Origin of the sequence: Gordonia sp. PS3, from assembly GCF_041950545.1 — a bacterium.
Classification (GTDB): domain Bacteria; phylum Actinomycetota; class Actinomycetes; order Mycobacteriales; family Mycobacteriaceae; genus Gordonia; species Gordonia sihwensis.
On the sequence record NZ_CP169524.1, the window covers coordinates 3,088,608 to 3,201,681 of the forward strand.

Consider the following 113,074-nt stretch of genomic DNA (forward strand, 5'->3'; position numbering starts at 1 on the left):
CTTCATGTGGATCACCACCGGTCTGTACGACGAACCGGTCCGCGAGATGATGGAGTTGACGTGGACCCCCACCGACGAGCGCCGGTTCCGGCTCTTCGGGAAGGCGGTGAACGCGGTGATGGGGCTGCTGCCGCCGCGCTACGAGAGTCATCCCCGCCGCCGGGACGCCGTCGACCGACTGTCGGGCCGTGTCGCGGCCGACGCGCCGCTGCTGGAAAGCCCGCTTCGCAACCTTCCGCCGGAATCAGAACGGGGAAATCCCATCCACTACTGTCCGGTGCACGCCTCGCGCAGGGCCAACTTGCCGTGGCAGAGCAACGACGCGGCCCCGCGTCGGTAGTCGTCGCATCCCGCTCACCGGGCCAGCGCGGCGATGATCGAGTTCCTGCGATCGCTCGACTGAACGTCCCCGGACATCACAGCTAACCCGTCGATACCCGGTACCGATAGAACACCGGCGCGGCCAGCGTCGCGACGACCGTGAAGATCACCACCAGCACACCGCCTCCGGCGAAGGTCGCAGCGGTCCCGGCCGCGGCTGCCGCAGCGCCGTGGGTCACGTCTGCGATGCGCGGGCCGCCCGCGACCACCACGATGAAGACGCCCTGCAGCCGGCCGCGGACGTCGTCGCTGGCCGCCGACTGCAGCATCGTCTGGCGGAACGCCGCCGACGCCATGTCCGCGGCACCGCCGATCATCAGGGCCAGCACCACGATCGGGAGGACGGGAAGCATGGAGCCGTGGGCGAACACCAACACCCCGCCCGCCACCGCGATCGAGACACCCCAGATCAGCACGCACACCACCACCGCGCGTCCCTGCCGCTGCACCCGCGACACCCAGCCAGACAGGACGCCGCCGACCACCGCGCCGAGCGGGATGGCGATGAACAGCAGCGCGAAGGCCACGCCGCCGTCGGACGGTCCGCCGAAGCTCTCATGTGCGATCTGCGGGAACAGCGCGCGCGGCATCCCGAAGATCATGGCGATCAGGTCGATGACGAACGACATCAGGAGCACCGGGTGGCCCTTCAGGTACACCAGGCCGTCGACCACCGACCGGAAGCCGGCGGTGGGCCGCGCGGGCGGCGTACCGCCGTCGCCCGCGTCGGGGACGCCGTGCTCCGGCGGCAGCGGGGGCAGGCTCACCACCGCCCACAGGGTCGCGAACAGACAGACGGCGTCGACGAAGTACAGGGTCGAGAAGCCCAGAACCGGGATCAGCGCACCGCCGACCAGGGGTCCGGCGATGGCACCGGCCTGCATCACGGTCATGTTCAGCGAGTTTGCGGCGGGCAGTCGTTCGAGCGGCAGGATACGAGGCAGAACAGCTGTGCGCGTGGGCTGATTGACAGCGAAGAAGGCCTGCTGGAGCGCGAAGATCACCAGCAGGAGCCAGACATTGCCGACTCCGGCCGCCGCCTGTGCCCAGAAGGCCGCGGAGGTGACGATCAGGCCGACAGTGGTGACCATCAGGATGCGGCGCCTGTCGAAGGTGTCGGCGAGCGCCCCGCCCCACAACCCGAAGACCACCAGGGGGACGAGGCCGAAGACACCGCTGAGTCCGACGTACGCCGAGCTTCCGGTGATCGCGTACAACTGTGCGGGCACGGCGACGATGGTCAGTTGCGCACCGACCACCGTGATGATGTTGGCGGTCCAGAGCCGGCGGAAGTAGACGTTCTGCAGCGGCCGGGTATCGGCCAGGATTCCACGCGCCATCAGGGCTGGAGCCGCTCCAACCGCCAGCCGTCGGCGGTCCGGACGGCGCAGGCCCGGTTGTGCAACCGGTTGGCGCGCCCCTGCCAGAACTCGACGACGTCCGGCTCCAGGCGGTATCCGCCCCAGCCCGGCGGAACCGGTACCGGCTCCCCCTCGTCCGCACCGCCGAATCGTTCCGCGACCGCCGCCGCGGCCTCCTCCAGTTCCGCACGGGAGCCGATCGGCTGCGACTGCGCCGATGCGAACGCCGACAGCTGCGATCCGCGCGGCCGCGATTCCCAGTAGCGGCGGGTCTCCTCCGAGTCCACCTTCACCACGCGGCCGCGGAAGTGGACCTGGCGCTCCAGCGCGATCCACGGAAACGTCGCCGACGCATGGGGATTGGCAGCGATGGCCCGTCCCTTCTGCGAGTCGTAGCCGGTGAAGAAGACGATTCCCGCTTCGCTGACTCCCTTGCACAGCACGGTGCGCGTCGCCGGACGGCCCTGCGCATCGACGGTTCCCAGCACCATGGCGTTGGGTTCGGGGATGCGCGCGGCGATGGCTTCGGCCAGCCATGTCTCGAAGAGCGATAGCCAGGGCGGGTCCTCGGTCAGCCATGACGGATCGAGGTTCGCTCGCACTCCGTCGGCACCCGCCGCCCCGTCACCCGGACCGTCCGCACCCGACCCGTATCCGACTCGCATACTCGGCAGGTCTACCAGCTTCTTCACGCCCTGCATGCTACTTCCGATCACACCACCAGCCGATCCGGCAGTCCGTCGCCGCCCGGCACCGGCGTCGGGGCGTCGACTCCGGACACCGCCCGGTAAGCCCGACCGACCAGTTCGATCCCACGCACGAGCGTCTGGGCATCGAGCGTGTACGGGATCCTGATGTGGCCGTCGAAGCCGCCGAGCGGGCCGAACGAGCCGCCGGGGATCAGTCGGACGCCGAGTTCGGCCGCCGCCGCGGCCGTCGCGGTCGCCACCGGGCGGGGCAGCGCCACCCACAGGCAGAGACCGCCCACACCGCGCACCGGCACCGCGCCGGGCAGGTGCCGGCCGATCGCCCGCAACGCGGCCGCGCGTTGGGCGCGGAGCACCGCCCGGCGTGCGGGAAGGAAGGCGTCGAGATTCGCGAGTGCGTACTGAGCCGCGAACTGCTCCACCACCGCTCCCCCGAGGTCGGATTCGTAGCGAGCCAGCGCGTAGGCGTCCGGCCTGCCGTCGACGCGGATCCAGCCGACGCGCAGACCCGGCCAGACGGTCTTGCTGGCCGAACCGAGTGTGATGATCTGCGACCTGTGCCTCGGTCCCCGTGCGGAGGGAGCGAAGGCCGCCACCGGCGGCGGCGCACTCACGTCCAGCCCCAACTCCACCATCGTCTCGTCGACGATCACCGGCACCCGGTGACGCGCGGAGATCTCGGCGAGGCGCAGGCGCCCGGCCTCGTCGAGCAGCAGTCCGGTGGGATTGTGGAAATCGGGAATGACGAAGATCAGGCGCGGTTGCTGCAGCCGGACCACCGATTCGAGCTGGTCGAGGTCCCAGCCATAGGTGGGATGCAGTCCCACCGTGACCGGCCGGGCACGATGCCGGGCGAGGGCGAGGATGGTCCCGTGATGAGTCGGCTGCTCGAGCAGGACGCGATCACCCGGCGCGACGTGGACGTCGAGCACCAGGCGCAACGCGTGCTGAGCGCCGGAGGTGACGAGGATCTGATCAGGCGTGGTCGGCAGACCGCGCGCGGTGTACCTCTCGGCGATCGTCTCCGCGAGTGCACGCAGGCCGTTGGGATACAGCCCGGTTCCGGCGAGGTAGCCCGGCGCGCATTCGAGTGCATGGCGGAATCCGTCGTGAACGATCTGTTCGGGAGCGGTCGGCGCGGCGATGTTGAGCTTGATCATGTCGGCTTCGGCCCCGAGATCGATCGGCTCCGGCGGCACCTGCACCGGCAGGGTGAGCATACTGCGCGCCCCCTGCCGCGACTGCAGATGGCCGCCGTCGCGCAGCGCCGCGTAGGCCGCCGCCACCGTCGTGCGCGAGACGTTCAGCGCCTGCGCGAGGGTGCGTTCACTCGGCAGCGCGGTGCCGACCGGAACACGTCCGTCGAGCACCAGCATCCGCAGCGCGTCCGCAAGCGCCTGATAGCCGGGCCGCGGACCGTCCGGGCGCCAGGCCCCGAGGTGTCGTGCCAGTGCGGCCGCACCGATTGCGCCGGTAGGAGTGATCACAAGTCCAGTGTTCCACAACTGGCTATGGATTCAATGGCCAGTTTCGGCCACGGTGGTCTCATGTTCAAGAGACTCCTCGCACTCGCCGTCGGCCTCGTGCTCTACGGCGCTTCGATGGCGATGATCCTGCACGCCGGACTCGGCAACATCCCCTGGGACGTCCTGCATCAGGGAATCGCCGACCAGGTGGGCCTCTCGATCGGCACGGTGTCGATCATCGTCGGTGCGGTGGTCCTGCTCGCATGGCTTCCGCTCCGACAACGGCCCGGCGTGGGCACCGTGGCGAACGTGGTGGTCCTCGGCCTGACCTTCGACGCGGTCTCCCCCTACCTGCCCGACCGCCCCGGGCTCGCGGTCGCGGTCCCCATGATGCTGGGCGGCATCGTCCTCAACGGCTTCGCCACCGCGCTGTACATCGGCGCACGGCTCGGCCCCGGGCCGCGCGACGGCCTGATGACCGGGATCGTTGCGCGGACGGGATGGTCGGTGCGCGTGGTCCGAACCGTCCTGGAAGTCGCAGTGGTGGCGGTCGGGTTCGCTCTCGGTGGCACCCTCGGGGTCGGCACCGTGCTCTACGCGGTGGCAGTCGGTCCGCTCATCCAACTGTTCGCCCGGCTGATGCGAGTCGATCGCGCGGTCGCCGGCGAGACCCACGTCACGGACGCGGCCCACACCTCTGCCGCAGGTCTGCCCCATGCCTCAGATCCCGCTAATGCCCCAGATCCCGCCGCTCCCAGAGCGCCGCGGCGGCGACCACGAAGGCCGCTGCGGCGAGCGCCGGGATCACGAGCGGCAGCGCCTGGACCGATTGCAGCGGAATCTGGGGAACGTGCGTGAACGGCGACACGTCGCGCACCCACTGCGGCAGGCCGAGCATCCCGCCGAAGGGGCCCAGCAGCCACGAGGCGATGAGGATCGGCCAGCCGACCACGGCGAGCCGTCCCCGGGCGCCGTACAGCAGCACGGCCAGCGACATGGTCGCCGCGGCCGCCGGGACCGAAGCCGCCGCCATCGGGAAGGCGACCTCCGCCGTGCTCCCCCATCCCGCGCCGGAGAGTCCGGCGCCGAGGAGGACCGATGCCGGCGCCGCCGCCATCACGATCACCACGGTGACACCGATGACACCCGCCTGGGTCCAGAAGTAGCGTCGCCGGGACACCGGGGTGGCGAGCAGCACCTCGAGGCGACCGCTCACTTCCTCCGACCGCCATCTGGTGAGCAGCGAGACGCCCGCACCCACCGCCGCTACCGCGAGGAACCCGGTCATCGTCGACAGGAAGACCTGTTTCAGTGTGCCCGCCGCTCCAGACGACTCGAGGAAGTCGGTGATCGCCTTGTTGGTACCCGCGAACTGATCCACCTGATCGGTGATGACGCCGACCGTGACGCCGTACACCGCGACGCCGCCGATCCAGGCCGCCGCCGTCGAACGGCTCTGCCGCCACGCGAGAGCCAGCGGCGACCGCAAGTGCGGTCCGGTCGCCGGGCCGGGTCTGGCGGCGAGCAGCCCCGCCCCCAGGTCGCGGCGTCTGCGGACCACCGGAGCCAGCGCGAGACCTGCGACGAACGCCGCGACGGAGGCCAGCGCCGGCCAGAAACTGTTGCCGTCGAAGGGCTCGATCGCCTCGGCCCAGCCGACCGGGTTCGTCCATCTCAACCAGGCCGCGGCGGGCACCGTGTCGGCGACGCCGCGCAGGACGTATCCGGCGAGCACCACGCCGGACGCGGCGAGATTCGCCGAATGGGCCGAGGGGAACACCTCGGCGGCGACCAGCGCCAGGCCGGCGGCGGCCAGACCGGTCGAGGCGTACTGCGCGAACACCGCGAGCAGCGACACCGGGTCCGCGCCGTCGACGGTGAGCAGGCTCGCCGCCATCGCCGCGGACACGACGAGCACGAAACCGACGACGACGCTCACCGCGGCGACGGCGGGAGCCACCGGTCCGACCGACCCGGCCAGGACCAACTCGGTGCGTCCCTCTTCCTCCTCCTTGCGGGTCAGCCGAACCACCGCCATCGCGGCACAGACGCCGAGCGCGGCGATCATGAACAGTCCCGCCCGCCACGACGCCAGCGCCGCCAGAGAGTCGTCTCCGGGAACACTTCCCAGGAGGAACCGGAACGCCGCATTGGTCCCCGCGACCGTCCGCAGGCTCTGCTGCTGAGCGGGATCGCCGGCGAGATTCTGGATCATCGCGGCGGTCGACAGATTGATGGCCGCGAACAGCACCACGGTCACCGGGATGATCAGCCGCTCACGGCGCACGTCCATGCGCGCCAGCAGCGGCCAGCGCGTGGTCGGCGAAGTCATGCCCGCTCCCGGCTGCCGCGGACCGCGTCCTGATCGTCCTGATCGCGGTAGTTCTGCAGGAACAGCTCCTCCAGGCTCGGCGGTTCGATCGCCAGCCGGGCGACCCCCGCGGCCGACAGCGCCGCGGTGACGGCGGGGAGGGCATCGTCGTCGACGGTGAAGGTCACGTCCCCGGAAGCCGTCGTGTCGAGATCGTGCACCCCCGGCACCGCGGACAGGTCGCTCGGACCGGGGAGGGTGGCCGTGACGCGCGACCGGCGCAGATGTCGCAGATCCTCGAGCCGGCCCGCCTGCACGGTCTTTCCCGCCCGGATGATCGTGACGGTGTTGCAGAGTTCCTCCACCTCGGAGAGCAGGTGCGACGACATCAGGACGGCCGCCCCGCGTGCGGCGCGCTCGGCAGCGCAGCGCATGAACTCGCGCGCCATCAGCGGGTCGAGCCCGGACGTCGGCTCGTCGAACACCAGCAGATCGGTGTCGGCCGCGAAGGCCGCGACGAGCGCCACTTTCTGCCGGTTCCCTTTCGAGTACGACCGCGCCTTCTTCGTCGGATCGAGTTCGAACCGCTCGATCAGTTCGTCGCGCGCGGGCGTGGCTGCCGGGTCCAGACCCCGCAGCCGCAGCAGGAGGTCGATCGACTCACCACCGCTGAGCTGCGGCCACAGCGTGACGTCGCCGGGCACATAGGCCAGCCGGCGGTGCACGGACACCGCATCGCGATGCGGGTCGGCACCGAAAAGCCGGACCTGCCCGCCGTCGTGGCGGAGCATGCCGAGCAGGATGCGGATGGTAGTAGATTTACCCGCGCCGTTCGGCCCCAGGAATCCGGCGATCTCGCCGGTCTCGACACTCAGGTCGAGCCCGTCGAGCGCGGTGAACCTGCCGAAGTTCTTCCGCAGAGCTCGTACATCGATCACCTTCGACGTGTCCATTTCCTCACCTTCGACGAAACAGCGAAACGGTGTCCAGAGTCATCCTGCTCTTGCACGGCGCCCGCTGCTGCGCAATGCCGTGCTGGGCTGTCTTAGAATCGTCGTCATGACCGATACCGCGATCACGCTGCCCGCCGAACTCCTTCCCGCAGACGGCCGTTTCGGCTGCGGCCCGTCCAAGGTCCGCCCCGAGCAGCTGCAATCGCTGGTCGACACCGGCGCTTCGGTCTTCGGCACCAGCCACCGTCAGGCACCGGTCAAGAACGTCGTCGGCGCGGTCCGCGAGGGTCTGGCACAGCTGTTCTCGCTGCCGGAGGGCTACGAAGTCGTCCTCTCCAACGGCGGCACCACCGCGTTCTGGGACGCCGCGGCATTCGGCCTGATCCGCGAGCGCGCCCTCAATCTCACCTACGGCGAGTTCTCCTCCAAGTTCGCCACCGTGTCCAAGAAGGCACCGTTCCTTCAGGATCCGAAGGTCGTCTCGACCGATCCCGGAACCGCACCCGACCCGGCTGCGCTGACCGCCGACGACGTCGAAGGCGTCGACCTCATCGGCTGGGCGCAGAACGAGACCTCCACCGGCGTCGCGGTTCCCGTGGTCCGCCCGGCCGCCGCAGGCGATGCGCTGATCGCCATCGACGCCACCTCGGGTGCGGGCGGGCTGCCGGTCGACATCGCGCAGACCGACGTCTACTACTTCGCGCCGCAGAAGAGCTTCGCCTCCGACGGCGGGCTCTGGATCGCGATCATGAGCCCGGCCGCACTGGCTCGCATCGAGGAGATCAAGGAGTCGGGCCGCTGGTGCCCCGAGTTCCTGTCTCTGCCGACGGCGGTCGACAACAGCTCCAAGAACCAGACCTACAACACGCCCGCGCTCGGTTCGCTGCTGCTGCTGAAGAACCAGATCGAGTGGATGAACGACAACGGCGGTCTGGACTTCTGCACCGGCCGCACCGCCGACTCCAGCTCGCGGCTCTACAGCTGGGCCGAGGCCAGTGAGTTCGCGACTCCGTTCGCCGACGAGGCGCACCGCAGCCAGGTGGTCGGCACCATCGACTTCGCGGACTCGGTGGACGCCGCGGCCGTCGCCAAGACGCTGCGTGCCAACGGGGTCGTCGACACCGAGCCCTACCGCAAGCTCGGCCGCAACCAGCTGCGCATCGGCATGTTCCCGGCGATCGACCCCGAGGACGTCACCAAGTTGACCCAGTGCATCGACTACATCGTCGAGCGCCTCTGACCCGGATCGAAGATCTGATCTTCACAGAAGGGCCGCGTGTCCTCTCGCGCTCCGGCACAGAAATTCACTAGTGTTGAGTGCGGTATCCGCGTACCTGGTGACCGGAGGAGGAGTCGATGCGTGAACTGCACGCCGATCGCGCCGACTCAGACGGTGCGTTCATCGTCGTGATGGACCTCGACTCCGGCGAAGAGTTTCAGATCCCGGTCGACAGCACGTTGCGCGCGCTCGTCCACCCGCCGGAATCGGTTGAGGCGGATGTCCCCGCCCAGTGCGAGTGCGCGTCGACCGACGCCGCCCGGCCCGAGTCGACCCCCTCCGGGCCCGCTCAGTCGGTGGCCGACCAGCCGACCGATGCGCAGGCGACGTTGTCGCTGACGCCCCGGGAGATCCAGGCTCGTGTCCGGTCCGGTGCCAGCGTCGAAGAACTCGCCGCCGCCACCGGGGTCGGAGTCGAGAAGATCAATCGGTTCGCGCATCCGGTGATCCTGGAACGGAGCCGGGCCGCGGAACTCGCGCGCGCCTCGCATCCGATGGGGGTGGACGGTCCCGTCGCAGGCACACTCGGCGAGATGGTGGCCGAATGCCTTGTGCTGCGCGGACATTCACCACAGAACGCCGAATGGGACGCGTGGCGCACGGAGTCGGGTCAGTGGGTGGTCCAGGTGTCGCCGGAACCGGGCTCGGACCTCTTCGCACATTGGCGCTTCGTGCCCGGATCGCACGGCGGGACCACCGACCCGATGGACGATCTGGCCGTCGAGCTGACCGAACCGGAGCTGGCGCGCAGCAGCCGCAGGCCCACAGTGCAGGCGGTACCGAAGCCTCCGGCCCACGAGGTGGCGCCCGACGGGCACGAATACGTCACGGTGGATGCCGACGACCTCACCGGACGGCAGAGTCACCGACGGGACCCGTTCGGAGAGGTCCTCGATCTGCGGTACGACGACGAGCGTCGAGTGGAGGCATCGACGCCGCAGGAGGAGAGGGAGTCGACGGCACCGCGGCACCGCGGCAAGCGTGCGACACCCACCGTGCCGGCGTGGGAGGACGTACTGCTCGGCGTCCGAAGCCACCCGAACGACTGATGCGACTTGGAGACTCGGTGCTGCCGAACATATCTGCCCTCTGGTTCATCGCCTGCCCCGATCCGGCGGCGGAGTTGGCCGGCGGCGTGTACATCGATCCGGAGAAGACGGCGGACTTCATCGAGAAGGCCTTCGCCGACACCGAGATCACGCCCATCGGAACCTCCGATCTCGCGGCTGCCGTCGACGGCGCCGACAACCGGGTGTTCGCCGCGCACTTCGGCCGCCTGGCGGTGCTCGCGGGCGCCAGCCTTCGCACCACCGACCCCGACGAGCTGACCTCCTATCTCGAGGATCTCGGTGTCGGCCAGACCTGGGCTCTCGTCTCGCTCGACCCTGACACTGACACCGGATGTGTGGCCCGCTGGCAGGACGGTGAACTGCAGCGCGCCTTCGTCGGCACGCCGACGGTGATCCGCACCGACGTGGGGCTGCCGTATCCGTTCGAAGGGCCGTTCTGGGCGGGTGACCACCCGCAGGCCGCCGCCGAACACGATCCGCTCGCGCTGCCCTTCCATCCCGGCGAACTCGCGGACGCCGCGCACGGCGCGTGGTTCGGCTTCAGTTTCCACGGCGACACATCGTCGGCCGTCGACCCCGCGCGCATCCCCGTCACCGTCTACCGCGTCGGGCCCGACGACGGATTCGACAACGTGATCGAATCGTCGGTGCCCCTCCGCGCGGACGCCCCGACCGAGCCGCATCACGCGCACGCCGCTCCGGAGGGGTCGACCGAGGAGACCGAGCCGATCCAGCGGATTCCCGCGCCGGTCGCGACCCCGGAACCGCTGTCGGAGCAGCAACCGGACTCCCCGCCCGCGCGCACTCCCGGACCGATCTCCCGCTATTTCGGCTTCCGCGGTCGTCTGTGACGGCCGTCGACGCCGGTTGAGCGAGCACCGCCCCCGCCGCTGGTTGAGCGAGCGAAGCGAGTCGAAACCGGCTCGCGTTGGTTTCGACTCGCTGCGCTCGCTCAACCAGCCTGGGAGGGAACCGACACGCGTTTGGTGCGTTTGGTTTCGACTCGCTACGCTCGCTCAACCAGCGGGCGGGAGGGAACCGGCACACGTCGGTTTCGACTCGCTAAGCGCGCTCAACCAGCCTGGGAGGGTTTCGACTCTCTGCGCTCGCTCAACCAGCAGGCGGGAACACCATCGGCACAGATCAGCGGGCGCGCTCGTAGAAGGCCACCGCCGCCGCGGTCGCGACGTTCAGCGAATCGGTGCCCCGGCTCATCGGGATCCGCGCGCGGACGTCGCAGCGGCGCATCGTGTGTTCGGCCAGGCCGGGGCCCTCGGCCCCGACCAGGAAGGCCACCCTGTCGTCGGTCACCGCCTCGGCGAGGGGAACGCTGCCCTCGCCGGGAGTCAGTGCCACCGTGGTGAATCCGGCCGACCGCAGCAGGTCCAGATCGGCCGGCCACGCCTGCGAGCGAGCGAAGGGCACGAGAAGCGCATGCCCCATCGACACGCGCACGCACCGTCGGTACAGGGGGTCGGCGCACCCGGTCCCGAAGATCACTGCGTCCACGCCGAGGCCCGCGGCGTTGCGGAAGATGCTGCCGATGTTCTCGTGATCGTTGACGCCCTCCAGGACGGCGACGGTGCGCGCGTTCTCGATCACCTCGGGAACCGAGAGTTCGACGGGCCGCCGGGCCGCGGCGAGGACGCCGCGATTGAGGTGGAAGCCGATCACCTCGGCCATCACCTCGGCGCTCGCACGGTAGAAGGGCACCCCGGCCAGTGCCGGGTTTTCGAGGTCCGATGCCAGTTCGTCGAGCCGGCGGTCGACGCCGAAGAAGGCGTGCGGAGAGAACCTCGAGGCGATCATCCGCTGCGCCACCAGCACTCCCTCCGCGATCACAAGCCCCTTCCCCACCCGGCCGCCGGGCAGCGCGGGTACATCCGGGCGGCGGTCCACCGAGTTGAGGTCCCGGAAGTCGTCGATCCGCGGATCGGACGGGTCGACGATGTCGATGACGTCCACGGCGAGGTGGTCGGTCGGCCGGACTGCGTCTGTCGAGGTCACCAGTCAACGGTGCCACATCGTGGCCGGTCAGCGGCGCTCTGCACCGGCGTCGGTGAGCTTTGGCACACTGGACGGGTGAACAATTCGTCGTCTGACGCTGCCGATCCGCTCTCGCTCGAACGCCCCAGGGGCACCGACTGGCCGGAGATCCTCGAGATCGACGCCCGTGCGTTCGCCCTGCCGAAGCCGCTGCCCGCCGACGAGATGATCGAGTTCCGCAACCGGGCGGGTGAGGGCGACACCGTCATCATCCGCGACACCGGCTCGGACGGACGTCCGATCGTCGCCGTCTCGTTGTACTTCCCCGTGCCGCTCACCGTCCCCGGCGGCGAGTCGGCCACCACGGCCGGACTGTCGTGGGTCTCGGTGTCGGCCACCCATCGGCGCCGCGGTCTGCTGCGGCGGATGATCACCGAGCAGTACCGGACCTGGCGTGAACGCGAGTTCCCCCTCGCCACGCTCACCGCGTCGGAGGGCGGCATCTACGAACGCTTCGGTTTCGGGCCCGCGATCTTCTCTCATCGCGTCCGCGTGACTCCCGCGTCCGCGCAGTTCCGCACTCCCCCGCCGGCCGATTCCCGGGTCCGCTACGGCAACAGCGAGCAGGTGGTCCGGCACGTCCCCGAGGTCCATCGCCGCTGGGCCGCGGGGCGCAACGGCGCGATCACCCGCCCGGAGACCTGGTGGCCGTCGATCATCGCCGACCGCGCCTTCCGCCGGAACTCGCAGACCAGCGGCCTGCACTACCTACTGCACGCCGACGGCTATGCGGCGTACCGGATCGATGCCCGCGACAAGACCGCGATCGTCGAGGACTTCGTCGCCGCCACGCCGGAGGCACACACCGACCTGTGGCGCGTCCTGTCGAGCCTGGACCTGGTCTCGGCCGTTACGGCGTCGATCCCGGTCGACGACCCGCTGCCGCACAAGCTGGTGAACGCGCGAGCCCTCGAGGTGCAGGGACGGGCCGATGAGCTGTGGGTGTCGATCCTCGACGTCGTCGCCGCCCTGGAACTGCGCACCTACGGCGCAGACGGCGACCTGGTCCTGGACGTGACCGATGGTTTCGGCGACCGTGCGGGACGCTACCGGCTGACGGTCGCCGATGCCCGTGCGACGGTGACGCGCACCGACGACGCCCCGCAGGCCGGCATCGACATCGCCACGCTCTCGAGCGTCTACCTCGGGGGTGTCGGCGTCCGCGAGATGGCCGCCGCCGGACGGATCGACGCGGATCCGGACGTCGTAGCGCAGCTGGCGGCGATGTTCGCCGTCGACGAGGCGCCGTTCGCGGGCACGTTCTTCTGACGCGTCAGCCCGAGATCAGATCGGAGATCGGCCCTCTCGCGAAGTAGAGCAGGAACAGGACCGCCACCACGTACAGCAGCGGATGCATCCGGCGCCACTGTCCCCGCGCCGCTCCGAGCACCACCCAGCTGATGAAGCCGACGCCGATGCCGTTGGCGATCGAGTAGGTGAACGGCATGGTGACGATGGTCAGAAAGGCCGGGAGCGCGAGCTCGAACCGGGTGAAATCGATGTCCCTGATCTGGCCCATCATCATCGCGCCGACGACCACCAGCACGGGTGCGACCGCTTCCATCGGCACCACGCTGTACAGCGGGGTGAAGAACATCGCCGCCAGGAAGAGCACACCGGTCACGATGTTCGCGAATCCCGTGCGCGCGCCCTCGGCGATGCCCGCCGACGACTCGACCAGCACGGTGTTCGACGACGCGGACGACGCGCCGCCGACGATGGCGCCCGTACCCTCGATCATCAGCGCCCGTCCGATGCCCGGGAGATTGCCGTCCTTGTCCGCGAGACCGCCCTCCTTGCCGAGACCGGTCATCGTGCCCATCGCGTCGAAGAAGTTCGACAGCAGCAGGGTGAACAGAAAGACGCAGGCGATCAGAACGCTGACATCGTCGAACTGTCCGGTGAACGCGCCGAACAGGTCCACATCGCCCACGAGGGACAGATCCGGCAGTCCGCCGATGCCGCTCGGGAGTTTGGGAACGTTCATCGCCCAGCCCCCGTGGCCTTCGGACGCCGGGCCGAGATGCATCACGGCCTCGACGATGATCGAGACCACGGTCATCACGATGATCCCGAGCAGCAGTCCGCCGGGCACCTTCCGCACCACCAGGACCGCCATCAGCAGGACGCCGACGACGAAGACGACCGTCGGCACGGTGCCGATCGACCCGTCGTGCCCCAGCTGGACCGGCGGGGCGCCGGCAGCCTCCGGCCGGGTCACGAAGCCGGCGTTGATGAAACCGATGAAGGCGATGAACGCGCCGATGCCCGCAGCGATCGCCGATTTGAGTTCGGCCGGCACGGCGTTGAAGACGGCGGTCCGGACACCGGTGAGGCCGAGCAGCACGATGATGACACCGTCGATCACCACCAGGCCCATCGCCGCCGGCCAACTCATCTGCGGCGCGATCGTCACCGCCAGCAGGCTGCTGATCCCGATGCCGGCCGCCAGGCCGAACGGATAGTTGGCGACCAGGCCGAAGACGATGGACATCACACCCGCGGCCAGTGCCACCACGGCGGCCACCTGAAGCATCGGGAGCACGTTGCCGAGGGAGTCGGCGTTGATCGGTTTCCCGGGGACACCGCCGATGATGATCGGCGTCAGGACGACGATGTACGCCATCGTGAAGAACGTGACCAGTCCGCCGCGCACTTCCCGGGCCACCGTCGAACCGCGCTCGCGGATCTTGAAGTACCGATCCAGCACGGACTGCGACGTCTTCGCCGTGTCGGTGCCGTTCGCCTCCTGCGGTTCGTTGTCGGCCGGATCGGTCATCGGCGGGCCTCTCACTGTCGGGCATTCAATGGACCGGATAATTGTTGCGCATGCGCCGCGCGCGCGAACCACCACGGGCGGGAAAGCTAGTCTGGACCCATGTCAGACGAGTCCGAGATCCCGCAGCTCCCGGCCAGGCTCAGGGCACCCGAACCGGTCATCGTGGCCGGGATGCTGATCTGGACGGTGGCCACGTTGGTGGTGTGGCTCGGCGGTGTCGGTCCCGACAGCGCGCTGCCGGTGTGCCTGGTCGGGCTCGGCGTCGGTGTGCTCGGCACCGGCGTGGTACTCCTCCAGAAGGCCGCCGTGCGGCGCGGTTCCCGCGGCGCTCAGGAAGGGCTCGACGTGCGCTGATCCCTGGCGTTCTTCACCTGCTGATCGTGCTGGGCCTGTTGGGCCACCGAATTCGTCACCCGCTTGGTTCCCACCCGCAGCAGCGCGGGTCGCCGCACCAGTTGCGCATGGGCCACGAGACAGACGAGCAGCCATATCAGTCCGAACAACCAGCCGAAGACGACGTCGGAGGTCCAGTGGACGCCGAGGTACACCCGGCTGAGACCGATCACCGCGATCAGCGCGGGAATCCACAGCAGGATCAGCGGTCGCGCCCGCACACGCGGATACAGCCGGTACAGGATGACGGCGGAGAGCCCGTACACGACGGTGCTGAGCATCGCGTGCCCAGAGGGGAACGACGCTCCCCCGACGTCGATGAGCCGGTCGGTGACCGGTGGTCTGGGTCTGGCGAACAAGAGCTTGAGCAGCACCATCAGCACGTAGCCGCTCAGACTGCCGACCACGATGAGTGCCGAGAGGTCGATGCGGTTGCCCACCCACGCGAGCACCAGCACCCCGATGACCACCAGGACCACCGTCAGGGTGTCACCGAGGACGGTCAGGAACTGCATCACCGAGGTCAGCGGTTCGTGCCGGGAGTGCACCACCCAGTCGGTGATGCGTTCGTCGATCGGGAACTGCTGCACTACTGCCTCGCTGGTGTCTCTGGAGGGAACTCGTCGTTCGCGGCTCGCCGCTCACGGTACTGGCTCATCGTCCGCCCGCCCCCGACATCGGCTCAGATGCACCGTCCCGTCGTCGTCCACCCACAGGGGCACGCGCCACCGTTCGTCGGTCTCACCGGTCACCGTGACGTGGAGATCGTCGTGGAGCCGCACGCGGTGGGGCGCGGGCAGTCCGGCCGCCGCGGACAGCCGGACGGCGTCGGCGGAGTCGGGTTCGACGGACTCGCCGCCCTGGTCCGGGATCACCCGGTAGGCCTCGGCCGCGGTAGGTGCATCGAGGAGATCGGCCAGCAGAGCGGCTGAATCGGCGTCGGGCGGGATCGCAGGCAGGACGGCGCGACCGGCGGGCACCACGCTCGTCCACCACGGCGCCCCGACCACCACGGGATCGTCGGAGACTTCGCCGGAGACCGTCCGGGCGCCTCGGGGCGGTTCGACGTCGTCGACCGCGAACGTCCCGGACCGCACGGCACTGACCAGCGCGGCATGGGCACGGACTGCGACGCCGGGTGCGACCGTCCGTGCCGGATCGGCGAGCCTTGCCAGCCAGTCGGCCGCGTCGTCGGCGTCGTCCGGCTCACCGGCGGCGAGGAGTCCGGCGGCCGCCGCGGGCACCTCGACGGGGTCGAACAGCCCGCGCAGCGACGTCTCGTCGACCGATCGGAGATCCCGTAGCGCCGTGCCGTCGATCTCGGCGTATCGGCGCAGCCACCACCGCGTGTACCCGCCGGTCAGCGCGGACGCGGTGTCGGGGTCGTCGGCCAGCAGCGCGAGAGCGGCCGGCCACTGCCGAGGGTCGACGAGGTCCAGGTCGCGAACGGCGATCAGTTCTTCGGGCGGCACCTCGTGCTCCTCCCACCATCGCTCCTCGTCGGGCAGGTCGTGATCCGGCGCGACGGGCGCGTCGTCGCGCACGAGCGTGAATCCCCATCCGACGCCGAGTCGGCGCAGAGCAGTCGGCCCGTACGTCTCGACCACCGAATCGGCGACGGTTCCGAACGGAGAGTCGTCGACCAGCACCTGCGCCAGCGGGCTGTCGGGCAGCAGGAGTTCGTCCGCCGGCCACCGCTCGCCGTCGGCCCCGAGCAGTTCCAGACCGCCGAGTTCGGCCGGCGCGCGACCGGCGTCGGGCAGTCCGAGGATCCTGAGCACCACGTCGGTCACGGCGTCCGGGTCGGCAGCGGGGTCGTCGGAATCGGGGCCGGCGTCGAGCTCCGCGATCAGCTCGGGCAGCGCCAGCGCCGCCGCGGGCGAGATGCGCGTGAGTCCGAGGCGGTCCAGGAGCGGGTCGTAGGCGGCGGGATCGACGGTCGGCACCCAGCTCGGGACGGGCGGATCGTCGAGCCCGTCCAGCCCCTCGATGAGAAAGAGCCCGCGGCACCCGACGTTCATGCGGCCGTCGGCGCGCGGAACCGGCAGCGTTCCCAGTTCCTCGGCGGTCCGGGCGTCCGGGACCATCGGCGCCAGCGCCGCGTAGAGGCGCGACCACCATGCGGTGTCCTCGCCGCCGGCACCGGACAGCAGCTCGGCCAGATCGGCCAGGCCGAGGCGCCGAGCGCCCAACCCCACCAGCAGCGACGCCGTCACCCGGTCACTGACATCCGGATGCGCCAACGGTTCGAGAACGTCGCCGAGCAACGCCGCGAGGTCGGCGGTCAGGCCCGGGAGCACCCACGCCCGTTCGGGCGAGAGCGCCTCCCCGGTGGCAGACGGCAGCCACCGGTCAGTGCGCAGCCGGTCCCGGACCGCCTCCCGGAGCACCGCGTCCACCCGGCCCGATGCGAGCGCCGGCGGGGGAATCACCGCTTGCTTCTGGTCGTCGGGAACCAGTGCCGCGAGTTCGGGATAACCCGCGGCCGCCGCCTCGACGTCGGCGTCGGGATGCAGTTCCCGGCGATCGGGCGTCAACGGCAGGTCGGCGATCACGCGCGCGGGAAGGGTCAGTTCGATATCCGTGGCGTTGGGGCTGCGCAGCGCGTCGCCCGACAGCGGCCGTATCCGTCCGTCCCGGATCGGCACCAGCCATCGGGCGGTGGCGGCTCGCGCGATCAGCCAGCGCCGGTGCTCGGTGCCGTCGCGGGTGATGACGACGGTGTCGCCGTCGGCCAGACGCTCGTAACTCCGCCCGGCGACGTCGATCCGCGCGAGCGCCTCCAGTTCGAGCAGGAGGTCGGGCGCCTGGTGCTGCGCCGCCGACACGATCGCGGCCGCGGCCTCCTCGTCGGCCGTCTCCAGCACCACCTCGGTGTCGAATCCCGCAGCGGGCTGGGCCGCCGAGGGCCAGGCCAGTCGCTGCGCGGGGACCCGATCAAGATCCAGCTCCGAATCGGGATCGTCGATCAGCGCGCGGATCTGTCCGCGAGTCCGATCGGCGTCGAACTCGATCGATCCGCTGCGTGAGGCGAGGGTGACGCGCGCGGCGAGCGACGTGGCACGGAAACCCATGCCGAAGCGGCCGACGGTGGTCCCGCCGTGGATCAGCGGGCTCTTCGGCGACACGCGCAGCGCCGTGAGCGACCGGACTCCGGCGGCCGTCAGCGGCGCACCGGTGTTCGCGACGTGGACGGTGGCGCCGTCGGCCCACACCGCCACTCGGCCGTCGATGCCGGCCAGGCTCGCCGCGTCGGCCGCATTGGCCGCGAGCTCGGTGAAGAGGCGGTCGCGGTAACCGATCTCGAGAAGTTCCGCCTCGGCCGCAGCGTCCTCGGCCAGACGGGTGGGCGACGACAGCCAGCCCTGCAGGGTGCTCCGGCGCAGGTCCGCGGTCCCGAACGGATCCGCGGGATCAGTCTCCGGCCGGGGCATCGCTCGCCGGAACGGCCGGCAGCGTCACGACCTCGACGGCACCGTCGTCGAAGGCGTCGTAGGCCGGGCTGCCATTGCCCGGTGCGGGCCGTACGTCCGAATGCGCGCCGCAACCGTACTCCGCGGAGACCGCGCGGCCGTCGGCGGACAGCTCGTTGGCGCAGACGCCGAAGGCGCCGTGGAGCGCTCCGGCGAGGGGCAGGTAGAAACCACAGGTCCCGCACGAGTGCCGGGCGTTGCGGGCCATCGCCGAATCGGGACCGAATTCGCCGTCGTACCAGCGCTGGGCGGCGTCGGCGCGGCCCTCGAAGGAGAGCAGGCGCTTGCGTCCGAGGCCGATCTCCGCCGAGACCTGCCCCACCTGATCCCGGTCGATGGGATCGACGTCGAGGGTGTCGATCTGCCCGGGGACCAGCCGCGGATCGTCGGCGGGCGCGGCCAGCAGATCGCCGGGACCGAGATCGCCCGGCGCGACGCGATCCACCCAGGGAACCCATTCGGGGGCGAGCAGAGCGCCGTCGCCGGGGAGCAGGACGGTCTCGCTGACCGTCAGTTCCCTCGACTCGGGCGCACCCGCGACGACGACGCACCACTGCCAACCCCGGTAGCCGGGGACTTCGGCGGCGAAGTAGTGGGTGGCGGCGTACTCGCCCTCCGAGCGCGCCCCCAGATGCTCACCAGGCGTTTCGCCGTCGGCGATCAATGCTTCGCGCGCGAAGGCGACAGCATCCACCAGGGCGCCGTTCTCGAATGCAACACTCACCCTTCCAGTGTGCAATAGCGGCCCGGGGTAATGCACGTCAGGCACCTTTCGCAGACGATTCGCGGGATCGGCGAGGCACGCACGAAGCATCGGGCGCCGCCTGTTCCCAGCCTTGTCCGCGTCATAGGGAACAATTGATGACGTGAATCCTCGTCAACCCGGTGACAACCGCCCCCACGGCGGTGACCGGCAGCAGTCTCCGCGGTCTCCGCGGCGGCCGGCGCCGCATCCCGGCCAGGCGAACTACCCGGCCGACCCGCGACCGCGCGTGCCCACCCGACCGTTCGAGTCCCGCGAACGTCCGGCCAGCGAGGGCTATCTGCCTCCGCGCACCCGCAACCCGCATCTGCCCCCGCTCGACCCGCAGACCGAACCCGTCGACCAGCCGACCACCCGGATCAAGCCGGAGGCCGGCGCGCAGGACCGTCGCCGCGGCACCGAATACGTTCCACCCGAGAAGGTCACGGTGGTCCGGGTCTTCGCGCGGCGGTCGAAGTACTTCACCGCCCGCGGCGTGAACATGGTGCATCGCGCGGCGACGGCCGACGGCGCCGACCGGTCCGGACTCACCGCGCTCACGCTGCCGGTGATCGCCAACAGCGCCGTCGACGCCGCGATGGCGGTCGCGCTGGCGAACACGCTGTTCTTCGCCGCGGCCACCGGCGAATCGAAGGTCAACGTCGGCCTGTACCTGGCTTTGACGATCGCACCGTTCGCGCTCATCGCACCGCTGATCGGGCCGCTTCTGGACCGGCTGCAGAACGGGCGGCGAATCGCGATGGCCGCGACCTTCGGCCTCCGCGCGGTCCTCGGGTTGCTCATCATCGTGAACTCCTCGTGGGACTCCTCATCCGGGCAGCTCACGTACAAGCCGTGGGTGCTCTATCCGTGCGCCCTCGGGCTCATGGTCCTGTCGAAATCGTTCGGGGTGCTCAAATCGGCCGTGGCACCGCGCGTGCTGCCGCCCTCGATCGATCTGCCCCGCGTCAACTCCCGGCTCACCACGTTCGGCCTGATCGGCGGCACCATCGTCGGCGGCGGCATCGCGGGCGCGCTCGAGATGGTGCTCGGCAAGTTCCTCCCCTTCCACGTTCCGGGCGCGATGATCTGGCTGGTGCTGGTCGCCGCGATGGGCGGCTACTACTGCATGAAGATCCCGTCGTGGGTGGAGGTGACCGAGGGCGAGGTCCCGACGACGATCACCTACCGCGGCAGTCCGGACGCCGAGGCCCCCACCGAGCGGGCCCACAAGCCGAGCCTCTCGAAGCGGTTGGCGGCCAAGATGCGCCAGCCGCTGGGCCGTTCGGTGGTGACCGGACTGTGGGGCAACGGAACCATCCGCATCCTGACCGGGTTTCTCACCCTGTACATCGCCTTCTACGCCAAGGCGCAGGACCACCTGGGTTCCGGCTGGGCGCAGCTGATGATGCTGGGTGCGGTGGGTGCCGCCGCCGGCGTCGGCAACGCCGCCGGAAACGGCCTCGGCACGCGGATCGAGCTGCGCAATCCCACCGCGATCGTCGTGTGGTCCACCGCGGCCACATTCGTCGGATGTCTGCTGGCCGCGATCTTCAACTCGCTGATCTTCGTCGTCGTCGCAGGCTTCATCGGCTCGGCGACCAGCGCCATCGCGAAGGTCTGCATGGACTCGAGCATCCAGGACGATCTACCGGAGGAGTCCCGGGCGTCCGCATTCGGCCGGTCGGAGACGGTGCTCCAACTCTGCTGGGTCTTCGGCGCCACCCTGGGTGTGCTCCTGCCCACCGAGCTGTGGATCGGCTTCACCGTGGTCACCGTGTTCGTCGGAATCGGTCTCGTCCAGACCTTCCTGACCAGCCGCGGTTCCACGATGGTGCCGGGCTTCGGCGGCCGCCGCCCCGATCACGCGGCCCCGACGATGCCGATCGAAGTGCCCGACCATCTGCGCGCACCGCGCTGAGCCGCGGCCGACACGCCCCTGATCGAGCCCGCACATCCCCCAGCCCCCGCCCCCTAACCGAAGGACGTATTCGACGTGATGCAACCGGGAGACAAGAAGGCCCTCGCGATCATCGGAGCCGTGGTGGTCGCGGCCCTGGTGATCATCGCCGGCGCCACCACGCTGCTCGTCCGGGGACACGAGAAGCCGCTGCCGACCATCTCGTTCCAGGCCGGCGACCACCTGACCCGGGCCGAACCGTCGTACTGGTGCTCGGTGAAGATGGACGACTGCCGACTCGTCGACCGGAACGGCAAGTTCAAGCTCCGCACCTACGACCACCCGGTCGCCATCGGCGAGCGGGTGACCCTGAGCGTTCCGAAGGAGATCTCAGACGGGCCGTGGACGCTCATCGCCGAATACGCGACACCACGGGGCATCGCACGCGTGATGTGGCTGCACCTGCCGGGCACCACTTTCACGCAGATTCTGCACAGCGAACCCGATCGGGTGCTGATGGGCGTGGAGGTGTCGTCGATCTCGGCGTACCGGGAGAAGACCCCCGGCCAGGACAACGACTCGCTCGACGTCGACCTGTCGATCCGCGGCACCTTCTCGATCCGGACTCTGCCGGTCGACTTCCGCATTCCGAACACCGCGACGCTGCCCGACCAGCGCGGCTAGCTCGGCCGGACGGAGGCCCGCCTCAGCGGTCGAGTTCGCGTGTGACGCCGCGGACGACGTCCGAGATCCGCTGGGCGGTCTTCCGGTCGGGATAGCGGCCGTTGCGCAGATCCGGCTGCACCTTGCCTTCGAGCAAGGTGATGAGATCGGCGATGAGCCCGTGCAGTTCGTCGGGCGAGAGACGCTTCGCGTCCCGCTCGCGGCGTGCCGCCTCGCGCGTGTTGCGCGCGACACTGGGCGCCGGTTCGAGGACCGTGACGCGCAGCGCCTGCGGGCCGCGGCGTCCCGCCGCCATGTCGAACTCCACCTTCTGTCCGACCTTCAGCTCCGAGACGTCCGAGGGCAGCGCGTTGGCCCGGACGTACACATCCTCGCCGTCGGTCTGCGACAGGAACCCGAAGCCCTTCGCGGAGTCGTACCACTTCACCCGGCCGGTCGGCACAGTGCTCACCTTCACAACTGATCTGGTCTGCCACAGACAAAAGCGCCTTGGCCCGATGGCAGTCCGAGCGGAGGCGCGCTGCAACAGATTCTAGCGTTCGGGCTACCGTTGACGCCATGCAGACCCAGAAGTCCTCACGCCTGCTCGGGGTCGCCGTCGTCATGTTCGGCATCGGGATGATCGCGAGCATCGCCCTGCTGTTCCCGGCGGTCCGGGACACCGGGACGGCCGTCGTCACGACCGTCTACGTTCTGGCCATGGGCGCACCGCTGGGATTGCTGCTCGGGATCGTGTTCGCCCTGCTGTCCGGCCGGCGCAGCCGGTGAACCGCATCGACCCGGACCGGCCGCTGCGGCCCGTCAGCGACGAGACCGAACTCAAACGAGCTTTCAGTTGCTTCCCGTCCGGCGTGGTGGCCGTGTGTCGCACAGGCGACGATCCCGGGGGCGACCCGATCGGGATGTCCGCCAGCGCCTTCACCACCGTCTCGCTCGATCCGCCGCTGGTGTCGGTGTGCGTCCGCAACGGCTCCACCACCTGGCCCGCACTGAGGGGCGGCACCGTCGGCGTGAGTGTCTTCGCCGCGCACCAGGGCGACGTCTGCCGCAGGCTCGCGGGGCCGCCGGAGGACCGGTTCACCGGGGTACGCCCCATCGCCGACGACTCGGGCGCGGTCTTCATTCCCGGCGCCGCCGCCCACCTGGCATGCACGGTGTTCTCAGAGATCCCCGCGGGCGACCACCTCGTGGTGCTTCTGACCATCGACGCCCTGCGCTGCGACCCGAACGTCGAACCACTTGTCTTCCACGCCAGCAGCTTCCGCGCGCTCGAAGCTCGACGCGCGCAATCCTGACATACCGGCGTGTCGGAACTCTCAATCAGGATGTGACCTTTGTCACATAACAACCCGATAACAAACGGGATACGAGACGGGTATCAGTGCCGTGAGCAGCACGGACGTGCCACGACGCCCGATCGGCCGCTTCACGCCACCTCAGAGCACCTCTTCGCATCAGATGTTCTCGCGGGCTCGACGACGTAGTGTTCATGACGGCCGCCACCCAGGCGACCACCCGAACGCCCGTTCCGCCGGTCGCGCCCAACCTCGCTCCGCCGGCAGGACACCCGCTGATGCAGTTTCAGGAGCGAGGACGGGGGACCCACAATCCTCCGGGAACCGGTCGATCACCTCGGTGGTCGGCCTTGGGGTTAAGCCCGGCAGACGTCGCACCCAGTGACGCGAGCCGGACCGGGCACCTCTCAGCCCGAACCCGACAGCTCACCTCGTAGGCGCGTGGAGAGAGGAAACGAAGACATATGTCCGGACGTCACTCGAAGCAGACGACCAATACCAAGACTTTCGCGAAGATCGCCCTCACGTCGGCCGTCATCGGCGGCGGCGCGGCCCTGATGGGCGGCGGTCACGCCTCGGCAGCGACCGATTCCGAGTGGGATCAGGTCGCACAGTGCGAGTCCGGCGGCAACTGGGCCATCAACACCGGCAACGGCTACCAGGGCGGCCTGCAGTTCAGCCCGAGCACCTGGGCGGCCCACGGCGGCACCCAGTACGCACCGAGCGCCGACCAGGCCACCCGCGAGCAGCAGATCGCCGTCGGCGAGCGCGTTCTCGCCACCCAGGGCAAGGGCGCATGGCCCACCTGCGGCGGTCCCCTCTCGGGCCCCACCCAGCGCAGCGCCCCGGCCACCCCCAAGCCGGCCAACCCGCTCGCACCGAAGCAGCAGGACGCCCCGAAGACCGGCCTGGCCAAGTCTGCCGACGCGAAGAACACCGAAGAGGCCAAGCAGCAGATCGACAAGGTCGTCAACGACTCCAAGGTGAGCCCCGAGGTGCGCAGCGCCTGGAAGGCCGCCAAGGACTCCGGCTACCAGCTCACCCCGGACCAGCTGAAGCTCTACAACCAGAACAAGGGCCTGATCAACCTCCCCTGATCACCCGAGAAGTTCATCCGAGAAGACCTCCGCTTCGGCGGGGGTCTTCTCGCATTTTGCGACCGCTCCCGCACCGACGTGACACATGACGCACGAAAACCGGCCGGACCACACGGTCCGGCCGGTCTCGGCAGAGCTCAGGTCAGGTCAGCGGTTGACGACGGTCTTCGACTGGATGTACGGCAGGCTGTCGACGGGCTGCGGCAGCTCGTAGTAATCGCCGAACGGCGAGAGCGCACCCGCCAGGTGAGAGGTGAACTCCGTCACCGCGTGCTGCTCACCGATATCCGTCGGCCAACCGTTGTCCACGTATCCACTCTTCTTAGCCACGGCCTCATTGTGCCATGCCCGCTGAACCGGCGGTACAGTTGTCCGAATGAGTCCCGACCTGCCGCTGCGCGGGTTGGCCGACGATCTCGCCGAGCGGTCCGACGATGCGCTCGTCGAGTTGCTGATCGCCCGGCCCGACCTCGCTTCTCCCCCGCCCCGCGGCACCGGTGTCCTCGCCCAGCGCGCGCTGTCGGCGGCGTCGATCTCCCTGGCGGGCGAAGGGCTCGACCTTCTGGCGGTCGCGGTGATCGAGGCCTTTCTCGACGCGTCCAGTGCGATCGGCGAACGCAAGGAACTCCTCGGGCCGGTGAGCCGGGACGCGATCGTCGCCCGTCTCGGTCGGCGGGCGCGGCGCGGCGACGTCGACGCGCGTCTCGACCAGATGGTCACCCGTGCACTGCTGTGGGGCACCGGCCCCCGCCGGCGCGGCAGGCACACCGACTGGATCGCCGGGGCGCATCTGCCCGCCGCCCTGCCGTGGCGGGCTCACAATCTGCTCGGCCCCATCGCGGAGTCGACTCCCGCGCAGATCCGCGAGCGCATCGAATCGGCCGCCGAGCGGCCCAGGGAACTGCTCACCACACTCGCCCAGGGGTCGTCTCTCGGGCGCAGTCGCGACGCCGCACCGGATGCCGATCCGAGCGCGCCGGTGCCCACCCTCATCTCACTCGGTCTGCTCGCACGGATCGATGAGCAGACCGTGGAGCTTCCGCCCCAGGTGGGACAACTGCTTCGCGGTCAGCCGCCGCTCGAGACCGCGGTCCTGCGGGAACCGCCACTCACCGGTGCGGACGGCCCCGGGCGGTTCGACGCGAAGGCCGTCGACGCCGCGGGGGCGGGCGAGGCGCTCGAACTGCTCCGTCACTCCGGCGATCTGATCGAGGCGCTCGGCACCGCACCGGCGGCCCTGCTGCGGTCCGGCGGCCTGGGCATCCGCGAACTCCGGCGCCTCGCCAAGACCACCGCCCTGACCGTGAGCCGCGTCGGCCTGCTCGTCGAGCTGCTGGCCAGGCAGCGGCTCCTCGACGCGGGTGCGCCCGACTCCGACGCGGGCGACCACCTCGCCGACGACGTCTTCGCGCCCACCGGCGCCGTCGACGCCTGGGCGCATCTGAGTTCCGGGCGACGATGGCTCGGCATGGCGCGGGCGTGGCTCGATCTGCCGCGGCAGCCCTGGCAGATCGGCGACACCGACCGCGAGGGGAACACCCTCGCTGCGCTGTCGTCCGAACTGTTCGACGCCACCGCCGCGGCCTCGCGCCGCGCGGTGCTGGCTCCGCTCGCCGACGCCGAGCCCGCCCACCCGGTGTCCCCCGAAGCGCTGACCGCGGTACTCGGATGGCGTCATCCGCGCCGTCTCCGCCGACTCAACGTGCATGTGGTGTCCGAGACCCTGCGCGAGGCGACCGAACTCGGACTCGTGGCGCACGGCTCGCTCACGACCGCCGGGCGGCTGCTCCTCGACGTTCCCGCCGACGCCGAGTCGGCGGCCGACGTGCTCGCGGCGATGGACGCGTCCCTGCCCGACCTCATCGACTACTTCCTGGTCCAGGCCGACCTGACAGTCGTGGTGCCCGGGCCGCTCGACCCGGACGTGGCCGACCGGCTCCGGTTGATCGCCGACCTCGAATCGGGCGGTGCCGCCTCGATGTATCGGATCACCGAAGACAGTGTGCGGCGCACGCTCGACACCGGCCGCACCAGCGCCGAGATCGCCACGTTCCTCCACGAGCACTCACGGACGCCCGTGCCGCAGTCGCTGACATATCTGATCGACGACGTCGCCCGCAGACACGGCCGGCTGCGCGTGGGCGTGGCGGCGTCGTTCATCCGCTGCGACGACACCGCGACGCTCACCGAGGTGCTGCGCAGCGAGGCCGCGACCGAGCTGGCCCTGCGCGCCCTGGCCCCGACGGTCGCGGTGTCGGCGGCACCGCTGCGCGATGTGATCGACCGGCTGCGCGCATCGGGGTTCAGCCCCGCGGGCGAGGACTCCTCCGGAGCGCTGATCGACCTGCGCAGCCGAGGCGTCCGCGTCCCGGCCCGCGGTGCGGCGTCGTCCCCACCGCATCGACGCGCCGCTCTCGGTCCCGGTCAGGCGCACGCCGTCGTCTCCCGGATGCGGACCGCCGACCGCGCCGCCGGACCGGTCGCCGCGGCCTCGGCGTCGGGTGCCGCCGGCGAGACCGTGTCCACGCTGATCCAACTGGCCCTGCGCACCGGGAGGCGCCTGCGCATCGGTTATGTGGACGCGCAGGGCGCGGCGAGTCGGCATGTGGTGCACGCCCGTTCGCTGGCCGCCGGACAACTGGTGGCCGACGAGGAGGGCGGCGAGCCCGACCTCCGGTTCGCGCTGCACCGGATCACCAGGGTCGAGGTGCTCTGACTCCCGACGGCAGGTGGCCGCACCGCGCCCGAACCTGGACAATGGACCGGTGACCGACGGACCTCTCATCGTGCAATCGGACAAGACCCTCCTGCTGGAGGTCGACCATCCGGGGGCGGCCGCCGCGCGGGCCGCGATCGCACCCTTCGCCGAACTCGAGCGCGCTCCCGAGCACGTCCACACCTACCGGGTCACTCCGCTGGCACTGTGGAACGCGCGGGCCGCCGGCCACGACGCCGAGCAGGTGGTCGACGCCCTCGTCACGCACTCGCGTTTCCCGGTTCCGCAGCCGCTGCTGGTCGACATCGTCGACACGATGGGCCGCTTCGGGCGGCTCCAGCTGATGAAGAACCCCGCGCACGGGCTCACCCTCGTGAGTCTGGATCGCGCCGTGCTGGAGGAGATCCTGCGGAACAAGAAGGTCGCGCCCATGCTCGGCGCGCGGATCGATGACGACACCGTCGTGGTCCACCCGTCCGAGCGCGGGCGCCTCAAGCAGATCCTGCTGAAGGTCGGCTGGCCCGCGGAAGACCTCGCCGGTTACGTCGACGGCGAGGCGCACCCGATCGAATTGGAGCAGACCGACTGGCATCTGCGCGACTATCAGGAGTTGGCGGCCGACTCGTTCTGGGCGGGCGGTTCGGGCGTCGTAGTCCTGCCGTGCGGTGCGGGAAAGACTATGGTCGGCGCCGCGGCGATGGCCAAGGCCGGCGCCACCACGCTGATCCTCGTGACGAACACGGTCGCCGGCCGCCAGTGGAAGCGCGAGTTGGTGGCCCGGACCTCCCTGACCGAGGACGAGATCGGCGAGTACTCGGGCGAGCGCAAGGAGATCCGCCCCGTCACCATCGCCACCTACCAGGTGATGACCCGCAAGTCGAAAGGCGAATACAAGAACCTCGACCTGTTCGACTCGCGCGACTGGGGTCTGATCATCTACGACGAGGTGCATCTGCTTCCGGCCCCGGTCTTCCGCATGACCGCCGACCTCCAGTCGCGACGGCGCCTCGGCCTCACCGCCACGCTGGTCCGCGAGGACGGACGCGAGGGCGACGTCTTCAGCCTCATCGGCCCCAAACGCTACGACGCCCCGTGGAAGGACATCGAGGCGCAGGGCTGGATCGCTCCGGCCGAGTGCATCGAGGTCCGGGTGACGATGACCGATTCGGAGCGGCTGCAGTACGCCGTCGCCGAACCGGAGGAGAAGTACAAGCTCTGCTCCACCGCCCACTCCAAGATCCGCGTGGTCCGGTCGATCCTCGAACGCCACCGGGACTCCCAGACCCTCGTCATCGGCGCCTACATCGACCAACTCGAGGAGTTGGGCCGGGAACTCGACGCCCCGGTGATCCAGGGCTCCACCCGGAACGCCGAACGCGAGAAGCTCTTCGACGCCTTCCGCCGGGGAGAGTTGCAGACCCTGGTGGTCTCGAAAGTCGCGAACTTCTCCATCGATCTCCCCGAGGCCTCGGTGGCGGTTCAGGTCTCGGGTACGTTCGGTTCTCGCCAGGAGGAGGCCCAGCGCCTCGGCCGTCTGCTGCGGCCCAAGGCCGACGGCGGTCAAGCGCACTTCTACTCGGTCGTCTCGCGCGACAGCCTCGACGCCGACTACGCCGCGCACCGCCAGCGATTCCTCGCCGAGCAGGGCTACGCGTACCGGATCGTCGACGCCGACGACATCGTCGGACCGCCGCTGCCGTGAGACGCACGTAACACTCGTCGTCTGTTCGTGCGACATACCGGTTGTCGGGGGTTCGAACACCATCGTCGATTCCAAGGGGGAACCGTGAACCGTCTCGTCACCGGAACTGTCGTCGCTCTCGCAGCGGGAGCCGTCGTCGCGGGAACCGCGGCCGGGGCCGGCGCGGCCGGCGCCGACATCGAGACCAGCGAGTACGTCGCGCAGAACTGCATCGGCCTGTCACCGAACATCATCGATAATCCCTACTACGGCGGCGTCACCGTCTACCCCGACGGCAATGGGCGCATCAGCGTCACCTGGGGCAATCCGAGCATCTGGGGCTACCGCACCGACGGCACCCTGACCTGGAAGAACCTGCGCACCGGCCGGAGCGGCCAGAGCAATGCCCACTTCACCCACGACGCCGAGGGCGCCGGGTTCTCGGCGGAGATCGCCACGGGTCCGGGACCGGTCCGGATCACCACGCGAGCGATGAACCGAGGGCCCTTCCTCACCCTGGCCGCGCCGACGTGCACGGGAGTGGCGCACGTCCGCTGACCGCATGGGTCGGGTGTGTGCCAACCTGGAGCCATGCCATTGGTCGACCGCATGCGCCCGTTCACGTCCACCGTCTTCGCGGAGATGTCGGCCCTGGCGGTGAAGCACGACGCGATCAACCTGGGTCAGGGGTTCCCCGACTCCGACGGGCCGGCATCGATGCTGGCGGCGGCCGTCGACGCGATCGAATCAGGCGGCAATCAGTACCCGCCCGGGATCGGCGTGCCGTCGCTGCGCCACGCGATCGCCGCACATGAGCGCGATCACTACGGCATCGACCGCGACCCCGATTCGCAGGTCCTGGTGACCGTCGGCGCCACCGAGGCCATCGCCGGTGCCCTGCTCGGGCTCGTCGAGCCCGGCCGCGAGGTGGTGATGATCGAGCCGTACTACGACTCCTATGCGGCCTGCGTCGCCCTCGCGGGCGGTGTCCGGCGCACCGTTCCGCTGGTGCGCGACGGCGACGGATTCGTGCTCGACCGATCGGCGCTGGCCGCCGCGTTCGGACCGAATACCGCTGCGGTGCTGGTCAACTCGCCGCACAATCCGACGGGCACGGTACTCACCGACGACGACCTCGCCCAGATCGCACGGTTGACGATCGAGTACGACGCCGTCGCCATCACCGACGAGGTGTACGAGCACCTGCTCTTCGACGGCCGCAGCCAGCACCCGCTCGCGTTGCTGCCCGGCATGGCCGAGCGCACCCTGCGGATCTCGAGCGCCGCCAAGACCTTCGCGTGCACGGGGTGGAAAGTCGGCTGGATCACCGGCCCCGCCGATCTGGTGGCGGCGGCGCGTGCGGCCAAGCAGTTCCTCACCTACGTCGGCAGCGGACCGTTCCAGCCCGCGGTAGCGCACGCGCTGCGCACCGAGATGGACTGGGTGCGGGCCAACGCCGCCGACCTGGCGCGCAAACGGACCGTCCTGTCGAACGCGCTGCGCACGGCCGGGTTCGACGTCCACCGCAGCGAGGCCGGGTACTTCGTCTGCGCCGATCCGCGCCCTCTCGGGTATTCGGACGGATTCGAGTTCTGCCGCGAGATGCCGGCGCGGATCGGGGTCGCCGCCGTGCCGGTGAGCGCATTCGTCGACGACGATCAGCCGTGGCGGCACCTGGTCCGCTTCGCCTTCTGCAAGCGCGACGAGGTCATCGCCGAGGCCGCCGAGCGACTCGGCAGCCTGCGATGACCGCGCGCCGTTCATACTAGAACGTACGTTCGATACCCTGGTAGGCTCCAGCCATGGGCACTGGAGTTCAGGCCTCGTTGTTCGACTCGGCTGACGCGGACGTCGGCCTGGCCGCACTGAGCGCGATCACCGTACAACACCCGCTCTCCGACGGCGCCTGGGTCGATGTGCGCCCGGGCTGGGTCACCGGGTCGATGCACCTGTTCGACGCCCTGCGCGCCGATGTGCCGTGGCGAGCCGAACGCCGGCAGATGTACGAGTCGGTGGTCGACGTCCCGCGGCTGCTGGCCTTCTACGATCAGCGCAGCGCGCTGCCGCACGAGATCCTCGAACGGGCCCGCGATGCACTGACGCACCACTACCGACGAGAACTGCCCGAGGGCTTCGCCACCGCGGGGCTGGCACTGTATCGGGACGGCTCCGACAGCGTCGCCTGGCACGGTGACCGGATCGGCCGGGGACGGATCGACGACACCCTGGTCGCGATCGTCTCCCTGGGCGCTCCGCGCACCCTTCTGCTGCGCCCGCGGGGCGGCGGACCGTCACGGAAGTTCGTCCTCGGTTCCGGCGATCTGTTGGTGATGGGTGGCTCATGCCAGCGCACATGGGATCACGCGGTCCCGAAGACGCCCGGGGCCGGCCCGCGGATCAGCGTCCAGTTCCGTCCCGCCGGGGTGCGCTGACCCGCGCGCTCTCAGACGTCGAAAGTGACGCCCGTCAGTTCCTCGGACGCCGACCAGAGGCGGTCGCGAACCCGCTGATCGTCGGCCGCCGCACGATAGCGTGCGCGCGACGGTGTACCGCGCAGCACCCGGTTGGGTCCCCAATAGCTGCCGTTCGGGACGTCGGCCGTCGCCGCGAACAGTGCGGGCAACGCCCCCTGAGCCGCCGGCTGTCCCACGCGAAGCATCGCGCCCGCCTTCATCAGGTAGTCCACGGGCGTCTCGGATTGCCCCATCAGACCGGTCGAGGTGTAGCCGGGATGAGCCAGGACCGCCCGCACGGGGGATCCCGACTGGGTGAGCCTGCGCGCCAGCTCTCGTCCGAACACGGTGTTCGCCAGCTTGGAGTCGCCGTACGCCGCCCAGCGGTTGTAGCGCCGCCGCTCCCAGTTGAGGTCGTCGGCGTGGATCCTTCCCCAGTTCTGCGCGAGCGAGGACATGATGACGATCCGCTCGCGCACTCTGGGCAGCAGCAGTCCGGTGAGGGCGAAATGCCCCAGGTGGTTGGTGCCCATCTGCATCTCGAAACCGTCGGCCGTACGCCTGTGCGGCAGTGCCATCACTCCGGCGTTGTTGACCAGGACGTCGAACGGCTCGACGCCGGCCGCGAAATCGCGCACAGAGCCCAGATCGGCCAGATCGAGATGCGCGACGCGCGCCGACGCGCCGATCCGGCCCGCCACACGTTCGGCTTTGTCCAGGTTGCGGCAGGCGAGGGTCACGTCGGCGCCTGCCGCCGCGGCAGCCCTGGCGATCTCGGCACCCAGCCCGCTGTTCGCGCCGGTGATCACCCAGGTGCGGCCGCTCTGGTCGGGTAATCCGGCTGTCGGCCGATCGCTCATGTCACTGCTCCTTCGCGGCCGCACGCGGCGAACGCTCACGCGGTATGGCGAACTTCACCAGGTCAGCCAGCACACTACCGAGCGACGGCGGCTCGGCGCGGATCAGCAACTCGCGCGGCGCGAAGATCTCGGTCGGCTCCGGCCGACCGCGCAGGGTCACCCGATCCACGCGGCGCCACTTCGCCACCTCGTCGGCGCCGGCACGGTCGATGGCCGCGCCGCTGGCGTAGACGGGCGAGTATCCCTCCTTGGCCCGGTCGGACAACCGCGCGCACTCGTTCACCGGGTCCCCGATCACGGTGTACTCGTACCGGGTCCGCGCTCCGATGTTGCCGGCGAACACCGGACCGTAGGCCACGGCCATCCCCCACTCCAGCGGGAGCTTCTCACCGAGCGCCACACCGAGTTCGCGCGCGGCCACCAACGCCGATTCGGCGGGATTGTCCAGTGGCGCGGGCACACCGAATACGGCGAGCGCCGCATCGCCCTCGAACTTGTTGATGAAGCCGCCGTGCCGTTCCACCACCTCGGCGACGATGGAGAAGAAGGCGTTGAGCACCACCGCGGTCTCGCGCGGGTCGCGCCGCGCCGCGAACGACGTCGACCCGGTGATGTCGACGAAGATCACCGCGACCTCGGTGTTCGATCCGACCAGATCTCCGCCGTGTTCGAGAGCCAGGTCGGCGACCCCCACTCCGACGTGGCGGGAGAAGATCTCGCGCATCCGGTCACGTTCCTGAAGGCCGTCGAGCATCCCGTTGATGCCGTGCTGGAGCACACCGATCTCGGAGGAGTCGTAGACGGCGACGCGCCTGGTCAGGTCGCCGTCGCGAGCCGATTCGATGACATCGCTCATCTCGTTGAGGGGATCGCGGATCGCACGGCCCACCAGTCCGACGACGCGCCCGCCCGAGGCGAGCGCGATGAAGGCCAGGAACGCGATCGGCCAGTCGAAACGATCCTCCACCTGCGGGACCAGGCCGAGTACCCGCCCTACGATGATCGTGACCATCCCGACCATCGGCACCGCCGAGGAGACCAGCCAGATCACCGCCATGCGCTCGCGCACGCCGTGCATCGCGAACCGCATCGACCGCCCGCCGAAGGCGAGCACCGTCAACGGCCGGACCGCGCTCTCGATGAACATGTAGTTCAGGCACGCCGAGGTGATGGCGGCGAGCATGAACGCCACGAGCATGGCGAGCAGGAACACCGGCTCGGCGTCGGAGAGCACCACGTACATCAGGTACGCGGCGAGCCAGCCGACCAGGTCGGCGTACACCACGCGGGTCGGGATCACCTGCACTTGTCTTCGACGGTCGTCGTCGGCGGGACCGCCGCTGACGAACCACGCGAACTGCGGTTTCAGGAACAGCAGCGAGATCGCGAGACTGACGATCAGTCCGACCAGCGTCGAGAACAGCACCGCGAGCATGCCGGGATCCTCGGAACCCGAGTGCAGCGTGAGTTCGCCGCCGCTGAACGCGAGGAACACCGCGATGAAGGTCTCGATGCTGATCAGGATCTTGGCCCCGCCGAGAATCGCGCTTCCGAGCACCATGGCCCGGGCGACGATTCCGCGGCGGGTCTCCACGTCCATCGCCCGCCACTCGGTGGCGACGCGTTCGCTTCCGCCTTCCACGAGCCGCCCGCCGAAGTAGGCCAGTTTCAGCCTGCGGTCCACCCATTCGGCAAAACGGTGCAGCTCAGTGCGAGTCTCGCCACGCACAAGCAATCACCTCCCGGCCCAATGGAATCTCACTGAGATTACCGAAGACCGGGAGGTGATGTCGGGGTGGAGCGATCAGGCGGTGTGCGTCGCCTCGATCTCGAGCGTGATGGTGATCTTGTCACCGACCACGGTTCCACCGGTCTCCAGCGGCATCTCGATGTCGATGCCGAAATCCTTGCGGTTGATCACGGTCGAGGCCTCGAAGCCCGCGACCGGGCCCTGGCCCATTCCCGCGTTGACGCCGTTGTACTCCATCTTCAGGGTCACCGGCTTGGTGACGCCCTTGAGCGTGAAGTCGCCGGTGAGCTCGTAGTCCCCGCCCTTCTCCACCACGGAGGTGGAGGTGAAAGTGGCGGTCGGGAACTTCTCGGCGTCGAAGAAGTCGGCCGACTTGATGTGGCCGTCGCGCTGCTCGTTGCGGGTGTTGATCGAGGTGACGTCGATCTCGGCCTGAACCGACGGCGTGCCGTCCTCGGCGATGGTGATGGCGCCGGTGAAGGCGTCGAAGGTGCCGCGGACCTTCGAGACCATCAGGTGGCGGACCGAGAAGCCGATGGTCGAGTGGACCGGGTCGATGGTCCAGGTGCCGGGGGTCAGGTCAGCGGGGGTGACGGTTGCTGCAGTCATGACGGTTCTCCTTGCGGAAGCGATCTCGATGGCGTCTGTGGTTCTGCGGCGGCGTGTGCCGCACACACAGAGCATAACCGGACCGTGGTCCGGATAATTCCTGTTGTGGCGCCAATCACGGAAAGTGCCGCCGGATCACCTCCGGACGCTCAGACGTCCACGACGTCGCTCGCCGGATCGATGAGGATCTTCGCGTGACTGCGTGCCGAGGCGAGCGCCTCGAATGCCCCCGCGGCACCGCCGAGCCCGACCGTCCCGGTCAGCAGCGGCCTCGGCTGAACCGTCCCGCGCGCGATCATGTGCAGCGTGGCCCGGAACTCGGCGGGGTCGTAGCCGAAGACGAAGCGCAGGTCGATCTCCTTGTTGCCTGCCATCGCCGGCTGGAAGACATCCGGCTCCATGCACACTCCGACCACCACGACCCGCGAGCGGAAGGGCGCGTGCGCGACGAGGTCGTCGATCATTCCGGGAACGCCGACGCATTCGAAGACCACTGGCCCGCGCGGCGTGAGCGACAGCTTGTCGGCGACGCTCATCAGCGACCACCACGGCGTCCGGGGAATGGTCTGAAGTGCGTGCATGGCGTCGAATGCCACCGAGAACAGATCTCCGACGCGGGTGAAGTGCTTCCTCTGTTGCGGCGCCGCGTCCCAAGGACTGTCGACGGCGGGGTCGACCACGACGTCTGCTCCGCACTGACGGGCGAGGTCGCGGCGCAGTTCGGAGAGGTCGGCGGCGACCACCGTGCGCACTCCCGCCGCTTTCAGCATCAGGATCACCGCGAGGCCGATGGGGCCGCAGCCGACCACAACGGCCACGTCGCGCCGGCCGATCTCACTGCGCCGGACCGCGTGATGCGCCACCGCGAGCGGCTCGGTCAAGGCCGCGAGTTCCACGTCCACACCGTCGGGGACGGGCATCGCCAGATCTTCCTGGACCACCATGTATTCGGCGTACGCTCCGGGCGCCTGCGCCGAGAGCCCCACCATTTCGACCTCGCCGTCGTGACGGATGATCGGCAGCGCGACCACCGCGGTGCCCGGCTTCCACCGCTTGCGGCACTTGGGACCGTACGAGACCACCTCCCCGACGAACTCGTGGCCCATCACCACCTCGTGGGCGGGGCGCATGAAGTGGTCGTAGCCCACCTTCTCCCCGATGTCGGCCGCGACGTCTCCGTGAACCCGCGCATGCAGGTCGGACCCGCAGATCCCGGCGCGGAGCACTTTGATCAATACGTGGCCCGGACCGGGGCGGGGAACCTCCATCTCGCGCACGTCGAGCGAACCTTCGTGACACACCACAGCTTTCATGCGTCCACTGTAGGGCCGGGTGCGTGCCGGCATCAGGACGCACAACGGCATCCGAGGGAACATTCCCCTCGGATGCCGTCGTGCCTACTGATCTCAGTCGGGACTGCGGTGGCGCGCCCGGCGAACGGTGTACGTCGGGTCCACCTTGACGCGCGGCCGCGTCTCCTCGGATTCGGAGCCGGCGAAGCCGTGGTCCGGGTGCTGCCCGGTGCCGGCGTCCACCCAGTGATGCCTGCCGGTGTCGGGCTCGGGCTGGACGTACTGCGTCTCGCCGCCGGTCGCCGGCTCCGGCTGGTCGTGGGTCACGGTCCGGACGGTGTCCTCGGACTCCTCGACGTAGGTCTCCACCGGCTTCTCGACCACCTTGCGGACGATGACCGGCTTCTCGACCACGACGATCTGCTCGATGGGCTTCTCGACCACCTTCTCGACCTCGACGTAGACCGGCTTCTCGACCACCTTCTCCACGATGTGCTCGACGGGCTTCTCGACGATCCGCTCCACGACGTGGTCGAACCGCTTCTCGATCACGTTCTCCACCAGGACGGGGGTCTGCACGTTCTTGTCGAACTCGCGGCGGACTTCCTGCTCGACCACCTTCTCGATGATCTCCGGCCGTTCGACGATCTTCTCCACGACGTGCTCCACCGGCTTGTCGACGATCTTCTCGACCACGTTGGGCTGTTCCACCACGCGCTCGACGGTCCGGTCCACCGGCTGCTCGATGACCTTCTCGACCACATTCGGCCGCTCCACCACCCGCTCCACCACGCGGTCAACGGGGCGCTCGACGACCTTGTCGATCACGTTGGGCACTTCGACGACGCGTTCCACCACGCGGTCGACCGGCTGCTCGATGACCTTCTCGACCACGTTCGGTCGCTCCACCACCCGCTCGACCACATGGTCCACCGGCTGCTCGACGATCTTCTCGACCACATTCGGCCGCTCCACCACCCGCTCCACCACATGGTCCACCGGCTGCTCGACGATCTTCTCGACCACATTCGGCCGCTCCACCACCCGCTCCACCACGCGGTCGACGGGCCGCTCCACCACCTGCTCGATGACGTTGGGGATCTCGACCACCTTGTCGACGACACGGTCGACGGGCTTCTCCACCACGTTCTCGACGACGTTGGGCACTTCCACAACCCGTTCCACCACGTGCTCGACGGGCTTCTCGATGATCTTCTCGACCAGTTCGGGCTTCTCGACCACGCGCTCCACGGCGTGTTCGACGGGGTTCTCGACGATCTTCTCGACCACGTTCGGCTTCTCGACCACCCGCTCGACCACATGGTCCACCGGCTTCTCGACCAGTTGCTCGGTGACGTTGGGGATCTCGACGATCCGTTCCACCTCACGGTCGACCGGCTTCTCGATCACCTTCTCGACCACGTTCGGCTTCTCGACGATCCGCTCGACCACATGGTCGACCGGCTTCTCGATCGGCTTGTCGACGATCTGCTCCACGATCACCTCGCGCGGCACCTCGACGGTCTTGATCTCCGCCTTCTCGACGACGAGTTCGATCTCCTTCTCGACGACCTTCTCGACCGTCTTGTAGACGATCTTCTCGACCGGGACCTCGATCTCCTTCTCGACCGTCGTCTCCACCGCCGATTCCTCGGTCGCGTCGACGTGCTTCTCGACGACCTTCTCGACAGGCTTGTAGACGATCTTCTCGACCGGGACCTCGATCTCCTTCTCGACGATCTTCTCGACGGGAACTTCGCGGATCACCTCGACGATCTTCTCGACGGGCTTCTCGATCACCTTCTCGACGACCGACTCGACCGGAACCTCCACCACCTTGTCGACGATGGTGACGATCGGCTTCTCCACCATCCGCTCCACGCTGATGGGCTTCTCGACGACGTCGTCGGTGATCTCGACCAGCAGCTTCTCCACCATGCGCGAGACCTCGGTGGGCCGCTCCACGATCTCGTCCACCACAGTCACGAGCAGCTTCTCCACGAGCCGCTGGATCTCGATCGGTTTGTCGACGATCTCGTCGAGGATCGTGACGATCGGCTTCTCCACCAACCTCGGAATGTCGATCTCGTTGTCGACGATCTCGTCCTTCACCGTCACGATCGGCTTCTCGATGACGCGCGGCACGTCGACGGGGGTGTCGACGATCTCGTCGACGAAGGTGACGACGGGCTTCTCCACCAACCGCGACAGCTCCACCGGCTTCTCAGCGATCTCATCGACCACCGTCACCACCGGCTTCTCCACCAACCGCGGCAACTCCACCGGCTTCTCAGCGATCTCATCGACCACCGTCACCACCGGCTTCTCCACCAACCGCGGCAACTCCACCGGCTTCTCAGCGATCTCATCGACCACCGTCACCACCGGCTTCTCCACCAACCGCGACAGCTCCACCGGCTTCTCAGCGATCTCATCGACCACCGTCACCACCGGCTGCTGCACGAGTCGCTGGAGTTCGACCGGCATCTCGATGATGTTGTCGACCACCGTCACCACCGGCTTCTCGACCCGGCGATGGATGTTGACGGGCTTGTCGACGACCTCGTCCTCGATCGTCACCACCGGGCGTTCCACGGCGCGGCTGACGCTCACGGGCTTGTCGACGATCTCGTCGACCACCGTCACAACGGGTTTCTCGATCAGCCGCGAGACCGTCGCCGGCTTGTCGATGATGGTGTCGACGGTGTTGACCACCAGCCGTTCCACGATCCGCTCGAGCGTGACCGGCTTATCGATGACCTTCTCTACCGGGTTCTCCACCAACCGCTCGACGGTGTACTCGCGGTCGACGACGTTGTCGACAATGTTCAACGCCGGATCGTTCTCCTGCGGCGTCCCGCCGTTGGCCATCGCCCCTCCTTGTGCGCGCTGCTATCACCGAAACCCTTCCACAGGGCGGCAGAAACTTCCTAGCTGGACCCTAAGGTTACGCGGCAGCCGAATGACATGGACACACAGTGAACTCGATCCGGTTCACACCGTCCGCGGGCCTGCCGGAGATGTTCAGGAGACGAGAGATGTTCAGACGAAAAGAATCAGAGGCCCACCGTTGCCGGTGGGCCTCTGATCGAATGTGGCCAGAGTCGGGATCGAACCGACGACCTTCCGCTTTTCAGGCGGACGCTCGTACCAACTGAGCTACCTGGCCGGACGGTGCCGGTGAAAAACCGAAACCAAAAAGCGACCCTGACGGGACTCGAACCCGCGACCTCCGCCGTGACAGGGCGGCGCGCTAACCAACTGCGCCACAGGGCCATATTCAATTTGTTGCCTTGAGAACCTTATCAGACTCTCACTGCGTACCCCCTACGGGATTCGAACCCGCGCTACCGCCTTGAAAGGGCGGCGTCCTAGGCCGCTAGACGAAGGGGGCCGGTGTTCCTCGTTGGGAGCGAGACAAACTTTATGGCACTTCGTCGACAGAACGCAAATCGTGTGGTCAGCGACGTTTTTCGGCTATTCGCAACGCACATCGAGGGTGATCGGCGAGCGCCGCGCCGGCGGCCGTCGGAGACCGGAAGCGAAGAAGCCAGGCCGGAGATGCTCTCCGGCCTGGCTTCCACCAGTGCCCCCAGTAGGGCTCGAACCTACGACCTGCGGATTAAAAGTCCGTAGCTCTACCAACTGAGCTATAGGGGCGTCGCGTGCGGTGCACGACTTGTGGCAGTCTACCGAACCGCCGACCGACGCTCCGGCACGACCTCTCGTGTCAGACGGTCAACGACTGGCGCTCGACCGAACGGACGGCCGCCGTGAACTCCGGAATGAACTTCTCCGCGCCCAGCACACAGCACGCATGGCCACCGGCGACGTCGAAACGCCGAGCGCCCGGGATGCCGTCGACGAGCAGTTGCTGCCGTTCGGGTTGCACCACCTTGTCGAACGTCGAGACCACCACCGAGGTCGGCACATCGATCTCACCGAGCCAATCGCGCGAATCGAATCGGGCCATCGCCTCGGCGAACACGCCCTGCAGACCGAGTCTCGTGGAGGTGACCTGTGCCAGACCCCATTTGACCGGATGAGCGGTCGGGTCGTCGAGGATCCGTTCCGACGGAGTGGGGAGAACCTTTTCGACGACGCTCAGCGCCTTGCCGAGACGCTGCTCGAGCGCCAGCCGGGCGGGATCGATGCTGGAGAAGTACGGGCCGGTGGAACAGAGGACGAGCCCGGCCACCCGGTCGGGGCTGCGACGCCAGGCGAGTTGTGCGATTCCTCCGCCCATGGAGAATCCCGCGGCGATGAACGAGTCGATTCCGAGGCTGTCGGCGACGGCGACCACGTCGTCCGCGCAGTCGTCGAGTGAGAACGTGTCGGACTCGATCCCGCGACCGTGCAGGCGGTGGTCCATGGTGATGACGCGGAAGTCGCGTTCCAGGAGCGGGATCACCGGATACCAGCAGAGCAGTCCGGTGGTGCTGACCGAGTGAAGCAGGAAGACGGCCGGACCGTCGCGCCGCCCGGAGTCGGTGACGAAGGTCTCCCCGCGCCCCGGAAGCTCGAGCCGCCGGCCCGACGGGACCCCGGTGACCGGATAGGGACGCATGGCGTGACCGATGCCGCGGCGCATGGTGGCGAGACGACTGCTCAGTGCTGGCATCCCTCCAAAATACACCCGCCCGAGAGGGTCGTCCCTGCTCACAGGCTCCTCTTAGACAAATATGAGAATCCATCTCGTGCGGGCAGCGCGCATCTGACATACTCCGCGACGTGATTCCGATTGACCGCCCGAAACTCGAGGGCTCCATCGCCGTCGGCGACAAGCGACGCCGCCGCATCGGCTTCTCCGAGTTCGGCTCCCCCGGCGGCCCGGCCGTCGTGTGGCTGCACGGCACCCCCGGAGCCCGACGGCAGATCCCGACCGAGGCGCGCGAATACGCCGAGACGCGCGGCTTCCGCCTGATCGGGCTCGACCGGCCGGGCGTCGGGTCGTCGACGCCGCACCGGTACGAGTCGATCGCCGACTTCACGCTCGACTTCCAGACCGTCCTGAACACCCTCGGCGTCGACCGCTTCTCGGTGATCGGACTCTCCGGCGGCGGCCCGTACTCACTCGCCGTGTCGCGCTTCCTGCCCGACCGCGTGGTGTCGACCGGGATCGTCGGCGGTGTGGCTCCGGTCAACGGACCCGACGGGATCCGCGGCGGCGCCGTGGACCTCGCACAGTTCGCCGTTCCGTTGCTCAACGTGGCCGGCCGACCGATCGGGTCGGTGCTGAGCACGGTCCTGGGCTTCGCGCGGCCCATCGCCGACCCGGCGATCAGCCTCTACGGCCGCCTCTCCCCCGAGGCCGACCGGGAACTGCTCTCACGCCCGGAGTTCCGGGCGATGTTCCTCGACGACCTGCTGCACGGCGGCAGCCGCCGCATGGAGGCTCCGTTCGCCGACCTGCAATTGTTCGTCCGCGACTGGGGATTCCGGATCTCCGACGTGGACGCCTATGTGCACTGGTGGCACGGCGACGCCGACAACATCATCCCGTTCGCCCACGGCGAGCACATGGTGAAGCTGCTCCCGCACGCCGAACTCCATCCGCTGGCCGGCCAGAGCCACATCAGCGGCCTCGGCCACAGCATCGAGATGCTCGACATCCTGCTCGCCGCCTGGGATCGGCCGGCGGCGGGAAGCGGCGACGCCGGCCGCTAACCGGTCCCGGTGGTCGCCAACCCGGCCGCCAGACCCAGAATCAGTGCCAGCACCAGCACTTCGGTGCCGGCCCGGACGATGGACTCCCGCTCGCTCACTCCGTGCCGTCGTGCGCGCGGCAGCCACGACCGCCGGTGCCACCACGCCAGCGCCAGCGCCACCGCCAGCAGAACCGCCTTCGCCACGAGGATCCGGCCGTAGCCGGTCTCCCACAGCTGCGGACCCACACCGAGCTGCACCGCCGCCGCGACCACCCCGGTGACGGTCAACGCGCCTACCGCGGGCATCGCCCATCGGGAGAACTCCGGAAGCGTCCGGGCCCAGCCGCCTTTCCCGCGCACCGTGACGACCAGCGCGGCGAGCGTGCCGGCCCACCAGGCCGCACAGATCGAATGCACGGCGAGGAACACCGGGGTCCAGACCGACTCACCGCCGTGGCCGGTGACCGAGACCGCCAGCACGCCGAGGCCCGCGATCACGGAGACCAAGAGCACCGGCGGCTCCGCCCGGAGTGCGGCATAACCCCAGCCCAGGACGGCCAGCGATCCCACGGCGCCGACCAGCACCGGCAAGCCGGTCTGCACGCCGGTCGTCAGATCACCGACACCCACCTCGAACGGCGAGACCCCGATGCGGTCGGCCACCTGCAGCCATCCGCCGATGACGCTGGCGACTCCCCACATCGCCCCGGCGCCGACGATCACCCGGACCGAGGGCTCCGCGCCGATCAGCGGCAGTGCACCGAGGCCGAGCAGCAGCGAGAGCGAACCGATCGTCACCGCGCCGGCCCACGCCGCCGGCTCGGGTGCGGCCAGCGCCTGGCAGATCGCCACGCCCACCACCGCCAGAGCCGCCGCGGCGATGGCGAATCCGGCGCGCAGTCGCACCGTCTCGGCTCCGGGCATGCGGGTCAGCGTCGGCGACGGGCCAGCAGCAGCGCCAGCACACCGGCCACGACGATCACCACGACCACACCGCCGACGATGAACGGCCACACCTTCACACCGTTATCGGTCTCCGGCTGCCAGTCGTCGGCGACGGCGCCGGGGGTGCCGTTGCCCGCAGCCGTCAATTCGAAGGTCACCTGGCCCTCCACCGGGTGGCCGTCGGCCGACGTCACGCGGTAGTTGACCTTGTACTCACCGGCCGGCCCCAGTCCGTGCAGGGCAACGGATATGTCGCGACCGTCGACCGTGGGCTCGCCCTGCTGCCAGAAGTGTCCGTCGGGGCCGACCACCTTGAGCACCGCGTAGGAGGACTTCAGGTTCTCGTTGAAGGTCAGCGTCACCCGTTCGGGAGCCGTCGCGACCTTGGCCCCCTGCTCGGGGTCGGAGCCGACCAGCGCCGAATGCGCCGACGCCGGGCCCGCCACCAGCCCCACCAGGAGAGCGGCGGTGGCCGCGAGGACCGCGAAGACAGAAGAACGTGCGAGGAACCTGGACATGCGCAGAACACCTGACCTTGAAGACGTTACGGACACAGACGAGGCGGCCCGCGCCGACTCCCCTCCATCGTGGCACGCAGCGACGCATTAGCCTGAAGGAGTGTCGGTCTACTCACACGGTTTCGCCCGTCTCGCCGCTGCCGTCCCGCAGGTCGCCCTGGCCGACCCGCGTCAGAACGCCTCGCGCACCGTCGAACTGATCCAGCAGGCCCATCGGGAGTCGGTGGCCGTCGTCGCCTTCCCCGAGCTGGGCCTCTGCGGCTACAGCGTCGACGACCTCGTCCAGCAGGATGCATTGCTCGACGAGGTGGAGGCCGCGCTGGCCGCCGTGGTGGCCGCGACCGCTGAGACGACGCCCGTGGTGATCGTCGGCGCTCCGCTGCGGGTGGACGACGCCCTGTACAACTGCGCGATCGTGATCCACGGCGGCCGCGTGCTCGGCGTCGCACCGAAGTCGTACCTGCCCAACTACCGCGAGTTCTACGAGCAGCGCTACTTCGCCGCCGCACGCGACGCGGTCCGCGACACCGCCGTCATCGGCGGACAGCGCGTGCCGTTCGGCGCCGACCTGATCTTCGAAGCAGACGACCTGCCCGGCCTGCGAATCCACGTGGAGGTGTGCGAGGACGGATGGGTGCCGATCCCACCGAGCACCTGGGCCTCGTTCGCCGGGGCCACCGTACTGGTCAACCTCTCGGGCAGCCCGGTCACGGTGGGCAAGCAGGCGTACCGGCGGTCGCTGGTGACCGGCCACTCGGCGCGCTGCATCGCCGCGCAGGTATACGTCTCGGCCGGCTTCGGCGAGTCGACCACGGACCTGGCCTGGGACGGCGACGCACTGATCGCCGAGAACGGCACCCTGCTGGCGCGCACCGCGGGCTTCTCGATGGAACCGCAGCTGATCGTCAGCGATGTGGACCTCGACCGGCTGCGGCAGGAGCGGTCCCGGATGATCTCCCTGCGCGACCAGGTGGGCGATTTCGCCCAACGCTCGCGGGCGATGCGCCGCATCTCGTTCGACCTCGACGTCCCCGAGACCACCGGGGCTCTGCGCAGGACGGTCGCGCGTTTCCCGTTCGTTCCCGCCGACGCCGCCGACCGAGACGAGCGGTGCCACGACGTGCTGAACATCCAGGTGCAGGGGCTCGTCGCGCGGCTGCGCTCCACCGGAATCGACAAGGTGGTCATCGGCGTCTCCGGCGGTCTCGACTCCACCCTCGCGTTGCTCGTCGCCGTCCAGGCCTTCGACGCGATGGGATTGCCGCGCACCAACATCCACGCGTACACGATGCCCGGCTTCGCCACCGGCGGCGCCACCCTGGCGCGCAGCCACGTCCTCATGGACTCGCTCGGCGTCACCGGCAACGAACTCGACATCCGGCCGTCATGCATGCAGATGCTCGCCGACCTGAAGCATCCGTTCGCCGACGGGGAACCGGTCTACGACGTCACCTTCGAGAACGTCCAAGCAGGAGAGCGCACCTCCCACCTCTTCCGGCTGGCCAACCACCTCGGCGGGATCGTGCTGGGCACCGGCGACCTGTCGGAGCTGGCGCTCGGCTGGTGCACCTACGGGGTCGGCGACCAGATGTCGCATTACAACGTCAACGGCAGCGTCCCCAAGACGCTGATCCAGCATCTCATCCGCTGGAAGATCAGCACCGCCCGCTACGGACCCGAGACCGTCAGCACCCTGCAGGAGATCCTCTCCGACGTGATCTCACCGGAGCTCGTGCCCGCCGACGCCGAGGGCAACATCCAGAGCACCGAGGACCACGTCGGCCCGTACGAGCTGCACGACTTCTTCCTCTACTACCTCACGCGGTTCGGCTACCGGCCCAGCAAGATCGCCTACCTCGCCCGGCAGGCGTGGGGCGATCGGAGCCGCGGCCCGTGGTCGGATCTGATGCGCGACGACGAACGCAACGAGTACGACGAGGCCACCATCGACAAGTGGCTGACGGTCTTCTTGAAGCGGTTCATGTCGAGCCAGTTCAAGCGCACCGCGATGCCGAACGGCCCGAAGATCGGGTCGGGTGGATCGCTCTCGCCGCGCGGCGACTGGCGGTCGCCGTCCGACGCGCCGTCGTCGTCCTGGCTGCGCGAACTGCACCCGGACTGACCCCGGTCGGGGTCTAACCTGGCAGCATGTCCGATTCACAGCGCAACCCCCTCGGCCCGCTCGCTGCCTTCGCCGGTCTCTGGCGAGGTACCGGCGCCGGACACTATGCGACGATCGACAGCTTCACCTACGACGAGGAGATTGAGCTGTCGCCGAGCGGACGGCCCTTCCTGTTCTATCGATCGCGCACGCGCGCACCGGGCGGCGGCCGCCCGATGCACACCGAGACCGGCTTCCTGCGTCTGGCGGGCAAGCAGCACGTGGAACTGTTGGTGGCGCAGCCGACCGGCTTCGTGGAACTCCAGCGCGCCCCCGCTCACCACGCCGTTCTCGAGTTCGCCCAGCACACCCTGGGCGTCTCCCCCGACGCGAAACAGGTGCACGCGGTGAAACGCCGTTTCGAACTCGCCGGCGACACCCTCACGTACGACCTGTGGATGGCCTACGCCGACGTCCCCGTCTCGCACCATCTGCACGCCGAGCTCCACCGAGCCTGAGGCGGCGCCGACGCCGGTTCGGGTTCGCCGACGAACTCGACGGACGCCTGGAGCCCCCGGGAACAGCAGAACGCCCGCCCCGCATCAGCGGGACGGGCGTCCTGAGTCGTCAGACTAGATCACTTGATGATCTTGGTGACGCGGCCGGCACCGACGGTGCGGCCACCCTCGCGGATAGCGAAGCGCAGGCCCTCGTCCATGGCGACCGGCTGGATGAGCTTGACAGTCATCTCGGTGTTGTCGCCCGGCATGACCATCTCGGTGCCCTCGGGGAGGGTCACGACGCCGGTCACGTCCGTGGTGCGGAAGTAGAACTGCGGACGGTAGTTGTTGAAGAACGGGGTGTGACGGCCGCCCTCGTCCTTCGACAGGATGTACGCCTGGCCCTCGAACTCGGTGTGCGGAGTCGTGGTGCCCGGCTTGACGATGACCTGACCGCGCTCGACGTCCTCACGCTTGAGGCCGCGGAGCAGCAGACCCGCGTTGTCGCCGGCCTGAGCCGAATCGAGCAGCTTGTGGAACATCTCGATACCGGTGACGGTGGTCTTGGTGCTCTTCTCGCGGATGCCGACGATCTCGACTTCCTCGTTCACGTTGACCTCGCCGCGCTCCACGCGACCGGTGACGACGGTGCCGCGACCGGTGATGGTGAAGACGTCCTCGACGGGCATCAGGAACGGCTTGTCGGTCTCACGGACCGGGTCCGGGATCGACTCGTCGACAGCGGCCATCAGGTCCTGGATGGACTTGACCCACTTCTCCTCGCCCTCGAGCGCCTTCAGCGCCGAGATCGGGACCACCGGAGCGTCCTCGTCGAACTCCTGGGCGGCCAGCAGTTCGCGGACCTCCATCTCGACGAGTTCCATGATCTCCTCGTCGTCGACCATGTCGGCCTTGTTCAGTGCGACGAGGATGTAGGGGACGCCGACCTGGCGAGCCAGCAGCACGTGCTCGCGGGTCTGCGGCATCGGGCCGTCGGTGGCAGCCACGACCAGGATTGCGCCGTCCATCTGAGCGGCGCCGGTGATCATGTTCTTGATGTAGTCGGCGTGACCCGGAGCGTCGACGTGAGCGTAGTGACGCTTCTCCGTCTGGTACTCGACGTGGGAGATGTTGATCGTGATACCACGAGCCTTCTCCTCAGGCGCCTTGTCGATCTGATCGAAAGCGAAGCTCTCGTTCAGGTCCGGGTACTGGTCGGCGAGCACCTTGGTGATGGCCGCCGTGGTGGTGGTCTTGCCGTGGTCGACGTGACCGATGGTGCCGATGTTCACGTGCGGCTTGGTCCGCTCGAACTTCGCCTTCGCCACTTGTGTCCTCCTGGACTGTTGCTGCCGGGTGGTTCCCAGCAGTGGGTTTCTTACTTCCTGCCGTCGGCAGGAGCGGTCTTGCTGAACCGGTGTCCGGCCGGCCCGGCGTCGTGCCGGGACCTGGCCGTCCACCTTATTCGTTTGTGCGCGCGGATTCGATAGCCGACCCCGGCGCGAGCTCCGCCAAGGCGGAGGGCGAGATCACTCGCCCGTTGCCTTCGCGATGATCTCCTTCGACACGTTCGCCGGAACTTCAGCGTACGAGTCGAAAACCATGGAGTAGTTAGCCCGGCCCTGAGTCTTCGACCGCAGGTCTCCGATGTAGCCGAACATCTCCGACAGCGGCACCTGAGCCTTGACGACTCGTGCACCGCTGCGCTCCTCCATGGCCTGGATCTGGCCACGGCGGGAGTTCAGGTCGCCGATGACGTCGCCCATGTAGTCCTCCGGAGTCGTGACCTCGACGGCCATGATCGGCTCCAGGATGACGGGCTGAGCCATCTTCGCAGCCTCCTTGAGGGCCTGCGAACCGGCGATCTTGAAGGCCATCTCCGACGAGTCGACGTCATGGTACTGACCGTCGAGGAGGGTGACCTTCAGGTTGACCAGCGGGTAGCCGGCCAGAACGCCGTACTGCATCGCGTCCTGCGCACCGGCATCCACCGAGGGGATGTACTCGCGCGGGACACGACCGCCGGTGACGGCGTTCGCGAACTCGTAGGTCGCGCCGTCCTCGGCGTCGACCAGCGGCTCGAGCTTGATGATGACCTTCGCGAACTGACCCGAGCCACCCGTCTGCTTCTTGTGGGTGAACTCGTGCTTCTCGACGGTCTTGCGGATCGTCTCACGGTAGGCGACCTGCGGCTTGCCGACGTTGGCCTCGACCTTGAACTCGCGCTTCATGCGGTCGACCAGGATGTCGAGGTGGAGCTCGCCCATGCCGCCGATGACGGTCTGGCCGGTCTCCTCGTCCAGGTTCACCGAGAAGGTCGGATCCTCTTCGGCGAGCTTCTGGATCGCGGTGCCCAGCTTCTCCTGGTCGGACTTGGTCTTCGGCTCGATCGAGACGTTGATGACCGGGTCAGGGAAGGTCATCGACTCGAGGACGATGGGGTTCGCCGGATCGCACAGGGTGTCACCGGTCGTGGTGTCCTTGAGGCCGATCATCGCGTAGATGTGGCCGGCCACCGCGTCGTCGACCGGGTTCTCCTTGTTGGCGTGCATCTGGAAGAGCTTGCCGATGCGCTCCTTCTTGCCCTTGGTCGCGTTCATGACCTGGGTGCCCGGCTCCACACGGCCCGAGTACACGCGGACGAAGGTGAGCTTGCCGAAGAACGGGTGCGCGGCGATCTTGAACGCCAGTGCCGAGAACGGCTCGTCCTTGCTGGGCTTGCGGGAGATGATCTCTTCCTCGTTGCCCACGACGTGGCCCTCGATCTCGCCGATGTCCAGCGGGTTCGGGAGGTAGTCGATGACGGCGTCGAGCATGGGCTGCACGCCCTTGTTCTTGAACGCCGAGCCGCACAGCACGGGGTAGATCTCGGAGTTGATCGTCATCTTGCGGATGGCGCCCTTGATCTCGTCGATCGTGAGCTCCTCGCCGGCGAAGTACTTCTCCATGAGGGCTTCGTCCGACTCGGCGACCGTCTCGAGCAGCTTCTCGCGGTACTCGGCGGCCTTGTCGGCCAGATCCGCGGGGATCTCCTCGATGGTCGGCTCGGCGCCGATCTCGACGGTTCCGCGCCAGGTGATGGCCTTCATCTCGAGCAGGTCGACGACGCCGTCGAAGGCATCCTCGGCACCGATCGGGAGCTGCATGACCAGCGGCTTCGCGCCCAGGCGATCGATGATCGTCTGCACGGTGAAGTAGAAGTCCGCACCCATCTTGTCCATCTTGTTGACGAAGCAGATGCGGGGGACGTCGTACTTGGTGGCCTGGCGCCAGACCTGCTCGGACTGCGGCTCGACGCCCTCCTTGCCGTCGAAGACGGCGACGGCGCCGTCGAGGACGCGGAGCGCGCGCTCCACCTCGACGGTGAAGTCGACGTGACCTGGCGTGTCGATGACGTTGATCTGGTTGTTGTTCCAGAAGCAGGTCACGGCGGCGGAGGTGATGGTGATACCACGCTCCTTCTCCTGCTCCATCCAGTCGGTGGTCGACGCGCCGTCGTGGGTCTCACCGATCTTGTAGTTCACACCGGTGTAGTAGAGGATGCGCTCGGTGGTCGTGGTCTTGCCGGCATCGATGTGCGCCATGATGCCGATGTTGCGGACCTTGGTGAGGTCGTTGAGCACTTCCTGTGCCATTAGGTTCCCTTCGGGAAGTTTTTGGAACTGAGTCTGTCAGTGTGCGAGCGCATCGGACCGGGCTCGCGTGCGCATCCCCCGGTCCGATGCGGCAGCCTCACCAGCGGTAGTGAGCGAAGGCGCGGTTGGCTTCGGCCATCTTGTGAGTGTCCTCGCGACGCTTCACCGATGCACCGAGACCGTTCGAGGCGTCCAGCAGCTCGTTGGCCAGACGCTCCACCATGGTCTTCTCGCGACGCTGACGGCTGAAGGTGACCAGCCAGCGCAACGCGAGGGTGTTGGCGCGGCCCGGCTTCACCTCGACCGGAACCTGGTAGGTGGCGCCACCGACGCGACGGCTCTTGACCTCGAGGGTGGGCTTGACGTTGTCGAGCGCACGCTTGAGGGTGACGACCGGATCGGTGCCGGTCTTCTCACGGGCCTGCTCGAGGGCTTCGTACACGATGCGCTCGGCGGTCGACTTCTTGCCGTCCAGCAGGATCTTGTTGACGAGCTGGGTGACGAGCGGCGAACCGTAGACGGGGTCGCTGATCAGGGGGCGCTTGGGAGCGGGTCCTTTACGTGGCATTTAGATCAGTTCCCCTTCTTGGCGCCGTAACGGCTGCGAGCCTGCCTGCGGTCCTTGACACCCTGGGTGTCGAGCGAGCCGCGGATGATGCGGTAACGAACACCCGGGAGGTCCTTCACACGACCGCCGCGGACGAGCACCATCGAGTGCTCCTGCAGGTTGTGGCCCTCACCGGGGATGTAGGCGGTGACCTCGACGCCACTGGTCAGGCGCACACGGGCGACCTTTCGCAGAGCGGAGTTCGGCTTCTTCGGGGTGGTGGTGTACACGCGGGTGCAAACGCCCCGGCGCTGCGGGCTGCCCTTCAGAGCAGCCGTCTTCTTGGCGGACGTCTTGTCCTTGCGGCCCTTGCGGACCAGCTGGTTAATGGTTGGCACTGAGTTCTTTCTCCTTGAGGACCGGCTCCCGCCGGGCCTTGTTCGTATTCGTTGCGGTTGGTGCTCCGGGCAAGCGGTCCGCCACGCTCACGCGTGGACAGATACTTCCGCAACTCGCCCCACCTGCACGTTTATGCAGGTCAGGTTCGAATCGTGCACCCGTTGTCGGGCGTGTCGCACGCCCTACGCCGATCCACGACTCCGCCCTCTCGGCGCCCGCTCGGACGCCGGAAGGTGAGCAGCACCCAGCTTGGCAAGGCGCCGACGAAATACTTTACCGCCCGGATTTACCACGGTCAAAATGATTGACACCGCTGCGCGAACCGCACCGAAACAGTTCACTACCGGCGCCGATCATCCGGATTCGCCGACGCGGGTGAGCAACTGCCGAGCGGCCGCCCGGGCGCCGTCCACATCCCCGCCGATCACCGCCTCGACGACCTCGACGTGGAGCGCCTCGTACGACCGGTGCGCGCCGACACCGTGTTCGGCGATCGACTCTCGCAGCGCCGGCAGCAACGAGTCGTAGAACTCGAGATACACCTCGTTGTGGCTGGCGGCGACGATGGCGCGGTGCAGGTGCGCATCGGCCTCGACCGCTGCCGAGTGTACGGACTCGGCAGCGTCGGCGCCGTCCCAGAACCCGTTGCGCTGCGCCAGCAGTCGACGCAGCGCGGCGATGTCATCGTCGTCCCGACGGCGGGCGGCCAGTCCGGCCGCAGTCACCTCCAGCGCCTCGCGCAGTTCCAAGAGGTCTTGCCGCCGGGCCGCGGCGAAGAAGTCACCGAGCGCCACCTCCTGCTCATCGGTGGCGATGACGTAGGTCCCCGACCCCTGCCTGCGCTCCAGCAGCCCCGCGTGCACCAGCGACTGCACGGCCTCGCGAACGGTGTTGCGGGCGGTGCCTGTCATCTCGCACAGCGCGGGTTCGGTCGGAATCCGCTCCCCGATCGCCCAGCGGCCCGCGGAGATCTCGTCGCGCAGCTGCTGCGTGACCTGACCGATGAGCGTCTGCCGTTTGACCGTTTGCACGGCCGCAGTCTAAATCACTTTGCGCCGATACGACCATTCATCCTACGATTTTGTTCCATGACGGCCGAGGCGACGACAGTTCGCGACATCACCCCTCCGCGACCGACGCGCGCAGGCAGGTGGCGCGGGCGGATCATCGTGCTGGCCGCGATCATCATCTTCTCGCTGAGCCTGCGCACCGCGGTCACCTCCATCGCGCCGCTGCTCACGCGCATCTCCGACGAGGTCGGCTTCGGCACGTCCACGATCGGCGTGATCGGCATGCTTCCGACGCTCATGTTCGGTGCGGCGGGTGTCTTCGCACCCGCCCTCGGTCGACGTTTCGGCATCGAGCAGGTGACCCTCGCGGCGGTCGTGCTGACCGGCGTCGGCATCGCGACGCGGTCGCTGGTCCACGACGTCTGGCCGTTCCTGATCCTCTCGTGCGTCGCCCTGTTCGGCATGGGCGTCGGCAACATCCTGATCCCACCGCTGGTGAAGCGATACTTCAGCGATCAGATCGCCGTCATCAGCACCGCGTACATCACTTTCGTCCAGCTGGGCACGGCCATCCCCGCCGCGATCGCGGTCCCGGTCGCCGACGCGGCCGGCTGGCGGATGTCGCTGGCGATGTGGGCGCTGGTCCCGCTGGTCGCCCTGCTCCCCTGGGTCTGGGTGGTCCGCGAGCGCCGTCGCACCGTGCGCGCCGAGGCAGACCTGCCCAAGAAGGCGCGCCCCGCGAGCGAGGTCGCCGCACGGCTGCCGGTCTGGCGCACCCCGATGGCGTGGGGCCTCACACTGATGTTCGGCATGACCTCGCTGATGACCTACTCGCTGTTCACCTGGCTGCCGTCGGTCCTGCACGACGCGGGCGGCTCCGAGGCGCTCGGCGGCGCGATGGTCGCGTTGTTCTCGGGCATCGGTTTCGCCGGGACGCTCATCGCGCCGGTGCTGTGCACCCGCTTTACCAACCCGTTCGGGTTCGCCGTGCTGTTCGCGGCGTCGTGGCTGATCGGCTTCGCGGGTCTGCTGTGGGCTCCGCTGACGCTCACCTGGCTGTGGGTGGTCCTCGTCGGCATCGGCCCCACCACGTTCCCGATGGCGCTGACGCTGATCAACCTGCGCACCCGGACCAGTGCGGGCTCGTCGTCGCTGTCGGGCTTCGGCCAGGGCGTCGGCTACCTGTTCGCGTGCTCGGGTCCGACGCTGTTCGGCATCCTGCACGACGCGACCGACTCGTGGGCGCTGCCGTTCGCATTCCTCACGGTGACCGTCGGCATCATGCTGGTCGGCGCGTGGGCCATCTGCCGTCCGCGGTATCTGGAGGATCAGCTGAGCTGATCACGACAGCGGGAGCTCTGCCACCGGGGCGGAGATCATCTTGTCCGGGGTGGCCGAGTCGCCGACGGTGAACGCCACGGCCGTCACACCCCTCATGTCACTGATGATCGCGGTGGTCGACGGCGAGACGTCGGCGTCCGACATGGTTCCCGCGAGCTTCGGCCCGCTCGGACCGATCAGCCACATCTGGTAGATGGTTCCGGGCGCCGGTCGCGGGACGTCGTTCATCACCAGGACGCCCTCGCCCGCTGACGGGGAGTAGGTGACGGTCGCCTGGCCGCCCGCGACCGTTCCGGTGGTCGTGCGGACATCCGGCGCGGCGAAGATCTGTTCGGCCTGCGACGGCGGACTCTGCTCGTTCCGGTCGGCGACTGTGTAGCCGATGACGCCGCCGACGCCGAGCACCACGGCCGCAGCGGCCGCGGCGACCGCGAGGCGCAGTCGGCGACGATCGCGCGCGGGGGATCCGAGCGCATCGCCCCGTGCCGACGGGTGTTCATCGAGTCCTGAGAAGATCCTGTCCCGGAGCTGATTCGGCGGTTCGACGGCGGTCGCCTCGCTCATGCTCACGAGCGTCGCGCGCACGGCCGCCAGCTCGTTCTCGAACACTCGGCGGTCGGCCTCATCTGCCTGAGCCACCGCTTTCAGGATGCGTGCGCGCTCCACGTCGTCGACGGCGTCCAGGGCGATGAGCGACGCCAGGTCGCGCAGGTCGTCGTCACTCACGTCCCAGGCACCCCCTCAATCGCTTCAGGCCGTCACGGATCCGGCTCTTCACGGTCGGCAGCGCCACCGTCAGCCGATCGGCGACCTCACGGTAGGTGAAGCCGTCGTAGTAGGCCAGGCTCACTGCCTGCGCCTGCAGCTCGGTCAAAGTGGCGAGGCAGTCGCGCACCCGGCGTCCCGCGTCTCGCGTCAGGACCTCGTCGTCGACGCCCGCGACCACCTCGGCGAGGCTCCTCAGGCCGTATCGGTTCTCCCGGGCACTGGCCGAACTCTCGGAACGGACCCGGTCGACGGCGCGACGATGCGCGATGGTCAGCAGCCACGACATGGCACTGCCCTGCGCGGCGTCGAACCGACCGGCGTCTCGCCAGATCTGGAGGTAGACGTCCTGGGTCACGTCCTCGCTGTACCCCGGGTCGCGCAGAACGCGCAGAACCATGCCGTACACGCGCGACCCGGTGCGGTCGTACAGGTCTGCGAAAGCTGCGCGGTCACCGGCTGCCACGAGTGCGAGCAGATGTTCCAGCTGATCCGCATCGACAGTCATCGGCCGCTCGCTCGCGGATCGGAGGATGTCATCAAGTGACAGCCTAGCCGGAGCGAACGCGACAGTCATGACAGACGGGGCGTCTGTGACACCGCGGGCTTCGCGAAGCCGAGCTGGTACACGTCCAGGTAGCCGGACCGGAAGCCGGCCTCGGAGTAGGCCAGGTAGAACGTCCACATCCGACGGAACACGGAGTCGAACCCGAGGTCGGCGATGACGGCGTCGCTACGAACGAACCGCTCGCGCCACAACCGCAGCGTCCGCGCGTAGTGGCATCCCATCGCCTTCTCATCGACCAGGTCGAGTCCGGTGTGGGCGGTCGTGACCTCGCGCAGCGCTTCGATCGAGGGGAGCTGGCCGCCGGGGAAGATGTACTTGTGCACCCAGGTGTACGTGCCCTCGGACGCCAGCATCCGCGCGTGCGGCATGGTGATCACCTGGACGGCGGCGCGACCACCGGGCACCAGCACCCGATCGAGCGTGCGGAAGTACGCCGGCCAGAATTCGCGACCGACCGCTTCGAGCATCTCCACCGAGACGATCGCGTCGTACTCGCCGTCGACGAGCCGGTAGTCCAGCAGGTCGACGCTGACCCGATCGGCGAAGCCGGCCGCGGCGACGCGCTCGAGCGCCAGCTCGCGTTGTTCGCTGGACAGGGTCAGCGATCGGACGTGCGCACCGCGCGCGGCAGCGCGGAGGCAGAGTTCGCCCCATCCGGTGCCGATCTCCAACAGCCGGGTTCCCTCGCCGACGCCCGCCTGGTCCAACAGGCGGTCGATCTTCGCGCGTTGCGCGTCGGCGAGCATCGACCAGTCCGCCGTCTCCGCAGCCGAATCCGAGCCGAAGTAGGCACTCGAATAGCTCAGCGTCTCGTCGAGGAAGGCTCCGAAGAGCTCGTTGGACAGGTCGTAGTGCCGGGCGATGTTGGACCGCGTGTTCGCGACGGTGTTCTGCTCGTCATCGGGGTGGCCAGGCAGCACCAGCGAACGGAGTCGCTGGAGCGGCGCGGGCACCAGTTCCGCGACGCGTTCGGCGAACGGGGTGAGCACGCCGACGAGGTCGTCGGTGGTCCAGTCCCCCGCCATGTACGCCTCACCGAATCCGATGAGCCCGGACGTGCCGAGCCGGTGGAACAACGACTCGGGGTCGCGCACGATCATCCGCGGAAGCACCGCGTCGGACGCGGCACCTCCCAGCCGTCCGTCGGGGTATTCGACCGAGATCGGGAGACGTCGAGTGGCGGCGGCGAAGAGTCGACCGGCGGCGAGGGCGCGGAGGCGGGACGTCGGTCGGTGTGCCACATCGGGCCACGCCCGAGGGTCCACGTGGATGTCGGCGGGCGAGTACGGGAGGCGGTGATCGGTGGTCATGTCACGAGTCCTTCGGTCGGCGAAGTGCATGCGGGGGGTCGGCGGGAATCGGGTCAGCGGGTCGATCGACGATGCGCAGGCCTCGCGCCCACAGCCACACACCGTGGATGCGGATGCGAGCGGCAACGAGCCACGGGGCGAGCGGGGCGGTGAGTTGCGCGGTGATCACCGCACCGACGGTGGCCGCTCGCGTTCGGCCGACGAGCGTCGCGGTGAACGGCGCCTGACCGGGCCGGTCCAGAATCACCGAGAGCCGGACGCGGCCCGCGGGATCCGGTTCGGGCAGCGCCAGACGGTAGCGGCCGGAGACGTCGTTGAACGGCGAGACGTAGAACTCCTTCTCCACCTCGGCACGACCGGCCGCGTCGGTGCGCACCAGGTAGCAGTGCCGACCGCCGTACGTGTTGTGCACTTCAGCGACGACGTACTGCAGGGCGCCCGCCGCGTCGTGGCACCAGAACACGGTCAGCGGATTGAAGACATAGCCGGCCACCCGCGGTGAGAGCAGCGCGGTCACCGCTCCGGTCGGGCGGGCGACGCCGACATCATCGAGGTGGGAGTCGAGACGACTGCGCAGGGTGTCGCCCGATTGCGCGGGCTGAGGGAAGTGGTCGGCCGCCCGGAAGCGCGCCGCCCAGCGCAGGGCTCGCGGGAGTTCCGGGAGCTCGTCGATGTCGACGAACCAACTCAGACTGCGGTGCGCGAACCGGTGGTCGACGGGCTCGCGCCGTACATGGTTGATCCGCGTCGCGACGAGTGACGGGGTCGAAGGCGCGGTCATCGCGCCGCCACCGCCTGGGTCTGCGTCGACGTGGGCCAGGTGCCGCCGAGGAGCTGCGCAGCGCGCGCCCCCGAGGCCGCGCCGTCCTCGTGGAAGCCCCACCCGTGGTAGGCGCCGGCGAAGACGACGGCCCGGGTGTCGATCTGCGGCAGTCGCTGCTGCGCCGCCACCGAGTCGAGGTCGTAGATCGGATGCTCGTAGCGCATCTCCGCGAGGACCGTCGTCGGGTCGACCAGGTCGGTACGTCCCATCGTCACGAGGTGGCGTGGACCGTCGCCCGGCAGTCGCATCAGGCGGGTCATGTCGTAGGTGACGGCGATCCCGCTGCCGTCGGGCACGCTGTCGTCGCGGATCTGGTAGTTCCAGGACGCCCGCGCGTTCATCGCGACGGGGAGCAGGCTCTCGTCGGTGTGCAGGACCGCAGGCTTCCCGACGTAGCCGATGGCGCCCAGCACGTCGGCCTGCAGCGTCGTCGGCGCCCGGAGCATCGACAGCGCCTGGTGCGGGTGCGTCGCGACCACGGCGGCGTCGAACAGAGAGGTGGTTCCGCCGGCGGTCACCGCGACACCGGAGCCGATCTCGGCGAGGTCGTCGACGGGGGCGGACAGTCGGATCTCGCCGCCGTGCGCACGCACGTGGTCGGCGACCGCGCGAACATAGGTCGCCGAACCGCCGACCACTGTGCGCCACTCGGGTGAGCCGTGGACCGACAGCATCCCGTGATGGTCGAGGAAGGTGAAGAGATACCGGGCCGGATAGCGGGCGGCCGTCTGCTCATCGCACGACCACACGGCGGCCACCAGCGGCAACAGGAAGTTCTCGCGGAAGTAGCCCGACAGGCGGCTGCGGCGCACGAAGTCGTCGAGGGACTGGTCGTCGCCGGGATCGTCGAGCACGCGGCGCGCCAGCCGATGGAACCGACTGACCTCCGCCAGCATCAGCAGGTAGCGGCCGCGCACCAGATTTCGTGGGACAGGGAACAGACCCGACAGGCCGCGCGCGCCCGCGTACTCGAGACCGGTCAGTTCCGAACGGACCGACATCGACATGTCGGTGGCCTGGGTCGCGACGCCGAGGTCGTCGAAGAGTCGGCACAGGGTGGGATAGGTGCGGTCGTTGTGGACGATGAAGCCGGAGTCGACCGGCATCGGCGAGCCGTCGGCGGCGGTCACCTGGTGCGTGTGGGCGTGCCCGCCGAGGCGGTCATCGGCCTCGAAGATCGTCACCTGAGCGCTCGGTGCCAGGAGGTAGGCGGCCGTCAATCCGGCCACGCCGCCGCCGATCACCGCGACTCGTCGTGCCGTGGGCTGAAGGTCATTGGTTGCAGTCACGGAAGCCATTCGGAGCCACCGCGCGAGCGGATGGGTGGGCACACTGGAAACCATGAACTCACCGGCCATCGTCTGGTTTCGCCGCGATCTCCGCCTCTCCGATCTGCCGTCGCTGTCGGCCGCGGCTGACCGCGCGGAGTCGGCGCTCGCCGTCTTCGTGCTCGACGACGCCCTGGTGCGTCCGTCGGGTGCACCGCGGACCACCTTCCTCGCCGGATGCCTGGAGGCTCTCGACGCCGATCTCGGCGGGCGGCTCCTGGTGGTGTCGGGCGATCCGGTTCAGGTGATCCCCGAGCTCGTCGACGTTCTGTCCGTCGACTCGGTGCATGTGAGTGAGGATTTCGGCCCGTACGGGCGTGCCCGGGACGAGGCGGTGGAGGCGGCCCTGCCGGCCTCGGTGCCGCTGATTCGGACCGGCTCCCCGTACGCGGTGTCGCCCGGGCGCGTCCGCACCAAGGCCGGCGGGCCCTACCGTGTCTTCACTCCGTTCAAGCGGGCGTGGCTCGACCACGGCTGGCATTCGCCCGCGCTGACGGGACCGGACACCGTCGACTGGCTCGACCCGGATTCGATTCTTCCGCGCGGCCGCATCGAACGTGTGGGACGTGCCGCCGTCGCCGAGCTGCTGACCGAGGAGGCGAGCGACGCCGCGGCGTTGCCCGTCGCCGGGGAGAAGGCCGCGCTCGAGCGATGGCGCGCGTTCCGGGACGGCGGGACCAGCGAGCTGGATCGTTACGCCGACGACCGCAACCGGCCCGATCTCGACGCGACGTCACGCCTGTCGCCGTACCTGAAGTTCGGCTGCCTCCATCCGCGAACGATCCTGCACGATCTGCGGGCGCGGACCGACGACGGCGCAACCACCCTGCGCAGTGAGCTGGCCTGGCGCGACTTCTACGCGGATGTCCTCTTCCATCGCCCCGAGACTGCTCGCACCGGCGTCGACGCGAAGTTCGATCGGATGGAGTACGACAGCGGCCCGGACGCGGATGCGGCGTTCGACGCCTGGTGCCGCGGCAGGACCGGGTATCCGATCGTCGACGCCGGGATGCGCCAACTGCTGGCGGAGGGCTGGATGCACAACCGGGTGAGGATGATCGTGGCGTCGTTCCTCACGAAGGATCTGCACCTGCCGTGGTGGCGCGGCGCGCGGTACTTCATGACGCACCTGGTCGACGGCGACCTCGCGTCCAACCAGCACGGCTGGCAGTGGACGGCAGGCTGCGGCACCGATGCCGCCCCGTACTTCCGGGTGTTCAATCCGGTGTCCCAGGGCGAACGCTTCGACCCTTCGGGCGACTACGTGCGCCGCTGGGTGCCCGAGCTTCGCAGCATCGCAGGCAAGGCCGTCCATCGGCCGTGGAAGCAGGCGGGCGGACGCACGGCCGAGCCCGCCCTGTTCGACGCTGCCGACGGCGACCGAGGCTACCCGCCGCCGATCGTCGACCACGCTGAGGAACGCGTGGTGGCCCTGGCTCGCTACCGCGATCTGTGACGCGCGACGCCCGTCATCCCAGGCGGGCGAGTTCCTCCGGCAGACCGACGGCACCCCGCACCGCGGACCGACTTCCACTGCGTCGACGACAGGACCGGTGTTCTGGAGAGCACGAAGCCGGACGTCCGGGCGGGGTCGGTCACCAGCGCCCACGAGTAGTCCCTGCCGAGCGCCACGATCACACAGTTCGGCGGGTGGTGGCGACCGCGCTGCGGACGGTCACTCCACGCTGCTCCGACATCGTCTATTCTCCTGGTCTCCACAACGTTCCTGGTACGAACAGCATCGGCGCGCGGAGCGCACGCCCGCTACCCCGCCGCCGATGCGCTCATCACTTGTCGGCGGGCGGAGTGAGGACCTTGTCGATCAGGTAGACGGTCGCGTTGGCGGTGTGCACGCCACCGCAGATCACCCGCGCTCCGTCGACCGACAGATCATCGCCGCTGCCGGTGACCTCGACGGTCGCGCCCTCGACGGTCTTGTGCTTGCCGACGACCTGATCGGGACCGAGCTGACCGGAGACGACGTGATAGGTCAGCAGGGACTTGAGCGCGGGCGCGTCGGTCTTGAGCATGTCGAGAGTGCCCGGATCGACCTTGGCGAAGGCGTCGTCGACCGGCGCGAACACCGTGAACTCGCCGCCGTTGAGCGTGTCGACGAGGTTCACCTGGGGGTTGAGCTTGCCCGACAACGCATCGGTGAGCGTGGTCAGCATCGGGTTGTTCGACGCGGCCACGGCGACCGGTGACGTCGCCATGCCGGTCACCGAGCCCGGTCCGGTCGGCACCTTCTTGGCGTAGTCGGCGCAGCCCGGTCCCACCAGATCCGCGGCGGGGTCGGCGCTCATCGGCGACGAGTTCATGGCCGTGGTCGCCATCGGCGAGCTCGACGCCGCACTGTCCATGTCGTCACTCGAGCAGGCGGTCATCGACGCCGCGACAGCGAGGGCGAATCCCATCGCAGTCACCTTGACGGCCGTCTTTCTTCCTGCGCGCATCGTTCGTGTTCTCATCGGCTGCTCTCCCTTGTCGTGGACCGCGGCGGTTGCCTGGGTCATCAGCAGTGCCGTCAGTCATTCGGGGCGGTCGCGAAAACGGATGGGTCCGATGTCGACGCGTTCTCGGTCGAGCCTGCTAGACCCGACCGCGCGACCCATCCGGGACCGGTACCGCGCCGAATGACCTGCATGACCTCACTGATAGCGATCGGCTTCGTCGGCGGACTCATCACCGGGATCTCACCGTGCATCCTGCCGGTGCTGCCGGTCCTGTTCTTCTCGGGCGCCCAGAACGCGCGCACCGACGACGCAGACGGGAACGCCGAGGGTGTCGCCGAGGACGCAGGGGACGCGTCGACGCGACGGGACCGCCTCGCCGAGAGCTCCCGCCCCTACCGGGTCATCGCCGGCCTCGTGACGAGTTTCTCGCTCGTCACCCTAGTGGGGTCGAGTCTGCTGTCGCTGGTGCGCCTGCCCCAGGACAGCATCCGGTGGGCCGGTCTGGTGGTGCTGACCGCGATCGGGTTGGGACTGATCTTCCCGCGGATCGAGCAGCTCCTGGAGAAGCCCTTCGCACGACTGCCCCAGCGTTCGGTCGGTCGAGGTCGTTCCGGCTTCGGCCTGGGACTGGCGCTGGGCGTGCTGTACGTGCCGTGCGCGGGCCCGGTGCTCGCCGCGATCGTGGTCGCGGGCGCGACCGGTGAGATCGGGGCCCGCACCGTGGTCCTGACCTTGTCGTTCGCGATCGGCGCGACACTGCCCCTGCTGTTCTTCGCTCTCGCCGGGCGACGAGTCGCCGAGCGCGTCGGAGCGTTTCGCCGCAGGCAGCGCCTGATCCGCGTCGCAGGCGGCGTGGTGATGATCGCGTTGGCCGTCGGACTGGTCTTCGACGTTCCCGGCGCACTGCAACGCACGATCCCCGACTACACCGGAGCCTTGCAGAACTCCGTCGGCGGCGGCGATGATCTGAACCGCCGGCTCGATCTCGGCGGAATCGTGACCGACGAGAACCGACAGCTCAGCAACTGCACCGACGGCGCCGAGGAGTTGCAGAGCTGCGGCGCCGCACCCCGGTTGACGGGCATCACCGACTGGTTCAACACTCCCGACGGCCAGGCGCTGCCCCTGTCGCACCTTCGGGGGAAGGTGGTCTTGATCGACTTCTGGGCGTACTCGTGCATCAACTGCCAGCGAGCGATCCCGCACGTCGTGGACTGGTACCGCGCGTATCGCGACAGCGGTCTGGAGGTGATCGGCGTGCACACCCCGGAGTACGCATTCGAGAAGGTGCCGGCCAATGTCGTCACTGCCGCGCGGCGCCTGGGCATCGAGTACCCGATCGCGCTCGATCCGGCGTTCTCGACGTGGACGAATTATCGGAACAGCTACTGGCCGGCGCAGTACCTGATCGACGCGTCCGGGACCGTCCGGCACATCGACTTCGGCGAGGGCGGATACGAACAGTCCGAGCGGCTGATCCGAGAGCTGCTGACCGACGCGCATCCGGGGATCGATCTGCCGCGGCCCACCGAGCAGACAGACACCACGCCCACCGAGGCGACCACTCCCGAGACATATCTGGGAGTCGGCAAGGTCGTCAACTACGGCGGTTCCACGCCCTACCGTGCAGGCACCGCCGACTTCGAGTCGCCCCGCGAACTTCGCTCCGACACCTTCGCTCTCGGCGGTCGCTGGACGCTGGACTATCAGGGAGCGCGCGCCGACCACGACGCGACCATCACCCTCGACTACCGCGCGAAGGACGTCTACATCGTCGCGGGCGGCACCGGAACGATCAGCGTCACCGGCAGCGGCGGGACTGGCGACGGCGGGACTGTCGGCAGCGGGCCGGTCGCCTCGCTTCCGATCAGCGGACCGCCGACTCTGCACCGGATCGTGCACAGCTCGGCCGCCGAGCGCGGTCGCGTCGAGGTGTCGATCCCTGAGGGCATGACGGTCTTCTCGTTCACGTACGGGTGACGTCGGCCGGTCCGCGGTGCTCGCCGCGCCGCTCCCCTTCCCCGCTCGACCGACGCCGATCATCCCAGGCGGGCAAGTTCCTCCGACAGACCGACGGCACCCTGTTCCAGCAGCCTGCGGACCGCGGGGCGCAGCAGCGGCGCAAGCAGGCCGAACACCCCGTGGAAGTCGAACTCCACCGCATAGGTGACGGCGGTGCCGTCCGGTCGCGGCTCGATCCGAATGGTGTCGACCGCGGTCACCGCGGGCTTCTCCCCGCGCAAGCGGATCAACGTGTGCGGCTGCAGGTCGACGAGCCGGTAGTCGAGGTCGGTCTCGCGACCGGCGAACCGACTGGTGACGCGGTAGACGACATCGCCGCTCGGCGTGCCGGCGTCGTCGGACAGCCGAATCACCTTCACTGCGTTCGGGTCCCACTGTTCGGCGTTGGTGAAGTCCGCCAGGTAATCGAAGACGGCGACGGCCGGGGCCGTCGTCGTGACGGTGCGCTGCATGCTGATCATGGCTGTGTTCCTCCTCAGAGTCCGGCGGCCGCGAGGACGTCGTTCCAGACGGCGCGACGGTCGGCCTCGTTCGTTTCTCCCGACAGCAGCCGGTAGTTCATCGGGCGCGGGCGGCGGTCGTGCCAGAAGCGGCCGGTCGGAGGTCTCGGGGCGGTCGCCGCCAGCCAGACCGCGGTGTCAGCGCCCTGCTCTACGGTGCGCAGCAGCGGACCCATCGCGCGTCCGAAGCGTGGCAGCGACTCGGCGACCCCGGGGGTGTCGACCCAGCCAGGATGCATGCCCGCCGTCATGACGCTCGCGTCCGCCCACCGCTCGGCGAGGATCGGCACCATCTCGGTCTGGATCCGTTTGCTCCGCGCGTAGGCCCGCGCACCGCGGTATTCGCCGGACCGGTAGTCGATGTCACCGACCGGCAGCGCCGCGGTGTACATGCCGCCGGACGACATGAAGATCACCCGCGCGTCCGAGCTCGCCGCGAGCTGCGGGAGCAGTCGTTCGGTGAGTCGGATCGGGCCGAGGACGTGGGTCGCCAGCGACAGTTCGTGCCCGTCCGGAGACTCGGTGCGCGTAGGGGGCATCACGCCCGCGTTGTGCACTACGACGTCGACGGAGTCTTCGGCGAGCCGGGCAGCCAGATCGTCGACGTCGTGGGGGTCCGACATGTCGCCGAGTTCGATACTGACCCGGGCGTGGGGTCGTCGTGCCTCGAGGTCGGCGCGGACACGGTCGGCGCGTTCGCGATCCCGTCCCACCAGGATCACTCGACCGCCCAGCGCCAGTGCGCCGGCGGCGATGGCCGCGCCGATGCCGGAGGTCGCGCCCGTCACCACCACGGTCCTCCCGGTCAGCACTTCCGGTTGAGGATCGTCGTCGGGCCACGACGCCGCGCGCACCCGGTACCCCACCCGCGAGTAACCGGCGACCACCGCTCGGTCGAGTGCTGTGTCGAGCAGTTTCATCGGTGTTCCATGCCTTTCCGTTGTCCGGACACTGCAGTCATTCGGAGCGGTCGCCGCTTCGGATCGGTCCTCGGTGTCTCAGGTGGATGACGTCAGGCGATCCGGGTGAGCATCGGCTCCGAATCACTCAGCGTCATGAATCAGCGTCGAACCACCACTGGTAAGGAACCCAGATGAGCTTTGAGCACACCGTCCTTCTCGATGCCCCGATCGACGAGGTCTTCGCATGGCACGAACGCCGGGGAGCATTGCTGCGGCTGCTCCCGCCGTGGCAGCCGATGCGGGCGGTCCGCGAGGCGTCGTCGATCGCCGACGGGCACGCGATCCTCGGTCTGCCCGGCGGATTGCGATGGCGCGCGCAGCATCTCGTCGATGAGTACGACCCGCCGCATCGGTTCGTCGACGAGCGGATCTCCGACGGGATCGCGACCCTTCCCGCCCTGCTGTCCGGTCCGTGGAGGCATGAGCACGTGTTCACCGAAGAGAGCGCGAGCACCACCCGCCTCACCGATCGGGTCCACACCGCCGTACCCGGTACGCTGCTGCGGTCCACCTTCCGCTATCGGCACCGGCAGCTGGCCGACGACCTCGCCTCCCACACATCGGCCCGCGCTGCCGGTCTGGCACCGTCGGTGGTGGCGGTCAGCGGCGCCTCCGGAATGGTCGGCTCCCAACTCTGCGCGTTCCTCACCACCGGCGGCCATCGGGTGATCCGCCTCGTTCGCCACGACCCGCGGAGCCGTGACGAACGTCGGTGGGACCCCGACGCCCCGGCCGCCGACCTGCTCGACGGGGTCGACGCGGTGATCCATCTCGCGGGAGCCCCGATCGCCGGCCGATTCACGGACCGGCACCGTGCCGCGGTGCGCGACAGCCGCGTCGGACCGACGCGCCGCCTCGCGGACGCGGCCGTCGGCGCCACGGACGGACCGACGGTGTTCATCAGCGCCTCGGCGATCGGCTTCTACGGGCACGAACGGCCTGACGAGACGCTCGACGAGAGCGCCGCCTCCGGCGACGACTTCCTCGCAGACGTCGTGCGGTCGTGGGAGGAGGCGACTGCGCCCGCAGCGCAGGGCGGTCTCCGGACCGTGCAGGTGCGGACCGGCATCGTCCAGAGCCCGCGCGGGGGCACCCTGCAGATCCAGCGTCCGCTGTTCACGGCGGGTCTCGGCGGTCGTCTGGGCAGCGGGAAGCAGGTGCTGTCGTGGATCGACCTGGACGACCTCGTCGACGTCTATCACCGCGCACTGTACGACGCCGACCTGTCCGGCCCGGTGAACGCGACGGCTCCGGAACCCGTCACCGGGACCGAGTACGCGAAGACTCTCGCATCGGTGTTGCGGCGGCCTGCGCTGCTGCCGACGCCCGCGCTCGGCCCACGGCTGATTCTCGGTGACCAGGGCGCCCGCGAGCTGGCGCTGGCCGACCAGCGCGCGGTGCCCGCAGCGCTCGCCGACCGGGGACATCGGTTCCGCAGGGGATCGCTCGAGGCCTGCCTCCGGCACCAGTTGGGTCGCATGCACTGAGCCGCTGCACGCCGAGGTCGCCTTCACGACGACCTCGGCGTGCGACGGTCGGAGAGATCAGTCGCAGAGTCGGCGGATCTGCTCGAAGCCACCGGTCGTCGGCGACGTCAGATACAGGCAGTCGTCGTTGCCTGCTCGCGCGATGGCGCGTCGGACGGCGGACCATTGCTTCGAGGACAGCGACGGCGTACGGGAGAGGACGAACCCTGAGCCCCGGCGCGAATCGGTGACGTGCGCCCACGAGTAGTCCGGTCCCACTGCGGTCACGATGTAGTTGGCGCGCCCGCGATCCGGATTCGGGATGCCCGGGAAGCTCACATGCAGCCGTGCGTCGGTCTTCGTGTCCAGCACGGTGGCGGTGCCCTTGATCCGGTTCTTCTGCCCGGTCCACGTGGTGCACGAATTGCGAACCGTGACAGCGCCACGCGGGCTGAGCGAGTACCGCGCCTGGGTGTCACGTGCGCAGACCAGGTTGAACGCCTGCGGAACGGCCGCCAGCTGATGCCAGGTGCCCAGGTACTCCGACAGGTCGAACCCGGCGAACGGCGCGGGTGACGCCGCATCGGCTGCCGCGGGGACTGCGGCGGTACACGCGACGGCAGTAAGCATGATCGCGAGGGCGCGTCGTCTCAGGCCGCCTCGGGCTCGACGAATAGTGACTGGTGCGGTCGGGGCTGACATGGCGGTCTCCTGATCCTGTGGTGCGACATTTCCGCGGCGGCGTCGACGAAGACGGACGCCATCAAGGATTCGGAGACGGATCTGATTCGGATGGGTGACGACTGCGCCGTCAGAGCTTCCCGAACGACACGCCCTTGTACGTCCACCCGGCGCCGGTCACGGCGTCCTGGATCGGCTCTTTGATCTCCCCGGTGCGGAACCGATAGTTGTACACCTGGCCGTACTGGCCCTGCTCGGTGAACGCGTACGCGGTCCCGAACGACGCCTCCACCTTCTGCCCGCGGAAGGCCTCGGCCTTCATCGACAGCGACGGCACCCCCGCGCGCCATTCGACGGTCCACTCACGGTCGACGGCACGGACCTCGTGCTGCGCGGGATCCAGCTTCAGGAGGATCTGGAAGACCGAGGTCAGCGACGCCTTCGCGAAGACTTCGTACCAGCGGGCGTCGACGATCCGCCATTCGGCGACGAAGTCGCAGCCCTCGTCGGACCGGGCCGGTCGGATCTGGAAGGGCGCCGTCGGACGATTCACCGCCATGATGGCGTTCGCGACCTCCTGCGCGCTGCGCGGGGGTTCCGGCGGCAGGTTTCTTGGTGCCGGTCAGCTTGTCGAAGAGTCCCATGTGCTCGACCGTATCCGCTGGTGACGGCGGTGTGGAGGGGTGTCGTGCGTCCGACCGACGGAGGTGGTGCCGGGTCCCGGCTTCTCAGTCGCCGATCGTGTGCGGCAGCTTCACCGAACCTGCGGCAGGCTTCGAGGGCCGCGACGGCGGCGGAACCACCGGACCCACGTCGCCGTCGGGTGCGACGTCCAGGTCGAGGAAGACCGGCGCATGGTCGCTGGGCTTGGTGCCCTTGCGCGCCTGCCGGTCCACCCACGACGCCTTCGCGCGCTCGGCCACCGAACCGCCGGCGAGGAGGAAGTCGATCCGCATGCCGAGGTCCTTGTGGAACATCCCCGCGCGGTAGTCCCAGTACGTGTAGATCTGCTTGTCGGGCCAGTGCTCGCGCATCACGTCGTGCAGACCGAGGGCCTTGAGCGCCGCGAAGGCCTCGCGTTCCGCAGGCGTCACGTGGGTGTGTCCGACGAAGGACTCCGGGTCGAAGCAGTCGGCGTCGGTCGGGATGATGTTGTAGTCGCCGCAGATGACGGTCGTATCGGCGTCGGGCTCGACGGCCAGCCGCAGCTTCTCCAGCCAGTTCAACTTGTAGTTGTAGTGGTCGGAGTCCACTTCGCGGCCGTTCGGCACGTACACCGAGTAGACGCGCACACCGCCGCAGACTGCGGACACGGCTCGCCCCTCCGGCGCACCGTCGGCGTCCGGGAAGCCCGGCGCGTCGGGGAACGCGACGCGGACGTCGTCGAGCCCCACCCTGCTCAGCAGGGCGACGCCGTTCCACTGCCCCTGCCCGGCGTGCGCGAACTCGTAGCCGCGCGCCGCGAGCTCGTCACCGAGCTCGGCGGCGAACGCCTCGTCGGACACCTTGGTCTCCTGCAGGCACACGACGTCGGGCTGACGGTCGTCCAACCAGGGCAGAAGTCGCGGTACCCGCTGCTTGACAGAGTTCACGTTCCAGGTCGCCAGGCGCATACCGGTCACCGTAGTCGGGGCCGCGAGCGGACTCGGAACCCGCACCGCCCTTCTAGCCCGACACCTGTAATCCGTGTCACAGTAGACCCGTGACAACCCAGCTCCCTCAGCGCGACGTGATCGCAGCATCGTGGCGACGCGTGCAGTCGTCGGGCCTGGAGCCCGACGATCGTCCCGTCCCGACGCTCTCCGACATCGCCGCCGCCGACCCGCTCCTCGACGCCGCGCGGCCCGTGCTCGCGCGCGCGGCCGAGGTCCTCGGCGGAACCAAGACGGCGCTACTGCTGGTCGACGACCAGAGTCGGATGGTGGCCCGGGTGTCCGCGGACACCACCCTGGAGCGGCATCTCGCCGACTCCGGTGCCGTCGATGGCGCCGCCTTCGACGAGGAGGCGATGGGCACGACCGCCCTCGGCACCACCGCGGAGGTCCGCGGCGACCTCGTCATCAACGGCGGCGAGCACTACCTGGAGCAGTTCCGGAGGCTGAGCTGCTTCGGCCGCCCGATCATCCACCCCGCCACCCGCCGCGTGGCGGGCGTGATCTGCATGACGGAGATCGCGCCCCGCATCAACCCGCTGTCGGTGCCGCTGGTCCGCGGGCTCGTCGACGACATCGCCGAGCGACTGCTGAACCGCTCCCACGCCGAGCACCGGGCCGTCGTCGCGGCGTTCGAGAAGGCATCCCGGCGGCGCGACGTCGCGGTCGCCGCGGTGGGCGACGACCTGCAGCTCACCAACACTCTCGCGGCCGGTCTGCTGGGCCCGGGCGACTTCGGCACCCTGCGCATGATGGTCCACGAGGGTTCCTCTCGCGACCGCACCATGACGCTGGTGTCGGGGATCGTCGCCGACGTCGCCGTCGACCGTCTCCCGGGTGTCCGGCACGCGGCCGTCTTCCGTCTGCGCCCGCGCTTGGATCACGACCAGGCTTCCGTCCTGGCGGCCCCCACGACCACCGACGTGGCGTCGATCGCGATCTGCGGCGAGCCGGGAACCGGTCGCAGTTCTCGCGCCGAGGCCCTGGTCCCCGCCGATCGAGTGCTGCTCGACGTCGCCGCCCGCCTGCTCGACGGCACCGTCCCGGACCTCGCCGGCGCGATCCGAGAAGCGCGGTCGCGGGAGACCGGACTGGTGATCGACGGCGCCGACCTCCTCGACGACCGCTCGCTCCGCCTCCTCCAGACGGCGATCGCGACGTACGAGCCGGGCAGGCCGCCGATCGTCGTCATCTCGGAGCCGGCAACGGGTGGTTCGTCCTCCCTCGCCGCGGTGCTCGGCCGCTGCCGCAGCCGGATCACGCTGCCGCCGCTGCGCCAGCGGACCAGTGAGATCGCCGCCATCGGACAGCAACTCGTCGAGCGGATCGATTCCCAGCTGGAGCTCGGATCCGACGCCGCCGACGCCCTGGTCTGCCAGGAGTGGCCGGGCAATCTGACCGAGCTGTCGATCGTGCTCGACGAGGCCGCCGCGGCGGTCCTGGCGCGCGGCTCCCGCCTGGTGACCGCCGCCGACCTGCCCGCCGAGTACCGCGGATCCACCCGCGCCTCTCGACTGATGGGCATGGAGCAGGCGGAGCGGCAGGCGATCATCGACGCGCTCGACGCGTCGGCCGGCAACAAGTCCCACGCCGCGAAGGCCCTGGGCGTCTCCCGGACCACGCTGTACGCCCGCATCCGGGCGCTGGGCATCGGCCGCTGACCCGACCGTCCAGCACCGTCCACCCGCGCTGTTCAGTTTCTGCACACGCACACCCCCTGGAAACGGGCGATAAATGATGCACGCCGCGCAGTGGTCCACATCACAGGCGGCAGAACCATCACACGCGCACCAGGAGGGTCCCATGACCGCAACGCTCGACTCCGCCCTGCTTCCCGAGGTCGCCGACTTCGTCTCCCGCGACCGCCAGATGCTCATCGGCGGACAGTGGGTCGACGCCGCGTCCGGCCGCACGTTCGCCACCGTCGATCCCGCGACCGGCCAGACCATCACCAATGTCCCGCACGGCGACGCCACCGACATCGACCGGGCGGTCGCCGCCGCCCGCGCCGCCTACGAGGGCCCGTGGGGTCGAATGAAGCCGAACGAGCGCGAGCGTCTGATCTGGCGCGTCGGCGACATCCTGTCCGAGCGCGCCCAGATCTTCGGTCAGCTCGAGGCCCTCGACAACGGCAAGTCCGTCGCCATCGCCACCGCCGTCGACGTCGGCTGGTCCGCCGACGTGTGGCGGTACAACGCCGGCCTGGCAACCAAGATCAAGGGCGCGTCGATCACCCCGTCGATGCCGTTCGCCGGACCGGACGCCGAGTTCCACGCCTACACCCGCCGAGAGTCCCTCGGCGTGTGCGGGCAGATCATCCCGTGGAACTTCCCGATCCTGATGGCCACGTGGAAGCTCGCCCCGGCGCTCGCCGCGGGCAACACCGTCGTGTTGAAGCCTGCCGAGCAGACGCCGCTCAGCGCACTGATGCTGGCCCAGGTCTTCGAGGAGGCAGGCTTCCCGCCCGGCGTGGTCAACGTCGTCACCGGTTTCGGCGAGGCGGGTGCCGCACTGTCGGCGCACATGGACGTCGACAAGGTGGCGTTCACCGGCTCCACCGAGGTCGGCAAGAAGATCGTGCAGGCCGCCACCGGCAACTTGAAGAAGGTCTCCCTCGAGCTCGGCGGCAAGAGCCCGAACATCGTGTACGCCGACGCCGACATCGAGGCCGCGGTCGCCGGATCGGTGGCCGCGTGGATGTTCAACCACGGCCAGTGCTGCGTCGCGGGCACCCGGCTGTTCGTGCAGCGCAGCATCTTCGACGAGTTCACGCAGGCTGTCGCCGACGCCGCGTCGCAGGCCAAGATCGGACCGGGACTCGACCCGACCACCGAGCTCGGACCGCTGGTCTCGCAGGAACAGTTCGACCGCGTCTCCCGCTACATCAACGAGGGTCTGGCCGACGGCGCCCGCGCCCTCACCGGCGGCAAGCGCTGGGGCGATCAGGGCTACTTCATCGAGCCGACCGTCTTCGTCGACGTGAAGCCGGAGTACTCGATCGTCGAGGAGGAGATCTTCGGTCCGGTCGTCGCCGCCCTTCCGTTCGACGACGAGGACGACGTCGCCCGCGCCGCCAACAACTCCGTCTACGGTCTCGCCGCGGGCATCTGGACCAAGGACATCTCGAAGGCACACCGGACCGCCGCGAAGGTGAAGGCCGGCTCGGTGTGGGTGAACCAGTACAACGGCTTCGACACCGCCCTCCCCTTCGGCGGCTTCAAGCAGTCGGGGTGGGGCCGCGAGCTCGGCGACTCCGCCCTCGACCTCTACACCCAGACCAAGTCCGTCAACATCGCTCTCTGATCAAAGGACCCCTCATGAAGACCAAAGCCGCCGTACTCCTCGAGCCCGGCAAGCCCTTCGAGATCATGGAACTCGACCTCGACGGCCCCGGCCCGGGCGAGGTCCTCATCAAGTACACCGCCGCAGGCCTCTGCCACTCCGACCTCCACCTCACCGACGGCGACCTCCCGCCCCGCTACCCCATCGTCGGTGGTCACGAGGGCTCCGGAATCATCGAGGAGGTGGGCCCCGGCGTCACCAAGGTGAAGCCCGGCGACCACGTGGTGTGCAGCTTCATCCCGAACTGCGGCACCTGTCGCTACTGCTCCACGGGCCGGCAGAACCTGTGCGACATGGGCGCCACCATCCTCGAGGGCTCCATGCCCGACGGCACCTTCCGCTTTCACGGGAACGGCCAGGACTTCGGCGCCATGTGCATGCTCGGCACGTTCTCCGAGCGTGCCACCATCTCGCAGCACTCGGTCGTCAAGGTCGACGACTGGCTGCCGCTGGAGACCGCTGTCCTCGTCGGCTGCGGCGTCCCCTCCGGTTGGGGCACAGCGGTCAACGCGGGCAATCTGCGCGCGGGCGACACCGCCGTCATCTACGGCATCGGCGGCCTCGGCATCAATGCGGTTCAGGGCGCGGTCAGCGCGGGCTGCAAGTACGTGGTCGTCGTCGACCCGGTGGAGATGAAGCGCACCGAGGCGCTGAAGTTCGGCGCCACGCACGCCTTCGCGACCGCCGAGGAGGCGCAGGAGAAGGTGACCGAGCTGACCTGGGGCAAGGGCGCCGACGCCGCCCTCATCCTGGTCGGTACCGTCGACGTCCCGGTGGTCCAGGCGGCCACCGCTGTCATCGGCAAGGGCGGCAAGGTGGTCATCACCGGTCTGGCCGACCCCGCCAAGCTCACCGTCCAGGTCTCGGGTGCGGATCTGACGCTGAACCAGAAGACGATCATGGGCACGCTCTTCGGTTCGATGAATCCGCAGTACGACATCGTGAAGCTGCTGCGCCTGTACGACGCCGGTCAGCTGAAGCTCGACGAGCTGGTGACCCAGCGTTACTCACTGGAGGACGTCAATCAGGGCTACCAGGATCTGCGCGACGGGAAGAACATCCGCGGCGTGATCATGCACGAGTCGTAGGCCTCGTCCCCCCGAACTCCGCGGGCTCATCGGTGATCGACACCGGTGGGCCCGCGGTTTCCATTCGCCGGTCGCCAGGAGGATGTCCTCCCGCCGTGCGTCAGGCCGGGTGCCCCGGTTCGAGGTCGTCGACGTCGGCCAGTCCCGCCAAGCCTCCGCGCCCGCCGGCCGACCCGCCGCCGGCGACCGGAGCGAGGACGTGGCACGTGTGGTCGCCGACGTCGTGCCGAGCCAGCACTCGGCCGACGAACCAGGCCTCGGCGTCGGACAGGATCGGCACGCCGTGCGGTCCCGGAACCCATCGACAGCGCTCGAACTTGTCGACCTCGTCCCCGGTCTCTCCGCCGAACAGTCGCACCAGATCCAGGTGCTCGCGGGAGACCACGTGCACACCGAGGTGACCGGTCGCCGCGGCGATGGGATAGGTGTGGTTCTGTCGCGAGATCCCGGCCACGAACCGCTCCGGTTCAATACTCATCTGCGCGGCGAAACCCACCAGGCAACCCGCTCGGCGACCGTCGGCGGCTGCCGTCACCAGGTAGACGGATGAGTCGATCGAGGCCATCATCGCTTCGAAACCGCGCACCGGACCGTCGTCCATGCCCGCCCCTTCTGCTCGCGCGTGGCCGTTACCCGGCCACCACGACCGACCCTACGCCGCGGCGGGCCCGACTACGCTCTGTGCATGTCCGGCACCCGCGCGCAGCCGACCCGAGAGGAACAGGCTGCGGTTCTGAAGGAGTCCATCTATCTCGTCTTCGCGACGCTCTCGGTGACGCTGGCGATCCGAGCGCACGGGGACGTGAGCGCCCCCGCCGCGCTGGCCACCCTCGCCGTGACGCTCGGAGGCACGGTGCTCGCCGTCTTCACCGCAGACGTCCTCGCTCACACGGTGGTCCACGGCGTGATGATGAGCCGTCACGAGTTCGCGCACGCCGTGCGGACGAGTTTCGGCGCGCTGTCGTCGGTGACGCTGCCCTTCGTGTTCCTCTGTGTCAGCCTGATCACCGGCTGGGACGTGAACGCGGCGCTGCTCGCGTCGACGATCGCCCTCACCGTCGCCCTGGTCCTGATCTGCGCGAGAGCCGTACATCGGGTGGGCCTCAGCTGGAAGCAGCAGGTGGTGATGCTGACGATCGAAGCCGCGCTGGCGCTGGCAGTGATCGCCCTGCAGGTGATGGCGCACTCCTGACCCGAGCCCCGGCGCGATCAGTCCAAGGCCGCGGTCAGCTGCTCCACCCACGCCGCCTGGACCCCGGCGCGTCTGCGCGAATCGTCGGTCAGCGTGTCGGCCAGGCCGAAGCCGCGGGCGAGGTCGAGGGTGATCTGCGCCAGCCGGTAGGCCTGCGGGCGGGTCCCGTCGGGGTCGAGTCCGGAGACGACGAAGGCGTGTGCCGCTCGGCCCATCTTGGCCTCCAGCGGACGGATCACGTCGGCGAGGGCGGGATCGGACGCCGCGGCGGCCCACACCTGAAGCGCGGCCTTGAACGACGTTCCCGTATAGATCGAGACGGCCTGCTCCACCACCGCGGCGATCCGGCCCGGGCCCGACGGGATGCTCTCCAGTGAGTGTCCGACGTCCTCGGTCATGTCGTCGTACATCTGCTCGATGACCGCGGTGAACAACGCCTCCCTCGTCGGAAAGTGATGTTGCGCCGCGCCTCGTGAGACACCGGCCTCCTCCGCGACCTTCGCGACCGTCGTCGCGGCCCAGCCACGGGTCGCGAGCAAGTCGACAGTCGACGCCAGCAGCCGCTCCCGAGTGGCTCGGGACCGGTCCTGCTGCGGTTCACGGAGTGGCGCGTTCATCAGCGGCTAGTGTCCCACTCCGGTCGACGCTTGCTGAGGAAGGCCGTCATTCCCTCCCGCGCCTCGTCGGACGCGAACAGTCGCATCGACTCCTCGGCGCGCGCCTGCGCGTGCACGTCGAAGCCGTCGAGCAGCGCCGCGGTGGTCAGCTTCTTGCTCACCGACAGTCCTTGCGGGGACGCCTTGCGGATGCCTTCCAGCACACTGTCGAGTTCAGCGGCGAGGTCGTCGTCCGTGGCGCAGGCGGCGGTCACCAAGCCGATCCCGGCCGCGGTGTCGGCGCCGAACTTCTCTCCGGTCAGGAAGTATCGGCCGGCTGCCCGGGCGGACATCTTGGCCAGCAACGGGATCGAGATGATCGAGGCCGCAAGGCCGAGCCTGGACTCGGTGAGAGCGAAGGTGGCGGCCGGTCCGGCGAGCGCGATGTCGGCCGCGCCGACCAACCCCAGTCCACCGGCACGGACGTGTCCGTCGGCGACGACGATCACCGGCTTGTCGAGTTCGAGGACGGTGCGGATCAGTCCGACCATCGCACGACCGCCCTCGGCGGTCGCCTCCTCGGGGCTCAGACCGCGCTTGAGCGCCTCCCCCAGATCCGCGCCCGCACAGAACGTCCCGCCGGTGTGCGTCAGCACGACCGCCCGAATCTCCTCGTCGGTCGAGGCATCGAACGCCGTCTGCAGCTGCGCGACGAGCGCCGAGCTGAGCGCATTGCGGTTGGCGGGTGAGTCGAGCGTGACGGTGAGGACGGACGCGTCTACGGCGGTGTGGACGAGGATGTCGTCGGTCATGGTTCTCCTTCTGAAGGTCGATGAGGAAGGCCCGTACTCGGCTGGTCGCAACTACCGGATTGTCGATTCTCCGCGAACGAAGCGAGTCGGGCGTATCGAGACCGCGCAGGTCAACGGCCTCGATACGCTCCTCACTCCGTTCCTCGCTACTCGACGAACCTGAAAGGGCGAGAGCCGCAGTCGAAACCCCGCGACGTCCGCTGGAAAGGGCGGCGAAACGGGATCAGTACGACTTCGGCAGTCCCAGGCTCGTCTGCGCGACGAAGTTCAGGATCATCTCGCGGCTCACCGGAGCGATGCGCGTCAGGCGCGACAGCGGGAGCAGCGCGGCCAGACCGTATTCGACGGTGAGACCGTTGCCGCCCAGGGTCTGGATGGCCTGGTCGACGATCTTGGCGGTGGCCTCGCCCGCCGCGTACTTCGCCATGTTGGCGGGGACCGCGGCGCCCCAGTCGTCGCCCGCGTCGTACAGGGTGGCGGCCTTCTGCATCATCAGCTTGGCCATCTCGAGCTCGATCTTGCCCTGCGCGAGAGGATGAGCGATCGCCTGGTGCGCCCCGATCGGCGTCTTCCAGACGGTCCGATCGTTCGCGTACTCGACGGCGCGGTCGAGCGCGTAGCGGCCCATGCCGATCGCCGACGCGGAGGCCATGATCCGCTCCGGATTGAGACCGGCGAAGAGCTGACTCAGCGCGGCGTCCTCGGATCCCACCAGCGCGTCGGACGGGAGCCGGACGTCGTCGAGGAAGAGGGTGAACTGCTTCTCCGGGTTCAGCATCTCCATGTCGATGATCTGATGCTCGAAGCCCGGTGTGTCGGTGGGCACGATGAACAGCGCGGGCTTGAGCCTGCCGGTCTTGGCATCCTCGGTCCGCGCCACGATGAGCACCGCCTGCGCTTGGTCGACGCCGGAGATGAAGACCTTGCGGCCGTTGAGGATCCAGTCGTCGCCGTCACGGCGAGCGGTGGTCGTGATCTGATGCGAGTTCGATCCGGCGTCGGGTTCGGTGATGCCGAAGGCCATGGTGATCGAGCCGTCGGCGAGGCCCGGGATCCACCGCTGCTTCTGGTCGTCGGTTCCGAAGCGGGCGATGATGTTGCCGCAGATGGCCGGCGAGACGACCATCATGAGCAGCCCGCTGCCGCCGGCGGCGAGTTCCTCCATCACGATCGCGAGCTCGTACATTCCGGCGCCACCGCCGCCGTACTGCTCCGGCAGGTTGACGCCGATGAAGCCGAGTTCGCCGGCCTCCTGCCACAGTTCGTCGGTCTTGCGTCCCTGTCGGGCGCAGTCGCTGAAGTACTGCTGGCCGTACTTCTTCACCAGCGCGGCCACGGCCTCGCGCAGCGCTGTCTGCTCTTCGGTCTCGATGAAACTCATTGGGGCTCCTGGAGTTCGGTTGGAGATAGGTCTGGTCCCGCGAGGACTCACTCCGCGGAAGGTTCCTCTTCGGTGATCACGGCGAGCACATCGCCCACCGAGAGCTGCCGTCCCGGCTCAACCGCGAGGACGGACACCACGCCGTCGGCGGGTGCTTTGATGGTGTGCTCCATCTTCATCGCCTCCAGCCACAGCAGCGGCTGTCCGGCCGTCACGCGATCGCCTTCGGCCACCGCCACCCGGATCACCGAACCGGGCATCGGCGCCAGCAGCGAACCGGGCCGTTCCACGGACGCCGGGTCGACGAACCGCGGTGCGCGGGTCAGTGTCACCGATGCGCCCGGCCAGTCGACGAACACCCGGTCGCCGACCGCGCTCACCTCGTAGCGGCGCACCACGCCGCCGCGCGAGAGCACCACCTCGGTGGGCTCGACGGACTCCACGGTCGCATCGTCCAGATCGGGCAGTTCGGCTCGCCCGTCGCGCCCGAAGCGATACCGCGCCACGATCTCGGTCCCATCGGCGGCGAGGTAGGTCTTGCGCTGGTAGTCGGAGGCGATGTTGCGCCAGCCCGACGGCGCCGCCGGGACCGCACGGGCGTCGGCGCGGTTGCGCGCCGACTGCGCCAGCGCCGCGACGGTCGCCGCCACCACGTCCGCGCCGTCGCCGGCGAGCGGCCGCGACAACTCGGCGATCCGCTCGTCGCTGAGGTAGCCGGTGTCGGTCGCGCCGGCGAGGAAGTCGGCCTCGCGCAAGGTGTTCACGAGCATGTCGCGGTTGGTGACGACACCGTGGATGCGCGCGTCCGAGAGGGCACGGGCCAGCACGGCCGCCGCCTGGTCGCGGTCGGGAGCCCAGGAGATCACCTTGGCGAGCATCGGATCGTAGAAGGTCGAGATCTCGCTGCCGTCGGTGATTCCCGAGTCCACGCGGACCCCGGGCCGCTCCAGCAGCCCGAACCGGGTGGCGGCGGGGAGGTCGATGCGCGCGACGGTGCCCGACTGCGGCTGCCAGTCGTGCGCGGGATCCTCGGCGTAGAGCCGCACCTCGATCGCGTGGCCGACGCCGCCCGCCGGAGCGGTCGCCGGAATCTGTCCCAGCGGCTCGCCCCGGGCCACGCGCAGCTGCCACTCCACGAGGTCGACGCCGGTGGTCAGCTCGGTGACCGGATGCTCCACCTGCAGTCGCGTGTTGGTCTCCAGGAAGAAGAACTTGCCGGTCTCGTCGGCGAGGAACTCGACGGTGCCCGCGCCTCGGTAGCCGATCGACTCGACCGCCTTGCGCGCGGCCGCGAAGAGCTTGTCGCGCATGTCGGCACCGATCCGCTCCACGAGCGGTGCCGGAGCCTCTTCGACCACCTTCTGATGCCGGCGCTGGATCGAGCATTCCCGCTCGCCGACCGCCCAGATCTGGCCGTGGTCGTCGGCCATCACCTGGACCTCGATGTGGTGGCCGCGCTCGATGTACGGCTCGCAGAACACGGTCGGATCGCCGAACGCCGACTCCGCTTCGCGCCGGGCCGCGGCGACGGCGTCGCTCAACTCGCCCAGTTCGCGGACGATCCGCATGCCGCGTCCGCCGCCGCCCGCGGAGGCTTTGATCAGCAGCGGAAGATCATCGGCGGTGACCGATTCGGGATCGATGTCCTTGAGCACCGGCACACCGGCGCCCTCCATCAGCGCCTTCGCGTTCACCTTGGAGCCCATCGCGGTGATCGCGGCGGGCGGCGGACCGATCCACGTCAGTCCGGCGTCGATCACGGCTTGCGCGAACTCGGCGTTCTCCGAGAGGAATCCGTACCCGGGATGGATCGCGTCCGCGCCCGCCGCCTGTGCGGCGGCGATGATCTTCTCACCGCGCAGGTACGTCTCGGCCGAGGTGGAACCCGGCAGTCGGACCGCGGCGTCGGCGGCCCGCACATGCGGGGCGTCGGCGTCCGGATCGGAGTACACCGCGACGGTGCGCAGGCCCATCGTGACGCAGGTGGTGAAGACCCGGCACGCGATCTCGCCGCGGTTGGCGACGAGCACGCTGGTGATCGGCTTCTGAGAGATGGCTGTAGTCATGTGCAGATTCCTCACATCCGGAAGACGCCGAAGTTGCTGGTGCCCTCGACCGGGGCGGACGCGATGGCCGAGAGCGCCTGGCCGAGCACCGTCCGGGTGTCGCGCGGGTCGATGACGCCGTCGTCGTAGAGCATCCCGGACAGGAACATCGGCACCGACTCGGCCTCGATCTGCGCCTCGATCATGGCGCGCATTCCGGCGTCGGCCTCCTCGTCCACGGTGCCGCCGCGTGCCTCGGTGGCCGCACGGGAGACGATCGAGATGACGCCCGCGAGCTGCGCGGCGCCCATCACCGCACTCTTGGCGCTGGGCCACGCGAACAGGAAGCGGGGGTCGTACGCCCGGCCGCACATGCCATAGTGGCCCGCTCCGTAACTCGCGCCCATCAGGATCGAGATGTGCGGCACCGTCGAGTTCGACACCGCGTTGATCATCATCGAGCCGTGCTTGATGATGCCGCCCTGCTCGTATTCCTTGCCGACCATGTAGCCGGTGGTGTTGTGCAGGAACAGCAGCGGCGTGTTGCTGCGGTTGGCCAGTTGGATGAACTGAGTGGCCTTCTGCGATTCGGCCGAGAACAGCACGCCCTGCGCGTTCGCGAGGATACCGACCGGGTAGCCGTGGATCCGGGCCCAGCCGGTGCACAGCGAGGTGCCGTACTCGGGTTTGAACTCGTCGAAGTCGGAGTCGTCGACGACGCGCGCGATCACCTCGCGCGGGTCGAAGGGGATCTTCAGATCGGGAGGAACGATGCCGAGCAGCTCCTCCGGGCTGTACCGGGGTTCGCGGACCGGCTCGGCGATCGGCTCCGGTCCCTGCTTGCGCCAGTTGAGGCGGGCGACGATCCGCCTGCCGATCCGCACCGCGTCCTGCTCGTCGGCCGCGAGGTAGTCGCCGAGTCCGGAGACGCGGGCGTGCATCTTGGCGCCGCCCAGTTCCTCGTCGTCGCTCTCCTCACCCGTGGCCATCTTGACCAGGGGCGGGCCGCCGAGGAAGACCTTGGAACGGTCCTCGATCATCACGACGTGATCGCTCATTCCGGGGACGTAGGCACCGCCCGCCGTGGAGTTGCCGAAGACCAGTGCGATGGTCGGGATGCCCGCCGCCGACAGTTGCGTCAGATCGCGGAACATCCGTCCGCCGGGGACGAAGACCTCTTTCTGCGTCGGGAGGTCGGCACCGCCGGACTCCACGAGCGAGATGACCGGGAGCCGGTTCTGCCGGGCGATGTCGTTGCACCGGAGGATCTTCCGCAGCGTCCACGGGTTAGAGGTGCCGCCCTTGACCGTCGGATCGTTGGCGACGATCAGGCATTCGGTGCCTTCGACGACGCCGATGCCGACCACCACCGAGGCGCCCACAGTGAACTGCGAGCCGTACGCCGCGAGCGGGCAGAGTTCCAGGAAAGGCGAATCCTCGTCGACCAGCAGCTCGATTCGCTCGCGCGCGGTCATCTTCCCGCGTTTGCGGTGCCGCTCGACGTACTTCTCGCCGCCGCCGGCGCGGACTTTGCGGAACTCCAATTCGAGTTCGGCCAGTTTGGCGTTCATCGCCTCGACGTTGGCCGCGAACTCCGCCGACGAGGTGTCGATCTTGCTCCTCAGAACCGTCATGCCTGGTACCCCAATCGCTTCGCCGCCAGTCCGGTCAGGATCTCGTTGGTGCCGCCGCCGATGCCGATGATGCGCATGTCGCGGTACTGGCGTTCCACCTCCGACTCCCGCATGTAACCCATTCCGCCGTGCAGTTGGACCGCCTTGTTCGCCACCCACTCGCCCGCCTCGACAGCGGTGTTCTTCGCGAAGCAGATCTCGGCGATGAGGTCGTCGCCCGACGACACCTTCCGTTCGACGACCGCCCGGGTGTAGGTCCGCGCCACGTCGATCCGGCGTGCCATCTCCGTGACCGTGTCCTGCACGGACTGCCGGGAGATGAGCGGCTTGCCGAAGGTCTCCCGGTTCCGCACCCAGTCGAGGGTCAGGTCCAGGCACCGCTGCGCGCTCGCGTACGCCTGGGCCGCCAGCGAGGCGCGCTCGGTGACGAAGGCCTGCGCGATCTGCGCGAAGCCGGAGTTCTCGGCACCGACGAGGTTCGCGGCCGGCACGCGGACGTCGGTGAACGACAGTTCCGCGGTGTCGGAACTGAGCCAGCCCATCTTGTCGAGCTTGCGCGCCACCTCGAATCCCGGCGTGCCCTTCTCGATCACCAGCAGCGAGACTCCCGCGGCGCCGGGCCCTCCGGTCCGGACCGCCGCGACGACGAAGTCGGCACGCACCGCCGAGGTGATGAATGTCTTGGAGCCGTTCACCACGTAGTGGTCCCCGTCGCGCACGGCGCTGGTGCGCAGGTGGCCGACGTCGCTGCCGCCACCGGGTTCGGTGATCGCGAGGCTGCCGATCTTCTCGCCCGCCAGGGTCGGCCGGACCCACTTGTCGATCTGGGCCGGGTCGTTCGCGGCGATCAGATGCGGCAGAGCGATGCCGTGGGTGAACAGCGAGGCGAAGACGCCGCCCGCGACGCCCTGACAGTGCAGTTCCTCCACCAGGATCATCGAGTCGATCAGGTCGCCGCCGCTGCCGCCGATCTCCTCCGGCACGCCGAGACCGAACAGTCCCAGTTCGGCCGCGGCCAGGTGGGTCTCGCGCGGAATCAGTCCCTCGCGCTCCCACTCGTCCTGATACGGCAGAATGTGCCGCTTGGCGAAACCGGCGATACTCGCGCGGAGTTCACGCCGTTCCGGTGAATCCCAGATGTCACTGGCGATGGGCACGGATCAGTTCCCTTCTGTCTTGCTGAAACGGGTCGGGATCGGTACCACGCGCGAGCGCAGCCACTCTCCCAGCCCCTTGGCCTGCGGATCGAAGCGGACGTTCTCGGCGACGCCGCGCCCGAGCACCTGCTCGATCACGAAGTTGACGGCCCGCAGATTCGGAAGCGGGTACCGATGCACGGTCAGGTCCGCGACCTCCGGCAGCAGTTCCTTGAGCTTGGCGACGCTGAGCGTCTCGTCGAGCCATGCGTACTCGTCGTCGGTCCGGGCCCAGAGCCCGATGTTGGCGCTGCCGCCCTTGTCCCCCGATCGGGCACCGGCCACGGTGCCGAGCGGAAGGTCGACGGTCTCGCCCCAGTCGGTCGACGACGCCGCCGCCGGGACGCTCTCGTCGACGATCGGTTCCGCGCGAAGGGGCGACGGATCGATTCGCACGGTGACCCCGTCGGGCTGGTTCACCTGGTGGGGAACCAGCGCGGCGTCGACGTAGCCGGGCTCGAAGACGCCGTAGGGCGAACCGTTGCCGGGAGGTGCGGTGAGAGTGAAACCCGGGTAGCTCGCGAGCGCGAGTTCGACTGCCGCACCGGTGAACTGCCGTCCGGCCTTCTTGGGGTCGGTGTCGCGGGCCACGCAGCGCAGCATCGCGCTGGCCTGCTCCTCGGTGTCGGCGTCGGGACGGTCGAGGCGGACCAGCTCCCAGGTGAGTTCGGCGGGACGCTGCCCGAGCGCGGCCTCGAACTGCTTCTGGAACAGCTCGGCCTTGGCCTCGATGTCGAGGCCGGTGAGCACCACCTCGAACTCGTTGCGGATGCCGCCCAGGTGATTGAGCGAGACCTTAAGGTCCTTCGGCGGCGCCTCTCCCCGCACCCCGCTCACCCGCACGCGGTCGGTGCTCTCCTGCGCGAGTTCGACGGTGTCGATCCGCGCGGTCGCGTCGGGGTTGTAGTACCGCGGCCCGCCGATCTCGTAGAGCAGTTGCGCCGTGACCGTTCCGACCTGCACCGCGCCGCCCGTGCCCTCGTGTTTGGTGATGACCGAACTGCCGTCGGCGTGCACCTCGGCGATGGGGAAGCCGAGCCGCGTCATGTCCGGGATCTCGGTGAAGAACGAATAGTTGCCGCCGGTGGCCTGGGCGCTGCACTCGATGATGTGCCCGGCCACCACCGCACCCGCGAGCTGATCGAGGTCTTCGTAGCCCCAGCCGAAGACCGACGCCGCCGACCCGACCACCAGCGAGGCGTCGGTGACACGGCCGGTGACGACGATGTCGGCGCCCGCGTCGAGCGCTGTCTTGATACCGAATCCGCCGAGGTAGGCGTTGGCCGTGATCGGTGATCCCAGCCCGAGTTCACCCGCCCGCCCGACGATGTCGTCACCGTTGACGAAGGCGACCCGGCGATCCACGTCGAGGCGGTCGACCAGTTCCCTGAGCGCCACCGCGAGGCCGTGCGGGTTGAGTCCGCCGGCGTTGACGACCACCTTGACGTCCTTCTCGGCGACGAGGTGCAGGTTCTCCTCCATCTGCCGCAGGAAGGTCTTCGCGTAACCGAGGTCGGGGTTCTTCATGCGGTCACGGCCGAGGATCAGCATGGTGAGTTCGGCGAGGTAGTCGCCGGTGATGAAGTCGAGATCGCCGCCTTCGAGCATCTCGCGGACCGCGCTGAAGCGGTCGCCGTAGAAGCCGGAGACGTTGCCGATCCGGACCGGACGCGATGCGTCGGACATCATTCCTCCTGGTGTTTCACGCGTGTGGGTGCGGGTGCGGCCGGCGCTCAGGACCTCTGGGGCGCTCGGCCGGCGCCGGGAGGTCCGGCGAAGGCCTGGGCTATCCGCGACCACGCGGCGGCCTCGTCGCCGATGAACTCGAGGTTCAGATCGTCGAGGTGCCGTCGCTGAGTCACGAGTTCGCAGAAGTCCACCGCCGGGCCGCGGACGATGTCGGTCGCGTCTTCCGGTCCCCACGTCCACAGCCGGCCCGACGGCGCGGTGATCTCGTAGCGGAACGGTTCGGCCGGGGCGTCGAGCCCGTTGACCAGGTAGGCGAAATCGCGGGTTCGGACCCCGAGGTGCACCACGTTCTTGATGCGGTCGCCCTCGGGACGCTTCACACCGAGCGCGTCGGCGACGTCGAGACCGTGTGCCCAGGTCTCCATCATCCGCGCGGTCGCCATCGACGCCGCGGACATCGGCGGACCGAACCACGTGAGCTTGGTGCCCTCCGGGACCGCGACCAACGCACCGCCGAGCCGGTCGCGCGTCTTGCGCCAGTCAGCCAGGAGTTCGGCGGGCGGCCTGGCCGCCTCGGTCTCCGCTGCCGCGTCCACGAAGCCCGACGGGTCGCCCATCGCCTGCTCGACGAGGTCGCCGAACCCCGCGGGATCGGTGATCGACAGCAGGGACACGCGGTCGGTCCAGTGCAGGTGACCGATCTGGTGCGCCACCGTCCACCCCTGGGCCGGCGTCGGGGTGGCCCACTGTTCGTCGGAGAGCTCCGCGACGAGGCCGTCGAGGGATTCCGATTCCGCCTGCAATGCCTGAACGAGTTCATCGACGATCGCCATGCGCCCAGCGTCACACGGATCGGCAAACAAATCAAGCGTGAATGATTGTTTCTCTTCCGGACCCCGCGCGAGTGGCACCGGTCTCATCCGAGTCCGCGAGTTTCGCCCCGCGCGCTGTCCCCTGATAGGACGGACCCATGACGAGTCACGCCCCGCCGATCGCCGACCCGTTCACCACGTTCGCCATCGGCCGGGACACCGACGTCGACGCACCGGTGTTGGTCCAGAAGCTCGGCAGCGGCGTCACCGATCACCGCGGCCTCATCGAACTGCCGGCTCTCACGGTGCTCTTCGACGACGTCGGTGGCGTTCCCTTCTACCGGCTCGACGCCGCGTCGTCGTCGATGCAGGCACGGCTCACGATGTCGATGGTGCGGCGTCCCGCGCCCCACGACGTGCTCCGCGCGAGCGCCGACCTCCGCATGCACGACGACGCGTTCGGCACCACGTCGGTCACCATCGCCGGGTCCGCGGGTGAGACGGTGTGCTTCGGCACCGCTCGCAACGTCCGGGTCGGTCGTCCCACCAGCGGCGACCTTCAGTGGCATCCGGAACAGCCCGCACCCGACGGCGTACCCGCGGTCGAGCGGATCGACCCGTCCCTCTCCGGTGCCGAGGTGGTCGCGAAGCTGATCGACGGTTCGCTCCCGATGGGCCCGATCTCAGAGATCCTCGACGGCGGCGTCACGGGAACCGGCGACGACGGCTCCGTCGACGTGCAGTTCACCACCGCACCGTGGATGCGCAACCTCATGGGCACCATGCACGGCGGAGTGATCGCCGCGATGCTCGCCCAGGCGTGCTCGTTCGGAGCCCAGCGCAATGTCCGCGCCGGCGGCGGCTACCAGCTGATCGACTTCACCTGCGAATTCCACCGGTCGCCCGTCGTCGACGGCCGCCGCGTGCGCATCGACGTCGTGCCGGTCAAGCTCGGGCGCCGTCTCTGCCTCTTCGACGCCCGCATGTACGACGGCGACCGACTCCTCGGACGGGCGACGGCCGACGCGCGCTTCGACGTCTGACGTCGCGCCACTCAGCGACAGATCCCCCGTCCGGGACGGGGGTTTCGTCGCCGAGCCTCGCGTCCGCTATGCCGCGGGGACGATCCCGAACCGCGACAGCTGCCGCCGCAGCAGCGGCACCATCTGCCCGGACGCCAAGTGTTCGGTCGTCCACCGCACCACGTGCAGATCGAGGGCGCGCAGTTCGTCCTCGCGCAGCTTCTCGGCGATCACCACGTCGTCAGCCGACTGATCCGGCTTCCGCATCTCCCGCCGGTACTTTCCGAAACCGTCGAACTCCGCCACCACGGACCCGTCCCAGTCGTAGTCGCAGATCGCCGTCCGGCCGCTCGGCAGACGGTAGCGGGTCTGAAGCTCGGGAACTGGCAGTCCGGCCTCGATCATCTGTGCCCGCCCCCACGACTCGCCGGGGTTGTCCGACCGCCCGTCCGCATGACGCAGCGCCCGACGCGCCCGGGCGACTCCGCGCCGCGGCCGTGTCAGCTCCGCGAGCAGTACGCCGCGATCCGCACCGAGCCGCAGTGCGCTGTCCATGACCGACAGGGCCCGCGGAAAGTCCGGCACCGAGAGCGCCACGTCGACCGCGGTCCGCGAGATCGACGTCACCGCGAGCCCATTGACCTCGACGACCTCGTCGTCGCGCAGTCCCCCGCTGTGTATCACGCGGTGGGGTCGACGGTGACCGCCGTTGCTGCGACCGTTGGTGAGGTGAATGCTCGTGAGATCGGGGCGCAGAGTCCCGAGCCCGAGGACTGCGGCCGCAGACTCGTGGCTGAGCACGTTGCCGCAGTCGCGGGCGGTTCCGACAGCGGCCGCCACGCACCGGAGCCGATAGCGGTCCCGCAGCGCCTGCCCCGGGTCCGGACCGAGCGACTCACGCGTCACGTACACGCCCCGTCCCACCGGTATCAGCGTGTGTCTGCGAACGGCCTCCCGGATCTCGCGTTCGGTGACTCCGGAATCCAGGGCGACGCCGCGCCAGATGAGTCCGTATCGATCTGCAGGCCACATATCTCTTTAGACGCGACCGGGCCCTAGACGGTTCCATCCGCCGTCCACAGCCCGCGATCCGCCATCCGCAGCAGCGCCACTCAGCGACAGATCCCCCGTCCGGGACGGAGGATCTGTCGCCGAGCCTCGCGTCTACCCGAGGCACACGTCCACAGGCGCGCCCCTCTCCTCACACCACCGAGAGCGGCAGGGGCTTCGACGGACCGCGGTCGGCGAAGGTGAACGACGACCCGGCCGAGAAGCGCACGATGGCGACCTCGTCGCACTCGGGCTGCGGATCGCCGCGGCCGACGGTCACCACGAGTTCGTCGCCGTTCACGGCACTCTCTTCGACGACCCACGTCGGCTCGACCGCCCGCACCGCCGACGCGATCGCACCGAGCCGGCCCGCGGCCAACAGCCGCATCCACGCGCCGTCCTCCACCGCAGGCGAATCCACTCGAATGCGCACGCGAACGCCGTCACCGTCTTCGCGCACCTGCGCGACCACCCCCGTGTACTGCTCGGGGCCGAACACCGGGTGCGCGTTCAAAACGCCGGCGAGCGCCGTCGCGTCGGACCGACCGTCGAACAGCGCGGCCGACAATCGTTCGGCGGTGATCCCCGCGATGCCGATGAGCTGCTTCTCGAGGATCTCGTCCGCGCGCGCAGCATCGGTCCGGCGTCGCACGGATGCCAGGAATCCGATCGCGAGCAATTGGTGCTGCAAGGCCGTCTCCTCCGCGATCCGCACCAGTGCGGAGGTGGAGAACTCGTCGAAGGCCAGGTCCTCGACGAGCGGACCGCGGTAATCGGCGAGACCGTCGCCGGCGGACCCGTCGATCGGGCTGAGGGCGATCGACGCCGCCCGGGTTCGCAGAGTCGGCTCGGTAACCTCCGGCAACGGAAGCTCCTCGCGGTCGGGCTCGATCGTCACCGTCCACTCGCAGTGCGGCGTCCGGCCCGCGGGTACGCGGGGCGGTCGGTGCACCGGACGGATCCGCGCGCGCCGATTGGTCGCTATGGCGGTCGCATCGAATGTCGGATCCTCGATGTCGTGGCACATGGCCGTCACGTACTCGTCGCCCATCGGCTCCACGTCGAGAAGCGCGCCGCAGTGATCGAGCACGAACGAGCCGTGGTACCGATCGACGATCCGGTAGCGGAAGTCCATGAACTGCGGCGGCGCACCGATATCGAGCTGCAGGCATTTGAACATGTCCTCGACCCCGTCGCCCTCGATCCCGAGCGCGGTCCGCATCCGCCCCGTGTACACCGGGCTGGCCGCCATCCACTCCTCGATGGCGACCTGGGTCATGCCCTCGCGGCCGAACGCCGCGATCAGGTGTGCCATCCCGGACCGATCGATCAGCTGGCCCGACAGCAGCGACTCCGGGACCAGAGCCACCAACTGCGCGCGGGTCAGTCCGGCCAGGCTCACGGCAGGTCCCACAGGCCGACGGGCGACTGCCCGAGCGGATACCAACCGGGCAGGTTCCCCGGCGCGGACTTCTCGATGCGCTTGAGCATGCCGTCACTGCAGGCTTGATCGGTCAGCATCTCCAGGAACAGTGCCGAGACGTTCCCGAAGTCGAAGAAGTCGCGCTGCCAGCCGAACTGGAAGTTCCCCGCGTAACGGAACCAGCTCCCGCCGATGCCGTGCACCGCGTAGTGGGAACCGTCGGCTCGAGTGCTGACGTCAATCGGCCCGCTCACTGGGTTCCCGGCGCCGGAGTACACCTGGCGCCACAGCCCGATCATGTCGCCGGTCCGCTCGTCGATCACCCACGCCTGGTACGGATACTCCCAGCCCTCCAGGCCCTCCATCTCCTGGCCGAGCGCGATCTCTCGGATCTCGTCGCGGCCCACGGCCATGAAGTCCTTCTCCGGACCGTAGTTCCAGCCGTAGGTGGCGTCCTCGGTGTAGAAATCCGCGAGCGGGCGCCAGTCGCCCGCCTTCTCGGCTTCGACGTTGGCATCCAGCCAACGCTGCTTCATCTCGTCCAGTTCGGCACGGGGAAAAGCCATGTCATTCCTCCACGATCTTCAGTGCTTGGGTCGGGCAGAACCGAACAGCGGCCTCCACTTCGGCGCGCTGCGATTCGTCAGGGTTCTCGTTCAGGATCGTCACCGCGTCACGGCCCGCCTCGAAGATGTCGGGGGCTTCCAACTCGCACATCCCGTGTCCCTGACACAGATCCAGATCGACGACGACGCGCATCACCGCTCCCGCCGCCGGTAGGCCACCCGGCACGGCTGCTGCAACTGCACGACCATCTTGGAATGGTCGTTGCGGTAGCTGTCCGGCTCCTGAACCAGGGAGAACTCATAGTTGCGCAGCAGCACCGAGAAGATCGCCTTCAACTGCATCATCGCGAACTGCGCGCCGACGCAGCGATGCCGTCCGGCACCGAACGGGATCCACGTCCAGCGATTGACCAGATCCTCCTGCCGCGGCTGCTCGTACCGAGCGGGATCGAAGGAGTCCGGGTCCGGAAAGTCCTCCGGCAGCCGGTTCGAGACCGCAGGCGAGACCGCGATCGACTGTCCGGCGCGAACCGTGACCCCGCCGACCTCGAAGTCCTCCTGAACCAGGCGCATCAGGATGATCAGCGGCGGATGCAGTCGCAGCGCCTCCTTGATCGCGCCTTCCAGCTTCGGGATCTGACGCATCGCAGCGAAGCTGTACTCGACGCCGTCCGAGTAGATCCCGTCGAGTTCGCCGACGACCTCGGCGAGATGGTCCGGATGTTTGAGCAGTTCGATCAGCGTCCACGCCGCCGTCCCCGAAGTGGTGTGGTGGCCCGCGAACATCATCGAGATGAAGATGCCGGTCACGGTGTCCGGACTGAACATCTGCGAACCGTCGTCGTTCTTCAGCGACACCAGCACGTCGAGCAGATCCCGGTCGGCGGAGTCGGCCGGCGGGTTCGCGATACGGCGGTCCATCACGCCGCCGATGAACTCCACCAACTCGGCGCGCGCGGCGTCGCGTCGGCGGAAACTCTCGATGTCGGCGTGCATGTCGACGTAGGCGATCGGGTCGGTGCCCTTCTCCAGCTCGTGATAGAGGTGCGCGATGTGGCCCGACAGCTCTTCGCGGAACTTGCGTCCGATCAGGCACGACGACGAGGTGTACAGCGTCAGTTCGGCGAAGAAGTCGAGCAGATCGATTTCGCCGGCGTCGCCCCAGCCGGCGATCATCCGTTCCACCTCGTCGGGGATGGTGACCGCGTGCTGCTTCATGTGCGCCCCCTTGAGCGCCTGATTGTGCAGCATCTCGCTGCGCCGCTCGGGACTGGTGTCGAAGACGACGCCCTCACCGAAGATCGGAGTCATGAAGGGGTACGCGGCGCCCTGATCGAGCACCTCGTCGGGCGCGCGGAAGAACTCTTCGTTCGCGGCCGCACCGCTCACCAGGACCACCTCCCGGTCGGCGAGCTGGAACATCCCGACGTCGCCGTGCTCGGCCCGGACACGCCGGAACAGGCCGATCGGATCGGTGGCGAGCTCGTCGAGGTGTCCGTGCTCGCCCTCTCCGCCGGATACGCGGATCGATGCTGCAGGGTCGGAGGATGCTGCGTGGTCAGAGGGTTCAGTGTGAGATGCGCTCGTGGTCATGCCGGTGCTCCTTCCGAATGCGCGACCGGTTCGGGCTGGGCGGGGGTGGACGATTCCGGCGGTACGAGCTCGCCCTCGGCTTCGACGTCGACCGATCGCATGTGCGCGCCGGGCGGCATCGAGATCATCGCCATGACAGCCGAAGCCAGATTCTCGGGTGTGAGGAAGTTGCCGTGCCGGGCCAGGCCGAACGCGATCCAGTCGTTGAGCATCGCCTCGGTCTGCTTCTGATCGAGATTCATGCCCATGCCCGTGATCGTCTGGCCGGGCCGCACCAGACCGGCGCGCACCCCGGTGCCCTCCAACTCCATGTCGATGGTGGCGACCATGCCCTCGACACCGCATTTGGCGGCGACGTACGCCGACGACCACGGACGCGGGTGGGCGACGACGTCGGAACTGATGAACACGATGTCGCCACGGCGGCGCGCGATCATCGCGGGCGCCACCGCGCGGTAGAGCCGGTACGCGCCGACCAGGTGCACATCGATCTGCGCCGCCCACTCGTCCACCGGCATCTCGTGGGCTCGGCCGATCTGGAGATCGCCGGCACCGGCGACCACCACTTCGAGGGGACCCAGCGCCTCCTGCGCCGCGTCGACCGCGGTCCGGACGGAGTCGTCGTCGGTCACGTCGAGCGCGACGGCGACCGCTTCGCCTCCGTCGGCGACGATCCGTGCGGCAGTCGCGGCACACTTCTCCACACGGCGTGCGCCGAGGGCGACCGGATGGCCGACCGCGGCGAGGGCCAGGGCGGTGGCCTCGCCGATGCCGGACGAGGCACCGGCGACCAGCACGGGCCGACGTCCGGGATGGGGCTGAAATCTCATCGGGGGACCACTTTCATCGGGAGGGACGCGAAACCGCGGACGTTCACCGAGTGCACGCGTTCGGCGGCGTCGACGTCGACGTCGAAACTCTTGACGGTTCGGGCGATCTCGGCGAGGCCGAGGTCGGCCTCGAGTCGGGCCAGGTGCGCTCCCAGGCAGAAGTGCGTGCCGAGTCCGAACGAGAGGATGGTGCGGCTGCTGTCACGGCCGATGCGGTACTGGTCCGCGTCCGGCCCGAAGACCTCTTCGTCTCGATTCGCCGAACCGATCAGCAGCAGCACCCGATCGCCCGCGGGAATGGTGTAGCCGCCGTATTCGACGTCGTCGACCACGCGCCGCAGCAGCATCTGCGTGGAGGTGTCGAACCGGAGCGTCTCCTGGACCCAGTCCCCGACGACGGCCGCCGGATCGGCGCCCGCGCCGACCTCATCGAGGATCCCCGCCACCTGCCCCCCGCTGCGATGACCCCAGTAGACGGAATTCGCCAGCAGCTTGGTGGTGGTCTCGTTGCCCGCGACCACCATGAGCATCATGAAGCCGATGATCTCCTGGTCGGTCATCGTGGTGCGCTCGCCCTTCGCCGCGGCCACCCCGTCTCCGACGAGTTCGGCGCCGATCAGCGCGGAGACGAGGTCGTCGCCCGGGCGTCTGCGACGGTCGGCGAGCAACTCCGCGTAATAGCCGTGCAACTCCAGGTAGGCGCGCACAGCGGCTTCGGGGACATCGGTGACGCCCTCCTCCCGGTGGATCAGCAGATCCGACTGCCGTCGCAGGTATGCGCGGTCGGACGGCCCGACCCCGAGCAGCTCCGAGACCACGTCCATCGGCAACAGTCCGGCGAAGTCGTGGACGAAGTCGAACTCCCCCATCTCCACGCAGCGCGCCCAGTGCCGATTCGTCAGCTCGTGGATCCGAGGTGCGAGCTCGCTGACCCGGCGCGGCGTGAATCCCTTCGAGACGAGCTTGCGCAGGCGCAGGTGGCGCGGGTCGTCCATCGCCAGGAAGCTCATCGCGTACTCGGCGTTCTCGTTGTACGACGTCGGATCCATCGAGACGCCCCAGCTGTTCGACAGCCGCACGTTGTCGCGGAAGGCCTCGGAGACGTCGTCGTGCCGGGCCAGCGCCCAGAAGTCGCCGTCGGTGTTGCGGTACACCGGCGCGTCGCGGCGCAGCCGCGCGTAGGTCGGATACGGGTCCTCGTGAAAGTCGTAGTCGTACGGGTCGAACGGAATCGACTCCTGCATTCCGGTGTCGGTGACGGTCAACGTCTCATTCCCATCAATCGTTGAAGAGCAGTGCGGCGGCCGCGACCAGCCGCTCGGATGTCGCTTCGTAGGTCAGGTGTCCCATGCCGGCGGTGACGAGTCCGCCTGCGTAGAGCATCTGCAGGGCGTCCACCACCCGAGGGGCATCGGGGTGGTCGTCACCGACCGCGGCGGCGAGGCGGTCGTGAATGAACCCGCCGATCCGCCACCGCAGGTGCTCGGAGTCCGGGTCGCTGCCCAGCAGCGCGACGGTGACGGCTCCGCCGAGCTGTCCCTCTCCGGCGACCACGGTCGAGACTCCGCGCAGCACCTGCGCCACGCGCTCGGCCCGGGGCAGGGAGGCGTCCACCTCGGGCACTCCGGCGGCCAGACGCCGCCAGAACACCTCCGCCACCAGGTGACTCTTCGAGCTGAAATACGTGTAGGCGGTGGCCGGCGCCACCCCCGCGCGCTTCGCGACGTCACGCACCGAGAGCGCATCGAAGCCGTCCGCGGCGAGGATCTCGACGGCCGCCTCGGTCATCTTGGTGATCTTCTCGGCCTGCTGCGGACTCAGGCGCCGCCGGGTGGACTCGGCCGCGACACCGGCGGACTCGACTGGGGTGGACATGTGACGCACGCTACTCTACGGTTGAACCGAAGTCCAGACACCTGTCCAGATGGAGTTCTGACAATGACCCGAGCGAGCCTCCCACTCAGGCCCGACACCGCCACCGACCTGCTCGTCGACGGCGCCCTGATCCCCGGTTCCGGCGGCGTCTTCGACGTCGTCAACCCCGCTACGGAGGAGGTGATCGGCCAGGCGGCCGAAGCCACCGCGTCCGACATGGATCGGGCGATCGAGGCCGCCCGCCGAGCCTTCGATCGGACCGACTGGTCGCGCGACCACGCCTTCCGCGCCCACTGCCTGCGGCAACTGCGCGACGCACTGCTCGCGCACGCGGACGAACTGCGGGAGCTGACGGTCGCCGAAGTGGGCTGTCCCACGTTCCTGACGCACGGCCCGCAGCTGGTGGGGCCGATCACCGATCTCGGGTACTTCGCCGACCTCGCCGAGAGCTATTCGTGGATCACCGATCTCGGCGAGGCGAGCCCGATGGGCATCAAGAACCGGCGAGAGCTGCGCGCCGAGGCGATCGGTGTGGTCGGCGCGATCACACCGTGGAACTTTCCGCACCAGATCAACTTCGCCAAGATCGGTCCGGCGCTCGCCGCCGGCTGCACCGTGGTCCTGAAGCCGGCCCCGGACACCCCGTGGTGCGCCGCGCTGGTCGGGAAGGTGATCGCCGAGGAGACCGACTTCCCTCCGGGCGTGGTCAACATCGTCACCTCCACCGACCACGCACTCGGTGAGCAACTGTGCACCGACCCCCGCGTCGATCTCGTCTCGTTCACCGGTTCCACCGACACCGGCCGCAGGGTGATGGCCGCCGCCGCGCCCACGCTCAAGAAGGTCTTTCTGGAACTCGGCGGCAAGTCGGCCTTCATCGTGCTCGACGACGCCGACCTTGCAGCCGCCTGTTCGATGGCGGCGTTCTCCGTCGTGACTCACGCCGGGCAGGGCTGCGCCATCACCACCCGTCTGCTGGTGCCGCGCGAGAAGCTCGCGGCCGCCGTCGAACTCACCAAGAACGCGATGGAGGGCCTGTCCGCGGCGGACCCGACGGACCCGGGAACGGTCTGCGGACCGCTCATCTCCGCCCGGCAGCGGGAGCGCGTCGAGAACTACCTCCGTCTGGCACGCGAGGAGGGCGGCGTGATCGAGATCGGCGGTGGCCGGCCCGCCGGACTGGACCGCGGTTTCTTCGTCGAACCGACGCTCATCTCCGGCGTCGGCAACTCCGCTCGCGTCGCACAGGAGGAGATCTTCGGCCCGGTGCTGGTGATCATCCCGCACGATGGCGACGACGACGCGATCGATCTCGCCAACGACTCCCCCTACGGACTGTCGGGCGCCGTGTGGGGCACATCGCCGGAACGGGTGAACGCTGTGGTCGACGGCGTCCGCACCGGGACGATGGGCGTCAACGGCGGCATCTGGTACTCCGCCGACGTCCCGTTCGGCGGCTACAAGCAGAGCGGAATCGGGCGAGAGATGGGCCGCGCCGGTTTCGAGGAGTACCTCGAGATCAAGGCGGTCGCCACACCCGTATAGGGAGGTCGGCCCCTCGCGCTCCCACCTCTCCCGCCGGCCTGCCCCGCCCGCTGCCCACCTCTCCCGCTGGCCTGCCCCGCCCGCTGCCCACCTCTCCCGCTGGCCTGCCCCGCCCGCTGGTTGAGCGAGCGAAGCGAGTCGAAACCTCCACCCCCACAACTCCACCCCCGACCACACCCCACAACACCCCGAAGGAACAACATGACCAGATTCGCCGACAAGACCGCCATCGTCACCGGCGCCGCCGGAGGCATCGGAGAGGCCTACGCGCGGGCACTCGCTGACGAGGGCGCGTACGTGGTGATCGCCGATGTCAACGACGACGCCGGACGGTCGGTGGCCGACGCGATCGGAGGCATGTACGTGCACACCGACGTCTCCGACCCCGACTCCGCGGCATCGCTCGCGACGGCCGTCGTTGACGAACGCGGGAAGATCGACGCGCTCGTCAACAACGCCGCGATCTACGGCGGCATGAAACTCGACTTCCTGACCACTGTGCCGTGGGACTACTACAAGAAGTTCATGAGCGTGAACCTCGACGGTGCGCTCAACGTGACCCGCGCCTGCTACCCGCATATGCGGCACGGCGGGGCGATCGTGAACCAGTCGTCGACGGCGGCCTGGCTGTACAGCGGCTTCTACGGTCTGGCCAAGGTGGGCGTCAACGGCCTCACCCAGCAGCTCGCCGTCGAACTCGGCGGTCAGCGCATCCGCATCAACGCGATCGCCCCCGGCCCCATCGACACCGAGGCCACCCGCTCCACCACTCCCGCCGCGATGGTCGACGACATGGTCGCCAAGCTCCCGCTGGGGCGGATGGGCACGCCGCAGGATCTGGTCGGCATGTGTCTGTTCCTGCTGTCCGACGAGGCGTCCTGGATCACCGGACAGATCTTCAACGTCGACGGCGGACAGGTCATCCGCTCATGAGCGAGGCACTGCGGCTGGGCTGTGTCGGGCTCGGCAACATCGGCGGTCCGATGGCTGCGCGCCTGGCCGGATCCGCTCCGACCACCGTCTTCGACCTCTCTCCGGATGCCGTCGCCACCCTGGTCGATGCGGGCGCGGTCACCGCGGACGGTCTGCCCGAACTCGCGTCCGCCAGCGATCTGGTCAGCATCTGCGTTCGCGACGACGCCCAGGTCCGCGAGGTGATCGGGCAACTGCGGCCGCACCTGGCGCCGGGCTCGCTCATCGCGATCCACTCCACCATCGCCCCCGAGACGGCGGCCGAGCAGGCCGCCGCGTGCGCGGCGGACGGGATCGTCGTGCTCGACGCTCCGATCTCCGGCGGCGCCCCCGGGGCTGCGGAGGGCCGGCTGGCGATCATGATCGGCGGCGATCGCGCCGGCTACGAGCGGGCCAGAGCCGCACTCGCGCCGGCGGGCGATCTCATCGTCCATGCCGGCCCGGCGGCCGGCGACGGAACGCGGATGAAGCTGGCCCGCAACCTGCTGCACTTCGTCTCCTTCGCCGCCACGGCCGAGGCGTCCCGACTCGCCGAGGCCGCCGGAATCGACATCGCACAACTCGGGCGAGTGGTCCGGCACACCGATGCGATCACCGGCGGTGCGGGCGCGATCATGCTTCGTGACACCACCGGGCCGATCGCTCCCGACGACTTCTGGTTCGGTGTCTTCACGCACGTCCGCGATCTCGGCGAGAAGGACCTGACCCTGGCACTGACCCTGGCCGACCGGCTCGGCGTCGACCTCCCGCTGGGCCGCCGCGCCCTCACCGATCTGGCCGCCGGACTCGGTGTGCCCCATTCCGCCCACGACGCACGCCGCGACGGCTGATCCGGCGCGCAGCGAAATGAACCGAACCGAAGGAGCATTGTGAACCCGACCCCGCAAGACGATCTGCCCCCGATGACCGAGCGACGCCGCAAGGGCCTGGCGACGATGTCGGAGGTGTACGGCTGGGAGATGTCCGACGGTCCGGGCGACTTCTTCGCGCACACCGCCGATCAGGTCTTCGGCGAGGTGTGGAGCCGCGAGGGCCTCACCCACCGCGACCGCAGGCTGGTCCTCCTCGGCGCGCTGGCCGCCAACGGTCAGGTGGACGTCGCCGAGATCCAGGCGGCGGCGGCGCTCGGCAACGGCGAACTCACGCCGGAGGAGCTGAACGAGATCGGACTGTTCCTCTGCTACTACGTCGGCTGGCCGCTGGGCACCAAGATGACGATGATGTTCGGCGAGGTCGCCGGCAAGCACCGGAAGTCCGAGCACTGAGCCCGAACCCGCGCCCGTCGAGACCGCGCACGACCATAGGCTGACCGGCATGGACTTTCGATTGGTAGACCTCAGCGCCGACGAGATCGCTGCGCAGCTCGCCGTGGTGGAACCGCTGACCGAGTCGGTCCGCGCGCTGATCGACGCGGTGATCCGCACCGAGGTGCCCGACGACGATCTGGACGACGCGCGCCGGCGGATCGACGCGGTCACCGCCTCACTGCGCGCAGCGCAGAGGCCGGGCAGCTACGGAGTGCCGTTCACCCGCGACTTCACCGGCATGCCGTGGGGCAACGCGGCCGTGGGTGTGCGCAACGCCATCGCTCCCCCGCTGCGGGTCGACCACCACGACGACGGGACGGCCACCGCTCGGGTACGGCTCGGCGCCGCGTACGAGGGCCCGGCCGGCCTGGTCCACGGCGGGATCTCGGCCATGCTGCTCGATCAGATGCTCGGCGAAGCGGCCAGCGTCGGCAACGGAACCCCCTGCTTCACCGGCACGCTCACCGTGAAGTACCTGCGCCCGACACCTCTCGGCGACGTCGATCTGCGCGCCCGCACCACCGGATCGGAGGGACGGAAGGTCTTCGTGCGGGCCGAACTCTGCGACGCGGACGGTCCGACGGTGACGGCGGAGGGAATCATGGTCTCACCGAGGAATCTCCCGTCCCGGGATCAGATCGCGAAGTTGCGTGCAGCGACCGCCGCAGATCACGACGCCTGACGACGAGGTCAGGACGTACCTGCGTCCGGACCGTTCCCGTCGGTCTCCACGAGCCAGCGCTGGGCATCGGCGTAGGCGGTGTCGAGACCACCGAAGACATGCCGGGACGCGGGCACGACATTCTCCTCGCCCAGCGCTCGGACCAGGCACGCTCGCGTCACCGCGTCGATCATCGCGGAACTGACGCCTGCGAGCATGAGACGCCCGCCCGACTTCCGCAATGCCTCGGCCTTCGCGCGCAGCAGCTTCTGCAGTGTCGCCGACGGCACGTCGGGCAGGACGCGTACGTTCAGAATCACCACGAACCGGCCCGGTGCGGAGGGCGGCGCCGGCCACGTCTCTGAGATGCGGGGCACTTCTGCGAACAGCGCGACGCCGGCGTAGTACAGCACGGTGATTCCGTTGGCGGGCAGCGTCTTCGGCGGTTCTTCCAGACACCAGCCCTCGTCGTCTCGGACCAGCGCCAGCAGCCGGGCGCTGCGTGCCGCCTGGACGCAGTAGAGCACCAGCGAGATTCCGGCACCGACGAGGATCGCGTACTGCAGGGGGATCTGGGTCGTCGCGAGGAAGGTCGCCACCATCGCGACGGCGCTCAGCGGCGCCGTGCGCAGAACCAGAGTGACGTCGGCCCATCGACCCTGAATCAACTCGAACCCGATGACGAACAGCAGTCCCCCGATGACAGGCATCGGGATGATCTGCGCGGCGGCGCCGGCGATCAGCACGAGAACCACCAGCCACGCACCGGCGAAGACGCCCGCCCAGCGGCTCGTCGCGCCCGCGGAGACCGCGACACCTGTGCGGGACAGGGAGCCGCCGGTCGGCAGCGATCCGAAGAAGCCGCCGACGATGTTGGCCGCACCCTGCGCCGAGAAGTCCCCGGACGCACTCGCCTTCGATCCGTCCGGGTTCGGCACCGCCGCCGAGATGCCCGCTGCCTGAGCGAGACCGACGAGGGCGATGGCGAACGCTCCGAGAACGAGGTTCGGGAATGCACTCAGATCCGGAAACGTGAACGGCGGCAGACTGTTCGGCACCTTCGCGATATCACCGACGGTCTCCGTGTCGGCGCCGGTCACCGCGGCCACCGCGGTGACCGCGACGAGTGCGATCAGCGTGGCGTACGACTTGACCGGTCTGACGAACTGCAGAACTCCCCACACCGCGACGGTGCCGAGCGCCACCGCCACCGACGCCCCCGACCATTGGGGCACGTGTCCGAGCACCTCGACGAACTTCACGACGGTGTTGTGCCGTTCCGGGTCGTAGCCGGTGACGTCGCCGAGCACCCCCGCCACGATCTGTACGGCGATGCCGACCGTGAATCCGGTCATCACGGCGCTCGAGACGAAGTCCATGATCGCGCCGACGCGCAGCAGACCCATCACCAGCATCACGGCACCGACCGCCACCGTCAGCATCGCGATGTTCCCGACGTCGTGCGGGTCGAGGCCGGCCGAGGACAGCACGCTCTGCGACGACAGTGCGATAGCACTGGTCAGCGTGGTGACCATCAACGCGGTCCGGGCGAACATCGACCCCACGAGTGTCGAGAGCATCCCCGAATACAGACCGCTGACCGGATTGAATCCACCGATCGACGCGTACGCCATCCCCTCCGGGATGGAGAACAACGCGGTCACCAGACCGGATACGGCATCCGCTGGTCTCGGCCGCGAGATCTTTCGGATCCGGCGCATGATCGCTGACACGGCCACCTCAGACGTTCCTCTCCGCATTCTGCGAATCTCGTCGGATCTCGACCGGCCGAGCACTCAATTCCGGTGCGTTAGCCACCACCAGCCACGCCGCGAGCGTGGAGAAGAGCAGTGGAACCATGAGATCCATCTGCGGCACGATCGCCAACCCGAGGAACAGACTCAGCCAGCCGTTGCGCGCAGCGGCCACCGAGATCCCGACTACCGACGCGCTCACGCACAGGGTCAGCGGTATCGAGGTCCAGAGTGTGTGAACGCCGAATCCGAAGGCCGCTCCGATGAACACCGCGGGAAAGATCCGGCCGCCCCGGAAACCTGACGCCCCGGCGACCAGCAGCGCGCACAGCTTCACCGCCGCGAACACGAAGAATCCCATGGCGGTGGTGGTCGCCACCTCGCCCGGCAGCTCGTTCATCTGCTCGAGGCCTTTGAACAGGGTGATGGTGCCGCCGAGCGCACCGAGGCCGCCGAGGACCGCCCCGGCCACGGTCAGCCGCACCACGGGACCGGGCAACCGGGTGTTCAGCAGTCGGTGCAGGGGGTCGAAGAGCGCGGCACCGACCACGCCGACGGTTGCCGCGGCCGCCGCGACACCGATGGCGAGGAGCACGTGGACCACACCGCCGATCGTCTCGTCCGGCAGACCCATCGACAGCCCGAGATCGGTGAAGTGCAGCATCACGAACGAACCGGTCGCCGCGGCGACGAGCGGCACGTACAGCCGGTGCCACAGCGGGACGCGGGGATCGCCGCTGTTGAGTTCGGACAGCATCAGCGCCGCGGCGACCGGTGTCCCGAACATCGCGCCGATCGTGGCCGAGGTCGACAGCCCCATCCACTCCTTCTGCCCCAGCTTCGGCACGAGCCGGACACCCAGCCCGACGATGATCGCGGCGTTGATCGCCATGATCGGGTTCTCCGGCCCCAGGCTCACCCCGCCGGACAGGGTCAGAACGGTGGCGAGCACGAGGCCGGAGAGCACGCGTATTTCGAGAGGAGTGGAGACGAGTCCCTCCGTCGCCGGATCGGGGCCGGCATGGCCCGGCAGGTACCGGATCACGAGTCCGGCGAGCAGACCGACAGCGGTGAGCGTCCCGAAGATGAACCAGCCGTTGTCGCCGGACACGCCGAGCGCGGCACTGAGATCGTCCCAGACCAGTTTCTGAACCAGTTCCGCGAGCGCCGAGACGCCCCACAGCCCGAGCGCGCACAACGCGCCGACCGCGATCCCGACAGGGGTCAGCGCGATCATCTGCGCGACCGGCGGCCGGACCGTCGGCGTTGCAGCGGCGCAGGACCCGGTTTCGTCCATCGCAGTCCTTTCGTCGCCCGTCGCGCGACCCACGCGTCCGGCATGGTCGGTAACCCAATGGTCGGTCACTGCAATGGTCGGTCACTGTGGGCCGGCGGATCCGGAGGCGTCACCCGCGGCGAATGACCCACCCGGCTCGATCGTTCCCACCGGTCCGCCGGCCACCGATCGGCCGTTCGGTAGCGTCGAGGCCATGTGTGACGATCATCGCATGGAGCCCTTCTCCGCCGAGGAGTCCGAAGCCGTTCAGCGCATCTGGCGAGAGCTGGGCATTCCGGGTCTCATCGACGTGCACACCCACTTCATGCCGCGCCGGGTGATGGACAAGGTCTGGGCGTACTTCGACTCCGCCGGCCCGATGCTCGGCAGGCAGTGGCCGATCGCCTACCGGGCCGACGAGGACCGCCGCGTCGAGACGCTGCGCGCGTTCGGTGTGCGCGCGTACTCGTCGATGATCTATCCCCACAAACCCGATATGGCCCGATGGCTCAACAGTTGGGCGGCGGAGTTCGCGTCGGCGCACCCGGACTGCCTGCAGACGGCGACCTTCTACCCGGAGGAGGGGGCCGCGGCGTACGTCTCCGAGGCGATCGACGCCGGAGCGAGGATCTTCAAGTCGCACATCCAGGTCGGCGCGTACTCGCCGATCGATCCGCTGCTCGACGGCGTGTGGGAACGGATCGACGACGCGCAGATCCCCGTGGTGATCCACTGCGGTTCGGGTCCGGCACCGGGCGAGTTCACCGGCCCGGAACCGATCGACGAACTGCTGCGGCGGTTCCCGAGCCTGCCGCTCATCGTCGCGCACATGGGCACCCCCGAGTACGAGCCCTTCCTCGCACTCGCCGAACGGTACGAGAACGTCCGGCTCGACACGACGATGTCGTTCACCGCGTTCTCGGAGGAGTCGGCGCCGTACCCCCGCGAGCTCTTCGGCCGGCTCCGGGACGTCGGCGAGAAGATCCTCTTCGGCAGCGATTTCCCCAACATTCCGTACAGCTACACCGAGGCGCTCGCCGCCTGCGCCCGGCTCGACCTCGGCGACCGCTGGCTGCGCGGCGTGTTCCACGACAACGCCGCCGCGCTCTTCGGAATCGGCTGACACCGTGTATGTCGACACGACGATCGTCTGTCGATTGGAGCAGATGGGCGCGGCATCGGCCGCCGCCGAATCGGCCGGATACGACGGAGTGTGGACCTTCGAAGGCGCCCACGATCCGTTCCTGCCGCTGCTGCTCGCCGCGGAACGCACCGAGCGGGTACGGCTCGGGACCTCGGTGGCGATCGCGTTCGCCCGAAACCCGATGCTGCTGGCGACCACCGCATGGGACCTGCAGGCCTATTCACGCGGGCGGTTCGTGCTCGGCCTCGGCACTCAGATCAAGCCGCACATCACCCGGCGATACGGGATGCCGTGGAGCCGCCCCGCCGACCGGATCCGCGACATGGTCACTGCGATCCGCGCGATCTGGGACAGCTGGGAGACGGGCGGCCGCCTCGACCACCGCGGCGAGTTCTACCAGCACACGCTGATGCCGCCGCTGTTCCGGCCCGACGCGCGAGAGGTGGAGGGCTTCGGTCCGCCGCCGATCTGGCTTGCGGGCGTGGGGCCGAGGATGACGGCGGTCGCGGGCGAGACGGCCGACGGATTCCTCTCGCATCCGCTGTGCCCGCCCGCGTTCCTGCGTGAGACCACCCTGCCCGCGTTGGCCGCAGGCGCGGCGTCGGCGCGGCGCCGGGTCCCGGAGGTCCACCACTCGGCGATGGTGATCACCGGGCGCGACGCAGCCGACCGCGCGGCGGCGCGCGAAGCCGTGCGGACGCAGGTCGCGTTCTACGGCTCCACGCCCGCCTACCATCCGGTGCTCGAAGCCGTCGGCCGCGCCGAGCTCGGCCCCAGGCTGCACGAGCTCTCACGCGCAGGCGACTGGACGGCGATGGCTCAGATGGTCGACGACGCGCTGGTCGACGCCGTCGCGGTCACCGTCGACGACATCGGCTCGGGCGCTGCCGAGTTGGTGGATCGGTACGGACCGTGGGTGGACCGGCTGGGCTTCAACACGCCCTACCGCGCCGATCCGGCCCTGCTCGCGGACCTCGCCGCCGCGGTCCGGGAGGCCGCGGTCACGAGATCCGCACCACCGCCTTGCCCCGCACGCGACCCTCGGCCAGATCGGTGAGCGCCCGCGGCAGTTCGGCGAGTTCGTAGACGTGGTTCACCGGCGGTCGCATCCCCTCCCCGACCAACCGGACGATGTCCTCGTGCAGCAGCCCGGGCACCTCGGGGTGCGTCCGGATGTATTCGCCCCATGCCGCGCCGACGACGGAGATGTTCCGGAAGAGCACGCGGTTGAGCTTCACCGTCGGGATGCCGCCGGCGGCGAAGCCGATCACCACGAAACGGCCGTCGGGCGCGACGGTGCGGAGCGCCTCGTCGAAGACCTCACCGCCGACGGGATCGATCAGCACGTCCACGCCTCCCCCGGTGCGCTCGAGGACCCGGTCCTTCCACCCCTCGGTCAGTGCGATGACCTCGTCGGCGCCCAGCGCCCGGAGCATCTCCTCGTTGCCGGTCCGGTGCACCACCGCGACGACCCGGGCGCCGAGTGCCTTGGCGACGATGATCGAGGCCACACCGATGCCGCCCGCGGAACCGAGCACCCCGACGGTCTCGCCGGTCCGCAGATTCGCCCGCATCTTCAAGGCGAACAGCGCGGTCTGGAAGTTGATGCCGAGCGCGGCGCCCTCGTCGAAGCTCAGTTCGTCGGGCAGGGGGAACAACTGCTGTTCGGCCACGGCGATCTGCTCACCGAATCCGCCGAGCATCGATGCGACGACCACGCGGTCGCCGACCGCGAACCGACCGCCCTCCGGAGCCGCGGCGACGACGCCGGCAACCTCGGTGCCGGGAACGAAGGGCAGCGGCGGCCGCAGCTGATACTCGCCGCGGCTCATCAGCAGGTCGGGGAAGCACACTCCGCACGACCGCACATCCACCAGGTACTGACCCGCTTGCGGCTCGGGAGCCGGAATCTCTTGCAGTTCCAGGCCTTCCGGGCCCACTTCATTGACGATCACCTGTGCTTTCATGACTTCCACGGTAACCGTCGGACACCTGTCTATACGATTGAACGATGGCATTGACCTCCCCCACCAACGGACTGTCCGACGAGCGTCTGCGCGTAGCCGACGAAGCGCCCGGCTTCATGCCGCTCGATGAGGCCCTCGCACTGCACGAGGCGGCGACGTCGTATCTCTCGCAGCCCGACTCGGTCGGCATCGGCGTCGAGATCGGCACCTACTGCGGAAAATCGACGGTGTTCCTCGGCGCCGCCGCCGAAGCATACGGCGCCCTGGTGGTCACCGTCGACCACCACCGCGGTTCGGAGGAGCATCAGCCGGGCTGGGAGTACCACGACACCGAACTCGTCGACAGTCACAGCGGACTGCTCGACACGGCCGCCCGCTTCCGGCGGACGATGTACGACGCCGGGCTGGAATCGACCGTGCTCGGGTTGCTCGCGCCCTCGACCGCCGCCGCGCGGGTCTGGGGACGCGAGGTGGATTTCGTGTTCATCGACGGCGGCCATTCGATGGAGGCCGCGCAGAACGACTACGACGGGTGGTCCGGGTGGGTCCGCGCCGGCGGCGCACTCCTCATCCACGACGTCTTCCCCGACCCGAACGACGGCGGGCGGCCGCCGTACGAGATCTACCGTCAGGCCCTCGACTCCGGCCGGTTCACCGAGCAGTCCGCGCACGGTTCACTGCGCGTCCTGCGGCGGATCCGCTGAGCCTACGCGGCGACTCCGAGTCCGAGCTTGCCCGCCAGCTTCTCCAGATACGAGCGCGCGGTGGCGGCGTTCTCGTCCGGCAGCCCGTAGAGGACGCGGGTGACTCCGATCCGGTCCCACCGCGCCAGCCGCTCGGCGTCCGGCCGCATGTCGAGCGCGACGATCTGCGGTGCGCCGTCGCGTCCCGCGTCGGCCCAGATCGTCTTGAGCAGGGCCACCGACTCGTCGATGTCGGTCTCGCCCGGTGTCGTGATCCAACCGTCCGCATTGCGCGCGATCCACGTGAAGTTCTTCTCGGTGCCCGCCGCGCCCACCGACACCCCGATGGTCCGGGACGGTTTCGGCCACGCCCAACTGGGACCGAAATCGACGAACTCACCGTGGTACTCGGCCTCGTCCTGCGTCCACAGGGCGCGCATCGCCTCGAGGTATTCGCGCAGCATCGTGCGCCGGCGGCCCGCCGGGACGTGGTGGTCCGACAACTCGTCCAGGTTCCAGCCGAATCCCACGCCGAGGCGCACGCGTCCGCCCGACAGGTGATCGAGGGTCGCGATCGTCTTCGCGAGGGTCAGCGGGTCCGACTGCACGGGCAGCGCCACCGCCGTCGACAGTTCGATGCGCGAGGTGACCGCCGCCGCGGCCGCCAACGACGTCCATGGGTCCAGCGTCCGGGTGTACCTCTCGTCGGGGAGGCTCGCGTCGCCGGTCCGCGGGTGGGCCGCCTCGCGCCTGGTCGGGATGTGACTGTGCTCGGGCACGTAGTACGCGGCGAAGCCCGCCTGCTCGATCAGCGGCGCCAACTCGTGCGGTCGCAGACCGCGGTCGCTGGTGAACTGCACGATTCCGTAATCCACTTGGCCCTCCGAACTCAGACGCCCTCACTGGACGCTAGACTGGACACTAGTCCAATCATCGCCCTTGCGCTACCGGTTCATCGGCTGCGAGACGGTCGTCGTCGAGTTCGGCGAAGATGCCGCCGGCGGGTGTCGCACGGCTGATCGCGTCCGCCGCGAGGATCACCGCGGCCGACGTCCAGCAACTGCGCTCCACCGGCCAGCGCTTACCGTCCGCGAAGACCAGCCCGGTCCAGTACGAACCGTCGGGATCACGCAGGTGCTGAATCGACTCCACCATCGCCGCCGCGCGATCCACGTCGCCGAGCGCCTCCAGCGCCAGCGCGAGCTCGCTGGTCTCGGCGCCGGTGACCCACGGGCGATGGTCCACGCACCGCGCTCCCAGTCCGGGAACCACGAACCTCTCCCACTCCGCATCGATCTGCGCGCGGCCGGCATCGCCGCGCAGGGGCCCGCCGAGAACCGGGTAATACCAGTCCATCGAATGCTCGCCGGCCGGGACGAAGACCTCGTCGGGCCGGGTGAACGCCACCGCGAGGTCACCGCGCGCACGCTCCCACGTGCCGGCGTCGGCTCCCACCTCGCCCGCGATGCGGATACCGCAGCACAGCGCCGAGTAGATGCTCGAATTACCGGTCCGGAGGGCGTCGTCGAACATGGCTCCGGTCCGGTAGTCGGCCGCCCATCGGAACGCCCCGTCGCCGCGCTGGAACATCAACACCCGGTCCAGAGCGGCACGCACCGTGGGCCACATGCTCCACAGGAAGGCCTCGTCACCGGTGATCAGATAGTGATGCCACACTCCTACCGCGATGTAGGCGCAGAAGTTGCTGTCGACGCCGGGGTCGACGACCCGCCCGGCCCGCAGCTCCATCGGCCAGGAACCGTCGTCGCGCTGGGTGTGCGCCGACCATTCGTACGCCGCACGAGCAGCGTCGAGGTAGCCGCTCGCCGACAAGGCCATCGCCGACTCGACGTGATCCCACGGGTCGGTCTTGCCGCCCGGGAACCACGGAAGCGCACCGTCGGGCTCCTGCATTCCGACGATCGCGGCTCCGGTCGCGCGCACTTGCGCGGGCGTCAGGACGCCGGACACGGAGGGGACGGCCATCGTTACGCGGATTCGGCTAGTCCGGCCGGCTTGCGCAAGTAGATCGCCACCGACTTCCCGACGAGCGGATTCAAGAGTTGCTCGCCCGCACGGGTGACCCACGGCTTACTCATCATGTCCCACACCAGCATCTTGTGATAGCCGCGGACCAGCGGGTTGCGGTCGTTGTCGACGCCGACCGCGCACTTGAGCCACCAATACGGCGCGTGCAGGGCATGCGCGTGTCCCGATCCGGTGATCTCCAGGCCCGCGGCCGCGAGCTTGTCGGCCAGCTCCGACTCGCGGTAGATACGGACGTGGCCGCCCTCCACCTCGTGGTACTCGTCCGAGAGCGCCCAGCACACCCTCTCCGGCCAGTAGCGGGGAACGGTGACCGCGGCCGACCCGCCGGGTTTGAGGATGCGGACCATTTCGGCGATGGCCGCCTCGTCGTCGGGGATGTGCTCCAGGATCTCCGACATCAGCACGACGTCGAAGGACTCGTCGTCGTAGGGCAGCGCGAGCGCGTCGCCGACCTCGGTGCGCGCGACACCCGATTCGGGAACCTCCCCCGCCGCGGCCAGCGCGCCGAACATCTCCGCGACGTCGGCCATGTCCTTCTCGTTCTGGTCGAAGGCGATGACCTCCGCACCGCGGCGCAGCATCTCATACGAGTGACGGCCCTGACCGGCGCCGATGTCGATGGCCTTGACTCCCGGTCCGACGGCGAGACGGTCGAAATCCACAGTGAGCACGTGTCAGTTCCCTTCGCCCGCGGCGGCGTCGACGGCCGCCCGATATCGATCCGCTGTCGCTTTGGCGACTGCCGACCAGCTGTACCTCGAGGTGGCACGGGCGCGACCGCCCGCGCCCGTGCGCGCCGCCAGTTCCGGATCCTCGAGCAGCCGGAGCAGCGCCTGCGCGAGAGCGCCGGCATCGCCGGGAGGAACCAGGAGGGCGGCCGACTCGTCCTCGCCGACCACCTCCGGGATCGCGCCCGCACGAGTCGCCACCAGCGGTGTGCCACAACTCATGGCCTCCACCGCGGGCAACGAGAAGCCCTCGTACAGCGAGGGCACACAGGCGATCTCCGCGCTCGCCAACAGGTCGGCCAGCTCGGCGTCGTCGAGTCCGGAGACCACCGACACCCGCTCGCCGATGGACAGTTCGTCGATCAGCCGCGCCGAGGGGCCATCCGGATCCAGCTTCGACACCAGCGTGAGGTGCACGTCCCGTTCGACGGCCACCTTGGCGACCGCCTCCAGCAGGTACGAGACCCCCTTGAGCGGTGCGTCGGCGCTCGCGACGCACACGATCCGCCCGGGGACCCGCTCGCCGCGGGGCGCGTACAGATCGACGTCGACGCCCAGCGGGATGGTCGCCAGTGCGCCCGGCTCCACGTGAAACGCATCGCGGATGTCCTGTTCGCTGCTGTTCGAGACGGTCAGCAGCGACGGAATCCGCCGCGCCACGCGGCCCTGCATCGCCAGGAACGAATGCCACCGCCACGCGCTGATCTTCTTCAGTCCCACGGCGGCCTTCACCGCCAGCGAACGGTCGCGGGTGATCGGGTGATGGATCGTCGCCACCAGCGGGAAACCCTGACGCTTGATATCGAGCAGCCCGTAGCCCAGGCATTGGTTGTCGTGCACCACGTCGAAGTCGGCTCGCCGGCCGCGCAGCAGCCGCGCCATCCGCAGACTGAACGTCAGCGGTTCACCGAACGCCGCGGTCCACATGGCCGCCACCTCGAGCACGTCGATCCAGTCGCGATACTCGCCGAGCCGCGGAGTCCGGAACGGTTCGGGTTCGCCGTACAGGTCCAGGCTCGGCACCTTGGTGAGCCGGACGCCGGCGTCGAGCTCGGGATACGGCTGACCGGAGAAGACCTCCACGTCGTGGCCGAGTGCGACCAGTTCCCGCGAGAGATGGCGGACGTACACGCCTTGGCCCCCGCAGTGCGGTTTGCTGCGGTACGACAGCAGCGCGATCCGCACTAGAGGGCCTGTCCGACGGGATCGGCCTGACCGGCCACGCCGGTCATCTCCTCCACGGAGACGAACTTGACCCGTCGGCGGCCGGACTCCGACCCGGCCTCGCGTTCGGCCGCGTCGATGCGTTTCCAGCCGGCCAGATCCACGCGATGTGCGCCGCGAGAGGCCACCAGGTCGGCGACGTCGGAGTTGTCGACCGCGGGATCCGTCAGCGCGCCGGCGGCGAAGTCGGCCAGGATCGCCGCCGCGGCCTCCTCGCCGCACAGCCGGTTCCGGCCGATGCCCCCGGTGGGTCCGCGCTTGACCCAGCCGGCGACGAAGACGCCCGGAATCGGATCCCCGGCCGACCCGTCGAGGACGCGGCTGTCGGCGTTCGGGACCACCGACCGGCCCTCGTCGAAGGGCAGGCCCTTGATCGGCCGGCTCCGGTATCCGATCGACCGGACGATCAGCCCGGCGTCGAGCTCGGAGATCTCGTCGGTGCGCTCGATCCCGCCGTCGCCGATGTAGCGGTTGCGCACCAGCTTCACCGAGGCGGCCGCACCGTCACCGGTGATCTCCACCGGAGAGGTCAGGAAGCGGAATACGATCCGTCGATTCCCCTCGGTCCGCGGCATCGCGGCGAACTCCCGGGCCAGGCGGATCTTGGTCGCGATCACCGAGTCCAGCGAGTCGTCGGCCAGCGCGGCCGCCGTCTCTTCGGACAGCGTCAACTCCGATTCGTCGATCACCACGTCGACGCCTTCGAGGTCGGCCAGCGACACGAACTCCCCGTTGGTGAAGGCGCCGTGCTCGATACCGCGCCGTCCCACGACCACCACTTCGCGCACCTTGGACGCGCGGAGGACGTCGAGTGCGTGGTCGGCGATGTCCGTCCGTGCGAGCTCGTCGGGATCGGTGACCAGGATGCGCGCCACGTCGAGCGCCACGTTTCCGTTGCCGATCACCACCGCGCGCTCGGCACTGAGGTCGAACTCCCGCTGTGCGTGGTCGGGGTGGCCGTTGTACCAGGCCACGAAGTCGGTCGCGGCGATCGAGCCCGCCAGATCCTCACCGGGGATGTCGAGGCGGCGGTCGTGTGCGGCGCCGACGGCGTAGAGGACGGCACCGTAGCGTTCGCGCAGTTCGTCGTGGGTGATGTGCTCGCCCACCTCCACGCCCAGGTGGTAGGTGAAGTTCCGCTTCCGCTCCACCGCGGCGAAGGTCTCCTCGACCCCCTTCGTCTGCGCGTGGTCGGGGGCGACTCCGGCCCGGACCAGCCCGTACGGGGTGGGCAGACGGTCGAACATGTCGACGCGCACCTGGGCCTTCTTGACCAGCTCCTGGGCAGCGTAGAAGGCGGCGGGCCCGGCTCCGACGATGGCGACACGGAGTTCGGTGTCGGGCAGCTGCGGCGGCTTGGGATGCCGCACGAGTCCGCCTTCGACGTCGTGGTCCTTGTAGTAGTCGGCGTTGATCTGGAGGAAGGGCTCTTCCCTCTCGGGCAGCTGATCGTCCGGATAGATCGCGCTCACCGGACACTCGTCGATGCAGGCGCCGCAGTCGATGCACGTCTCCGGGTCGATGTAGAGCATCTCGGCGGTGAGGAAGTCCGGTTCGTCCGGTGTCGGATGAATGCAATTGACCGGGCAGACGGCAACGCAAGATCCGTCGTTACAGCAGGATCGCGTGATTACGTGCGTCATCTGGGACATCCCTTCGAGCTCAAGGGTGAACGTGTTCTAGTTTCTCCGAGAGTACCGTATTCGAGGTCACACCCCCGCCATGCCCGAAGCGTATCCCCGTCTCCGGACGAAGCAGAGGAGTCCCCACCCGAATGACCGCACCGCAGGCCTACCGGCCCCTGGAGGACCGCAAGCCGGGAGCCGACTTCTACTCGGCCGGATACCGCGTCCGGACCGGCGACATCGACCAGGACATGAGAGTTCGGCTCGACGGGATCGCTCGATATCTGCAGGACGTCGCGAACGACAACATCGCCGTCCTTCCGTTCGCCGACACCGATCCCTTCTGGATCATCCGCCGGACCGTGATCGACGTCCTCGAACCGATCACCTGGCCGTCGGAGCTGAGGATGGAACGGTGGTGCGGCGCACTGTCGACGCGGTGGACCAACATGCGCGTCCGGATCACCGCCGAGGGCGGAACCAACCGGTTCAATCCCGAGCCGCGGCCCGACGGCCTCGTGGAGACCGAGGCCTTCTGGATCAACATGACCGAGTCGGGAACGCCCGCACGCATCAGCGATCTCGCGATGGAGACGCTCACCGCGATGACGGACGAGCACCGGTTGCGCTGGAAGGCGATGAATCCCGCCACCCCGCCGGCGGCCGAAGCACTGGAACTGCCCGACCGGGAACACGTCCTGCGGATCACCGACTTCGACCCGTTCAAACACCTCAACAACGCCGCCTATTTCGAAGCGGTCGAGGACGAGCTGGTCCATCACGCCGACCTGATCGACGGACCGCACCGGGCGATCATCGAGTACCTGCGTCCGATCACCCCCGGCACGCGCGTCACCATCCGCAGGCAGCGGCTCGACGGCACCCTGCTGATCTGGTTCGTCATCCCGGACGACGCCGGCGAACCGCAGGTGGCGGCGTCGGTCTCGGTGGCGTCGATTCCCGCGCCGTGAATCAATCCGCGCCGTGAATCCCGCGCGGACTAGTTGGCGCCGGTCAGGATCAACTCCATCAGTTTGACCGGCGCGGCACAGGCGTCACCGGCCTGCTGCCCCTCTGGTTCCACCCACCACGTGAAGATCCCGCCTGCGGGCGACTTCGCGGTCACTCCGCAGACAGCCGGCCTCGCGGGGTCGCGCTGGGTGAAGGCCGCTTGACTCTGCACCGAGATGTTCTCGGTGGTGAAGCCGAGATGCTGCGCGGTCTCCTTCTCCAGGTTGTAATCGCCCCACTCGAACCAGTTGAAGGTCACGTCGATCTGCTGCGGCAGCACCGACCAACGGCAGTTCGCTCCGAAGAAGTTCGATTCGGCGGTGGTTCCGCCCACCGCCTTCGCGATCGTCGCCGCGGGCAGTACCTCGCACTCGGCGAGCAGTTTGTCGAAACGGCTGGTGTCGACGTGGCCGGTGTCGGAACCGACCGCTCCTCCCTCGCGGACGGGTTGTCCGTCCACCGTGCACGCTGCCGACGCCGCGACCGCTGCCAGGCCCAGCACCGCCGCGGTCGCCCGCCTCCGGATCGACGTCATGCCGCCCCCTTCACGACCTTCTCGGTGATGCTCTTCGCGGCGCCGCACAGCTGGTCCTCGGCGATGGTGGGACCGGCGCCCGGACTGATCGGCGACGCCAGCGAGATCTCGATGAAGTCGGCGTCCCACGCGACGCCGATCTCGCAGATGCCCGCGGTATGGGCGAGGAAGCCGGGATTGCCGTCGATCTCGTAGTCCTGCGTCGTGTCGCGGCTGAGCTGTTCGGTCCCTCGCTCGCGTCCGATCGGCGAGCCGCGGTACCAGTTGAACGAGACCGAACCGTTGCGCTGCGCGTCGGCGCGCCATTCACACGTCGAGGGATTGTCGATCGCCAGCCGCAGACCCGCCATGCCCGACATCCGGACCACGTCGTCGGTCGTGAGCCCACCGCATCGCGCGAACTGCGGACCCGTTCCCGCCTTCGGCGTCTCGGAGACATCTGCCGAGTCGGAACCGCCGCCCGAGCACCCGGCGAGCAGCAGTGCCGCGAGCGCGGCGAGCGTCACCAGCATGATCTCCGAGCGGAAACGGTCGAGTTGCCTGCGTTCGCGCTTCGTCGGCCGTCCCGAACCCCGATCGCGCCGCGGGAGGCTGGCAAGAACCTCCCGCGGCGGCGGAGGCGGACTGTGGTCGATGTAGCACTCGGCCGCGGCCGGTGCGGAGACCCGTTTGCTGATCAGCCGCGTCACCTCGACGATCCGCTCGCGACCGTTCAGCCGCACGGTGACCCGGTCGCCGATCGAGACCGGCGCCGCGGGTTTGGCGGTCGCACCGTTGAGCTGGACGTGTCCGGCGCGGCACGCGGCACCCGCGGCCGACCGCGTCTTGGTGAGCCGGATCGCCCAGATCCAGCTGTCGATGCGCGTCGCCATCACGCCCCTTCCCGTGGCAGTCCGATCGTCCCCCACAGTAATCGGCCCCGCGGACTCCGCCCGGAAGACGCAGTGCCCGAGAGACGCGGGCAGTGCCCCGAGAGACGCAGATGCCCGGAACCTGACGAGCAGGTCCCGGGCATCGGGTCGAATGCGATCAGCTCAGGACGCGAGGGCCTTGGCCTTGAGGGCCTCGTACTCGGCCTCGGTGATGGTGCCCGCATCGAGCAGCGACTTCGCGGTCGCGATGTCGGCGGCCGGCGAGCTCTTGCCCGCCGCGTGCCGGATGTACTCCTGGTTCGCCTTCTCCGCGGCCAGCGCCGCTGCCTGACTGCGTTCGGTCATGCCGCGCCCGCGCGCGATCAGGTAGACGAACGCTGTGAGATACGGAAGAACGATGAGGAAGATGATCCAGACGACCTTCCATCCGGCGGCCAGCTTGTGGTCGCGGAACAGGTCGGTCAGGACCATGAAGAGCACCATCAGGTATGCGATGAAGGCGAAGACCAGCACCGTGTACCAGATCACGTTCCAGAACGAACTCCAGTCCATGGGGACCTACTTTCTTAGACGGGCGTCAATCGTATCCACGCTCGGCACCTCATGGGCAACAGCATCACCCGTAAAGGACTATGGTCCCGGCAGCCACTCGAGCCTCATCGCAGCGTCGATCACGGGCCCCTCGGTCGTCACGACAGTGGGGCAACGGGTCCGCCCCGGCCTCATGAGGGAACAAAGTCCCTGGTAGGGGATTCGACTGAGCGATTAGGTTACGCTACCGTAATCGTCGTCGCAGACCGCAATACCCAGGAGTAAGCAACTATGTCAGCTGTCATCCTCTACGGCACCGAGACCGGCACCGGCGAGCTCGTGGCCGACGCCATCGCAGACGTATTGGCAGCAGACCACGATCCGTCGGTGTACGACATGGCGGAGTTCGCGGTCGAGGATCTCGACGCGAACGACTTCCTGGTGGTCGTCTGTTCCACCTACGGCGAGGGCGAACTGCCCTCCAGCGCGCTCCCGTTCGCGGACGAACTGGACGAGGAGAAGCCGGACCTCGCCGGGCTGCGTTTCGCGGTGTTCGGCATGGGCGACACCGTCTACGGCGACACCTACAACAAGGGCGGCGAGATCATGGCTGCCAAGCTCACCGAGCTGGGCGCGGTCCAGGTCGGCGAGCATTTCCGCCACGACGCGTCCTCGGCGGTGAAGCCGGCCAAGGCCGCCGAGAAATGGGCGCAGTCGCTCCCGGCGCTCATCGAGCAGGACTGAGCCGGCACACACCCCGACTCAGTGCGTGGACGTCACGGTCCGACGTTCACCCGCTCTTCACGCGTCTCACTCCGCTGTCCGCCTCGGACCGCCGCGTCCTGGGCGAGCTTGACCACCGCCGTCGCCGCGACCAGCGCCACGACGCAGAGGAACACGGCCGTCGGCGCGCTGACGTAGATGTTCTCGCCGAGCAGTGCGACGCCGAGGATCATGGCGACGGTCGGTTCCATCACGTTCATCGCGGGGAACGAGGTCTGCAGATCGCCGGCACCGAAACCCCGCTGCTGCGCGACGATCGCCAGCACGATGACCGCGATGAGCAGGTACAGCTCGGCATGCGGGAGCACGGACAGCGGGTCGTCCACGATGCGCAGGGCGACAGCCTTGATGAGCAGTGCGGACACGCCGAACAACGCTCCGGACGCCAGACCGTAGCTCAGCGCTCGGAAATGCGCGCTCCGGCACCGTTCGGCATTGACCACGATTCCGATGATCCCCAGCACCAATGCCCCGACCGTGATGCCCATGACCACCACGTTCGGTCGCCGATCGGTCGATACCGGGCGCGCGAGCACCAGGAACAGGACCACGCACACCACGAGCGTCAGACCCCACAGCCATTCGGCGCGCTCGAACCGGCGTCTGTCTATCCAGGCCTCCATGGGCAGCGCGAACAGGACCGCCAGCACCACCAGTGGCTGGACCACGAGTATCGATCCGAGGCCGAGCGCGGCGGCCTGGAGACCGAAGCCGGCCAGTGCGATCACGGCTCCGAGCCACCAGCCGGCGGTGATGGCGCCACTGGCGGCCGACGCCCGCTGCCGAAGCACGGTTCCGCCGGCGATCAGCACTGCTGCGGTGATCGCGAGCAGTATCGGTGCCCAGGTATGCATCACTGACAGATTAGTGCCCGCGACACCGCCCGAGTCGGCTACCGGCCGGTGGGACTCAGCGTGCGATGCGGAGTTCGGTGGTGACCGGCGTGGCGTTCACCGTCAGGTCCTGCACCGGGCAGTGGCGTTCGACGATCTCCTGGAGCCGCTGGTAGTCCCCGTCCGACGCAGGTCCGGAGATGTCGGCGATCACGCGCACCGCGGTGAATCCCGGTCGCACGTCGGCGTCGAGTCCGAAGAACCCGCGGACGTCCAGATCACCTTCGGCCGACAGAGTGAGATCGTCGAACTCCACCCCGAGCCGTTCGGCCCAGAAGCGGTAGGTCACCACCTGGCACGACAGCAGTGCGGCCAGGTAGTACTCGACCGGGTTGGGCGCGCTGTCGGTTCCGCCGAGGGTCGGCGGCTCGTCGACCCGGACGCTGAACGAGCGCAGGGAGACCTCGCTCGACACTCCGGCCGTCGCCACCGCGGATGCGCCGAAGACCACCTGGGCATTGCTCGCCCTGGCGGCGACGGCATCGGCCGTGGCGGCGGCGATGGAGTTGAGCGGGGTCCGCGAATCCGGGATGTCGATGAGCTGTGTTGTCGTCATGGATGGAACCGTACGAAGATCCCGAGGCGCCGCACAGGGTTGCGGCCACAGCGGGTTTAAGCCTCGTCCGGCCCCGCCGCGGCCGCGCCTGCCCGGTTCTGTCACCCCCTGGATCTACCGTGTGGGCATGAGCTATCGCAGAGAACTCGAGCGGATGACGACACTGTCGTCGCAGGACATCGACGATGCCTGCGGGGGCTCGCGCATCCCGGCGTTGATCAACCACTGCGTCGACGAACTGCTGGAACTGACCGAGCTCGCCGACGAGGCGCTCACCGACGAACGCATCGAGGAGCACGTCCTCTACGTGCAGGAGGTCTCGGCGTGGCGAGAGACCGCT

The 113,074-nt window shown here is 68.9% G+C and carries 106 protein-coding genes, 4 tRNA genes and 1 riboswitch (2 of these 111 only partly in view); of the genes, 40 read left to right on the forward strand and 70 right to left on the reverse strand.

The window, feature by feature from the left end; genetic code table 11:
- A protein-coding gene (locus ACE11G_RS14235) for an oxygenase MpaB family protein (RefSeq protein ID WP_375002642.1) crosses the window boundary here: on the forward strand, positions 1-340 show its end. Its footprint begins 704 nt before the window's first position; 340 of the gene's 1,044 nt are visible here — the last part of the coding sequence; the start codon falls outside the window, past its left edge; its stop codon occupies positions 338-340.
- 82 nt (positions 341-422) lie between these two features.
- Here the strand turns inward: ACE11G_RS14235 and ACE11G_RS14240 are convergent, their stop codons facing one another.
- The 3 genes from ACE11G_RS14240 to ACE11G_RS14250 are packed head-to-tail and all read right to left on the reverse strand — an operon-like array spanning position 423 to position 3,936.
- A complete protein-coding gene (locus ACE11G_RS14240; RefSeq protein ID WP_222111375.1) occupies positions 423-1,721 on the reverse strand; it encodes an MFS transporter in 1,299 nt (432 codons plus the stop codon).
- The gene (gene pdxH, locus ACE11G_RS14245; protein WP_375004165.1) at positions 1,721-2,443 is read right to left on the reverse strand and encodes a pyridoxamine 5'-phosphate oxidase; all 723 of its coding nucleotides are present in this window, start codon (positions 2,441-2,443) and stop codon (positions 1,721-1,723) included. The genes ACE11G_RS14240 and pdxH overlap by 1 nt, the downstream gene beginning before the upstream one ends.
- Before the next feature lie 11 nt (positions 2,444-2,454).
- Complete coding sequence (locus ACE11G_RS14250) at positions 2,455-3,936, reverse strand: PLP-dependent aminotransferase family protein (protein WP_375002645.1); 1,482 nt, start codon at positions 3,934-3,936, stop codon at positions 2,455-2,457.
- A gap of 60 nt (positions 3,937-3,996) precedes the next feature.
- Here ACE11G_RS14250 and ACE11G_RS14255 point away from each other — a divergent pair, with 60 nt between their 5' ends.
- Positions 3,997-4,773 carry a YitT family protein gene (locus ACE11G_RS14255; protein WP_375002647.1) on the forward strand — a complete coding sequence of 259 codons (777 nt, stop codon included), beginning with the start codon at positions 3,997-3,999 and terminating at the stop codon, positions 4,771-4,773.
- Positions 4,774-6,243: 1,470 nt separating this feature from the next.
- Here ACE11G_RS14255 and ACE11G_RS14260 read toward each other — a convergent pair.
- The gene (locus ACE11G_RS14260; protein WP_222111376.1) at positions 6,244-7,179 is read right to left on the reverse strand and encodes an ABC transporter ATP-binding protein; all 936 of its coding nucleotides are present in this window, start codon (positions 7,177-7,179) and stop codon (positions 6,244-6,246) included.
- A gap of 106 nt (positions 7,180-7,285) precedes the next feature.
- Here ACE11G_RS14260 and serC point away from each other — a divergent pair, with 106 nt between their 5' ends.
- From serC to ACE11G_RS14275, 3 genes are all read left to right on the forward strand, one after another.
- The gene (gene serC, locus ACE11G_RS14265; RefSeq protein WP_222111377.1) at positions 7,286-8,419 is read left to right on the forward strand and encodes a phosphoserine transaminase; all 1,134 of its coding nucleotides are present in this window, start codon (positions 7,286-7,288) and stop codon (positions 8,417-8,419) included.
- Between the two features lie 116 nt (positions 8,420-8,535).
- Positions 8,536-9,507, forward strand: coding sequence for a septation protein SepH (gene sepH / locus ACE11G_RS14270; RefSeq protein ID WP_045539405.1), 972 nt, complete (start codon positions 8,536-8,538; stop codon positions 9,505-9,507).
- A complete protein-coding gene (locus tag ACE11G_RS14275; protein WP_231650283.1) occupies positions 9,507-10,379 on the forward strand; it encodes a DUF6928 family protein in 873 nt (290 codons plus the stop codon). Before sepH ends, ACE11G_RS14275 begins: the two co-directional genes overlap by 1 nt.
- 292 nt (positions 10,380-10,671) lie before the next feature.
- Here the strand turns inward: ACE11G_RS14275 and ACE11G_RS14280 are convergent, their stop codons facing one another.
- Complete coding sequence (locus ACE11G_RS14280; protein ID WP_006894589.1) at positions 10,672-11,535, reverse strand: RNA methyltransferase; 864 nt, start codon at positions 11,533-11,535, stop codon at positions 10,672-10,674.
- A 75-nt stretch (positions 11,536-11,610) separates the two neighbouring features.
- Here ACE11G_RS14280 and ACE11G_RS14285 point away from each other — a divergent pair, with 75 nt between their 5' ends.
- Positions 11,611-12,843 (forward strand): GNAT family N-acetyltransferase, encoded by a 1,233-nt coding sequence (locus ACE11G_RS14285; RefSeq protein WP_375002651.1) that lies wholly within the window; start codon positions 11,611-11,613, stop codon positions 12,841-12,843.
- A gap of 4 nt (positions 12,844-12,847) precedes the next feature.
- Here the strand turns inward: ACE11G_RS14285 and ACE11G_RS14290 are convergent, their stop codons facing one another.
- Positions 12,848-14,353, reverse strand: coding sequence for an NCS2 family permease (locus tag ACE11G_RS14290; RefSeq protein WP_006894586.1), 1,506 nt, complete (start codon positions 14,351-14,353; stop codon positions 12,848-12,850).
- A gap of 99 nt (positions 14,354-14,452) precedes the next feature.
- On the opposite strand from ACE11G_RS14290, the gene ACE11G_RS14295 reads away from it, so the two are divergent.
- Entirely contained in the window at positions 14,453-14,707 is a 255-nt protein-coding gene (locus ACE11G_RS14295; protein ID WP_006894584.1) for a DUF2530 domain-containing protein, read from the forward strand.
- Here ACE11G_RS14295 and ACE11G_RS14300 read toward each other — a convergent pair.
- The 3 genes from ACE11G_RS14300 to ACE11G_RS14310 are packed head-to-tail and all read right to left on the reverse strand — an operon-like array spanning position 14,683 to position 18,943.
- Positions 14,683-15,336, reverse strand: coding sequence for a phosphatase PAP2 family protein (locus ACE11G_RS14300; RefSeq protein WP_006894582.1), 654 nt, complete (start codon positions 15,334-15,336; stop codon positions 14,683-14,685). The two genes, ACE11G_RS14295 and ACE11G_RS14300, sit on opposite strands and share 25 nt — an antisense overlap.
- Before the next feature lie 51 nt (positions 15,337-15,387).
- On the reverse strand, positions 15,388-18,180 hold the full coding sequence (locus ACE11G_RS14305; RefSeq protein ID WP_375002654.1) for a sacsin N-terminal ATP-binding-like domain-containing protein: 2,793 nt from the start codon (positions 18,178-18,180) through the stop codon (positions 15,388-15,390).
- Positions 18,161-18,943: a DUF3027 domain-containing protein gene (locus tag ACE11G_RS14310; RefSeq protein WP_039866704.1), complete on the reverse strand. Its 783-nt coding sequence runs from the start codon at positions 18,941-18,943 to the stop codon at positions 18,161-18,163. The genes ACE11G_RS14305 and ACE11G_RS14310 overlap by 20 nt, the downstream gene beginning before the upstream one ends.
- Before the next feature lie 142 nt (positions 18,944-19,085).
- Between ACE11G_RS14310 and ACE11G_RS14315 the strand changes: the two genes are divergently transcribed.
- The gene (locus tag ACE11G_RS14315) at positions 19,086-20,882 is read left to right on the forward strand and encodes an MFS transporter (RefSeq protein WP_062367385.1); all 1,797 of its coding nucleotides are present in this window, start codon (positions 19,086-19,088) and stop codon (positions 20,880-20,882) included.
- A gap of 78 nt (positions 20,883-20,960) precedes the next feature.
- Positions 20,961-21,545 (forward strand): DUF2771 family protein, encoded by a 585-nt coding sequence (locus ACE11G_RS14320; RefSeq protein ID WP_039866702.1) that lies wholly within the window; start codon positions 20,961-20,963, stop codon positions 21,543-21,545.
- 22 nt (positions 21,546-21,567) lie between these two features.
- Here the strand turns inward: ACE11G_RS14320 and ACE11G_RS14325 are convergent, their stop codons facing one another.
- Complete coding sequence (locus ACE11G_RS14325) at positions 21,568-21,987, reverse strand: cold-shock protein (protein WP_375004167.1); 420 nt, start codon at positions 21,985-21,987, stop codon at positions 21,568-21,570.
- A gap of 116 nt (positions 21,988-22,103) precedes the next feature.
- On the opposite strand from ACE11G_RS14325, the gene ACE11G_RS14330 reads away from it, so the two are divergent.
- The 3 genes from ACE11G_RS14330 (at position 22,104) to ACE11G_RS14340 (ending at position 23,937) form a co-directional block, all read left to right on the forward strand.
- Positions 22,104-22,313, forward strand: a complete 210-nt coding sequence (locus ACE11G_RS14330) for a hypothetical protein (RefSeq protein WP_006894572.1) — start codon at positions 22,104-22,106, stop codon at positions 22,311-22,313.
- Entirely contained in the window at positions 22,310-22,840 is a 531-nt protein-coding gene (locus ACE11G_RS14335; RefSeq protein ID WP_006894569.1) for a flavin reductase family protein, read from the forward strand. The genes ACE11G_RS14330 and ACE11G_RS14335 overlap by 4 nt, the downstream gene beginning before the upstream one ends.
- Positions 22,841-23,103: 263 nt before the next feature.
- Positions 23,104-23,296: riboswitch (cyclic di-AMP (ydaO/yuaA leader) on the forward strand.
- 8 nt (positions 23,297-23,304) lie between these two features.
- Positions 23,305-23,937 carry a transglycosylase family protein gene (locus ACE11G_RS14340; RefSeq protein WP_375002657.1) on the forward strand — a complete coding sequence of 211 codons (633 nt, stop codon included), beginning with the start codon at positions 23,305-23,307 and terminating at the stop codon, positions 23,935-23,937.
- A 147-nt stretch (positions 23,938-24,084) separates the two neighbouring features.
- Here the strand turns inward: ACE11G_RS14340 and ACE11G_RS14345 are convergent, their stop codons facing one another.
- Entirely contained in the window at positions 24,085-24,267 is a 183-nt protein-coding gene (locus tag ACE11G_RS14345; protein WP_006894566.1) for a hypothetical protein, read from the reverse strand.
- Between the two features lie 46 nt (positions 24,268-24,313).
- Between ACE11G_RS14345 and ACE11G_RS14350 the strand changes: the two genes are divergently transcribed.
- From ACE11G_RS14350 to ACE11G_RS14370, 5 genes are all read left to right on the forward strand, one after another.
- Entirely contained in the window at positions 24,314-26,653 is a 2,340-nt protein-coding gene (locus tag ACE11G_RS14350; RefSeq protein ID WP_222111381.1) for a helicase-associated domain-containing protein, read from the forward strand.
- Between the two features lie 49 nt (positions 26,654-26,702).
- Positions 26,703-28,355 carry a DNA repair helicase XPB gene (locus tag ACE11G_RS14355; protein ID WP_006894564.1) on the forward strand — a complete coding sequence of 551 codons (1,653 nt, stop codon included), beginning with the start codon at positions 26,703-26,705 and terminating at the stop codon, positions 28,353-28,355.
- Between the two features lie 84 nt (positions 28,356-28,439).
- Complete coding sequence (locus ACE11G_RS14360) at positions 28,440-28,892, forward strand: hypothetical protein (RefSeq protein ID WP_006894563.1); 453 nt, start codon at positions 28,440-28,442, stop codon at positions 28,890-28,892.
- Positions 28,893-28,925: 33 nt separating this feature from the next.
- Positions 28,926-30,083 (forward strand): pyridoxal phosphate-dependent aminotransferase, encoded by a 1,158-nt coding sequence (locus ACE11G_RS14365; RefSeq protein ID WP_045537578.1) that lies wholly within the window; start codon positions 28,926-28,928, stop codon positions 30,081-30,083.
- Between the two features lie 53 nt (positions 30,084-30,136).
- Positions 30,137-30,766 carry an alpha-ketoglutarate-dependent dioxygenase AlkB gene (locus tag ACE11G_RS14370; RefSeq protein WP_375002661.1) on the forward strand — a complete coding sequence of 210 codons (630 nt, stop codon included), beginning with the start codon at positions 30,137-30,139 and terminating at the stop codon, positions 30,764-30,766.
- A gap of 11 nt (positions 30,767-30,777) precedes the next feature.
- Here ACE11G_RS14370 and ACE11G_RS14375 read toward each other — a convergent pair whose 3' ends face one another.
- From ACE11G_RS14375 to ACE11G_RS14420, 10 genes are all read right to left on the reverse strand, one after another.
- Positions 30,778-31,647 carry an oxidoreductase gene (locus ACE11G_RS14375; RefSeq protein ID WP_006894557.1) on the reverse strand — a complete coding sequence of 290 codons (870 nt, stop codon included), beginning with the start codon at positions 31,645-31,647 and terminating at the stop codon, positions 30,778-30,780.
- 1 nt (position 31,648) lies between these two features.
- Positions 31,649-33,376, reverse strand: coding sequence for an adenylate/guanylate cyclase domain-containing protein (locus ACE11G_RS14380; RefSeq protein WP_278126289.1), 1,728 nt, complete (start codon positions 33,374-33,376; stop codon positions 31,649-31,651).
- Between the two features lie 75 nt (positions 33,377-33,451).
- A complete protein-coding gene (locus ACE11G_RS14385) occupies positions 33,452-34,006 on the reverse strand; it encodes a YceI family protein (protein WP_045537582.1) in 555 nt (184 codons plus the stop codon).
- A gap of 149 nt (positions 34,007-34,155) precedes the next feature.
- On the reverse strand, positions 34,156-35,319 hold the full coding sequence (locus ACE11G_RS14390; RefSeq protein WP_222111383.1) for a zinc-binding dehydrogenase: 1,164 nt from the start codon (positions 35,317-35,319) through the stop codon (positions 34,156-34,158).
- A 93-nt stretch (positions 35,320-35,412) separates the two neighbouring features.
- A complete protein-coding gene (locus ACE11G_RS14395; protein ID WP_375002664.1) occupies positions 35,413-38,169 on the reverse strand; it encodes a hypothetical protein in 2,757 nt (918 codons plus the stop codon).
- Positions 38,170-38,393: 224 nt separating this feature from the next.
- Positions 38,394-38,467: transfer RNA gene (locus tag ACE11G_RS14400), tRNA-Phe, on the reverse strand.
- Between the two features lie 33 nt (positions 38,468-38,500).
- Positions 38,501-38,574: transfer RNA gene (locus ACE11G_RS14405), tRNA-Asp, on the reverse strand.
- A 45-nt stretch (positions 38,575-38,619) separates the two neighbouring features.
- Positions 38,620-38,692, reverse strand: a tRNA-Glu gene (locus ACE11G_RS14410).
- 193 nt (positions 38,693-38,885) lie between these two features.
- Positions 38,886-38,958 (reverse strand) — tRNA-Lys (locus ACE11G_RS14415).
- Between the two features lie 70 nt (positions 38,959-39,028).
- Positions 39,029-39,919 (reverse strand): alpha/beta fold hydrolase, encoded by an 891-nt coding sequence (locus tag ACE11G_RS14420; RefSeq protein ID WP_375002666.1) that lies wholly within the window; start codon positions 39,917-39,919, stop codon positions 39,029-39,031.
- Between the two features lie 110 nt (positions 39,920-40,029).
- On the opposite strand from ACE11G_RS14420, the gene ACE11G_RS14425 reads away from it, so the two are divergent.
- Positions 40,030-40,965 (forward strand): alpha/beta fold hydrolase, encoded by a 936-nt coding sequence (locus tag ACE11G_RS14425; protein ID WP_045537590.1) that lies wholly within the window; start codon positions 40,030-40,032, stop codon positions 40,963-40,965.
- On the opposite strand, the gene ACE11G_RS14430 is transcribed toward ACE11G_RS14425, so the two are convergent.
- Complete coding sequence (locus ACE11G_RS14430) at positions 40,962-41,870, reverse strand: copper resistance D family protein (protein ID WP_052692383.1); 909 nt, start codon at positions 41,868-41,870, stop codon at positions 40,962-40,964. The genes ACE11G_RS14425 and ACE11G_RS14430 overlap by 4 nt on opposite strands.
- A gap of 5 nt (positions 41,871-41,875) precedes the next feature.
- Positions 41,876-42,409: a copper resistance CopC family protein gene (locus tag ACE11G_RS14435; protein ID WP_006894484.1), complete on the reverse strand. Its 534-nt coding sequence runs from the start codon at positions 42,407-42,409 to the stop codon at positions 41,876-41,878.
- 100 nt (positions 42,410-42,509) lie between these two features.
- Between ACE11G_RS14435 and ACE11G_RS14440 the strand changes: the two genes are divergently transcribed.
- Positions 42,510-44,531 (forward strand): NAD(+) synthase, encoded by a 2,022-nt coding sequence (locus tag ACE11G_RS14440; RefSeq protein ID WP_375002669.1) that lies wholly within the window; start codon positions 42,510-42,512, stop codon positions 44,529-44,531.
- Between the two features lie 26 nt (positions 44,532-44,557).
- Positions 44,558-45,028 carry an FABP family protein gene (locus tag ACE11G_RS14445; RefSeq protein WP_045537597.1) on the forward strand — a complete coding sequence of 157 codons (471 nt, stop codon included), beginning with the start codon at positions 44,558-44,560 and terminating at the stop codon, positions 45,026-45,028.
- A 119-nt stretch (positions 45,029-45,147) separates the two neighbouring features.
- Here the strand turns inward: ACE11G_RS14445 and tuf are convergent, their stop codons facing one another.
- From tuf to ACE11G_RS14470, 5 genes are all read right to left on the reverse strand, one after another.
- Positions 45,148-46,338, reverse strand: a complete 1,191-nt coding sequence (gene tuf, locus ACE11G_RS14450) for an elongation factor Tu (protein WP_006894480.1) — start codon at positions 46,336-46,338, stop codon at positions 45,148-45,150.
- Between the two features lie 201 nt (positions 46,339-46,539).
- Positions 46,540-48,645, reverse strand: a complete 2,106-nt coding sequence (fusA, locus tag ACE11G_RS14455) for an elongation factor G (RefSeq protein ID WP_006894479.1) — start codon at positions 48,643-48,645, stop codon at positions 46,540-46,542.
- 97 nt (positions 48,646-48,742) lie between these two features.
- A complete protein-coding gene (gene rpsG / locus ACE11G_RS14460) occupies positions 48,743-49,213 on the reverse strand; it encodes a 30S ribosomal protein S7 (protein WP_006894478.1) in 471 nt (156 codons plus the stop codon).
- Between the two features lie 5 nt (positions 49,214-49,218).
- On the reverse strand, positions 49,219-49,590 hold the full coding sequence (gene rpsL / locus ACE11G_RS14465) for a 30S ribosomal protein S12 (protein ID WP_375002676.1): 372 nt from the start codon (positions 49,588-49,590) through the stop codon (positions 49,219-49,221).
- A gap of 354 nt (positions 49,591-49,944) precedes the next feature.
- On the reverse strand, positions 49,945-50,622 hold the full coding sequence (locus ACE11G_RS14470; protein ID WP_045537598.1) for a FadR/GntR family transcriptional regulator: 678 nt from the start codon (positions 50,620-50,622) through the stop codon (positions 49,945-49,947).
- A 57-nt stretch (positions 50,623-50,679) separates the two neighbouring features.
- Here ACE11G_RS14470 and ACE11G_RS14475 point away from each other — a divergent pair, with 57 nt between their 5' ends.
- The gene (locus ACE11G_RS14475) at positions 50,680-51,942 is read left to right on the forward strand and encodes an MFS transporter (RefSeq protein WP_045537600.1); all 1,263 of its coding nucleotides are present in this window, start codon (positions 50,680-50,682) and stop codon (positions 51,940-51,942) included.
- Here the strand turns inward: ACE11G_RS14475 and ACE11G_RS14480 are convergent, their stop codons facing one another.
- The 5 genes from ACE11G_RS14480 to ACE11G_RS14500 form a co-directional block, all read right to left on the reverse strand.
- Positions 51,943-52,668 (reverse strand): anti-sigma factor, encoded by a 726-nt coding sequence (locus tag ACE11G_RS14480; RefSeq protein ID WP_045537602.1) that lies wholly within the window; start codon positions 52,666-52,668, stop codon positions 51,943-51,945.
- A complete protein-coding gene (sigK, locus tag ACE11G_RS14485) occupies positions 52,661-53,215 on the reverse strand; it encodes an ECF RNA polymerase sigma factor SigK (RefSeq protein ID WP_045537604.1) in 555 nt (184 codons plus the stop codon). The genes ACE11G_RS14480 and sigK overlap by 8 nt, the downstream gene beginning before the upstream one ends.
- A 65-nt stretch (positions 53,216-53,280) precedes the next feature.
- Entirely contained in the window at positions 53,281-54,585 is a 1,305-nt protein-coding gene (locus ACE11G_RS14490; RefSeq protein WP_009680155.1) for a class I SAM-dependent methyltransferase, read from the reverse strand.
- A 1-nt stretch (position 54,586) separates the two neighbouring features.
- The gene (locus ACE11G_RS14495; RefSeq protein WP_009680156.1) at positions 54,587-55,366 is read right to left on the reverse strand and encodes a DUF1365 domain-containing protein; all 780 of its coding nucleotides are present in this window, start codon (positions 55,364-55,366) and stop codon (positions 54,587-54,589) included.
- Positions 55,363-56,652, reverse strand: coding sequence for an NAD(P)/FAD-dependent oxidoreductase (locus tag ACE11G_RS14500; protein ID WP_009680157.1), 1,290 nt, complete (start codon positions 56,650-56,652; stop codon positions 55,363-55,365). Before ACE11G_RS14500 ends, ACE11G_RS14495 begins: the two co-directional genes overlap by 4 nt.
- Before the next feature lie 97 nt (positions 56,653-56,749).
- Between ACE11G_RS14500 and ACE11G_RS14505 the strand changes: the two genes are divergently transcribed.
- Positions 56,750-58,192 carry a cryptochrome/photolyase family protein gene (locus tag ACE11G_RS14505; RefSeq protein WP_375002680.1) on the forward strand — a complete coding sequence of 481 codons (1,443 nt, stop codon included), beginning with the start codon at positions 56,750-56,752 and terminating at the stop codon, positions 58,190-58,192.
- Here the strand turns inward: ACE11G_RS14505 and ACE11G_RS14510 are convergent.
- Both ACE11G_RS14510 and ACE11G_RS14515 read right to left on the reverse strand, forming a co-directional pair.
- Entirely contained in the window at positions 58,177-58,455 is a 279-nt protein-coding gene (locus ACE11G_RS14510; protein WP_082083904.1) for a lipocalin family protein, read from the reverse strand. The genes ACE11G_RS14505 and ACE11G_RS14510 overlap by 16 nt on opposite strands.
- 68 nt (positions 58,456-58,523) lie before the next feature.
- Positions 58,524-59,204 (reverse strand): fasciclin domain-containing protein, encoded by a 681-nt coding sequence (locus ACE11G_RS14515; protein ID WP_375002683.1) that lies wholly within the window; start codon positions 59,202-59,204, stop codon positions 58,524-58,526.
- A gap of 174 nt (positions 59,205-59,378) precedes the next feature.
- Here ACE11G_RS14515 and ACE11G_RS14520 point away from each other — a divergent pair, with 174 nt between their 5' ends.
- Positions 59,379-61,169: a cytochrome c biogenesis protein CcdA gene (locus ACE11G_RS14520; protein WP_009680160.1), complete on the forward strand. Its 1,791-nt coding sequence runs from the start codon at positions 59,379-59,381 to the stop codon at positions 61,167-61,169.
- A 59-nt stretch (positions 61,170-61,228) separates the two neighbouring features.
- Here ACE11G_RS14520 and ACE11G_RS14525 read toward each other — a convergent pair whose 3' ends face one another.
- Together ACE11G_RS14525 and ACE11G_RS14530 are read right to left on the reverse strand one after the other, a co-directional pair.
- The gene (locus ACE11G_RS14525) at positions 61,229-61,672 is read right to left on the reverse strand and encodes an SRPBCC family protein (RefSeq protein WP_009680161.1); all 444 of its coding nucleotides are present in this window, start codon (positions 61,670-61,672) and stop codon (positions 61,229-61,231) included.
- Between the two features lie 14 nt (positions 61,673-61,686).
- A complete protein-coding gene (locus tag ACE11G_RS14530; protein ID WP_009680162.1) occupies positions 61,687-62,631 on the reverse strand; it encodes an SDR family NAD(P)-dependent oxidoreductase in 945 nt (314 codons plus the stop codon).
- 173 nt (positions 62,632-62,804) lie between these two features.
- Here ACE11G_RS14530 and ACE11G_RS14535 point away from each other — a divergent pair, with 173 nt between their 5' ends.
- Entirely contained in the window at positions 62,805-64,160 is a 1,356-nt protein-coding gene (locus ACE11G_RS14535; RefSeq protein ID WP_375002686.1) for a TIGR01777 family oxidoreductase, read from the forward strand.
- Positions 64,161-64,217: 57 nt separating this feature from the next.
- Here the strand turns inward: ACE11G_RS14535 and ACE11G_RS14540 are convergent, their stop codons facing one another.
- The 3 genes from ACE11G_RS14540 to ACE11G_RS14550 form a co-directional block, all read right to left on the reverse strand.
- Positions 64,218-64,769: a lipocalin family protein gene (locus ACE11G_RS14540; protein ID WP_009680164.1), complete on the reverse strand. Its 552-nt coding sequence runs from the start codon at positions 64,767-64,769 to the stop codon at positions 64,218-64,220.
- 181 nt (positions 64,770-64,950) lie between these two features.
- Positions 64,951-65,379: a hypothetical protein gene (locus ACE11G_RS14545; RefSeq protein ID WP_231650294.1), complete on the reverse strand. Its 429-nt coding sequence runs from the start codon at positions 65,377-65,379 to the stop codon at positions 64,951-64,953.
- Positions 65,380-65,548: 169 nt separating this feature from the next.
- A complete protein-coding gene (locus tag ACE11G_RS14550) occupies positions 65,549-66,433 on the reverse strand; it encodes an exodeoxyribonuclease III (protein WP_375002689.1) in 885 nt (294 codons plus the stop codon).
- A gap of 89 nt (positions 66,434-66,522) precedes the next feature.
- Here ACE11G_RS14550 and ACE11G_RS14555 point away from each other — a divergent pair, with 89 nt between their 5' ends.
- The 3 genes from ACE11G_RS14555 to ACE11G_RS14565 all read left to right on the forward strand — a co-directional run bounded on the left by ACE11G_RS14555 (position 66,523) and on the right by ACE11G_RS14565 (position 70,902).
- Positions 66,523-68,133: a helix-turn-helix domain-containing protein gene (locus ACE11G_RS14555; RefSeq protein ID WP_045539617.1), complete on the forward strand. Its 1,611-nt coding sequence runs from the start codon at positions 66,523-66,525 to the stop codon at positions 68,131-68,133.
- A 142-nt stretch (positions 68,134-68,275) separates the two neighbouring features.
- Positions 68,276-69,775 (forward strand): aldehyde dehydrogenase family protein, encoded by a 1,500-nt coding sequence (locus ACE11G_RS14560; RefSeq protein ID WP_045539619.1) that lies wholly within the window; start codon positions 68,276-68,278, stop codon positions 69,773-69,775.
- A 14-nt stretch (positions 69,776-69,789) separates the two neighbouring features.
- Positions 69,790-70,902: an NDMA-dependent alcohol dehydrogenase gene (locus ACE11G_RS14565; RefSeq protein WP_006894463.1), complete on the forward strand. Its 1,113-nt coding sequence runs from the start codon at positions 69,790-69,792 to the stop codon at positions 70,900-70,902.
- Positions 70,903-71,002: 100 nt separating this feature from the next.
- Here ACE11G_RS14565 and ACE11G_RS14570 read toward each other — a convergent pair whose 3' ends face one another.
- On the reverse strand, positions 71,003-71,503 hold the full coding sequence (locus tag ACE11G_RS14570; protein WP_045539621.1) for a flavin reductase family protein: 501 nt from the start codon (positions 71,501-71,503) through the stop codon (positions 71,003-71,005).
- 84 nt (positions 71,504-71,587) lie between these two features.
- Here ACE11G_RS14570 and ACE11G_RS14575 point away from each other — a divergent pair, with 84 nt between their 5' ends.
- On the forward strand, positions 71,588-72,094 hold the full coding sequence (locus tag ACE11G_RS14575; protein WP_045539623.1) for a hypothetical protein: 507 nt from the start codon (positions 71,588-71,590) through the stop codon (positions 72,092-72,094).
- 17 nt (positions 72,095-72,111) lie between these two features.
- Here ACE11G_RS14575 and ACE11G_RS14580 read toward each other — a convergent pair whose 3' ends face one another.
- The 8 genes from ACE11G_RS14580 to ACE11G_RS14615 form a co-directional block, all read right to left on the reverse strand.
- On the reverse strand, positions 72,112-72,711 hold the full coding sequence (locus tag ACE11G_RS14580) for a TetR/AcrR family transcriptional regulator (RefSeq protein WP_006894459.1): 600 nt from the start codon (positions 72,709-72,711) through the stop codon (positions 72,112-72,114).
- Entirely contained in the window at positions 72,711-73,502 is a 792-nt protein-coding gene (locus ACE11G_RS14585; RefSeq protein WP_375002693.1) for an enoyl-CoA hydratase family protein, read from the reverse strand. The genes ACE11G_RS14580 and ACE11G_RS14585 overlap by 1 nt, the downstream gene beginning before the upstream one ends.
- 223 nt (positions 73,503-73,725) lie before the next feature.
- Complete coding sequence (locus tag ACE11G_RS14590) at positions 73,726-74,883, reverse strand: acyl-CoA dehydrogenase family protein (protein WP_006894457.1); 1,158 nt, start codon at positions 74,881-74,883, stop codon at positions 73,726-73,728.
- Between the two features lie 47 nt (positions 74,884-74,930).
- On the reverse strand, positions 74,931-76,949 hold the full coding sequence (locus ACE11G_RS14595; protein ID WP_006894456.1) for a biotin carboxylase N-terminal domain-containing protein: 2,019 nt from the start codon (positions 76,947-76,949) through the stop codon (positions 74,931-74,933).
- An 11-nt stretch (positions 76,950-76,960) separates the two neighbouring features.
- Positions 76,961-78,562 carry an acyl-CoA carboxylase subunit beta gene (locus ACE11G_RS14600; protein ID WP_062367395.1) on the reverse strand — a complete coding sequence of 534 codons (1,602 nt, stop codon included), beginning with the start codon at positions 78,560-78,562 and terminating at the stop codon, positions 76,961-76,963.
- A complete protein-coding gene (locus ACE11G_RS14605) occupies positions 78,559-79,719 on the reverse strand; it encodes an acyl-CoA dehydrogenase family protein (protein ID WP_045536648.1) in 1,161 nt (386 codons plus the stop codon). The genes ACE11G_RS14600 and ACE11G_RS14605 overlap by 4 nt, the downstream gene beginning before the upstream one ends.
- Positions 79,720-79,722: 3 nt before the next feature.
- Positions 79,723-81,444 (reverse strand): acyclic terpene utilization AtuA family protein, encoded by a 1,722-nt coding sequence (locus ACE11G_RS14610; protein ID WP_062367421.1) that lies wholly within the window; start codon positions 81,442-81,444, stop codon positions 79,723-79,725.
- A 47-nt stretch (positions 81,445-81,491) separates the two neighbouring features.
- Positions 81,492-82,280, reverse strand: a complete 789-nt coding sequence (locus tag ACE11G_RS14615) for a TIGR03084 family metal-binding protein (protein WP_062367396.1) — start codon at positions 82,278-82,280, stop codon at positions 81,492-81,494.
- Positions 82,281-82,417: 137 nt separating this feature from the next.
- Here ACE11G_RS14615 and ACE11G_RS14620 point away from each other — a divergent pair, with 137 nt between their 5' ends.
- Positions 82,418-83,302, forward strand: a complete 885-nt coding sequence (locus tag ACE11G_RS14620; protein WP_045536644.1) for a PaaI family thioesterase — start codon at positions 82,418-82,420, stop codon at positions 83,300-83,302.
- 66 nt (positions 83,303-83,368) lie between these two features.
- Here ACE11G_RS14620 and ACE11G_RS14625 read toward each other — a convergent pair whose 3' ends face one another.
- The 8 genes from ACE11G_RS14625 to ACE11G_RS14660 all read right to left on the reverse strand — a co-directional run bounded on the left by ACE11G_RS14625 (position 83,369) and on the right by ACE11G_RS14660 (position 90,618).
- Positions 83,369-84,313, reverse strand: a complete 945-nt coding sequence (locus tag ACE11G_RS14625) for a hypothetical protein (protein WP_045536642.1) — start codon at positions 84,311-84,313, stop codon at positions 83,369-83,371.
- Between the two features lie 169 nt (positions 84,314-84,482).
- Positions 84,483-85,733 carry a hypothetical protein gene (locus ACE11G_RS14630; RefSeq protein WP_006894449.1) on the reverse strand — a complete coding sequence of 417 codons (1,251 nt, stop codon included), beginning with the start codon at positions 85,731-85,733 and terminating at the stop codon, positions 84,483-84,485.
- Entirely contained in the window at positions 85,730-86,320 is a 591-nt protein-coding gene (locus ACE11G_RS14635) for a nuclear transport factor 2 family protein (protein WP_006894448.1), read from the reverse strand. Before ACE11G_RS14635 ends, ACE11G_RS14630 begins: the two co-directional genes overlap by 4 nt.
- A gap of 1 nt (position 86,321) precedes the next feature.
- On the reverse strand, positions 86,322-86,513 hold the full coding sequence (locus tag ACE11G_RS14640) for a ferredoxin (protein ID WP_006894447.1): 192 nt from the start codon (positions 86,511-86,513) through the stop codon (positions 86,322-86,324).
- Entirely contained in the window at positions 86,513-87,913 is a 1,401-nt protein-coding gene (locus ACE11G_RS14645) for a cytochrome P450 (protein ID WP_006894446.1), read from the reverse strand. Before ACE11G_RS14645 ends, ACE11G_RS14640 begins: the two co-directional genes overlap by 1 nt.
- Complete coding sequence (locus ACE11G_RS14650; protein WP_375002699.1) at positions 87,910-88,743, reverse strand: SDR family oxidoreductase; 834 nt, start codon at positions 88,741-88,743, stop codon at positions 87,910-87,912. Before ACE11G_RS14650 ends, ACE11G_RS14645 begins: the two co-directional genes overlap by 4 nt.
- A complete protein-coding gene (locus tag ACE11G_RS14655) occupies positions 88,740-89,987 on the reverse strand; it encodes a cytochrome P450 (protein ID WP_039866656.1) in 1,248 nt (415 codons plus the stop codon). The genes ACE11G_RS14650 and ACE11G_RS14655 overlap by 4 nt, the downstream gene beginning before the upstream one ends.
- A 34-nt stretch (positions 89,988-90,021) precedes the next feature.
- Positions 90,022-90,618: a TetR/AcrR family transcriptional regulator gene (locus tag ACE11G_RS14660; RefSeq protein WP_006894443.1), complete on the reverse strand. Its 597-nt coding sequence runs from the start codon at positions 90,616-90,618 to the stop codon at positions 90,022-90,024.
- A 63-nt stretch (positions 90,619-90,681) separates the two neighbouring features.
- Between ACE11G_RS14660 and ACE11G_RS14665 the strand changes: the two genes are divergently transcribed.
- The 5 genes from ACE11G_RS14665 to ACE11G_RS14685 all read left to right on the forward strand — a co-directional run bounded on the left by ACE11G_RS14665 (position 90,682) and on the right by ACE11G_RS14685 (position 95,124).
- On the forward strand, positions 90,682-92,163 hold the full coding sequence (locus tag ACE11G_RS14665) for an aldehyde dehydrogenase (RefSeq protein WP_278126171.1): 1,482 nt from the start codon (positions 90,682-90,684) through the stop codon (positions 92,161-92,163).
- Between the two features lie 201 nt (positions 92,164-92,364).
- Entirely contained in the window at positions 92,365-93,096 is a 732-nt protein-coding gene (locus tag ACE11G_RS14670) for an SDR family oxidoreductase (protein ID WP_006894441.1), read from the forward strand.
- On the forward strand, positions 93,093-93,965 hold the full coding sequence (locus ACE11G_RS14675) for an NAD(P)-dependent oxidoreductase (RefSeq protein WP_062367399.1): 873 nt from the start codon (positions 93,093-93,095) through the stop codon (positions 93,963-93,965). Before ACE11G_RS14670 ends, ACE11G_RS14675 begins: the two co-directional genes overlap by 4 nt.
- Positions 93,966-94,037: 72 nt before the next feature.
- Positions 94,038-94,400, forward strand: coding sequence for a carboxymuconolactone decarboxylase family protein (locus ACE11G_RS14680; RefSeq protein WP_062367423.1), 363 nt, complete (start codon positions 94,038-94,040; stop codon positions 94,398-94,400).
- Between the two features lie 49 nt (positions 94,401-94,449).
- On the forward strand, positions 94,450-95,124 hold the full coding sequence (locus ACE11G_RS14685) for a PaaI family thioesterase (RefSeq protein ID WP_062367400.1): 675 nt from the start codon (positions 94,450-94,452) through the stop codon (positions 95,122-95,124).
- A gap of 8 nt (positions 95,125-95,132) precedes the next feature.
- On the opposite strand, the gene ACE11G_RS14690 is transcribed toward ACE11G_RS14685, so the two are convergent.
- Together ACE11G_RS14690 and ACE11G_RS14695 are read right to left on the reverse strand one after the other, a co-directional pair.
- Entirely contained in the window at positions 95,133-96,842 is a 1,710-nt protein-coding gene (locus ACE11G_RS14690; RefSeq protein WP_375002703.1) for a SulP family inorganic anion transporter, read from the reverse strand.
- Position 96,843: 1 nt separating this feature from the next.
- Positions 96,844-98,154 carry an ion channel protein gene (locus tag ACE11G_RS14695; protein WP_375002705.1) on the reverse strand — a complete coding sequence of 437 codons (1,311 nt, stop codon included), beginning with the start codon at positions 98,152-98,154 and terminating at the stop codon, positions 96,844-96,846.
- Positions 98,155-98,347: 193 nt separating this feature from the next.
- Here ACE11G_RS14695 and ACE11G_RS14700 point away from each other — a divergent pair, with 193 nt between their 5' ends.
- Together ACE11G_RS14700 and ACE11G_RS14705 are read left to right on the forward strand one after the other, a co-directional pair.
- Positions 98,348-99,256 carry an amidohydrolase family protein gene (locus ACE11G_RS14700; RefSeq protein WP_062367426.1) on the forward strand — a complete coding sequence of 303 codons (909 nt, stop codon included), beginning with the start codon at positions 98,348-98,350 and terminating at the stop codon, positions 99,254-99,256.
- 43 nt (positions 99,257-99,299) lie between these two features.
- Entirely contained in the window at positions 99,300-100,334 is a 1,035-nt protein-coding gene (locus tag ACE11G_RS14705) for a TIGR03617 family F420-dependent LLM class oxidoreductase (RefSeq protein WP_278126164.1), read from the forward strand.
- On the opposite strand, the gene ACE11G_RS14710 is transcribed toward ACE11G_RS14705, so the two are convergent.
- Positions 100,279-101,244: an NADPH:quinone oxidoreductase family protein gene (locus ACE11G_RS14710; RefSeq protein ID WP_197462931.1), complete on the reverse strand. Its 966-nt coding sequence runs from the start codon at positions 101,242-101,244 to the stop codon at positions 100,279-100,281. The two genes, ACE11G_RS14705 and ACE11G_RS14710, sit on opposite strands and share 56 nt — an antisense overlap.
- 44 nt (positions 101,245-101,288) lie before the next feature.
- Here ACE11G_RS14710 and ACE11G_RS14715 point away from each other — a divergent pair, with 44 nt between their 5' ends.
- A complete protein-coding gene (locus ACE11G_RS14715; protein WP_222111196.1) occupies positions 101,289-101,948 on the forward strand; it encodes a class I SAM-dependent methyltransferase in 660 nt (219 codons plus the stop codon).
- Between the two features lie 2 nt (positions 101,949-101,950).
- Here the strand turns inward: ACE11G_RS14715 and ACE11G_RS14720 are convergent, their stop codons facing one another.
- From ACE11G_RS14720 to ACE11G_RS14740, 5 genes are read right to left on the reverse strand one after another with little or no spacing between them, the layout of a single operon-like run.
- Positions 101,951-102,802 carry an LLM class F420-dependent oxidoreductase gene (locus ACE11G_RS14720; RefSeq protein WP_222111197.1) on the reverse strand — a complete coding sequence of 284 codons (852 nt, stop codon included), beginning with the start codon at positions 102,800-102,802 and terminating at the stop codon, positions 101,951-101,953.
- A gap of 55 nt (positions 102,803-102,857) precedes the next feature.
- The gene (locus ACE11G_RS14725) at positions 102,858-103,913 is read right to left on the reverse strand and encodes a hypothetical protein (protein ID WP_006894430.1); all 1,056 of its coding nucleotides are present in this window, start codon (positions 103,911-103,913) and stop codon (positions 102,858-102,860) included.
- A 2-nt stretch (positions 103,914-103,915) separates the two neighbouring features.
- Positions 103,916-104,647 carry a class I SAM-dependent methyltransferase gene (locus ACE11G_RS14730; protein WP_222111199.1) on the reverse strand — a complete coding sequence of 244 codons (732 nt, stop codon included), beginning with the start codon at positions 104,645-104,647 and terminating at the stop codon, positions 103,916-103,918.
- A gap of 3 nt (positions 104,648-104,650) precedes the next feature.
- The gene (locus ACE11G_RS14735; RefSeq protein WP_062367404.1) at positions 104,651-105,889 is read right to left on the reverse strand and encodes a glycosyltransferase family 4 protein; all 1,239 of its coding nucleotides are present in this window, start codon (positions 105,887-105,889) and stop codon (positions 104,651-104,653) included.
- Positions 105,889-107,571: an FAD-dependent oxidoreductase gene (locus tag ACE11G_RS14740; protein ID WP_006894427.1), complete on the reverse strand. Its 1,683-nt coding sequence runs from the start codon at positions 107,569-107,571 to the stop codon at positions 105,889-105,891. The genes ACE11G_RS14735 and ACE11G_RS14740 overlap by 1 nt, the downstream gene beginning before the upstream one ends.
- Positions 107,572-107,702: 131 nt before the next feature.
- On the opposite strand from ACE11G_RS14740, the gene ACE11G_RS14745 reads away from it, so the two are divergent.
- Positions 107,703-108,524 carry an acyl-[acyl-carrier-protein] thioesterase gene (locus ACE11G_RS14745; RefSeq protein ID WP_006894426.1) on the forward strand — a complete coding sequence of 274 codons (822 nt, stop codon included), beginning with the start codon at positions 107,703-107,705 and terminating at the stop codon, positions 108,522-108,524.
- 29 nt (positions 108,525-108,553) lie between these two features.
- Here ACE11G_RS14745 and ACE11G_RS14750 read toward each other — a convergent pair whose 3' ends face one another.
- From ACE11G_RS14750 to ACE11G_RS14760, 3 genes are all read right to left on the reverse strand, one after another.
- Positions 108,554-109,099 carry a DUF3558 domain-containing protein gene (locus ACE11G_RS14750; RefSeq protein ID WP_006894425.1) on the reverse strand — a complete coding sequence of 182 codons (546 nt, stop codon included), beginning with the start codon at positions 109,097-109,099 and terminating at the stop codon, positions 108,554-108,556.
- The gene (locus ACE11G_RS14755) at positions 109,096-109,971 is read right to left on the reverse strand and encodes a DUF3558 family protein (protein ID WP_006894424.1); all 876 of its coding nucleotides are present in this window, start codon (positions 109,969-109,971) and stop codon (positions 109,096-109,098) included. Before ACE11G_RS14755 ends, ACE11G_RS14750 begins: the two co-directional genes overlap by 4 nt.
- A 162-nt stretch (positions 109,972-110,133) precedes the next feature.
- The gene (locus ACE11G_RS14760; protein ID WP_006894423.1) at positions 110,134-110,523 is read right to left on the reverse strand and encodes an SHOCT domain-containing protein; all 390 of its coding nucleotides are present in this window, start codon (positions 110,521-110,523) and stop codon (positions 110,134-110,136) included.
- A gap of 270 nt (positions 110,524-110,793) precedes the next feature.
- On the opposite strand from ACE11G_RS14760, the gene ACE11G_RS14765 reads away from it, so the two are divergent.
- The gene (locus ACE11G_RS14765) at positions 110,794-111,246 is read left to right on the forward strand and encodes a flavodoxin domain-containing protein (RefSeq protein ID WP_375002711.1); all 453 of its coding nucleotides are present in this window, start codon (positions 110,794-110,796) and stop codon (positions 111,244-111,246) included.
- A gap of 32 nt (positions 111,247-111,278) precedes the next feature.
- Here the strand turns inward: ACE11G_RS14765 and ACE11G_RS14770 are convergent, their stop codons facing one another.
- Together ACE11G_RS14770 and ACE11G_RS14775 are read right to left on the reverse strand one after the other, a co-directional pair.
- Positions 111,279-112,139: a DMT family transporter gene (locus tag ACE11G_RS14770; protein WP_039866598.1), complete on the reverse strand. Its 861-nt coding sequence runs from the start codon at positions 112,137-112,139 to the stop codon at positions 111,279-111,281.
- Between the two features lie 55 nt (positions 112,140-112,194).
- Positions 112,195-112,734 (reverse strand): OsmC family protein, encoded by a 540-nt coding sequence (locus ACE11G_RS14775; RefSeq protein WP_062367406.1) that lies wholly within the window; start codon positions 112,732-112,734, stop codon positions 112,195-112,197.
- A gap of 127 nt (positions 112,735-112,861) precedes the next feature.
- Between ACE11G_RS14775 and ACE11G_RS14780 the strand changes: the two genes are divergently transcribed.
- Positions 112,862-113,074: the 5' portion of a hypothetical protein gene (locus ACE11G_RS14780; protein WP_346074722.1), read on the forward strand. Its footprint extends 57 nt past the window's final position; 213 of the gene's 270 nt are visible here — the first part of the coding sequence; it begins with the start codon at positions 112,862-112,864; its stop codon lies beyond the right edge, outside the window.

Excerpts from the sequence above, each read along its gene's own strand:
- ACE11G_RS14770 (WP_039866598.1), bottom strand. The coding sequence starts at position 112,139 with ATGCATACCTGGGCACCGATACTGCTCGCGATCACCGCAGCAGTGCTG.
- ACE11G_RS14330 (WP_006894572.1), top strand. The coding sequence starts at position 22,104 with ATGCAGACCCAGAAGTCCTCACGCCTGCTCGGGGTCGCCGTCGTCATG.
- ACE11G_RS14660 (WP_006894443.1), bottom strand. The coding sequence starts at position 90,618 with ATGTCCACCCCAGTCGAGTCCGCCGGTGTCGCGGCCGAGTCCACCCGG.
- ACE11G_RS14750 (WP_006894425.1), bottom strand. The coding sequence starts at position 109,099 with ATGACGTCGATCCGGAGGCGGGCGACCGCGGCGGTGCTGGGCCTGGCA.
- ACE11G_RS14635 (WP_006894448.1), bottom strand. The coding sequence starts at position 86,320 with ATGGCTTTTCCCCGTGCCGAACTGGACGAGATGAAGCAGCGTTGGCTG.
- ACE11G_RS14260 (WP_222111376.1), bottom strand. The coding sequence starts at position 7,179 with ATGGACACGTCGAAGGTGATCGATGTACGAGCTCTGCGGAAGAACTTC.
- ACE11G_RS14505 (WP_375002680.1), top strand. The coding sequence starts at position 56,750 with ATGAACTCACCGGCCATCGTCTGGTTTCGCCGCGATCTCCGCCTCTCC.
- rpsG (WP_006894478.1), bottom strand. The coding sequence starts at position 49,213 with ATGCCACGTAAAGGACCCGCTCCCAAGCGCCCCCTGATCAGCGACCCC.
- ACE11G_RS14305 (WP_375002654.1), bottom strand. The coding sequence starts at position 18,180 with ATGCCCCGGCCGGAGACTGATCCCGCGGATCCGTTCGGGACCGCGGAC.
- ACE11G_RS14655 (WP_039866656.1), bottom strand. The coding sequence starts at position 89,987 with ATGCAGGAGTCGATTCCGTTCGACCCGTACGACTACGACTTTCACGAG.
- ACE11G_RS14775 (WP_062367406.1), bottom strand. The coding sequence starts at position 112,734 with ATGACGACAACACAGCTCATCGACATCCCGGATTCGCGGACCCCGCTC.
- pdxH (WP_375004165.1), bottom strand. The coding sequence starts at position 2,443 with ATGCAGGGCGTGAAGAAGCTGGTAGACCTGCCGAGTATGCGAGTCGGA.
- ACE11G_RS14525 (WP_009680161.1), bottom strand. The coding sequence starts at position 61,672 with ATGATCAGCATGCAGCGCACCGTCACGACGACGGCCCCGGCCGTCGCC.
- ACE11G_RS14705 (WP_278126164.1), top strand. The coding sequence starts at position 99,300 with ATGGGCGCGGCATCGGCCGCCGCCGAATCGGCCGGATACGACGGAGTG.
- ACE11G_RS14695 (WP_375002705.1), bottom strand. The coding sequence starts at position 98,154 with ATGGACGAAACCGGGTCCTGCGCCGCTGCAACGCCGACGGTCCGGCCG.
- ACE11G_RS14755 (WP_006894424.1), bottom strand. The coding sequence starts at position 109,971 with ATGGCGACGCGCATCGACAGCTGGATCTGGGCGATCCGGCTCACCAAG.
- ACE11G_RS14550 (WP_375002689.1), bottom strand. The coding sequence starts at position 66,433 with ATGCGCCTGGCGACCTGGAACGTGAACTCTGTCAAGCAGCGGGTACCG.
- ACE11G_RS14585 (WP_375002693.1), bottom strand. The coding sequence starts at position 73,502 with ATGACCGACGACATCCTCGTCCACACCGCCGTAGACGCGTCCGTCCTC.
- ACE11G_RS14610 (WP_062367421.1), bottom strand. The coding sequence starts at position 81,444 with ATGTCCGACGCATCGCGTCCGGTCCGGATCGGCAACGTCTCCGGCTTC.
- ACE11G_RS14240 (WP_222111375.1), bottom strand. The coding sequence starts at position 1,721 with ATGGCGCGTGGAATCCTGGCCGATACCCGGCCGCTGCAGAACGTCTAC.
- ACE11G_RS14490 (WP_009680155.1), bottom strand. The coding sequence starts at position 54,585 with ATGACCACCGATCACCGCCTCCCGTACTCGCCCGCCGACATCCACGTG.
- ACE11G_RS14675 (WP_062367399.1), top strand. The coding sequence starts at position 93,093 with ATGAGCGAGGCACTGCGGCTGGGCTGTGTCGGGCTCGGCAACATCGGC.
- ACE11G_RS14595 (WP_006894456.1), bottom strand. The coding sequence starts at position 76,949 with ATGACTACAGCCATCTCTCAGAAGCCGATCACCAGCGTGCTCGTCGCC.
- ACE11G_RS14560 (WP_045539619.1), top strand. The coding sequence starts at position 68,276 with ATGACCGCAACGCTCGACTCCGCCCTGCTTCCCGAGGTCGCCGACTTC.
- ACE11G_RS14545 (WP_231650294.1), bottom strand. The coding sequence starts at position 65,379 with ATGGCGGTGAATCGTCCGACGGCGCCCTTCCAGATCCGACCGGCCCGG.
- ACE11G_RS14625 (WP_045536642.1), bottom strand. The coding sequence starts at position 84,313 with ATGTGGCCTGCAGATCGATACGGACTCATCTGGCGCGGCGTCGCCCTG.
- ACE11G_RS14600 (WP_062367395.1), bottom strand. The coding sequence starts at position 78,562 with ATGACGGTTCTGAGGAGCAAGATCGACACCTCGTCGGCGGAGTTCGCG.
- ACE11G_RS14700 (WP_062367426.1), top strand. The coding sequence starts at position 98,348 with ATGTGTGACGATCATCGCATGGAGCCCTTCTCCGCCGAGGAGTCCGAA.
- ACE11G_RS14535 (WP_375002686.1), top strand. The coding sequence starts at position 62,805 with ATGAGCTTTGAGCACACCGTCCTTCTCGATGCCCCGATCGACGAGGTC.
- ACE11G_RS14570 (WP_045539621.1), bottom strand. The coding sequence starts at position 71,503 with ATGGACGACGGTCCGGTGCGCGGTTTCGAAGCGATGATGGCCTCGATC.
- ACE11G_RS14725 (WP_006894430.1), bottom strand. The coding sequence starts at position 103,913 with ATGGCCGTCCCCTCCGTGTCCGGCGTCCTGACGCCCGCGCAAGTGCGC.
- ACE11G_RS14275 (WP_231650283.1), top strand. The coding sequence starts at position 9,507 with ATGCGACTTGGAGACTCGGTGCTGCCGAACATATCTGCCCTCTGGTTC.
- ACE11G_RS14740 (WP_006894427.1), bottom strand. The coding sequence starts at position 107,571 with ATGACGCACGTAATCACGCGATCCTGCTGTAACGACGGATCTTGCGTT.
- ACE11G_RS14520 (WP_009680160.1), top strand. The coding sequence starts at position 59,379 with ATGACCTCACTGATAGCGATCGGCTTCGTCGGCGGACTCATCACCGGG.
- ACE11G_RS14515 (WP_375002683.1), bottom strand. The coding sequence starts at position 59,204 with ATGAGAACACGAACGATGCGCGCAGGAAGAAAGACGGCCGTCAAGGTG.
- ACE11G_RS14680 (WP_062367423.1), top strand. The coding sequence starts at position 94,038 with ATGACCGAGCGACGCCGCAAGGGCCTGGCGACGATGTCGGAGGTGTAC.
- ACE11G_RS14760 (WP_006894423.1), bottom strand. The coding sequence starts at position 110,523 with ATGGACTGGAGTTCGTTCTGGAACGTGATCTGGTACACGGTGCTGGTC.
- ACE11G_RS14530 (WP_009680162.1), bottom strand. The coding sequence starts at position 62,631 with ATGAAACTGCTCGACACAGCACTCGACCGAGCGGTGGTCGCCGGTTAC.
- ACE11G_RS14710 (WP_197462931.1), bottom strand. The coding sequence starts at position 101,244 with ATGAAAGCACAGGTGATCGTCAATGAAGTGGGCCCGGAAGGCCTGGAA.
- serC (WP_222111377.1), top strand. The coding sequence starts at position 7,286 with ATGACCGATACCGCGATCACGCTGCCCGCCGAACTCCTTCCCGCAGAC.
- ACE11G_RS14290 (WP_006894586.1), bottom strand. The coding sequence starts at position 14,353 with ATGACCGATCCGGCCGACAACGAACCGCAGGAGGCGAACGGCACCGAC.
- ACE11G_RS14715 (WP_222111196.1), top strand. The coding sequence starts at position 101,289 with ATGGCATTGACCTCCCCCACCAACGGACTGTCCGACGAGCGTCTGCGC.
- sepH (WP_045539405.1), top strand. The coding sequence starts at position 8,536 with ATGCGTGAACTGCACGCCGATCGCGCCGACTCAGACGGTGCGTTCATC.
- ACE11G_RS14255 (WP_375002647.1), top strand. The coding sequence starts at position 3,997 with ATGTTCAAGAGACTCCTCGCACTCGCCGTCGGCCTCGTGCTCTACGGC.
- ACE11G_RS14580 (WP_006894459.1), bottom strand. The coding sequence starts at position 72,711 with ATGAACGCGCCACTCCGTGAACCGCAGCAGGACCGGTCCCGAGCCACT.
- ACE11G_RS14365 (WP_045537578.1), top strand. The coding sequence starts at position 28,926 with ATGCCATTGGTCGACCGCATGCGCCCGTTCACGTCCACCGTCTTCGCG.
- ACE11G_RS14620 (WP_045536644.1), top strand. The coding sequence starts at position 82,418 with ATGACGAGTCACGCCCCGCCGATCGCCGACCCGTTCACCACGTTCGCC.
- ACE11G_RS14615 (WP_062367396.1), bottom strand. The coding sequence starts at position 82,280 with ATGGCGATCGTCGATGAACTCGTTCAGGCATTGCAGGCGGAATCGGAA.
- ACE11G_RS14670 (WP_006894441.1), top strand. The coding sequence starts at position 92,365 with ATGACCAGATTCGCCGACAAGACCGCCATCGTCACCGGCGCCGCCGGA.
- sigK (WP_045537604.1), bottom strand. The coding sequence starts at position 53,215 with ATGACTGTCGATGCGGATCAGCTGGAACATCTGCTCGCACTCGTGGCA.
- ACE11G_RS14420 (WP_375002666.1), bottom strand. The coding sequence starts at position 39,919 with ATGCCAGCACTGAGCAGTCGTCTCGCCACCATGCGCCGCGGCATCGGT.
- ACE11G_RS14350 (WP_222111381.1), top strand. The coding sequence starts at position 24,314 with ATGAGTCCCGACCTGCCGCTGCGCGGGTTGGCCGACGATCTCGCCGAG.
- ACE11G_RS14395 (WP_375002664.1), bottom strand. The coding sequence starts at position 38,169 with ATGGCCAACGGCGGGACGCCGCAGGAGAACGATCCGGCGTTGAACATT.
- ACE11G_RS14430 (WP_052692383.1), bottom strand. The coding sequence starts at position 41,870 with ATGCCCGGAGCCGAGACGGTGCGACTGCGCGCCGGATTCGCCATCGCC.
- ACE11G_RS14665 (WP_278126171.1), top strand. The coding sequence starts at position 90,682 with ATGACCCGAGCGAGCCTCCCACTCAGGCCCGACACCGCCACCGACCTG.
- ACE11G_RS14640 (WP_006894447.1), bottom strand. The coding sequence starts at position 86,513 with ATGCGCGTCGTCGTCGATCTGGATCTGTGTCAGGGACACGGGATGTGC.
- ACE11G_RS14390 (WP_222111383.1), bottom strand. The coding sequence starts at position 35,319 with ATGAAAGCTGTGGTGTGTCACGAAGGTTCGCTCGACGTGCGCGAGATG.
- ACE11G_RS14590 (WP_006894457.1), bottom strand. The coding sequence starts at position 74,883 with ATGAGTTTCATCGAGACCGAAGAGCAGACAGCGCTGCGCGAGGCCGTG.
- ACE11G_RS14495 (WP_009680156.1), bottom strand. The coding sequence starts at position 55,366 with ATGACCGCGCCTTCGACCCCGTCACTCGTCGCGACGCGGATCAACCAT.
- fusA (WP_006894479.1), bottom strand. The coding sequence starts at position 48,645 with ATGGCACAGGAAGTGCTCAACGACCTCACCAAGGTCCGCAACATCGGC.
- ACE11G_RS14765 (WP_375002711.1), top strand. The coding sequence starts at position 110,794 with ATGTCAGCTGTCATCCTCTACGGCACCGAGACCGGCACCGGCGAGCTC.
- ACE11G_RS14745 (WP_006894426.1), top strand. The coding sequence starts at position 107,703 with ATGACCGCACCGCAGGCCTACCGGCCCCTGGAGGACCGCAAGCCGGGA.
- ACE11G_RS14295 (WP_006894584.1), top strand. The coding sequence starts at position 14,453 with ATGTCAGACGAGTCCGAGATCCCGCAGCTCCCGGCCAGGCTCAGGGCA.
- ACE11G_RS14650 (WP_375002699.1), bottom strand. The coding sequence starts at position 88,743 with ATGAGATTTCAGCCCCATCCCGGACGTCGGCCCGTGCTGGTCGCCGGT.
- ACE11G_RS14370 (WP_375002661.1), top strand. The coding sequence starts at position 30,137 with ATGGGCACTGGAGTTCAGGCCTCGTTGTTCGACTCGGCTGACGCGGAC.
- ACE11G_RS14575 (WP_045539623.1), top strand. The coding sequence starts at position 71,588 with ATGTCCGGCACCCGCGCGCAGCCGACCCGAGAGGAACAGGCTGCGGTT.
- ACE11G_RS14685 (WP_062367400.1), top strand. The coding sequence starts at position 94,450 with ATGGACTTTCGATTGGTAGACCTCAGCGCCGACGAGATCGCTGCGCAG.
- ACE11G_RS14540 (WP_009680164.1), bottom strand. The coding sequence starts at position 64,769 with ATGCTTACTGCCGTCGCGTGTACCGCCGCAGTCCCCGCGGCAGCCGAT.
- ACE11G_RS14340 (WP_375002657.1), top strand. The coding sequence starts at position 23,305 with ATGTCCGGACGTCACTCGAAGCAGACGACCAATACCAAGACTTTCGCG.
- ACE11G_RS14385 (WP_045537582.1), bottom strand. The coding sequence starts at position 34,006 with ATGACTGCAGCAACCGTCACCCCCGCTGACCTGACCCCCGGCACCTGG.
- ACE11G_RS14320 (WP_039866702.1), top strand. The coding sequence starts at position 20,961 with ATGCAACCGGGAGACAAGAAGGCCCTCGCGATCATCGGAGCCGTGGTG.
- ACE11G_RS14645 (WP_006894446.1), bottom strand. The coding sequence starts at position 87,913 with ATGACCACGAGCGCATCTCACACTGAACCCTCTGACCACGCAGCATCC.
- ACE11G_RS14375 (WP_006894557.1), bottom strand. The coding sequence starts at position 31,647 with ATGAGCGATCGGCCGACAGCCGGATTACCCGACCAGAGCGGCCGCACC.
- ACE11G_RS14445 (WP_045537597.1), top strand. The coding sequence starts at position 44,558 with ATGTCCGATTCACAGCGCAACCCCCTCGGCCCGCTCGCTGCCTTCGCC.
- ACE11G_RS14565 (WP_006894463.1), top strand. The coding sequence starts at position 69,790 with ATGAAGACCAAAGCCGCCGTACTCCTCGAGCCCGGCAAGCCCTTCGAG.
- ACE11G_RS14475 (WP_045537600.1), top strand. The coding sequence starts at position 50,680 with ATGACGGCCGAGGCGACGACAGTTCGCGACATCACCCCTCCGCGACCG.
- ACE11G_RS14435 (WP_006894484.1), bottom strand. The coding sequence starts at position 42,409 with ATGTCCAGGTTCCTCGCACGTTCTTCTGTCTTCGCGGTCCTCGCGGCC.